At 43.3% G+C, this 115343-nt stretch carries 102 protein-coding genes, 1 pseudogene, 1 CRISPR repeat array and 2 riboswitches (1 of these 106 running past the window's edge); of the genes and pseudogenes, 49 read left to right on the forward strand and 54 right to left on the reverse strand.

What is annotated here, in order from left to right; all coding sequences use genetic code 11:
- Positions 1-304: 304 nt before the first annotated feature.
- On the reverse strand, positions 305-775 hold the full coding sequence (locus KKZ03_RS14205) for a hypothetical protein (RefSeq protein ID WP_243217473.1): 471 nt from the start codon (positions 773-775) through the stop codon (positions 305-307).
- 47 nt (positions 776-822) lie between these two features.
- Positions 823-1323 carry a conjugative transfer protein MobI(A/C) gene (mobI, locus tag KKZ03_RS14210; RefSeq protein WP_243217474.1) on the reverse strand — a complete coding sequence of 167 codons (501 nt, stop codon included), beginning with the start codon at positions 1321-1323 and terminating at the stop codon, positions 823-825.
- Positions 1324-1847: 524 nt separating this feature from the next.
- On the opposite strand from mobI, the gene traF reads away from it, so the two are divergent.
- From traF to KKZ03_RS14225, 3 genes are all read left to right on the forward strand, one after another.
- A complete protein-coding gene (gene traF / locus KKZ03_RS14215) occupies positions 1848-2825 on the forward strand; it encodes a conjugal transfer protein TraF (protein WP_243217475.1) in 978 nt (325 codons plus the stop codon).
- Positions 2822-4267 (forward strand): conjugal transfer protein TraH, encoded by a 1446-nt coding sequence (locus tag KKZ03_RS14220; RefSeq protein ID WP_243217476.1) that lies wholly within the window; start codon positions 2822-2824, stop codon positions 4265-4267. Before traF ends, KKZ03_RS14220 begins: the two co-directional genes overlap by 4 nt.
- 63 nt (positions 4268-4330) lie before the next feature.
- Positions 4331-7528 (forward strand): conjugal transfer protein TraG N-terminal domain-containing protein, encoded by a 3198-nt coding sequence (locus tag KKZ03_RS14225; protein WP_243217477.1) that lies wholly within the window; start codon positions 4331-4333, stop codon positions 7526-7528.
- Between the two features lie 9 nt (positions 7529-7537).
- Here the strand turns inward: KKZ03_RS14225 and KKZ03_RS14230 are convergent, their stop codons facing one another.
- The 4 genes from KKZ03_RS14230 to KKZ03_RS14245 all read right to left on the reverse strand — a co-directional run bounded on the left by KKZ03_RS14230 (position 7538) and on the right by KKZ03_RS14245 (position 9739).
- The gene (locus KKZ03_RS14230; protein ID WP_243217478.1) at positions 7538-7942 is read right to left on the reverse strand and encodes a hypothetical protein; all 405 of its coding nucleotides are present in this window, start codon (positions 7940-7942) and stop codon (positions 7538-7540) included.
- A 294-nt stretch (positions 7943-8236) separates the two neighbouring features.
- Positions 8237-8800, reverse strand: a complete 564-nt coding sequence (locus KKZ03_RS14235) for a FlhC family transcriptional regulator (protein WP_243217479.1) — start codon at positions 8798-8800, stop codon at positions 8237-8239.
- Positions 8797-9105, reverse strand: a complete 309-nt coding sequence (locus tag KKZ03_RS14240; RefSeq protein ID WP_243217480.1) for a flagellar transcriptional regulator FlhD — start codon at positions 9103-9105, stop codon at positions 8797-8799. The genes KKZ03_RS14235 and KKZ03_RS14240 overlap by 4 nt, the downstream gene beginning before the upstream one ends.
- A gap of 13 nt (positions 9106-9118) precedes the next feature.
- A complete protein-coding gene (locus KKZ03_RS14245; protein WP_243217481.1) occupies positions 9119-9739 on the reverse strand; it encodes a transglycosylase SLT domain-containing protein in 621 nt (206 codons plus the stop codon).
- A gap of 584 nt (positions 9740-10323) precedes the next feature.
- Here KKZ03_RS14245 and lexA point away from each other — a divergent pair.
- The 5 genes from lexA (at position 10324) to KKZ03_RS14265 (ending at position 13370) form a co-directional block, all read left to right on the forward strand.
- The gene (gene lexA / locus KKZ03_RS14250; RefSeq protein ID WP_243217482.1) at positions 10324-10953 is read left to right on the forward strand and encodes a transcriptional repressor LexA; all 630 of its coding nucleotides are present in this window, start codon (positions 10324-10326) and stop codon (positions 10951-10953) included.
- 28 nt (positions 10954-10981) lie between these two features.
- Complete coding sequence (locus KKZ03_RS21825) at positions 10982-11116, forward strand: hypothetical protein (RefSeq protein ID WP_256451974.1); 135 nt, start codon at positions 10982-10984, stop codon at positions 11114-11116.
- Between the two features lie 330 nt (positions 11117-11446).
- Positions 11447-11995 carry a type IV toxin-antitoxin system AbiEi family antitoxin gene (abiEi, locus tag KKZ03_RS14255; protein ID WP_243217483.1) on the forward strand — a complete coding sequence of 183 codons (549 nt, stop codon included), beginning with the start codon at positions 11447-11449 and terminating at the stop codon, positions 11993-11995.
- A complete protein-coding gene (locus tag KKZ03_RS14260; RefSeq protein ID WP_243217484.1) occupies positions 11982-12878 on the forward strand; it encodes a nucleotidyl transferase AbiEii/AbiGii toxin family protein in 897 nt (298 codons plus the stop codon). Before abiEi ends, KKZ03_RS14260 begins: the two co-directional genes overlap by 14 nt.
- Before the next feature lie 201 nt (positions 12879-13079).
- Positions 13080-13370 carry a hypothetical protein gene (locus KKZ03_RS14265; RefSeq protein WP_243217485.1) on the forward strand — a complete coding sequence of 97 codons (291 nt, stop codon included), beginning with the start codon at positions 13080-13082 and terminating at the stop codon, positions 13368-13370.
- Between the two features lie 260 nt (positions 13371-13630).
- Here the strand turns inward: KKZ03_RS14265 and KKZ03_RS14270 are convergent, their stop codons facing one another.
- The 5 genes from KKZ03_RS14270 to KKZ03_RS14290 form a co-directional block, all read right to left on the reverse strand.
- Positions 13631-14167: a GNAT family N-acetyltransferase gene (locus KKZ03_RS14270; protein ID WP_243217486.1), complete on the reverse strand. Its 537-nt coding sequence runs from the start codon at positions 14165-14167 to the stop codon at positions 13631-13633.
- Positions 14136-14426, reverse strand: coding sequence for a DUF1778 domain-containing protein (locus KKZ03_RS14275; RefSeq protein WP_243217487.1), 291 nt, complete (start codon positions 14424-14426; stop codon positions 14136-14138). The genes KKZ03_RS14270 and KKZ03_RS14275 overlap by 32 nt, the downstream gene beginning before the upstream one ends.
- Before the next feature lie 811 nt (positions 14427-15237).
- Entirely contained in the window at positions 15238-15768 is a 531-nt protein-coding gene (locus KKZ03_RS14280) for a hypothetical protein (RefSeq protein ID WP_243217488.1), read from the reverse strand.
- A gap of 100 nt (positions 15769-15868) precedes the next feature.
- A complete protein-coding gene (gene istB / locus KKZ03_RS14285; protein ID WP_243217489.1) occupies positions 15869-16606 on the reverse strand; it encodes an IS21-like element helper ATPase IstB in 738 nt (245 codons plus the stop codon).
- Positions 16599-16907, reverse strand: a complete 309-nt coding sequence (locus tag KKZ03_RS14290; RefSeq protein ID WP_243217490.1) for a hypothetical protein — start codon at positions 16905-16907, stop codon at positions 16599-16601. Before KKZ03_RS14290 ends, istB begins: the two co-directional genes overlap by 8 nt.
- 152 nt (positions 16908-17059) lie before the next feature.
- On the opposite strand from KKZ03_RS14290, the gene KKZ03_RS14295 reads away from it, so the two are divergent.
- The gene (locus KKZ03_RS14295; protein WP_243217491.1) at positions 17060-18595 is read left to right on the forward strand and encodes an IS3 family transposase; all 1536 of its coding nucleotides are present in this window, start codon (positions 17060-17062) and stop codon (positions 18593-18595) included.
- Positions 18596-18674: 79 nt separating this feature from the next.
- Positions 18675-19253: a CRISPR direct-repeat array (repeat unit 29 nt; unit sequence GCGTTCCCCACACCCGTGGGGATGAACCG).
- Positions 19254-19349: 96 nt separating this feature from the next.
- Here the strand turns inward: KKZ03_RS14295 and KKZ03_RS14300 are convergent.
- Positions 19350-20877: pseudogene (locus KKZ03_RS14300) on the reverse strand (IS3 family transposase).
- Between the two features lie 737 nt (positions 20878-21614).
- On the opposite strand from KKZ03_RS14300, the gene KKZ03_RS14305 reads away from it, so the two are divergent.
- Both KKZ03_RS14305 and KKZ03_RS14310 read left to right on the forward strand, forming a co-directional pair.
- Positions 21615-24674 (forward strand): DEAD/DEAH box helicase, encoded by a 3060-nt coding sequence (locus KKZ03_RS14305; RefSeq protein WP_243217492.1) that lies wholly within the window; start codon positions 21615-21617, stop codon positions 24672-24674.
- Position 24675: 1 nt separating this feature from the next.
- Positions 24676-25515, forward strand: a complete 840-nt coding sequence (locus tag KKZ03_RS14310; protein WP_243217493.1) for an SWIM zinc finger family protein — start codon at positions 24676-24678, stop codon at positions 25513-25515.
- 43 nt (positions 25516-25558) lie between these two features.
- On the opposite strand, the gene KKZ03_RS14315 is transcribed toward KKZ03_RS14310, so the two are convergent.
- From KKZ03_RS14315 to KKZ03_RS14330, 4 genes are all read right to left on the reverse strand, one after another.
- Complete coding sequence (locus KKZ03_RS14315; RefSeq protein ID WP_243221635.1) at positions 25559-26557, reverse strand: NAD(P)H-dependent glycerol-3-phosphate dehydrogenase; 999 nt, start codon at positions 26555-26557, stop codon at positions 25559-25561.
- Positions 26558-26565: 8 nt separating this feature from the next.
- Positions 26566-27036, reverse strand: a complete 471-nt coding sequence (secB, locus tag KKZ03_RS14320; RefSeq protein WP_243217494.1) for a protein-export chaperone SecB — start codon at positions 27034-27036, stop codon at positions 26566-26568.
- A 63-nt stretch (positions 27037-27099) separates the two neighbouring features.
- Positions 27100-27561, reverse strand: coding sequence for a rhodanese-like domain-containing protein (locus KKZ03_RS14325; protein WP_243217495.1), 462 nt, complete (start codon positions 27559-27561; stop codon positions 27100-27102).
- Between the two features lie 45 nt (positions 27562-27606).
- A complete protein-coding gene (locus KKZ03_RS14330) occupies positions 27607-27921 on the reverse strand; it encodes a helix-turn-helix transcriptional regulator (protein WP_243217496.1) in 315 nt (104 codons plus the stop codon).
- 256 nt (positions 27922-28177) lie between these two features.
- Between KKZ03_RS14330 and gpmI the strand changes: the two genes are divergently transcribed.
- The 3 genes from gpmI (at position 28178) to KKZ03_RS14345 (ending at position 32460) form a co-directional block, all read left to right on the forward strand.
- Positions 28178-29722, forward strand: coding sequence for a 2,3-bisphosphoglycerate-independent phosphoglycerate mutase (gpmI, locus tag KKZ03_RS14335; RefSeq protein WP_243217497.1), 1545 nt, complete (start codon positions 28178-28180; stop codon positions 29720-29722).
- A 7-nt stretch (positions 29723-29729) separates the two neighbouring features.
- Positions 29730-30911 carry a murein hydrolase activator EnvC gene (locus tag KKZ03_RS14340; RefSeq protein WP_243217498.1) on the forward strand — a complete coding sequence of 394 codons (1182 nt, stop codon included), beginning with the start codon at positions 29730-29732 and terminating at the stop codon, positions 30909-30911.
- 232 nt (positions 30912-31143) lie between these two features.
- Complete coding sequence (locus KKZ03_RS14345; RefSeq protein WP_243217499.1) at positions 31144-32460, forward strand: S41 family peptidase; 1317 nt, start codon at positions 31144-31146, stop codon at positions 32458-32460.
- An 87-nt stretch (positions 32461-32547) separates the two neighbouring features.
- Here the strand turns inward: KKZ03_RS14345 and KKZ03_RS14350 are convergent, their stop codons facing one another.
- The 7 genes from KKZ03_RS14350 to KKZ03_RS14380 all read right to left on the reverse strand — a co-directional run bounded on the left by KKZ03_RS14350 (position 32548) and on the right by KKZ03_RS14380 (position 39614).
- A complete protein-coding gene (locus KKZ03_RS14350; protein ID WP_243217500.1) occupies positions 32548-33021 on the reverse strand; it encodes an NYN domain-containing protein in 474 nt (157 codons plus the stop codon).
- A gap of 4 nt (positions 33022-33025) precedes the next feature.
- Positions 33026-33340: a pyrimidine/purine nucleoside phosphorylase gene (locus KKZ03_RS14355; RefSeq protein WP_243217501.1), complete on the reverse strand. Its 315-nt coding sequence runs from the start codon at positions 33338-33340 to the stop codon at positions 33026-33028.
- Between the two features lie 79 nt (positions 33341-33419).
- Positions 33420-33995 carry a class I SAM-dependent methyltransferase gene (locus KKZ03_RS14360; protein ID WP_243217502.1) on the reverse strand — a complete coding sequence of 192 codons (576 nt, stop codon included), beginning with the start codon at positions 33993-33995 and terminating at the stop codon, positions 33420-33422.
- Positions 33973-35031 (reverse strand): FAD-binding oxidoreductase, encoded by a 1059-nt coding sequence (locus KKZ03_RS14365; protein WP_243217503.1) that lies wholly within the window; start codon positions 35029-35031, stop codon positions 33973-33975. Before KKZ03_RS14365 ends, KKZ03_RS14360 begins: the two co-directional genes overlap by 23 nt.
- 381 nt (positions 35032-35412) lie before the next feature.
- Positions 35413-36177: a hypothetical protein gene (locus KKZ03_RS14370; protein ID WP_243217504.1), complete on the reverse strand. Its 765-nt coding sequence runs from the start codon at positions 36175-36177 to the stop codon at positions 35413-35415.
- 116 nt (positions 36178-36293) lie between these two features.
- Positions 36294-38579 carry a cytochrome c peroxidase gene (locus KKZ03_RS14375; RefSeq protein WP_243217505.1) on the reverse strand — a complete coding sequence of 762 codons (2286 nt, stop codon included), beginning with the start codon at positions 38577-38579 and terminating at the stop codon, positions 36294-36296.
- Positions 38580-38690: 111 nt separating this feature from the next.
- On the reverse strand, positions 38691-39614 hold the full coding sequence (locus KKZ03_RS14380) for a VPLPA-CTERM sorting domain-containing protein (protein ID WP_243217506.1): 924 nt from the start codon (positions 39612-39614) through the stop codon (positions 38691-38693).
- Between the two features lie 84 nt (positions 39615-39698).
- Positions 39699-39777, reverse strand: a riboswitch (cyclic di-GMP riboswitch).
- 647 nt (positions 39778-40424) lie between these two features.
- Between KKZ03_RS14380 and KKZ03_RS14385 the strand changes: the two genes are divergently transcribed.
- Complete coding sequence (locus KKZ03_RS14385; protein WP_371744740.1) at positions 40425-41333, forward strand: FAD:protein FMN transferase; 909 nt, start codon at positions 40425-40427, stop codon at positions 41331-41333.
- A gap of 81 nt (positions 41334-41414) precedes the next feature.
- Here the strand turns inward: KKZ03_RS14385 and KKZ03_RS14390 are convergent, their stop codons facing one another.
- On the reverse strand, positions 41415-42170 hold the full coding sequence (locus KKZ03_RS14390) for an IS5 family transposase (RefSeq protein ID WP_243217187.1): 756 nt from the start codon (positions 42168-42170) through the stop codon (positions 41415-41417).
- Positions 42171-42532: 362 nt separating this feature from the next.
- Between KKZ03_RS14390 and KKZ03_RS14395 the strand changes: the two genes are divergently transcribed.
- Entirely contained in the window at positions 42533-43384 is an 852-nt protein-coding gene (locus KKZ03_RS14395) for a hypothetical protein (protein WP_243217507.1), read from the forward strand.
- 421 nt (positions 43385-43805) lie between these two features.
- Here KKZ03_RS14395 and KKZ03_RS14400 read toward each other — a convergent pair whose 3' ends face one another.
- From KKZ03_RS14400 to KKZ03_RS14420, 5 genes are all read right to left on the reverse strand, one after another.
- The gene (locus KKZ03_RS14400) at positions 43806-47384 is read right to left on the reverse strand and encodes a DUF3570 domain-containing protein (RefSeq protein ID WP_243217508.1); all 3579 of its coding nucleotides are present in this window, start codon (positions 47382-47384) and stop codon (positions 43806-43808) included.
- Positions 47371-47706, reverse strand: a complete 336-nt coding sequence (locus KKZ03_RS14405) for a DUF4266 domain-containing protein (protein WP_243217509.1) — start codon at positions 47704-47706, stop codon at positions 47371-47373. The genes KKZ03_RS14400 and KKZ03_RS14405 overlap by 14 nt, the downstream gene beginning before the upstream one ends.
- Positions 47707-47723: 17 nt before the next feature.
- Positions 47724-48215: a TlpA disulfide reductase family protein gene (locus tag KKZ03_RS14410; protein ID WP_243217510.1), complete on the reverse strand. Its 492-nt coding sequence runs from the start codon at positions 48213-48215 to the stop codon at positions 47724-47726.
- Positions 48216-48403: 188 nt separating this feature from the next.
- A complete protein-coding gene (locus KKZ03_RS14415) occupies positions 48404-49297 on the reverse strand; it encodes a VPLPA-CTERM sorting domain-containing protein (RefSeq protein WP_243217511.1) in 894 nt (297 codons plus the stop codon).
- Positions 49298-49400: 103 nt separating this feature from the next.
- Positions 49401-49483, reverse strand: a riboswitch (cyclic di-GMP riboswitch).
- 680 nt (positions 49484-50163) lie between these two features.
- Positions 50164-51693 (reverse strand): sulfotransferase, encoded by a 1530-nt coding sequence (locus KKZ03_RS14420; RefSeq protein WP_243217512.1) that lies wholly within the window; start codon positions 51691-51693, stop codon positions 50164-50166.
- A 363-nt stretch (positions 51694-52056) separates the two neighbouring features.
- Between KKZ03_RS14420 and KKZ03_RS14425 the strand changes: the two genes are divergently transcribed.
- Complete coding sequence (locus KKZ03_RS14425) at positions 52057-54150, forward strand: hypothetical protein (protein WP_243217513.1); 2094 nt, start codon at positions 52057-52059, stop codon at positions 54148-54150.
- Positions 54151-54227: 77 nt separating this feature from the next.
- Here the strand turns inward: KKZ03_RS14425 and KKZ03_RS14430 are convergent, their stop codons facing one another.
- From KKZ03_RS14430 to hflD, 4 genes are read right to left on the reverse strand one after another with little or no spacing between them, the layout of a single operon-like run.
- Entirely contained in the window at positions 54228-55574 is a 1347-nt protein-coding gene (locus KKZ03_RS14430; RefSeq protein WP_243217514.1) for a GldG family protein, read from the reverse strand.
- Positions 55575-55579: 5 nt separating this feature from the next.
- Positions 55580-56323: an ABC transporter permease subunit gene (locus KKZ03_RS14435; protein ID WP_243221639.1), complete on the reverse strand. Its 744-nt coding sequence runs from the start codon at positions 56321-56323 to the stop codon at positions 55580-55582.
- A gap of 2 nt (positions 56324-56325) precedes the next feature.
- A complete protein-coding gene (locus KKZ03_RS14440) occupies positions 56326-57252 on the reverse strand; it encodes an ABC transporter ATP-binding protein (RefSeq protein ID WP_243217515.1) in 927 nt (308 codons plus the stop codon).
- An 8-nt stretch (positions 57253-57260) separates the two neighbouring features.
- The gene (gene hflD / locus KKZ03_RS14445; RefSeq protein ID WP_243217516.1) at positions 57261-57884 is read right to left on the reverse strand and encodes a high frequency lysogenization protein HflD; all 624 of its coding nucleotides are present in this window, start codon (positions 57882-57884) and stop codon (positions 57261-57263) included.
- 221 nt (positions 57885-58105) lie between these two features.
- Between hflD and KKZ03_RS14450 the strand changes: the two genes are divergently transcribed.
- The 3 genes from KKZ03_RS14450 to KKZ03_RS14460 all read left to right on the forward strand — a co-directional run bounded on the left by KKZ03_RS14450 (position 58106) and on the right by KKZ03_RS14460 (position 61724).
- Positions 58106-58315, forward strand: coding sequence for a heavy-metal-associated domain-containing protein (locus KKZ03_RS14450; RefSeq protein ID WP_243217517.1), 210 nt, complete (start codon positions 58106-58108; stop codon positions 58313-58315).
- 37 nt (positions 58316-58352) lie between these two features.
- Positions 58353-60596 (forward strand): heavy metal translocating P-type ATPase, encoded by a 2244-nt coding sequence (locus KKZ03_RS14455; protein ID WP_243217518.1) that lies wholly within the window; start codon positions 58353-58355, stop codon positions 60594-60596.
- Between the two features lie 507 nt (positions 60597-61103).
- Complete coding sequence (locus KKZ03_RS14460) at positions 61104-61724, forward strand: hypothetical protein (protein ID WP_243217519.1); 621 nt, start codon at positions 61104-61106, stop codon at positions 61722-61724.
- 180 nt (positions 61725-61904) lie between these two features.
- On the opposite strand, the gene KKZ03_RS14465 is transcribed toward KKZ03_RS14460, so the two are convergent.
- Complete coding sequence (locus tag KKZ03_RS14465) at positions 61905-62462, reverse strand: GNAT family N-acetyltransferase (protein WP_243217520.1); 558 nt, start codon at positions 62460-62462, stop codon at positions 61905-61907.
- 628 nt (positions 62463-63090) lie between these two features.
- On the opposite strand from KKZ03_RS14465, the gene cysD reads away from it, so the two are divergent.
- The 3 genes from cysD to KKZ03_RS14480 all read left to right on the forward strand — a co-directional run bounded on the left by cysD (position 63091) and on the right by KKZ03_RS14480 (position 66223).
- Positions 63091-63999 (forward strand): sulfate adenylyltransferase subunit CysD, encoded by a 909-nt coding sequence (cysD, locus tag KKZ03_RS14470; protein ID WP_243217521.1) that lies wholly within the window; start codon positions 63091-63093, stop codon positions 63997-63999.
- Positions 64000-64092: 93 nt separating this feature from the next.
- Positions 64093-65718, forward strand: a complete 1626-nt coding sequence (cysN, locus tag KKZ03_RS14475; protein ID WP_243217522.1) for a sulfate adenylyltransferase subunit CysN — start codon at positions 64093-64095, stop codon at positions 65716-65718.
- Between the two features lie 208 nt (positions 65719-65926).
- The gene (locus KKZ03_RS14480) at positions 65927-66223 is read left to right on the forward strand and encodes a hypothetical protein (RefSeq protein WP_243217523.1); all 297 of its coding nucleotides are present in this window, start codon (positions 65927-65929) and stop codon (positions 66221-66223) included.
- Positions 66224-66432: 209 nt separating this feature from the next.
- Here the strand turns inward: KKZ03_RS14480 and KKZ03_RS14485 are convergent, their stop codons facing one another.
- The gene (locus KKZ03_RS14485) at positions 66433-66669 is read right to left on the reverse strand and encodes an RNA-binding protein (RefSeq protein WP_243217524.1); all 237 of its coding nucleotides are present in this window, start codon (positions 66667-66669) and stop codon (positions 66433-66435) included.
- A 301-nt stretch (positions 66670-66970) separates the two neighbouring features.
- Between KKZ03_RS14485 and KKZ03_RS14490 the strand changes: the two genes are divergently transcribed.
- Entirely contained in the window at positions 66971-69040 is a 2070-nt protein-coding gene (locus tag KKZ03_RS14490; RefSeq protein ID WP_243217525.1) for a carbon starvation CstA family protein, read from the forward strand.
- Positions 69040-69237 (forward strand): CstA-like transporter-associated (seleno)protein, encoded by a 198-nt coding sequence (locus tag KKZ03_RS14495; protein WP_243217526.1) that lies wholly within the window; start codon positions 69040-69042, stop codon positions 69235-69237. The genes KKZ03_RS14490 and KKZ03_RS14495 overlap by 1 nt, the downstream gene beginning before the upstream one ends.
- A 154-nt stretch (positions 69238-69391) precedes the next feature.
- Here KKZ03_RS14495 and KKZ03_RS14500 read toward each other — a convergent pair whose 3' ends face one another.
- A complete protein-coding gene (locus tag KKZ03_RS14500) occupies positions 69392-71152 on the reverse strand; it encodes a multicopper oxidase domain-containing protein (RefSeq protein WP_243217527.1) in 1761 nt (586 codons plus the stop codon).
- 501 nt (positions 71153-71653) lie between these two features.
- On the opposite strand from KKZ03_RS14500, the gene KKZ03_RS14505 reads away from it, so the two are divergent.
- Positions 71654-74440 (forward strand): Hsp70 family protein, encoded by a 2787-nt coding sequence (locus KKZ03_RS14505; protein WP_243217528.1) that lies wholly within the window; start codon positions 71654-71656, stop codon positions 74438-74440.
- A gap of 126 nt (positions 74441-74566) precedes the next feature.
- Positions 74567-75937, forward strand: coding sequence for a nucleotide 5'-monophosphate nucleosidase PpnN (ppnN, locus tag KKZ03_RS14510; protein WP_243217529.1), 1371 nt, complete (start codon positions 74567-74569; stop codon positions 75935-75937).
- A 43-nt stretch (positions 75938-75980) separates the two neighbouring features.
- On the opposite strand, the gene KKZ03_RS14515 is transcribed toward ppnN, so the two are convergent.
- Positions 75981-76163 carry a hypothetical protein gene (locus KKZ03_RS14515; protein WP_243217530.1) on the reverse strand — a complete coding sequence of 61 codons (183 nt, stop codon included), beginning with the start codon at positions 76161-76163 and terminating at the stop codon, positions 75981-75983.
- 260 nt (positions 76164-76423) lie between these two features.
- On the opposite strand from KKZ03_RS14515, the gene KKZ03_RS14520 reads away from it, so the two are divergent.
- Positions 76424-78832, forward strand: coding sequence for a type IA DNA topoisomerase (locus tag KKZ03_RS14520; RefSeq protein WP_243217531.1), 2409 nt, complete (start codon positions 76424-76426; stop codon positions 78830-78832).
- A gap of 69 nt (positions 78833-78901) precedes the next feature.
- Complete coding sequence (locus KKZ03_RS14525) at positions 78902-79339, forward strand: single-stranded DNA-binding protein (protein WP_243217532.1); 438 nt, start codon at positions 78902-78904, stop codon at positions 79337-79339.
- 147 nt (positions 79340-79486) lie between these two features.
- Here the strand turns inward: KKZ03_RS14525 and KKZ03_RS14530 are convergent, their stop codons facing one another.
- Complete coding sequence (locus KKZ03_RS14530; protein ID WP_243217533.1) at positions 79487-81022, reverse strand: hypothetical protein; 1536 nt, start codon at positions 81020-81022, stop codon at positions 79487-79489.
- A gap of 746 nt (positions 81023-81768) precedes the next feature.
- On the opposite strand from KKZ03_RS14530, the gene KKZ03_RS14535 reads away from it, so the two are divergent.
- The 9 genes from KKZ03_RS14535 to KKZ03_RS14575 all read left to right on the forward strand — a co-directional run bounded on the left by KKZ03_RS14535 (position 81769) and on the right by KKZ03_RS14575 (position 88818).
- Positions 81769-82242, forward strand: a complete 474-nt coding sequence (locus KKZ03_RS14535) for a hypothetical protein (RefSeq protein ID WP_243217534.1) — start codon at positions 81769-81771, stop codon at positions 82240-82242.
- Between the two features lie 348 nt (positions 82243-82590).
- Positions 82591-82968, forward strand: coding sequence for a succinate dehydrogenase, cytochrome b556 subunit (sdhC, locus tag KKZ03_RS14540; protein WP_243217535.1), 378 nt, complete (start codon positions 82591-82593; stop codon positions 82966-82968).
- A gap of 14 nt (positions 82969-82982) precedes the next feature.
- The gene (gene sdhD, locus KKZ03_RS14545; RefSeq protein WP_243217536.1) at positions 82983-83363 is read left to right on the forward strand and encodes a succinate dehydrogenase, hydrophobic membrane anchor protein; all 381 of its coding nucleotides are present in this window, start codon (positions 82983-82985) and stop codon (positions 83361-83363) included.
- A gap of 3 nt (positions 83364-83366) precedes the next feature.
- Positions 83367-85151 (forward strand): succinate dehydrogenase flavoprotein subunit, encoded by a 1785-nt coding sequence (sdhA, locus tag KKZ03_RS14550; protein ID WP_243217537.1) that lies wholly within the window; start codon positions 83367-83369, stop codon positions 85149-85151.
- Entirely contained in the window at positions 85151-85936 is a 786-nt protein-coding gene (locus tag KKZ03_RS14555) for a succinate dehydrogenase iron-sulfur subunit (RefSeq protein WP_243217538.1), read from the forward strand. Before sdhA ends, KKZ03_RS14555 begins: the two co-directional genes overlap by 1 nt.
- The gene (locus KKZ03_RS14560) at positions 85936-86172 is read left to right on the forward strand and encodes a succinate dehydrogenase assembly factor 2 (protein ID WP_243217539.1); all 237 of its coding nucleotides are present in this window, start codon (positions 85936-85938) and stop codon (positions 86170-86172) included. The genes KKZ03_RS14555 and KKZ03_RS14560 overlap by 1 nt, the downstream gene beginning before the upstream one ends.
- 306 nt (positions 86173-86478) lie before the next feature.
- Complete coding sequence (locus KKZ03_RS14565; RefSeq protein ID WP_243217540.1) at positions 86479-86736, forward strand: hypothetical protein; 258 nt, start codon at positions 86479-86481, stop codon at positions 86734-86736.
- A gap of 829 nt (positions 86737-87565) precedes the next feature.
- Entirely contained in the window at positions 87566-88225 is a 660-nt protein-coding gene (locus KKZ03_RS14570; RefSeq protein WP_243217541.1) for a hypothetical protein, read from the forward strand.
- A 362-nt stretch (positions 88226-88587) separates the two neighbouring features.
- A complete protein-coding gene (locus KKZ03_RS14575; protein ID WP_243217542.1) occupies positions 88588-88818 on the forward strand; it encodes a hypothetical protein in 231 nt (76 codons plus the stop codon).
- Between the two features lie 4 nt (positions 88819-88822).
- Here the strand turns inward: KKZ03_RS14575 and KKZ03_RS14580 are convergent, their stop codons facing one another.
- The 7 genes from KKZ03_RS14580 to KKZ03_RS14610 form a co-directional block, all read right to left on the reverse strand.
- Positions 88823-89578 (reverse strand): IS5 family transposase, encoded by a 756-nt coding sequence (locus KKZ03_RS14580; protein ID WP_243217187.1) that lies wholly within the window; start codon positions 89576-89578, stop codon positions 88823-88825.
- A gap of 124 nt (positions 89579-89702) precedes the next feature.
- A complete protein-coding gene (locus KKZ03_RS14585) occupies positions 89703-90032 on the reverse strand; it encodes a hypothetical protein (protein ID WP_243217543.1) in 330 nt (109 codons plus the stop codon).
- Positions 90033-90184: 152 nt separating this feature from the next.
- Complete coding sequence (locus tag KKZ03_RS14590; protein WP_243217544.1) at positions 90185-91213, reverse strand: agmatine deiminase family protein; 1029 nt, start codon at positions 91211-91213, stop codon at positions 90185-90187.
- Positions 91214-91245: 32 nt separating this feature from the next.
- Entirely contained in the window at positions 91246-92925 is a 1680-nt protein-coding gene (gene recN, locus KKZ03_RS14595; RefSeq protein ID WP_243217545.1) for a DNA repair protein RecN, read from the reverse strand.
- 5 nt (positions 92926-92930) lie between these two features.
- A complete protein-coding gene (locus tag KKZ03_RS14600; protein WP_243217546.1) occupies positions 92931-93815 on the reverse strand; it encodes an NAD(+) kinase in 885 nt (294 codons plus the stop codon).
- A gap of 189 nt (positions 93816-94004) precedes the next feature.
- Positions 94005-94385: a transposase family protein gene (locus tag KKZ03_RS14605; RefSeq protein WP_243217090.1), complete on the reverse strand. Its 381-nt coding sequence runs from the start codon at positions 94383-94385 to the stop codon at positions 94005-94007.
- The gene (locus tag KKZ03_RS14610; RefSeq protein WP_243217091.1) at positions 94339-94842 is read right to left on the reverse strand and encodes a transposase family protein; all 504 of its coding nucleotides are present in this window, start codon (positions 94840-94842) and stop codon (positions 94339-94341) included. The genes KKZ03_RS14605 and KKZ03_RS14610 overlap by 47 nt, the downstream gene beginning before the upstream one ends.
- Positions 94843-95005: 163 nt before the next feature.
- Here KKZ03_RS14610 and KKZ03_RS14615 point away from each other — a divergent pair, with 163 nt between their 5' ends.
- The 10 genes from KKZ03_RS14615 to KKZ03_RS14660 all read left to right on the forward strand — a co-directional run bounded on the left by KKZ03_RS14615 (position 95006) and on the right by KKZ03_RS14660 (position 107374).
- A complete protein-coding gene (locus tag KKZ03_RS14615; RefSeq protein ID WP_243217547.1) occupies positions 95006-96184 on the forward strand; it encodes an NAD(P)/FAD-dependent oxidoreductase in 1179 nt (392 codons plus the stop codon).
- A gap of 143 nt (positions 96185-96327) precedes the next feature.
- Complete coding sequence (gene lpdA, locus KKZ03_RS14620; RefSeq protein ID WP_243217548.1) at positions 96328-97725, forward strand: dihydrolipoyl dehydrogenase; 1398 nt, start codon at positions 96328-96330, stop codon at positions 97723-97725.
- Positions 97722-98447, forward strand: coding sequence for a DUF445 domain-containing protein (locus KKZ03_RS14625; protein ID WP_243217549.1), 726 nt, complete (start codon positions 97722-97724; stop codon positions 98445-98447). Before lpdA ends, KKZ03_RS14625 begins: the two co-directional genes overlap by 4 nt.
- Positions 98447-99217: an alpha/beta fold hydrolase gene (locus KKZ03_RS14630; RefSeq protein WP_243217550.1), complete on the forward strand. Its 771-nt coding sequence runs from the start codon at positions 98447-98449 to the stop codon at positions 99215-99217. The genes KKZ03_RS14625 and KKZ03_RS14630 overlap by 1 nt, the downstream gene beginning before the upstream one ends.
- Before the next feature lie 123 nt (positions 99218-99340).
- Positions 99341-99883, forward strand: a complete 543-nt coding sequence (locus KKZ03_RS14635) for a hypothetical protein (protein ID WP_243217551.1) — start codon at positions 99341-99343, stop codon at positions 99881-99883.
- A gap of 284 nt (positions 99884-100167) precedes the next feature.
- On the forward strand, positions 100168-101841 hold the full coding sequence (gene ggt / locus KKZ03_RS14640) for a gamma-glutamyltransferase (RefSeq protein ID WP_243217552.1): 1674 nt from the start codon (positions 100168-100170) through the stop codon (positions 101839-101841).
- On the forward strand, positions 101831-102517 hold the full coding sequence (locus tag KKZ03_RS14645; RefSeq protein WP_243217553.1) for a 4'-phosphopantetheinyl transferase superfamily protein: 687 nt from the start codon (positions 101831-101833) through the stop codon (positions 102515-102517). The genes ggt and KKZ03_RS14645 overlap by 11 nt, the downstream gene beginning before the upstream one ends.
- Before the next feature lie 48 nt (positions 102518-102565).
- Entirely contained in the window at positions 102566-103102 is a 537-nt protein-coding gene (locus KKZ03_RS14650; protein ID WP_243217554.1) for a lipocalin family protein, read from the forward strand.
- A 287-nt stretch (positions 103103-103389) separates the two neighbouring features.
- Complete coding sequence (locus tag KKZ03_RS14655; RefSeq protein ID WP_243217555.1) at positions 103390-103941, forward strand: cytochrome b; 552 nt, start codon at positions 103390-103392, stop codon at positions 103939-103941.
- A gap of 325 nt (positions 103942-104266) precedes the next feature.
- Complete coding sequence (locus KKZ03_RS14660) at positions 104267-107374, forward strand: hypothetical protein (RefSeq protein ID WP_243217556.1); 3108 nt, start codon at positions 104267-104269, stop codon at positions 107372-107374.
- 328 nt (positions 107375-107702) lie between these two features.
- On the opposite strand, the gene KKZ03_RS14665 is transcribed toward KKZ03_RS14660, so the two are convergent.
- The 3 genes from KKZ03_RS14665 to KKZ03_RS14675 form a co-directional block, all read right to left on the reverse strand.
- Complete coding sequence (locus KKZ03_RS14665; protein ID WP_243217557.1) at positions 107703-108968, reverse strand: DUF2254 domain-containing protein; 1266 nt, start codon at positions 108966-108968, stop codon at positions 107703-107705.
- Positions 108969-109775: 807 nt separating this feature from the next.
- The gene (locus KKZ03_RS14670) at positions 109776-110111 is read right to left on the reverse strand and encodes a hypothetical protein (protein WP_243217558.1); all 336 of its coding nucleotides are present in this window, start codon (positions 110109-110111) and stop codon (positions 109776-109778) included.
- Positions 110035-110352, reverse strand: coding sequence for a hypothetical protein (locus tag KKZ03_RS14675; RefSeq protein ID WP_243217559.1), 318 nt, complete (start codon positions 110350-110352; stop codon positions 110035-110037). The genes KKZ03_RS14670 and KKZ03_RS14675 overlap by 77 nt, the downstream gene beginning before the upstream one ends.
- Positions 110353-110525: 173 nt before the next feature.
- Here KKZ03_RS14675 and KKZ03_RS21830 point away from each other — a divergent pair, with 173 nt between their 5' ends.
- Complete coding sequence (locus KKZ03_RS21830; protein ID WP_256451975.1) at positions 110526-110660, forward strand: hypothetical protein; 135 nt, start codon at positions 110526-110528, stop codon at positions 110658-110660.
- Positions 110661-110930: 270 nt separating this feature from the next.
- Here KKZ03_RS21830 and KKZ03_RS14680 read toward each other — a convergent pair whose 3' ends face one another.
- The 6 genes from KKZ03_RS14680 to KKZ03_RS14705 all read right to left on the reverse strand — a co-directional run.
- Entirely contained in the window at positions 110931-111788 is an 858-nt protein-coding gene (locus tag KKZ03_RS14680) for a hypothetical protein (RefSeq protein WP_243217560.1), read from the reverse strand.
- On the reverse strand, positions 111785-112054 hold the full coding sequence (locus KKZ03_RS14685) for a PqqD family peptide modification chaperone (protein WP_243217561.1): 270 nt from the start codon (positions 112052-112054) through the stop codon (positions 111785-111787). The genes KKZ03_RS14680 and KKZ03_RS14685 overlap by 4 nt, the downstream gene beginning before the upstream one ends.
- A gap of 61 nt (positions 112055-112115) precedes the next feature.
- The gene (locus tag KKZ03_RS14690) at positions 112116-113867 is read right to left on the reverse strand and encodes a WlaTC/HtrL family glycosyltransferase (RefSeq protein WP_243217562.1); all 1752 of its coding nucleotides are present in this window, start codon (positions 113865-113867) and stop codon (positions 112116-112118) included.
- Positions 113860-114603: a hypothetical protein gene (locus KKZ03_RS14695; RefSeq protein WP_243217563.1), complete on the reverse strand. Its 744-nt coding sequence runs from the start codon at positions 114601-114603 to the stop codon at positions 113860-113862. Before KKZ03_RS14695 ends, KKZ03_RS14690 begins: the two co-directional genes overlap by 8 nt.
- Positions 114604-114799: 196 nt before the next feature.
- Complete coding sequence (tatA, locus tag KKZ03_RS14700; RefSeq protein WP_243217564.1) at positions 114800-115003, reverse strand: twin-arginine translocase TatA/TatE family subunit; 204 nt, start codon at positions 115001-115003, stop codon at positions 114800-114802.
- 97 nt (positions 115004-115100) lie between these two features.
- On the reverse strand, positions 115101-115343 hold the end of the coding sequence (locus tag KKZ03_RS14705; RefSeq protein ID WP_243217565.1) for a hypothetical protein. It continues 735 nt past the right edge of the window; only the last 243 of its 978 coding nucleotides appear in the window; its start codon lies off the right edge, out of view; its stop codon occupies positions 115101-115103.

Genomic DNA, 115343 nt, shown 5'->3' on the forward strand with positions numbered 1-115343 from the left:
TGAAATCGCTGCAGGTTTTTTCAGTCATGGCTTGTAGCAATTTCCAAAGCACCAAAAAACAGCCTGCTAATCTATATATAATCTTTTTTTAATCTTAAGAAAGGGAAAGTATTTTTGTGGATATGGATAACTGTGGCAGTTTTGATCGGGGGCGCTGTATAACCGAGTAATCACCTGAGTAGGCCGGTGAGTTTAAAAATCGGCAATTAATGAATTTTCATTCTCTAACGTACACTGTCCAAGCTAAAAATCCAGGAAACGAGATTTTTAGCTTGCCCAATAATTATACGAGCTGACTGACTTGTTAGTTAAACCAGGCAGAAAATCGTATTTTCGCTTCGGCTTTGAATTGCTTCGACCAGCGATAGATAGACGTATCAGTGATTTTTTGATGTGCCCATTGCAACCAACCGTTGATGGTGGTGTAAACAACCCGCAGGAACGTAAAGGTCATAAGTTGAGGCTTGGTTAAAGCAAATACCCTAGCCACCAACAAGGTACCGAGTAGCTTTGCCAATAATTCCAGCAGAATGCCTTGCATAATCAAACCATTCGCCAATAATATGAATGCTACAAGATTAATCGGCATGACTATCAGTAGTGGAATGGTGAACGTCACCAGTGCCATGGTTCGTGACGTCTGACTGAGCCATTGTTCGAATGCTTCCAAATTCAGCCATCTGATTAGCGAATGCCCAATGACTGTCAATAAATCCCAGAGCCATTCTTCAAATATCAGGATAATAGCCAAGAGCGAAAGCAGAAATTTTTTCATGGTTGGATTAAATCGAGTTTAAAATCTGTATTGTAAGCTTGAAACGTCTAGTTTGAATCAAGGATTTTAGTGATGGGTAAATCAAAGCCGGATTGTGTGGCTTTGCGATAGCTCTGCACAGCATCACGAATTTTCCCTAACAAAGCATTCTGCTTTCGGATGTCGGCAAATTCGGTTTCTAATTCTTCTACCAAATCAGCTTCCCATTCAGGTTCGCCTTGCAGGAGACGAGCCAAGGGGTAGTGATAACCTGACCCTTTTTTGACATAGCGGGCTATCGGTTTGATGCGTCCGTTCTCTCGAATTATAGCCATCCGAAACCACTCAATGCTGAATGAGAGACAGGCTTCGCGCTTTCGAACACGAACGCCTATCCGGGCTTTTTCAGAAGCAGCATGGTTTTTTTGTTCCGCTTTCAAGCGTCGCCAATAATCGTCGACCAATATTCGGGTTTCTACATGAAGCTGATCTACTCTAGCTTCAATCCAGGTCAATACATCGTCTTCCGTTAATGTGGATGGCAGTTTATTCGCAGGTTCATTGTTCATACTAAAATCCCTAATACTTAACTTCAGGGATTTAGGTCTTGAATCCCTAAGTGATTTCGTGGTCAAAACACGGTGTTTTTGCTGCTAGGACAGCGCCAAAACGGCCTTCATGTCTATCAGATTTGTACACCAAAAATCCCTATTGTATTAGGAGTTTAAGGTGCAAAATGCTGTGTTTTCGAAAGATTAATCCCTAAGTAACGTCAATCTTCCAAAATCCCTAATTAGGGATTGAACTGTCGCTTTTGTGGGCTTTTTTGATAGTTAAATCCCTAATCAATAGGGATTTAAGCTAACCATTCCACTGTGAACTTAAGCTATGTAGCCCTTCACAGCAATCACAAATGCCATGCAATTTTATTTGGCTTCTGCAATTATGCTTTCGCAAAAAATCGGTGATAGGCGATTTTTTACGCCAATACCACTCGAACCGCTGGCCGTGAAACAGACGCAGGTTACAAAAAAATGCCATTTAGCGCATCTTTTGTAACCACTCGCAGTTAGTTATGAGGGAGAATCTCGCTATGAACCGAAACTTAGCCTTATTTCTGATCATGATGACTTTATTGCTTCAGGTAGTTACTACCTGGGGTATGGATGTCGATGAGCCTGGTGTTTCGTATTTCACAGACAAGCAACGTGGTTGGTTCTGGTACGAAGTCCAACCGGAACCGGTGGTTAAACACAAATTTTCTCTGCCTAAACCTGCGTCGAGTGTACCTCTAATCACCAAGACACCGCCAAAGCCGATAACTCCTACGGAACCGCTTACTTCTGCATGGTTGCGTAAAAATATGGAAACCTACCTGAACAAAGCGATTGATGATCCCAGTCATGAAAACGTCGCGGCGTTTTATTACCTGCAACGGGTGATGATGGACAAAGCCGAACGCTTTACCAATACTGCCCGCTATGTAGTGATGTCAGATCCGCAGTTGGATGAAACGGTAAGGCGTCCGGTTGCGACCTATGCTGCCAATACAGCCAATCATCAAGCGAGCGTAATGGCTGACCGAGTCTTGAAAGATATTGCCGGCGTTGCCGGGATTTTATTTTTTTTTCGTTCTGATTGCCCTTATTGCCATGTGCAGGCACCGATTTTAAGCATGCTTGAAAAAGCTTACGACTTCAACATCTATGCGGTATCACTGGATGGCTTGGCTATGCCAAATGGCCTGTTCGGCAACTTCAAGCTGGATCAGGGGCAGGCCGCCTTATTGGGCGTTGAACAAACCCCGGCGTTATTCCTGATGAAACCGCCACGTCAGATTGTGCCGCTCTCGCAAGGGGCGTTGTCACTGGAAGAACTCACCAGTCGCATCCTGCTGGCGGCCAAGGAAGCGGGTTGGCTCGATGCGGCACAGTATCAAACCACCCAAGGTCTTCGTGCCACCCCGCTGTTATTGCCAACGACAGGCAGCATAAGCGCTGCAACAGCGCAAGAGCCGCTGGCTTTGATTCAGGCGCTTCAACACAGTGCGCAAGTCGGCAGTACCCCATGATTAAAGCTGTACTCAGGCACTTCGTTATTTTTTTTCTGCTACTTTTACTTCAGAGTTTGGTGCCTGTTTATGCCGATTTACAACAGGAGATGGATGGCATGTTTGGCACCCTAACCAACGTTACCGCACCGACGGCGCATATGGGGCAGCGCCGAGGCGTTATAACCGGTGGCAGTCTGGTGGCTCGCAACAGCATTAGCAATACCAACTTGGTATCGTTTGTGCCACCCTCTTTCAGTGCCGGGTGTGGCGGCATTGATTTGTTCGCCGGTAGTTTCAGCTTCATCAATTTCAATCAATTTGTGCAATTGTTACGTAATGTCGCAGCCAATGCATCAGGCTATGCCTTTCAGCTGGCAGTGGGGGCGATGTGTCCCTGGTGTGCGTCAGTAATGACTGATTTGCAAAAGAAAGTCCAAGAGCTTAACCAGATGTTCAGCAACTCCTGCCGACTGGCCCAAGGTATGGTTAACGATACCGTTAAAGCATCTGACTTACAAAGTAAGACGAATCTCTCCAATGCCTCGTTTACCCAAGGTATCAGTGATGTGTTTTCCAGTTGGACCAATACCAGCACCTTGGGTGATCCTGTACAGCAGGTCAAACAAAATGCCCCCAATGACATGATCCAAAAAATCCAGGGTAATCTGGTTTGGCGAGCATTAATCAATCAAAATGCCGGAGCCTGGTTTCGTTTTGGCGGTAACAGTCTGTTGGAAGCGGCTATGAGCATTTCCGGTACGGTCATCGTTGATGCGCCACAAGCCGCTGCCGACGGCAAGGGCGAAAACAATCCGGTGAGTGCGCCCCCGCCCATACTTCGTATCAAGGACTTGCTGTACGGCAATGATGCCGGTAACAGTTATCAGACTGTTAACCTCTACAGTTGCTCGGACGGTCATGGTGCTGACCAATGCCTTAAACCTGTAGTTCAGAGCGTTACGTTGGTCGGTTTGAAACAACGGGTAATGGAGATTTTACTGGGTTCAGCCACCAATGGTAACGGTCTGATTATGAAGTTCTCGACTAATCAAGGACAAATCACTGCCACCGAGCAGGCATTTATGCAAACCGTACCGGATGCCATTGGCGGCATGATTCATAATCTGGCCCGTGAGGATGTTGGCATTGCCAAACTTTGGGCGGAGGAAGCGGCACCGGTGATTGCCCTGGAACTGGCGCAATTGATCGTCAACGATTTACTGAGCGCTGTGCAGACGGCAGCGCAGATTAACGATCATGCCTATGCCAAGTTGCTGATGGCGTCTCTGCAAGACGCTCGTGAACAAATTCATGACGAGTACGTCACTATTGCCGGTCGTTACGGCAATCCACAAACCCTGATGGCGTTTTATCAGCAGCTGATGAATACCGTCAAACCGCGTCAATATGGCACTGTCGCGCAGATGCCGGCTACTGGCACGGCTTGGCCAACGCCTTAACCGTTGATAACGTCCCTAATGCTAACGGCTATTCGACAGTATCTATCCTGAGGCAACAAACCTATGTTCGAAATCTTCTCCGTGGGCGATTCGGCCTATTTGCAAGTGGTACTCAATGCGGTAGCCATGCTTTCCGGCACCGGTGATTATCGCACAGCAGCCAGTGTGGGCGGCTTGATCGGCGTAATTATCATCATGCTGAGGGCGTTAATGCAATGGGATGGTCGTGGTATACGCTATCAGGATCTGTTGTTGGCGTATGTATTGTGGCTTATGTTGTATGCGCCGTCAGTTAAGGTTTTGATTGAAGACGCCTATACCGGCAGTGTGGTGGCGGTCGATCATGTTCCCCTGGGGCCGGCGGCGGTGGGCAGCGTGATGTCCAATATGGGCTATCGCACCACCCGCTTGTTTGAGCAGGCTTTTGCCATGCCGTCGATGACCGGCCATGGTTTTGCCGATAGTCTGCAAACCTTAACGGCGGTACGCAAGAACCTGTTATCCCGCGTTGACTTGGGGGCTGCCAATGCACCTAATGCCGGCAGCGACATAGAAACTTCCTTTGCCAATTATGTTCGGGAATGTACTCTGACCGGCGTGGATTTGAATCTAAAATCGGTCGATGCGATTCTTCGTGATGCCGATCCGCTCAATGCCATTCGCTTTGACTCCGACATTTACATGACCGCAATCTATGTTGGTGGCCAGCCAAAAACCCTTACCTGTACGGATGCCTGGACGGATTTGGGAGTGGTGACAAATGGCGCTTTCAGCACTGCACTGGAAAGTCTGTTGCAGGAGATTTTGGGAGTACCTTCCGCTGCCGACACCGTGCCGAAAATCCAGGACGCCTTTGATGCCTTGGCAGGGCAGGGCGTCATTAATGCTGCCGATTACCTGTTGATGTCGGCCATCATGCCGATGTTTGAAAAGGGCGTCATTGGTCGTCACGAAGATGCGATGCACTGGACCAAAGCGTCCATGATAGAACAAGCCATCCAGCAACGTAATACCCAGTGGGCCGCGGAACAGACCTTGTTTTCCAAAATTGTTCGACCCATGATGGCGTTTATCGAGGGTTTGAGTTATGCGATTGCGCCGATTATGGCATTCGTGGTGCTGTTCGGTAGTGTGGGCTTACGCATGAATATCAGTTACTTCTCCATGCTGTTATGGATACAACTGTGGATGCCGATACTGGCAGTGATCAATTTGTTCATCAATATGTCGGCGGCCGGAAAAATGACGGCGTTGACTTCAGCCAACTACAATCTACCGTCGATGATGGGTATTTATCAAATGGACATGGAATTGCAGCAATGGCTGTCCATTGGCGGCATGTTGGCCGCGTCAACTCCAGCCATTACCTTGATGCTGATTTATCGTGGCGCAGTTACCGCCACGCATTTTCTGGGACGGATGGACGGCGGTGATTATGTCAATGAGAAAATTGCCACCCCGGATGTCATCAGTCCTGCGCCGGTATTGAATGCCCAACCCCTGCATCAGTATAGTCCGTTGTCGGCAGTGACGATGACCGGCAGCGACAAAGTGCTGCCAAGCTTTACAGCAGGCAGGGATATGAGCGCAGCGGTGTCTTCCGCTCACCATGCGTCTGAGCAGGCTACCAGCAGCTTCATGAACAGCGTGTCGTCAACGGCGTCCAAATCCAGCAGTATTACCAATGACGCTTTTGACAGTCGTTCATTGGGTCAGCAAATCGCCAGCAATACCAGTCATACCGACGCCTATAACCGTCAGTTCGGTGAAGCCTTTGCCAAGAAACATGCGGACACGGGACTATCGGCTGATCACTTTTCGGCGCTGGTGGCTGGTAGTGCCAATGCCGGTGCCAAGCTGTCAAATGAACGCTTAGGTGCCGCCATTTCAGGCCGGTTACAAAATGACTTTAAAGTCGGTCAGGACAAAGCCGATACGATTTCCGCCGATATTACGCAAACCGTGAACGATAGCGAGGGCTATCAGGCGGGCTTGGCGAAAAGTCTGGCTTTGGATGCGCAATCCGGTACACGCAACGTGGCATCATTGGGTTTACAAAAGCAATCGATGTCCTCGTTACAACACAGCGCCACCGATGTCGTTTCCGCATCTGAGATCTACCAACAAACGCTATCGGCACAACAGCGCTTTGGCGCCCAAGCCAGCTTTGGTGCCGCAGAGACCGGTTTGAAACTGGCCAGTGACGGTGCCTTGATGGAAAGGTTGGATCACACACTGGATCAGTATGGGCTACGCGGTGATGCACAGCGTCTAGCCTCGCAGTGGAAAGCGTCCGGTTGGATAGCTGACAGCGATCAGGCCTATGCGGCAGCGGGCATATCTTTGTTAACCGGCTTTTCCTCACCCAGTTACCGAACCCTGGATAACCAGCAGTCGCGTAGCGCCGAAATATCTGGTTACCAGTTATTAGGCGATGCATTTCACGCGCCAACAACGGATTCAAAGTGGAATCCTGTTAAAAACGAGAGTCTTAAAACCCAGGCTCCAGAAGTCGGAAGTGTGCAATCGATAGTTGAAGACGCAAACCTTATTGATCCCCGTCAAGAAGCTGAAAGTGCTACGCCTCGAGCGCAAAGCCAGATCAGCAGGACGCGCGGTCGAATGGCGACGGGTGAGAAGGCTATTGAGGCAGATCATGCTCAGAACCTCAAGGCAACAGATCAGCATTCGAGCGAGGGCTTTGCCGAGATGGGGGAAATCAAGGTCGAACATTTTAGAGCGGCGATTGCATCGGCTGCCAACAATACACCGTCTGCTGCGGAGTTTTCCTACAACATGCTGGGCGGCAGTGTTTATAATACGGCTAAAAATATTGAAGCTGTTGGTTCGGCCGGGAACGAATACGTTAAAAAATTTACGGGTGGCTATCAGGAAGCGATTTCGAAAGGTGCTGATAAATGGGATGCCGCTAAATATGCTGCATCTCAATCTTATCCGGGATTCATACAAGCGATGCAAACCTGGTCTGATCAGCGGGTGAACGAGGTAGCCGACAAACTTACTCCGAATCAACAAGCCTATTACCGTGCAGCCATGTTTGAAGCCTTTGCCGGAATTGCCGTCGTAGGCGATTATGGTGGCAGCATGGGTGAGGCAAGACAACGACTGCTAGTTGATGAAGGTGACGCAGAGGGCGACAATATCGCTAAGCTGTTAAGAAGTGCGGCAGGACAAAATAGACCGGATTTGATTAATCAGATTGGTAACTTTAACCGGGCACGCGGACGGGTTAACTATTAAGCCGTTTGATTAGCGGCTACCATTTAATGCTTGAGCCAAGCCGGCAATAAACCAGCGTACCAGCATAACAAAGGAAAAGAGAATAATGTAGCGGGTAAGGTTATCGCGTAGGTTAGCAATTAACGCTGCAATCACTATTAATGAAATCCAATAATAATTGCTTTCGTGGGACAGCCTTACAGCTATGTGTTCCACACATTGTACAACCAGTTCGGCCAATGCCATTAGGCTAAAACCGAGGGTCCCGAGTATCGCTAAAAAACTCAACTCATCAGGCAACTTTACCCAAACATTAGCAAACCATACTAAACCAAAGCATAAAGCAACAATCGCAAGTCGCTTGAACACTACAAACGACAGTGTGCGCGTGTGAAACCGCTGCATGAACTGTTGAAGCCCACTGGAAAACTTCATGAAAGTGGTTCCACAGAATGGACAAATGGATCGCAACGGCTGACCATAATAGCTGATTACCCGAGGCACCATGGTCCTGTTGCAGGCGCGGCAATTGACAGTGGCATGCTGGCTGGCATAGAGGGGTTTTACCGGAGTACCTTGCAGAGGCCGGGGTGATAATTTGAAGCGCTTTGAATGGGATGTAAATGAGGACATTATTGATCTCTGGCAGAACTCAATCGAGTAATGATACTTCGATTCTGATGAGTTGCCAAGCCCCTGTTTGTCCTGCTGGAAAATTGATATCTGCTGTTAAATTATCCGTTGAGCGCTGTCTTTTTTGCGCAGATTATCCATCATGCAAATCTGGCAGGTTGGCGGAAATTTGCTGTTATAGATAACGAGGGTGTCGCCATGACAGCTTTCACAATACTGCAGGGCGGCTAAACCGATTTTAAGTGCTTGAGCGATAACCCAGGCTTCGCTGAAATTCGCAGGGCGCACTTTGCCATAAGGCCTGCGTTCACGAATCTGGTTAGGGAAGGTTTGACAAAAAAAATCCCAGGCAAAAATGATGGCAGGCACATCCATTTTAGTCCTGATATCGACTTGGCTGGCACTGCGATAAAGCGATGTAAACAACGATAGGTACAGGAATGATTCCCTAACTTGAGGAATGGCATCGATGGCTGGCAGCAATCCCGACTTTGGACTTTCACCGTGGTGGATGGCACGATAAATATTGCGAATTTCCGGTAAGCTGATGCTGTTAATAAGTTGACTGACATAGGATGTTCTTAGTTTTCGTTTGAGCAGTTCATAAGCCAAGCACTTGTTTTGAAGTTGCTCTTCATAGGATAAATCTTGATCTATCATGACTTGCTGCCGGGTTTACCCAAAAACATCCGCAAGCGACGTGCTCCTTGTTCAAAGTGTTCGTTGCCCACAGGTTCGTTACCTAAGAAGGTCGGCCAGGAACTGACGGGAAATCGGGGGGCAAAATTGAGCACATCGCTGCGTGCCAGTGCTTTCAACTGGTCAACCGGCATTTTAGACAAAATGTTAACCGCTTCCGGCGTTAAGCCCAGGCTAACCATGGCTTGTTGGGTACGACCGGATTGAATTAACTCATGGGCCAAGATTAGATAGTCCAGATTCAGGTTATAGATATTGTTATTCATCGCGCTAACCCAATTAGAGCACTGCCCGGATTTGATCGGCAACGGCCAATACCTTTCGACCATAAGCGATTGCCGCACTGACATTCTGCCAACTGTGATAGCGGCCTATCCCTAAAACCAGATTGTTGGGAGCGGACTGGATTGCTTCCGCTAATACTAAAGCACCAATTTGTAGATTGGTGACAGGATTAAGCAATTGCTCGGGCTTTTCGACTCGATATCCCTGCCAATGTAGATTGATTTGCATGAGTCCTACATCAATATTGCGACTGCCTTCGGCAAGGGTTTTATTTAAGAGAGTCTGTGCTTCCTGTTGGGAGGCAGGGATAATCGATTTACCGGATTTGTTGATGGCCCAAGGCCATGGAGTTACCTGGTGATTGGTAATGCTTTTGGCAGATTCAACCAGGGCAACGGCGTATAAAATGTAAGGATCCAGTTGATGACGGTGGGCTATTTGCCACCAGAGTGTGTTATGAAGATGGTTGGTGAAAGGCGCTGTTCTTTTTTGGGTAGTTGCAACAATAGAATTTTTTAGTAGATGGTTTTTCTCAAGCGCCCAGCATGATTCGCCAAAAATAATAACGCACAAACAGAGTAAAGCTGAAGTAGCAATTTTGGTTGTTTGTCGCATACGCCGAATCTGCCAAGTTTCAACAAAGTGTGGGTTCGACGATTGATAGTAGTTTTGTAAATTAGTGTTCAACATGGCAGACAAGCATTATAGATAATGATGTCAGTCTACTGGATTGATACCATTTCTATACGTTCGAAAAACGACCGTTTACATCCTTTTTAGGAAACTTGATTGAATTGATACTATTCAATACCAACGTTATTAATTTGTTGAAAATGCGCGAATACATCGGAGTCTAATTGCTACTTGATAAACGAGAGGGTAAATCTTATTTTAAAGCGGGTATGAGACTGGATGTTTAATCCGAGTGACTTCAAGGTATTTTAGGTCCAGATTTTTCTCGATGTAATCATTGGCAGGGGAGGGGAAGCCAGTCGCGACTTTACCACTGAATAAGAGGAAACGCATCACACAAAGCTGTAGTGTTGCTAATAGCACAGTAAAAGCAGTCATGGGCATAGGTACTCGGTAAGGGCAAAGAATATATTTAATGTTTTCTTTTTGTTCTCTTTTTTATTGCATCTTAGTTTATTTTTGCTAAAATGACAAAAAACTTAAAGAAGATCGAGATACCACCACCTATGAGTGTATTAACCCGGCGACAACGAGAGATTTTCAATTTTCTTCGTGACAACACCGACAGTTTTTCTCGTCCGCCCAGCCTCGATGAGCTCTGCGCTGCGCTTGGTATGGCCTCGCGCGGCTCTTTGTACAAGCACATTATGGCGTTGATTAAAGCGGGTCTGGTAGAACCTTTTGCCGGGAATAAACAAGGCGGTGTTCGCCTGACGACCTCTCAAGTACAGAGCGATGATTCTATTACTGAGCAAGGTCTACCTTTTGTCGGTTCAATTGCCGCCGGTAAGCCGATTGAAGCATTAGCAACCGTCAGCTACATGACCGTCCCGGATGTACTGAAAACCGATAAATCCTGCTATGTGTTGCAGATTAAAGGCGACTCCATGATTGAGGCCGGTATTTTTGATGGCGACTGGGTGGTTATAGAGCAACGTGACTATGCAAGTAACGGGGAGATAGTGGTCGCCTTGATCGACAACGCCGAAGCCACCCTGAAATACATTGAGCAGGCTGCCGAGCAAGTGTTGCTGCTACCTGCCAATGCCAATATATCAGTGTTGTCTTATCGTCCCGAACAAGTTGTAATTCAGGGTGTGTTAGTCGGGCAAATGCGTAGTTACCGGTCACATTAAGTACATTCATATAACGAGGAGAAGAACCATGGCACAAAGAATTCACATGCACGATCAGGTCTTTAATAAAGTTGACGATATTATGAGGCATTACAAAAAAAAGCCGGTAGAGCACTTGGTGCAACGAGTAAAGCACTTTATTAAACATACTTTAGTTATTTGAAAGAGGTGTTGGCGCATGCCAATAGTTGATAGAGACTACAGAATGCTACTTTTTTATTCTCGGATAACCTCCTTGTCTCTTTCCCGTATTGTAAACAAGGTGTCTTTGAAACAATATGTGACTATCCATAAATGAACGAACAACATTAAAAAATTTACTATGGAGTTTTTGAGAATTTTATGTAGCGTCACACAATTTGTCTCATGAGTCACATACACCTTTTTAATATGGCATGAATAGCGTTAGTGTCAAAATGATAGAAATCAAAAACATTGAAAATAACTCATCACTAAATTACACTAAGTGAAATTTAGTGATGAGTTATTTTCAATGCAACCTATACGGCGTTTAATGCAAAGCTTGGCTCAGTTAGCTGGTCCCGAGCATTATCTTTTTACTCCTGATGACTTGAGGGCTATTTTGCCTGATCTGACGGAATCGGCTTTTAATACGCTTTTAAGCCGTGCTACCAAGCAATGTCACTTGATCAGATTATGCCGAGGGCTCTATCTTTTTGATAAAGTTGCACCCATTACCGGACTTTTATTGTTTCATGCCGCAGCAAGATTACGTGCAGATTATTTAAATTATATTAGTCTGGAAACTGTACTTAGTGATTCGGGCGTTATTTCTCAAATACCGATCAATCGAATTACCGTTATGTCATCAGGACGGAGTAGTGTAATTTCTTGTGGTCGGTGGGGTTCGATTGAGTTTGTTCATACCTGTCAAAAGCCTCAGGAACTCGTTGGTCAAATATATTATGACACTCGCTGCAAGCTTTGGCGTGCCAAGGTGCCCCAAGCGTTGCGTGATATGCGGGCAACCCATCGTAGTACAGACTTGATAGATTGGAGTGTTGCCAATGGGCTTGTTTGATCAATTGGTCGATGAGGCATTGAAGAATCAGCAAGAGTTAGCGCCACTGCGCATGGTGGTCGAGAAAGAACTGCTACACCACGATATTTTGCGGGTGTTAAGTCAATCAGGCATGTTGGCTCAACTCACCTTTATTGGTGGTACTTGTTTACGCGCATGTTATGGCTCTAATCGACTCAGTGAAGATCTTGATTTCACGGGAGGTGCCAACTTTAATCGGGATAGTTTGACAGCTATGGCAGACGTATTGGTAACGAAAATGATGGCCAAATACGGTCTTGAAATTACAGTGAGTGAACCAACTCGAGATGTAGGTAACGTTGATACGTGGAAGTTGAAGGTGCAAACGCGACCGGGGTGTAAAGATCTACCGGCTCAGAGAATCAATATTGATGTGTGTGCTATTCCAAGTTATCAACCACGCCCTATGCTTTTATTAAACCCCTATGGCGTTGAGATGGGTACCAGTGGTTTAATTCTGCAAGTTGAAAGCCGGGAAGAAATTTTTACTGACAAGCTTTGTGCCTTTGCACTTCGACCCAACCGAATTAAGAATCGTGATTTATGGGATATAGCCTGGTTATATCAACAAGGTGTAAAACCACAAATGGACTTAATTCCAGTAAAGCTAGCAGACCATAAAAGTGATCCTCAGCAGTTTTTGGATCTGTTTGACAAGCGTTGTGCATTACTCAAAACAGATTCCAAGGTAGCGTTAGAGTTTAGAAAAGAAATGCGACGTTTTTTACCTTCTGAATTGGTCACTCAAACTGCAGATCAGCAAGTCTTTTGGGATTTTCTGACTAACCTTATCAATGACTTATCCTCGCAAATTCGGCATTTTTTATTAGAAGAGAGGCTTGTCTCCGGATTTCAGATGTAAAGCTTAATTCGAGTCATGAAGCGAGTTGTTCAATTAAGATATCGACAAGGCATTTGAAGCTATTTAGCTTGGAAAAGACATAACAATTGACGCGATTTTTATAAATACTGTCATATAACTGATTTAAGTGGCGCGAAAAAAATATTGTGTGCCAAATAAAATGGCGCGATACTGCATCTCACGACACAAAAAGGTAAGTGAATGCCAAAAATTTTTTCACTTCAAGAAGATACTTTTGGACGTGACATTCTTAATCGCCTGCTCATTGATTTTTCGTGGGCATCTTCTGTACTGGAAGGAAATAATTATAGTCGATTAGACACAGAGAGGCTGATCAAGTTTGGTCAAGCAGCTGAAGGTAAGGATGCAATGGAAACCCAGATGATCTTAATCACAAATCTGCCATTGAATATCTGGTGCTTGATACCGAGTACGCTGGCGTTAACCCGGAAACTATTATTGTTTTGCATGCCTTTCTTTCCGATGGGCTGATGCCCGACCCGATGACCTGTGGTCAGGTTCGCAATCGCGCAGTGGATATCGGTGGTAGTGTCTATCTGAAATGGTTTATAAAATCGACTATTAGATATTAGATATTAGATATTAGATGGCGATTATTTTACTTATGGGAATGGCAGTTAATGGGATGTATTATTTCCAAATTATTAATAACTTGATGTTCAAGTTTTTAATTCTTGATTTTAGAGAAATCCATTGAATAAAGCCTTATTTAGTCTCTGGGTTTAGGCCCCTCATTCTGAGAGACTGGAAAACTTGATGAGGTCGATGGCGTAAGTAGGCGTTTCAATTGGAAGGCGGATAAAGCCGTGATGCAAATAGAAGGCTTCTGCCTCGTAGGAAATGGCGTGAACGATCAGAAGGCGAGCAGATACTTCCTGAGCAGCACGGGCAGACCTTTGTACAGCATCATTCAACAAGGCTTTGCCTAAGCCTTCGCCTTGCCATTTTTTATCGATGGCTAAGCGTCCAAGAATGACCGCCGGAATTTGTCGGGGCATATTCCGGCGCATAGAGCCAGTAACGTCCTGATTAAGAATCTGGCCCATGCAAATAGCGAAGTATCCTATTACCTTAAGCGAACCCTGTGGACAAACGACATAGGTTCTGCTTGCTCCCGTCGCCATATTATCAAGTGCTCGATCTCGTAACCAGCTATCTAACGCTTCCTCACCTGATTGGAAGTCTTCTAAATCGTGACTTGTGGTTAGATAAGCAGGTGAGCAAAGCCTTTTGTTTTCACTCATGCGACCACGGATATTTAGTTGCAATCAAACGCTTCATGCCGTCAATTTGTTCTTGTGATGCAGGCGTGTCTAGTAAGCCCAAGATTTTTTGAAATGCTTGGTTATCAACATAAATGGAGGTTTGATCAAGAATTACGTTCTTAGCCTCTTTCAGTGCAGATGCCATCATGAATTGTGAGCGGTTCAAACCAAGCAATTCGACTGCTTGGTCAATAAGCAATTTATCATGGGCACGGGCACGCAAGTGGATATTTACTTCGGCAGTGGCGTGTTGCGTTTTCATTGGCTTGTATCTGTTGAATAATTGGTTAATGTAAAATTAGTCTAATGTGTTGCTTTTGTCAACACAATAAATCAGGTGGTTATCGTCAACTGACTGAACAGAGCAATTGTCGCAGAACAGCCAGCACAAAATCCCGAAATTGATGATTGGTATAACTTGATGTTAAAATTTTTTTGGCTTGACTGAGGCGATCTAGATAAATCGAGGAATTTTCGTCAATGCGTTCAGGTGCAATATCATAGATGCTTAGCTGTAAGGTCTTATTTAAAATCAAGAATTAAAAACTTGAACATCGAGAATAAAGCAAATTTATCCCGCGATTGTAATATTGTTATCGATTATATCTACTCGTAGTCATTCTTATCTAAGCTAAAAGTGAATTTTTCTATTTCTGTATTCAACTCTCCATGAATTGCTATGTGTAGTAAATTTGTCACTACGTTGTAATTAGTATGGAGTAGAATGTAGTAAATATGTAGTAGATCAGAGCTTGGCGAGATCTGTAACTAATTGAATATTAAGTAATTTTTAATGTTTTTGCTTGTCTGGGGGACAAGGGGTCACAGGTTCAAATCCTGTCGTCCCGACCAATTGAAACAATGACTTACAAAATATGTGATTTGTTAAAAAGAGAAATTTCCCTTTTCGGGTACTCATACGGGTACACTTTAGAGAGTTATTGCCGATTATCACTAGATTTAAATTATCCCTTTCTTATCGGCAACCTTTGCCGGTCATAACTAAAAAGCCCCACTGACTTACATCAAGCCAGTGAGTAATCATCCGAATTTTTAAAGAGCAGTGCTAACCTTTAAACAGACTCAAGCCGTAATTGCTTTAATACCCTGCTTGTAGACTCCAAACGAGAACTGGTTAACCGTGCTAATAATGTGACGATACCTATATCAAATTGCCCTCTTATTATCTCAGGGGTGCCATTAGTGGCACGTATTAACCCCAAGCTAACCATCATATCAATTGCAAATTTTACCTTGTCAACCAATGTTTGAGAGATGACACGTATAAGAGCTTGTGTAAGCGCCTGATTCTCTTTTACCATTACTTGCACCAAAGCACTGTCTACACCTTGTAAACATCTACGCGGAACAAACGTTATACGGCAGTCATTAACGGCTTGGTATATGTTGGTTGTGGGGGATGTGCGGATAAACCCGCCACTGGTTACCATATTGATAATGTAATCGGCACCCGATTCAGACACAGCGACAACACCGGATAAGATTAAACCAGCACCATCTTGTAAGTGTATCCCGTCGCCACTTCTGATAGTCCTAGTCTTGGCATAGGCATGGTTCTTTATTAAAGCGGTCAAGCTACACATAATTTTTTAATTTTCATTTTGAATTAACATTAGTGTCCGGCGTCAACTATCCTGTCCGGCTGACGTCAATTACCTTGGCCGGTTTTGATTAAAAAACGGGTTACTTTTTTAAGCTCTGTTTTTTACGATAACTTTCTCCTTCGATTTCAATAATGGTGGCGTGATGGATAATGCGATCAATAGCCGCGACAGTCATCATGGTGTCAGGGAAGATTTGATCCCATTGGCTGAAGGGTTGGTTAGAGGTGATGATTAAGCTCCCACTTTCATAACGATGTGCGATGAATTCAAATAATACCTGGGTTTCAGCATCGTTTTTTTTAACATAGCCGATATCATCAACAACCAGAACCTGATATTTATCCAGTCGTGTCATCGCTGTCATTAAATTCAGATCCCGCTTGGCTTGCTGTAGGCTTTGAACGAGTGCCACCGCTGAGAACCATTTGACGCGAACTTTCTGCTCTATTAACTGACCAGCAATGGCCGCAGCAATATGCGATTTACCGATACCCGAAGGTCCGAGCAATAAAACGTTTCCAGCATCATGAGCCCAGTCAGTCTGGTCTTTCAGCCCAATAACTTGTTGTTGAACGGATGCGCTGAGTTCAGGTAGAATGAGATTGGCAAAGCTTTTCCCTGGCGGTAAGCCTGCTTCTCGCGTCCATTTTTGCACCCGCTTTTGATAACGATCTGCCGCTTCCTGTTCACAAAGTCCCGATAAATAACGGATATGACCATAACCCTTGTCAATAGCCTGCTCCTGATGGCTTTGATAATGCCAGCTAAAGGCCGGCAGTTTAAGTTCTTTCAATAATAAGTCGATAGTTTCAGGCATGACCAACAGCCTCCATACGATGCCAGTTGCCCTGCAACAAATGATCATAGCTGTTTAAATTATGTTGTCGTGCGGGAATGGTTGGTACGGTTTGTTTACCTAAGTAACGCTCTTGTAAGACCTTGAGGGTAGGCAGCGGTTTATTGTTATCAACCAAGGCTATTAACTCATTGCCTAAGCGTTCTTCACAATCATGATCCATAGCGATACGCAGTACACTAACTATCCATTTGCAGGCCTCTCTGGACTGAAACTGTTGATCACAGTTAAGCCACAATTTTCGATACGTCTCCGTGGGCAATAACTCATCCCTGAACTGTAAAAACCGGAACGCCTGCGGTTTAGCGGATAGACTATGAATAACATGTCGATAATCAATGCAACGACCCCGCCCCCTGCGTCAGAATAGTTGTCGCCTCAACTTTTAAGAAAAAATAAAATTTGAGAGTAGAAATGAAAAAATATAAAAGGTATTCAGTAGGCTTCAGAGAGCAGGCCCTGGTAAAAGTATACAATCGTAGTAATGACCAATCAGTTCAGTCCGTCGCAAACGAATTGAATATCCATTTAACAACCTTGAAGGCTTGGATGAAACAGAAGGAACAGGACGTCAAACTTGCACCGCTAAAATCAAAGCGTCCCGAAGATTGGAGCTCTGAAGAACGCTTTACTGCTTTACAAAAAACCTATAATTTGATCGGTGAAGACTTAAATGCCTGGTGTCGTGAACGCGGCGTTTTTATTCATCAGTTGGAACAATGGAAAGCTGATTTCTGCCGCCAGGATGACTTAGTAGACAAGCGTGAAGAAGCGCGGGTCCTGCGTATATTGAAAGAAGAAGTCCAAAGCCTTGAGCGCAATTTATTGCGTAAAGACAAAGCCTTAGCAGAAGCCGCAGCGCTGTTGGTACTGCAAAAAAAGTTCCGGGCGCTCTTGGGGGGGAGGTCGAATCGAATGACTGGCCACGAAGAGCGCGAACAAGTGATTGCTTTACTTAATGAATCAGTAACTGCGGGAGCACGTCAAGCTAAAGCCTGTGAAGTATTAGGACTTAGTGAGCGTACCTTACAACGCTGGCAGACAGGTGAGACGATTCACTGCGATCAACGCCCCTTGCGTGACTATCAACCGCCACACAAACTAACAGCAATCGAGCGTGCCGAGGTGCTGATCGTCGCTAATTCAGATGAATTTGGTCATCTGCCACCGAGTCAGATCGTGCCACGACTGGCCGACCAAGGTAGCTATCTGGCGTCTGAGTCGACCTTCTATCGCATCCTGCGCGAGGAAAAACAGCTTACCCATCGGCGTAGCGAACGTCCGGCTCAAACACGAACAAAGCCACGCGCGGCATGTGCTACAGCACCTAATCAACTGTACAGTTGGGACATTACTTATCTGCCATCACTGATCCGTGGACAGTTTTTTTCTATCTATCTGTATCTATTTGTTGATATTTTCAGCCGAAAGATCGTCGGTTGGCAGGTGTATGAAGAAGAAAACAGCGCCTTGGCTGGCGAATTGTTACGTGATCTCTGTCATCGTGAAGGGATACAGGCAGAACAGCTTATCCTGCATTCTGACAACGGCAGTCCGATGAAGGGATCGACTATGCTGGCGACCTTGCAACAACTGGGTGTCATGCCTTCGTTTAGTCGGCCATCGGTTAGCAACGATAATCCGTACTCAGAATCGTTGTTTAAGACCTTGAAATATCGTCCTAACTATCCGCTAAAGCCGTTCGCCGATGTTACGGAAGCGCGTCAGTGGGTCACAAGCTTAGTGGAATGGTACAACCATGAGCATCGTCACAGCGCTATTCGGTTTATTACTCCAGCGCAACGCCATGAAGGCTTGGACGACAAGCTTCTGGATAACCGTAAAGTCGTCTACGAAGCAGCACGTGCTAAACATCCGCAACGCTGGACTGGAAGTTCCCGTAATTGGGAAAAAATCCAGACAGCCCACCTTAACCCAGACAAGGTCTAAACAAAAAAATGCTACCAAGGAAGTGATTATTTAGAAAACAAACCAGAGTAAGATTTAACCGTCGAGGCGACAACTACATTGACAATTACCGCCCGTGGGGATGAACCGTTCCTGGAATGGTTGTTGAGAAGGTGTCATTGGCGTTCCCCACACCCGTGGGGATGAACCGCAGCACGGCAGCTTGCAATTTATTCAGTGCCAGCGTTCCCCACACCCGTGGGGATGAACCGTATTATTTCAAAACACAAGGCGATGCTGAAAAGCGTTCCCCACACCCGTGGGGATGAACCGAAATTAAACGACCTTGGGTTGTCAAAATTAAGAGCGTTCCCCACACCCGTGGGGATGAACCGATCACAAACTTTTAAGCAAACGCGAATCTCGGGCGTTCCCCACACCCGTGGGGATGAACCGGCCACAACAGATCAGGTCAATTTATCATCCGGGCGTTCCCCACACCCGTGGGGATGAACCGGAACCACCATGCCACAACCCACACTTGAAGAAGCGTTCCCCACACCCGTGGGGATGAACCGGGTGCGAATGGTACACGCAAGCAATTTGTTCAGCGTTCCCCACACCCGTGGGGATGAACCGACACTTATCGAGAAGTCCAGACGCATCAAGGGGCGTTCCCCACACCCGTGGGGATGAACCGATGATCGGTAATTGTCAATGTAGTTGTCGCCTCGACGGTTAAATCTTACTCTGGTTTGTTTTCTAAATAATCACTTCCTTGGTAGCATTTTTTTGTTTAGACCTTGTCTGGGTTAAGGTGGGCTGTCTGGATTTTTTCCCAATTACGGGAACTTCCAGTCCAGCGTTGCGGATGTTTAGCACGTGCTGCTTCGTAGACGACTTTACGGTTATCCAGAAGCTTGTCGTCCAAGCCTTCATGGCGTTGCGCTGGAGTAATAAACCGAATAGCGCTGTGACGATGCTCATGGTTGTACCATTCCACTAAGCTTGTGACCCACTGACGCGCTTCCGTAACATCGGCGAACGGCTTTAGCGGATAGTTAGGACGATATTTCAAGGTCTTTAAACAACGATTCTGAGTACGGATTATCGTTGCTAACCGATGGCCGACTAAACGAAGGCATGACACCCAGTTGTTGCAAGGTCGCCAGCATAGTCGATCCCTTCATCGGACTGCCGTTGTCAGAATGCAGGATAAGCTGTTCTGCCTGTATCCCTTCACGATGACAGAGATCACGTAACAATTCGCCAGCCAAGGCGCTGTTTTCTTCTTCATACACCTGCCCAACCGACGATCTTTCGGCTGAAAATATCAACAAATAGATACAGATAGAAAAACTGTCCACGGATCAGTGATGGCAGATAAGTAATGTCCCAACTGTACAGTTGATTAGGTGCTGTAGCACATGCCGCGCGTGGCTTTGTTCGTGTTTGAGCCGGACGTTCGCTACGCCGATGGGTAAGCTGTTTTTCCTCGCGCAGGATGCGATAGAAGGTCGACTCAGACGCCAGATAGCTACCTTGGTCGGCCAGTCGTGGCACGATCTGACTCGGTGGCAGATGACCAAATTCATCTGAATTAGCGACGATCAGCACCTCGGCACGCTCGATTGCTGTTAGTTTGTGTGGCGGTTGATAGTCACGCAAGGGGCGTTGATCGCAGTGAATCGTCTCACCTGTCTGCCAGCGTTGTAAGGTACGCTCACTAAGTCCTAATACTTCACAGGCTTTAGCTTGACGTGCTCCCGCAGTTACTGATTCATTAAGTAAAGCAATCACTTGTTCGCGCTCTTCGTGGCCAGTCATTCGACCTCTCCCCCCAAGAGCGCCCGGAACTTTTTTTGCAGTACCAACAGCGCTGCGGCTTCTGCTAAGGCTTTGTCTTTACGCAATAAATTGCGCTCAAGGCTTTGGACTTCTTCTTTCAATATACGCAGGACCCGCGCTTCTTCACGCTTGTCTACTAAGTCATCCCTGCGGCAGAAATCAGCTTTCCATTGTTCCAACTGATGAATAAAAACGCCGCGTTCACGACACCAGGCATTTAAGTCTTCACCGATCAAATTATAGGTTTTTTGTAAAGCAGTAAAGCGTTCTTCAGAGCTCCAATCTTCGGGACGCTTTGATTTTAGCGGTGCAAGTTTGACGTCCTGTTCCTTCTGTTTCATCCAAGCCTTCAAGGTTGTTAAATGGATATTCAATTCGTTTGCGACGGACTGAACTGATTGGTCATTACTACGATTGTATACTTTTACCAGGGCCTGCTCTCTGAAGCCTACTGAATACCTTTTATATTTTTTCATTTCTACTCTCAAATTTTATTTTTTCTTAAAAGTTGAGGCGACAACTATTCTGACGCAGGGGGATGATGCTGACAGGGTTCGGTGTGCGATTCTTGCGTTCCCCACACCCGTGGGGATGAACCGACATTGCGTGGTCGGGACTATATGTTCAGGGCGCGTTCCCCACATCCGTGGGGATGAACCGATATAGATAGAAATTTAGCACATAAAGCGATTGTGCAAGGTATTTTAAAGGAGAAAAAAAGTGTCTAGTCAAATTGATTACCAAGTATTGCTTGAAACTATTGTTATGACAGCTAAGAATGCCGCCCAATCAGCGAAAGAGCGGAAGGATGAGGCAATGTTGTTTGCCTACTACGATATTCTGCAGTTAAGACCCAAGCCGATATTATGGAGGTACCGCTTGATAAAATTGGAATGCAAGACGTTAATTTAGACGATTTAGTAAAGGCAACTGTTGATATTGCCAAACAAAAGCACGCGCGTTCCCCACATCCGTGGGGATGAACCACAGAGTAGCGAATCTGCGTTATTCATAGACTTACATCCCACGCCCTCAATTAACCGTTTACTTTCAAACCAGATAAAAAATAAGAGCCTGATTAGACACAGTGAGTAACGCACAGGTATTATGGAGTAATTTTTTTGGTCAAAAAAAACGATTACAGTTGATTTATGAGTTATTTATAGCTCGATTGATTATTTGCTTCTATTAACCTTATCAAACTATCGCTTTTATGAACGTAATACATGGGGCCTGGATTCCCAAAGACACTCAAGATTTTATGCAAGTGGGAGATTTTTACCTGTGGGTAGAAAGTGACGAGGTTGGGGGTACAGCAAACCTAACGTTGCACCCCCAACATTTGCCTCAAAAGCTTTGTTTGGAATTTTTAAAAAATGAGTTGGCACTCGGTTTGGTGGATGCAGGGCAGGGGGCATTAATATCGCTGCAGTTGCCTACCTTTGCCGGTAAGCCCTTGCCGTCACCGGAGTTACAGTATAGTGAAGTTGATGACACGGTGACACTGCAGAGCTGGCAGGTTTACGCTTATCCGTTGTCAGCCCCGCTGAAAGCGATTAATAATATTCATTTTTTGTGTTGTTTTCAGGTCAGTAATAGCCGTATCGGTAGTGATTTTTTGTTTTGGTATTACTTTAGCCAATCGTTAAAACAAATTTTGGCTAAAGATCAGTATATTCCTTTGTTGTTGAGTAAAAAATCAGGAGCAAAAATTGAGTTGTATCGGCGCTGGCAATTGGTATCAAGCAACTATGAAAGCTTGATACAAACAGCCATTACGCAAATGCCGCTGGCGTGTAGTCAACAACACCAGCCCGAATCGTTGTTACGGCATTTTGCCGAAGTGGTTATTGATGAACTTCTTACTATCGCAGCGCTGGAGATGCCGCAGATTTTTACTAAAAAAATTCAGGGTGATTTTTTAGAAACTATTCTGTTGCATAAACATTCCGCAGAGTTGATTGCAATCCGTCCAGAGATACCTGATGACTTTATTTACTGGCAGCAATGGCAGCAAAAACTGTTGGGAACCCAAGCACTGAGTACTTTGCATATGGGGTTTCAGTTGCTTGAAGCGGATGCCACCGCGATTGACCAGTGGCGTTTGGTGTTTTTTCTATCATCCCTCAACGATCCTTCGCTTAAACTGGATTTGGCTGATTTTTGGGCAGATAAAGATCACTTTCATGAGTTGTTACAGCAACAGTTTGGATTGGCGATAGAGCAGCAGATTTTAATTAACTTGGCACAAGCGGCACGTATTTATCCCAAATGCTGGCAGGGCATGGAAGGCGCTGAGCCGGATAGTGTGCAGTTGACCATGAATGAAGCTTTTGAGTTTTTAAAAGAAAGCGCCTGGATTTTGGAAGATGCCGGTTTCAAAATTATTATTCCGGCGTGGTTAACGCCCAAAGGTCGGCGCCGGGCGAAAGTTCGGTTGCGTTCTGGTGGTAAAGTCAAGTCTGCACCTGCCAGTGGGCAAGCTTATTTCTCGATGGAGACGCTGACAGATTATCACTACGAGTTGGCTATTGGTGATGAAACGCTGACCCCTGAAGAATGGCAACAATTGATAGATGCCAAAGCACCGTTGATTTACTTTCGCGGTCAATGGATGGAATTGGACCGGGATAACATGCAAGACATGCTGGCCTTTATACAGCAGCAAAATATGTCTGTCCCTGAGTTGTCGGTACAGGAATTATTAAAAAAATTAGCCGAAGACGCTGACAGCTTTGAACTGGATGTACATGACAGCCTCGCACAAATGTTGGCCAAGTTATCTGATAACAGTCAGTTAGAACTCATCGATAATCCGGCGGGGCTTAATGCAGAGCTACGCGATTATCAAAAGCGTGGTGTGGCATGGTTACGTTATCTGGAAAACTTGGGTTTAAACGGTTGTCTGGCCGATGATATGGGGCTTGGTAAAACCATGCAAGTGATTAGTTTGTTGGTCATGGAGCGCGAGCAAACAAAACCAGGTCCTACGCTACTGATTGCGCCCACGTCGGTTATTGGCAACTGGCAAAAAGAAATTGAAAAGTTTGCCCCGCAGTTGACCACGTTAATTCATCATGGTAGTGACCGTGAACAAGCGGTCGATGCTTTCAAACAACGCTGTCTACAGCATGATTTGATGATTACGTCTTACACGCTTGCCCGTAAAGACAGTAAATTACTGGGTGCCTTGCACTGGCATCGGGTGGTATTGGATGAAGCGCAAAATATTAAAAACCCCAAGTCGGCACAAACCAAGGCTATTTTAAAGCTCAACGGTGATACACGTCTGGCCTTAACGGGTACGCCGGTAGAAAACCGCTTAATGGATTTATGGTCTATTTTTAATTTTCTTAATCCGGGTTATTTAGGTAAACAAACTCACTTTCGTAAAAGCTATGAATTACCGGTACAGCGTGATAATGACCAGCGCCAGTCGGCTATCTTGAAAAGGCTGATCCAGCCTTTTATTTTGCGGCGTTTGAAAACAGACAAAGCGATTATCAAGGATTTACCCGATAAAATCGATAACAAGATTTATTGCAATCTTAGCAAAGAACAGGCGTCCCTTTATGAAGTGGTTGTTCAAGATGTGGTTACCCAGTTAGAAGCGGCTGAGGGTATTCAACGTCAGGGTTTAATGCTGTCGACTTTGATGAAATTGAAACAAATCTGTAATCATCCGATGCAGTTTTTACAAGATGGCAGTGCATTTACTCCGGAACGCTCACACAAGCTTGAGCGTATCAGCGAAATGCTTGAAGAAGCGATGGCACAGGGCGATAGTGTTTTGGTGTTTACCCAATTTACTGAAATAGGTGAAAACCTGTCGCGTTATCTGGCAAAAGAAAAACATTACAAAACCCATTACTTGCATGGTGGCACGCCACGTAACAAACGCGAATTGATGATCAGTGATTTTCAAGATCCGGATACCAGCCCTGCCGTGTTTATTTTATCGCTCAAAGCCGGTGGTGTGGGTATCACCTTAACCCAAGCCAATCATGTGTTTCATTTTGATCGTTGGTGGAATCCTGCGGTTGAAAATCAGGCGACTGATCGGGCCTTTCGTATCGGCCAGAAAAAGAATGTTTTTGTGCATAAATTTGTAACGTTGGGGACTCTGGAAGAGCGTATCGACCAAATGATCAGCGACAAGCAAAAAATGGCCGACAGCATTGTTGGTAATGATGAAAGTTGGCTAACCAAGCTGGATAATCAAGCATTTAAAGAACTTATTGCACTCAATAAACACAGCATTATGGAAGACTGATATGAGTACTCATGCAAAAACCTGGTGGGGACAGCAATTTATAGCTGCCCTGGAAGATTTTACCGACAGTGGACGCCTGGCGCGTGGGCGTTCTTATTCTACCGACAATCGTATCAAGCAATGGCTATTGCAAAAAGGTACAGTCGAGGCAAAATTGCGCGGGAATATAAATCCTTATTATGGCGTTTATAAGGAGCCGACTTATAAAGTTAGTGTGCAAATGACGCATTTATCCGAGGCACAATGGCAAAAAATAATTCAAAAACTTAGCCAACGCGCCAGTTTTATTGCCAGATTATTGCTCAATGAAATACCGGAAAATATTGAAACGGTGTTTGCCGATGTGGGTGTGCACTTACTGCCCAATGATTATAAAGATTTTAACGTGTCCTGTGACTGCCCCGATTATGAGGTCCCCTGTAAACATATTGCCGGTGCTTGTTACCGCTTGGCGGGTCAACTGGATCAGGACCCGTTTCTGTTATTTGAAATGCGTGGACTTGCACCCGAAAAATTATTACAGGAATTGGCGTTATCACCTTTAGGTAAAGTGTTAAGCGAAGCCAAAAGTAGCGAGGCTACTGAATTAGTGCCGGTAACCAGTTTTTACACCCGACCGGTATTGACAGCGTTGCCTCAGGAAATCCGCTTAGAAGACTTTTGGCAGGGACAGCAGCCGTTACCAAAAAGTCTGGAACCGGGCCAAGCGGCGATTATTCCCGCTATGTTAATTAAAAAAGGCGGTGATTTTCCTGGGTTTTGGCAAAAACAAAACTCTTTTATCGATGTGATGGAAGATTTTTATCTCAGGATGCGCAAAGTTACTTTGAAACGGCTGTGAGTGCAAAAGTCTGCTATAGATCTGGTCAATTAAACAGTGAACCTTAAGATTCAGCTTTTTGTTCTCGGGCTAACAGATTTTGTACGGCAGTCAGTGGTGCGAGGTTTTCGTAGAGCACTTTATACGTTTGCTCAGTGATGGGCATATCTATGCCGTGTTTCCTGGCTAATAATAACGTTTCTTTGGCGGCGGAAATGCCCTCGATTTCCTGGCCAATTTCCTGCATCGCCGTTATTCTGTCCTTACCGAGACCTAATGCCAAACCAAAGCGCCGGTTTCTGGATTGATTGTCGGTACAGGTTAAAATAAGATCTCCCAAGCCTGCCAAACCCATAAAGGTTTCCTGTTTTCCTCCCAGTTCAACACCCAAACGAATGATTTCATTAAGGCCGCGTGTAATTAACGCGGCTCGGGTGTTGGCACCAAAGCCCAAGCCATCAGCGATGCCCGCAGCAATAGCCAGAACATTTTTTACCGCACCACCCACTTCTACTCCCACAACATCGGCACTGGTGTAAGTTCTAAACTGCCCGCCATGTAAAATGTAGGAAAGTTGTTTGGCAAAACCCGGCTGCGATGAGGCTATGGTAATGGCAGTGGGCAGGTTTTCTGCAACTTCGTGAGCAAAGGTAGGCCCTGAAAGAATAGCCGCCGGGGTTTGTGGGCTAAAAATATCAGCAACTATTTCGTGGAGTAATGAACCATCATCAGGATTAAAACCTTTGCTTGCCCACGCTATTTTAATCTCGTTTGATAAGTAGGGTTTAAGTTCAATCAGGGTTTTTTTAAAGGCATGACTAGGCACACAAACCAGTAGCAGTTTGCTAAATGCAGCAACTTCGTTTAAGTCTGAAGTAACGGCAAGAGTGGCAGGAAAATAATGCTCAGGTAAATAGCGTTTATTTTGACGGTCTTTTGCAAGTGCCATCATATGCTCAAGGTTATGTCCCCATAATAGAGTCTGGCAACCATTTCTGGCTGCCAGAAGCGCAAGAGCCGTTCCCCAGGAACCTGCGCCCAGGATAGCTATTTTTTTGTTAATCACACCAATTAATTGATAGTGTCAGAGCCAGGGAGTTGTTGCGGTATTTGTTGTAAATGCTGGGCATACAAGGCATCAAAATTTACTGGTGCCAAAAGCAGTTGTGGAAAACCGCCTTTTGCAACTAGGTCAGAAACGGCTTCGCGGGCGTAAGGGAAAAGAATGTTTGGACAAAAACTGCCTACCATAGGGCCCATTTCTTCATCGGTAAAACCATTCAAAGCAAAAATACCCGCTTGATTGACTTCAACCAGATAAGCTGTTTTATCATTGCTTTTAACAGTAATAGTGACAGTCAGTGCTACTTCGTATAGCGCATTTTCCAAGGGTTCAACGTGAGATCCCAGATTGAAATCAACGGAAGGTTCCCATTTTTCAGTGAATATGGTCGGTGAATTGGGTGTTTCAAAAGACATGTCTTTAGTGTAAATTTTTTGAATAGAGAATTGTTTTTCTATTGCTGTTTGCTCTTCGGCCATAATTAATGTGTTGTTTGAGGTTTTAGTATGCGTGAGTTTTATTAGTATTAATTGCTAATAAAATCATGCGCTTGGGTTGATTTTGGTTTTTTGTTTACTAGTTATTTTTATGGGCAATTTATAGTCGTTTTCCCAAGCATCCATACCGCCGGTAATAACGAAAACTTGCTCAAATCCTGCTTTGGTCAATAGTTTGGCAGCTGATGCCGAGCGAGTACCGGTTTTGCAGGAAATAAGCACAGGTTTGGTTTTATGCTCGGCTATTTTTGCAAGATCTTCCGATAATTTACCTAAAGGCATATTGATAGACTGCTCAATATGATTGTGAATAAATTCAGAGGGTTCGCGAACATCTATAACCAGTGTTTCGCTATCATTCATTTTAGCGACAGCCAGCAACGGTGAAACAGCATCAAATTTCTTAAAGGCGGTGTCAAACAATTCCTGGATCAATAAATAAGTAACAACAGCCAGTGCAAGCGATAATATATAGTGATTTAAAATAAAGTCTAGGTAACGGTCCATTGGATATGTTTTAGGTTAAGTGAAGGTCAAAAGGTTGAAAATAAATTAGCTCTTGGAACAAAAAACATCTCGCATCATTTTAATAAGTAGCAGCATGCGCTCATCATCAATAAAGTAATAAACACGATTGGCTTCTTTTTTTGAGCCGAGAATGTTTTTTTCCCTAAGAATTGATAAGTGCTGGGAAATATTACTCTGGCTGGTTCCTACTTGCTCAACAATATCTTGCACACTGATTGCATTAGTGCCAAGAACGCACAATATTTTTAATCGCAATGGATGTGACATGGCTTTCAGGCAGCGAGCCGCCCTGGCTATGTCGGTGTCATTGTATAAAATGTGTTGGTTTTTAGTTTCCATAGTACTACGTAATGCTACTGGTTTACGGTGTCTTTATCGTCAATAAAGAACTTCCGAAGAATTATTTATACACAACTACTACCAACGTGTATTAATATAATGATTACTTTGCCTGTTTACCCAAACAACAAATTTGACAAAATGATACCTTATTTTGAACCATTTTGGGTAATGGATAATATAATACTGCTTCTAATTTGGATTTATCCAACAGGCGACCCCGATTTTGTTTTTATTATACGGAGATAAATGAAAGATGTTGAACCGACCTAAGCCTTTAGTTTTGCTGATTATTGATGGATTTGGTTACTCATTGGAGCAAGAGAGTAATGCCATTACGATGGCCAATACACCTTGTTGGGATCAGTTACAAAAAGATTATCCCATGACCTTATTGGATTGTTCCGGTCACTCGGTTGGCTTGCCTGATGACCAAATGGGTAATTCTGAAGTGGGGCATATTCATATAGGCACAGGACGATATGTTCCCCAAGATTTTTCCAAGGTGAATGATGCGATAACCGATGGCAGTTTTTATACCAATCCAGTGCTTTGTCGTGCCGTTGATCATGCCAAAGATAAAGGTAAAGCTCTACATATTATGGGCTTGTTGTCACCCGGTGGCGTCCATAGTCACGAAGAGCAAATTTCGGCGATGGTCGAACTGGCAGCAAAACGAGGCTTAAGCAAAATTTATCTGCATGCATTTTTGGATGGCCGGGATGTTCCTCCTAAAAGTGCAACAGCTTCCATTCAATTATTGGAAGCAAAATTTGCTGCACTTGGTGTTGGTCGTATCGTTTCCATAATAGGGCGTTTTTATGCAATGGATAGAGACAATCGTTGGGATAGGGTAAAATCTGCCTACAATTTGATTGTTAAAGGCGAAGCCGGCTTTTTTGTTGATTCTGCCTTGCAAGGATTAGCAACAGCTTACGAAAGAGGCGAGACGGATGAGTTTGTTTTACCGACGGCTGTTGTCGATAGTGAAGGTCAGGCAGTTGTCCTTGATCCTGAAGACTCGGTAGTATTTATGAATTTTCGGGCTGATCGGGCGCGCGAAATTTCTCAGGCAATAACCCTGACAACGTTTGATTCTTTTGATAGAGGCTGCGAACCTTTTCAGGGTTACTTCTGTACTTTAACGGAATACCATCAAGATTTTGGTTATGATATAGCGTTTCCTTCGGTAGACATTAAAAATTGCCTTGGCGAATACTTGTCTGTGCTGGGTATGAAGCAACTGCGGCTGGCAGAAACTGAAAAATATGCGCATGTCACTTTTTTTCTTAATGGCGGTGTTGATACGCCTTTTCCTGGAGAAGACCGGATATTAGTGCCATCGCCAAAAGTTAGAACTTATGACTTACAACCGGAAATGAATGCGGGAGAGGTTACTGATCATTTGGTCGAGGCAATAACCGGCGGTAAATACGATGTCATTATTTGTAATTATGCCAACTGCGACATGGTTGGTCACACCGGCATCATTCCTGCGGCGATTCTTGCTGTAGAGGCTGTTGATAAAGCCTTGCAACGCGTGGTTGATGCGTTAAAGTCTGTTGATGGACAGCTCTTGTTAACGGCTGATCATGGTAATATTGAACAAATGCTTGATAAAGTGACAGGGCAACCGCACACTGCGCATACGACAAACCAGGTGCCGTTGGTTTATGTCGGCGGGCATAAGCCATTAGCTTCTGGTGGTGGTTTATCGGATTTAGCGCCAACTATGCTGGCTATTTTAGGTGTCGAGCAACCCGTTGAAATGACGGGACGATCTCTTATTAATGTTGCTTGATTTGTGAATGAGAAAAAAGCTGTTTTTTGTTTTATTGCTGGGTACTTGGCTTAATCAGGGTTATGCAGAGGATTTGCAGACTAACCCTGAGCTCAACGAGCTTAATAAGGTTGAGTCAGACATTAATGGTGTTACACAGACCTTGCAGCAACTCGCAGAGCAAAAAGATGCTTTGCAGAGCTTGTTGGCCGAAATTGAAAGGCACTATGGTGAAATAGCGGCTTCATTGAAAACATTACAGGGTCAAATTGAGAAAAAACGTGATGGTCTGGACAAAATTCGCGATGATATGCAAGGTTATCAGGCTGAAGTAGATAAGTTAAGCAAGCAATTGGCCGATCAAATAAGAGTTGCTTATGCTATTGGCGAAAAAGAAAAATTAAAGTTACTTCTTAACCAGCAAGATCCGGTTTTATCTAGCCGGATGATGGTTTATTTTAATTATTTCAACAAAGACCGAATAAAGAAACTGACTGATATAGAAAAGGCTGTTCAGCATCTGGACCAGTTGGATCAGCAAAAACAAGCTGAAACCAAGCTGTTGGAACAAGATCTGGAGCGAAAGAAAACAGAGCAAGCGGTTTTTGATGAGGCCAGAAAGCAAAGAAATGATTTGTTAGTGAAAATTGATACCGACTTTTCTTCAAATGAACAACAATTAAGTCAGTTGCAGGAAAGTGAAAACAGACTGAAAAATTTGATGGCTTCTTTACCTGTTACCGAAGCCGAGCTTGCTGTTGATCCCGATCAGTTAATAGCATCGCCTTTATCCGTGGATCAGTCTGCTCAGCCAAAAGTTGATTTCTCTTCACTCAAAGGTAAGTTGTCTTGGCCTGTTAATGGTAAGTTGGCACAAAAATTTGGGAGTGCCCGAACAACCGGTACTTGGGATGGCGTGTTGATTGATGCGAATGAAGGTCAGGAAATTAAGGCTGTTACCGCTGGTAAAGTCGTTTATGCGGAGTGGATGCGTAGTTATGGTTTGTTGCTTATTATTGATCACGGTCAGGGGTATATGACGCTGTATGCCTTTAATCAGAGTCTTTATAAGCAAGCAGGTGATTTTGTAGGGACTGGAGATATTATCGCTTCTGTTGGACAAAGTGGTGGGCGTAGCCAGTCCGGGTTATATTTTGGAATACGCAATAAAGGTGTGCCCATTGATCCGCTTGAATGGTGCCAAAGGTAAGGCGATTTCCTGCGAATAATATACCCAATTTGCTGGTCTTTTTGTTCATTTACTGCGTTGTCAAAATAGTTACGTAGCTAGTTATGCGCCTATTTCTCGGCCTTGTAAATGAACAAAAATCCTGCGCCACTTGGGTATATTTATTCGTGGATATCACCTAAATGGTCTTCAAGCAGTTAGTCGTTTGATGATAATAAATGTAGAAAATTGAGGATTTGGAGTTTTAACGCACATGCTAAAAAAGAAAACTATTTTTATTTTATCCTTAGGGATTATGTTGGGTGTTTTTATGGGTATCTGCGGCAGTGTATTTGCCGAGCGAAGTAATACCGATGTTGCAACCGAAACCGAAGTACTGCCTTATGAGGATTTGCGGACATTTACGGAAATTTTTGGGCGGATAAAAAGAGATTATGTCGAGCCCGTTTCTGATAAAAAATTATTGGAAGATGCTATTAGAGGCATGTTGAGCGGTCTTGATCCGCATTCTGCTTATTTGGTTGCTGAGGAATATCAGGAATTAAAAGAAGGTACTACCGGACAATTTGGTGGTTTGGGTATCGAGGTGACTATGGAAAACGGCTTTATAAAAGTAGTTTCACCTATCGATGATACACCAGCCCAAAAAGCGGGAATAAAAGCCGGAGACCTTATTATCAAATTGGATGATAAGCCGGTAAAGGGCATGTCTTTGGCGGATGCAGTCAAGCTGATGCGTGGTGAGCCTGGTAGTAAAATTGTCCTGACCATTGTTCGTGAAGGCGAAGAAACACCGTTAAAATTAACGTTGGCCCGCGACATTATAAAAGTTAAGAGCGTTAAGAGCAGGATACTGGAAAAAGGCTACGGTTATCTGCGTATTAGCAGTTTTCAATCAGGCACAGGCGATTCTCTAAAAGAAGCACTGGCTGCACTGAAAAAAGAAAACGGCGGTGCATTAAAAGGCCTGGTTCTTGATTTAAGAAATAACCCCGGCGGTGTTTTAAATGCAGCAGTGGAAGTGAGTGATGCTTTTCTAAAAAGTGGTCTCATTGTTTACACGGAAGGACGTATTGAAAATTCAGAGATGCGTTTTAATGCATCACCTGATGATTTGATTGATGGTGCGCCTATCGTGGTTTTGATCAACGGTGGTTCTGCATCGGCATCAGAGATTGTCGCAGGTGCGTTACAGGATCAAAAACGCGCTGTTATCATGGGCGAAAAATCATTCGGTAAAGGCTCAGTACAAACGATATTGCCGACAAGTAATGGTGCAGCAGTAAAAATGACGACAGCTCGCTATTACACGCCTTCAGGTCGCTCAATACAAGCTGAAGGTATTGAGCCTGATGTAACCTTGGCGCGTGTTAAGTTGGAGGCTTTGGGTAAAGGCGATTTTACGCCTGTTAAAGAATCGGATTTGTCGGGTCATTTACAGAGTGGAAAAGGTGCTGTTAATGACAAAAAAGATGGCTTGGATAAAGACAAGGACAAACTGGATGTAGCAGACTATTCCTTGCATGAAGCCTTAAATTTATTAAAAGGCATTAGTATTATCAAGAAATAATTTGTTTGGTATGTTTTAGTCAAAAAAACCGGATTTCAGTTGCCTGAAATCCGGTTTTTTTATGGCTGGTGAAAAGATCTTAACAGCTTACAGCAGCAATTTATCGTCAATTGCGATAAAGCGGTTGGCCGCGTTGATTAGCGATGGGGCGGTCAGTGCCGGTACGCCGTAGACTTCAGTGGTAACAGGGTAAGTGCTGCCTACTTTATTTAACAGCAGATCAAAGTCACCATCGCCGGATAACAAAATAACGATATCCGCTTTTGCGGCATACTCCATTACATCAAGCGTAATACCGACATCCCAGTCGCCTTTGGCAGAACCGTCACAACGCTGTATATAAGGCTTAAGTTTGACTTCAAAACCGATGTTTTTCAGTATTTTTTGAAAGCCCAGTTGCTTGCTGTCACCTTTATCGATGGCATAAGCAAACGCGCCGATAACTGTCCTGTTGGCAGTTGCCTGAGTCCAGAATGCACTGTAGTTAAAATGTCGTTGATAGCTTTGCTTGGTAGTGTAATAAATATTTTGCACATCTACAAAGATGGCGACTTTGTCCATCCTGTTATTTGATAAAAGAGCAGCAGTAATCTGTAGGCGCGTTGATTTTTACCGTAAATGCAGAATTGGCCGGCACCGCAAATGATTCACCGCCGGTTATTTTTTGCCATTGGTTGGTTTTAGGTAGTAAAACATCAAGGTCACCATCGATGATTTCCATCAATTCTTTATCAGCGGTGTTGAACGTATATTCGCCCGGCAACATAAAACCCAATGTTTTTGATGAACCGTCGGCAAAATTAATCGTGCGACTGCTGACGTTACCGCCGAAATAGACGTTGGCTTTTTTTATCACGGATACGTTATTAAATTCTGACATGTTGGTCCTTAAAGGGAATGGTTGTAAATGAGTAAAACAGCGGCCAAATGATAGCAGATTGTTTTGTGGTCGGTTGGTTTTAGTGCCTCTTTTGAATGACAAAAAGTCTGGGTGCAGAGTCTTTATTGTCTGCGCTGTAAATGATGTCAACTTTAAAACGATCCTTATCCAGTTGCTCACACCAGCTTTTAACTTGAGCCGTTTCCAGATCGCCACCTGGATGGCCAGGATAAGCCATTACCGTAATAATACCTTGGCTGGATATTAACTCGCAAGAACAGTGTAAAGCCGTTATTGTTGAATCCGTGCAAGTGATGATGTTTTTATCACCACCCGGTAAATAGCCCAGGTTAAACATGATCACGCTGATATTGCCGTGATAGTTTACGGGGATTTTTTCACTCATGTCTGCATGGCTCGCATGTATTAACGTCAAGCATTGCATACCCGGTGTTTGCAGGAATTTTGCCCGGGTTGATGCTATGGCAGTTTGTTGTATATCAAAGCCGAAAACCTGGCCTGATGGACCGACTTGCTTGACCAAAAATAAAGTATCATGGCCGTTACCCACGGTTGCATCAATGGCAATAGCGCCAGAATGAAGAATTTCTTTGATAAAATTATGGGCGGTGTCAACCAGTGAAATGCGTTGCATAATGGCGTTGAATGTTGGAGGGCAGGGGCGTGTTAGTTAATAAGTAGTCAGCGAAATGCCGACAAAATTCGGGTATTTGCAAGCTGCCTTTAGCGCCAAAACCGTTAAAAATAGCGAGTTGCGAATATTGTGGGTGATGGCCTATGAAAGGCTGTTTGTCCAGAGTACAGGGCCGAATATTGGCTTGATGATTAAGTAATTTTACTGGCGTCAAATCAGTCGAAATAGTGTTAAGCGCTGTTAATAAAGCATTTTTTCCGCATTCGGTAGGCAGATTGTTCAAGTTTTCTCTATCAAATGTTGCACCAACACGAATGTTATTAGGGTTTAAAGGAATTAACCAACCGCCGAAATTAAGTATTTTATCAGGTAACTGGCTTTGATGTTCCAGCGTTAAAATTTCACCTTTTACTAATTGAAAAGGCAGCCAGGAAAACCAGGGATTACCGGTGGCATGATGACCTTCGCAGAAAATAATCTGTTTGGGCGAAATATCCTGCCAGCGTAAAGTCGGTTGCAGTTGAATGTCCTGGTAATTAATATTTGCGAGTCGGTAACATTGTCTGGCAATAAAAAAATCTTTTAAACACGCTAATAATGGCCGGGTTAATAGATAACCGGTTTGTTTTTGCTCCAACAAGCCGAAAGGTGTTATCAGGTTTTTTATGGTTTGGTCAGGTGGCGTTATTGCAGCCAAATAGTCGTGATAATCAGGATTATGAAGTCGCTTAAGGCAATGGTTTAATTCTTTGGCACTGCGAAAAAGTCGCAGCATGGGTTTTTCTCTATAAAAAGACTGCTGAAAAAAATCGGCCAATTCTGAATAACACTGTTTTGCCGTGGGTAACAAGCTGTCTACATCCACAGATTTTACAAAACGCATACCGGTCACCGGGTTGATTAAGCCTGCGGCGATTTGTGAGGCGTTTTCCTTGCCATTATCAACGATAATAATCTTGCAACCCCGTTGTATGAGTTCCCATGCCAGTAAGCTGCCCGCCAAGCCCTGGCCGATAATTAAGTAATCGATAGTCATTAAGTTATTTTCATAAGATGGCTACAATCTTTTGATAGGCATAAATATTTACACAATTCACTGTCTCATAGGGCTAGACTGGGCTGATGTATTATACCCTTTCAGAGCTTTGTGGTTCGTGGCATGTTGAACCGGTTTCCAAGTTTCAGCTTGGTAACCAGTTATAAGGGATGGTATAGAGTCCGAAGTTGATTAAGCGACATTATTTTCTGTAGGGCGTGCCGTGCGCGCCTTAAAAGTTAAGGCGCGCACGGCACGCCCTACTTACTTACTTACTTACTTACTTACTTACTTACTTACTTAATGACTCTGTATCAGTTCCGGCTTAACTTAATGGCAGTGTCTTGGAGTTTTAGCCATTAATACTCAGGCTAATATTTATTACACCGTTTTTGTTGATTTTTTTAAACCGGGTATTGCCAACAAAGCCGAGGCAAATAACCAAACAGCAGAAGGCAGCGGTACCGGTGAAGCTTGCAGTGTTCCAGCTACACCAGCGCTTGCATATAGCGCTTCAAACTCACCGGGGGCAAGGGTAAAGTTGAATGCTTGTGAGTTTAGCAAAAAGGCCGTACTTAACGACTGGTTTGTTCCGGCGTAATCAGCACCAAAAAAAGTCGGATCAGCGGTCATGTCGAAAGCAGCGTTGTAATGTTCCGCCGAATAATTGACAGTCACATCGGTTAATGACTCGTCGCCAGTAGCGCTGGCAGAAAGCGCATAAGACAGGGTAAGGCCAACATTATAACTATCGGTGGCTGACAAGTTAGAAAAAGCAGTATCAAAATAAGCCAAATAATGGGTAAAAACATAACCGTTATTGCTGGCTGACCCGTCCAATTGGAATGTCCGGGTGTAACTACTGCCGACGGCAGCGGTTATGGCGGTATATTCTGCATCAAAAGCTGATGCAGTCACTGAACCAGTCCCGGTAATGTATTGAAAATCGCCGCTGGGTGCCAATACAAAAGAACCGCCAATATCAAGTCCCGAAAAATCGCCGGCATTGGTTAAGTTACTTAAGCTGTCAATGGTATAAGTCACTGTTGCATAACTGCTAAAGTTTGCTGCCGCTTGTGCATTTTGGATGGTTAATGTGGCTAAAGAAGCCAGTGCCAAAGTAGGTAGTAAGTATTTTTTTGTCATTATAAAATTCATTTTAAATCCATGATTAACGGTTGGTAACGTGGCTTGGTGCTTTGTTACTTACCAGGCACAGGAAACCCGAATGGATCAGGTTTCCTGTTAAAAGGTTGGATAACTTAATGTGCTATCAGTTGATCAAAAGGCAGCAACGGGTCGGCTTTACCATTGGCACCTACGGCAGGAATCACCAGTACTTCATCCTTGGCCAGAACAGGGCTTAAAGGATTGCCGGCATTGACAGCGACAGCATTACCTTCATGGCCGTAAGGCACAATAATCTCTGGGTGATCAAACGGTGCTTTTTCATAACGCACACGGTCATCGGTAAAGGTTTTTAAAAAAGCGATAACGTCTGCACGATTTTTTGCGCGTTGGGCTTCAGGAACATCTAAATCACCCGGAGTGCCTAGAGTGAGGCCATTGACGATGGCGTGTTTGTCGATGTTGTCAACATTCCCATGTCGTGAGTAAAACTCTATAACTTCTTCCAGAGTAGCCATACTGCCATTGTGCATATAAGGCCCGGTCAATTCGACATTACGCAAGCTGGGTATTTTAAAGGCGGCCTTGCTTGCTATCGCCATTTTCTGCGTGTTTACGTTAGCTATAGCAGCTGCTACGGTTGGCATATACGTTGAATCAGGATCAAAGCAAAATTGGCTGCTACTGTTGGCGATCAAGCCATCTACATTAGTAAAACGCCAGTCATCGGCATCCGGTACATTGGTTGCAAAAGGCACTTCAGGGATAAAGTTACAGGTTCGTACCGAGGTGACACCCGGATCAAGGATCTTTTTGGCAGGATTGCCTTGTAGGTAATCCAGATATTGCGCGCTAAAAGATAGAGGCTGGCCAAAATCATCAACCCCACCAACACCAGGGTCAGAATCAGGATCGGCAACGCCGGTATTGGCAAAGCCAAAGTCCATTAACTTGGGGCCACCTTCCGTTTCATCACGAACAATGACATTGGTAAACCGGCTTATTCCTACTGCCTGAGCGCCAAATTGTGGACCTAATGCTTGAGGGCCATATGCTCTGGGAGAGGACGCCGGACCAAAGGTTTTTCCGGTGGTAGGGGTTACCAACAGGGCATTGGTAGCAACTGATGCAATGGTGATGGTTGGGCCGCCATGGCATAGATTACAATGGTTGCTGATAAACAAGTCATGCCCGTTTTTTAGCGAAACAATCTTTTCAGGACTATAACCCAAACCCAGCCAAGTTGGCACATAGGTGGCAGGAACACGTTGTGTTAAATCAATAGGCGCTTGATCAGATATCAGGGTTGCTTGATACATTTGCAAAGCAATACCAAAAAATAGCGAGAAGTTGGCTTCCGTTTGGTTATACGGCATTTGCCCGGGGGCTGGTGCACCAAAAGGGCCAAGCGCATTATATGACCAATATTTTTTATTAAACGCCTTGGTAATCATGGCTTTATAAGTAGTATTTAAGCCTGCTTTTAAGTCGTTTGCGGTACTTAAGGTTAAGTTTAAGGGGGCAAAAACGCTGTCTTCATCATGCACTTTCTGGTTTTGTAAGGGTTTGCGCAGGAGTAACTTTCTGCCTATTGCCGCCAGATTACGACCACGGCAACTCATTTCGCTGGCATTGAGTGGTGGTCCCATGGCCAGTGAAGCAAGCGATGAGTTTTCCAGATGTAAACGCTGTTTAACAACTGAGCGAGCGCCGCTGGTTACCCAAATACCAGCGCTGGGGTCGCGATCACCCCAAGTACTACTGCCGTTAAAAATGTTATTGGCGCGGCCATCCCAAAAGTTACGGTAATTAAATATGTCATTTATAACCGTCGGTGTGTTTCTGGGTTCTACGCGTCGAGTACCTGTGTTGCCAATATGAAAAACAGGATCGGCGCTCCGGTCGCAACTATCATTTGCGCCGTTAAACGGATTGGCTCCCTTAAAGGCGCCACTGAAAGTACCCGCCGAGGACACCACGTCATCGGTAATATAAGTTGGAACGCTGTTACTTTTATCCAGCGGATTGGGATATCGGTAGAGCGGAAAATCGGAAAGTTTTACCGTATAGTTAGGGCCGCCGCCAGTACCTGAAGGCAGCATGTCAAATGTTTGTCCGCTGGCATTGCTGCTTTTCTCACCGGGATTAATCTGATTTTTATCTCTCGCATCAGCGCCTGCATGATAATGGCATGAGCCACAGGCCTGACCGTCACTGCCCACATTCATGTCCCAAAACAAAGCCTTGCCTAAAGCAATAGCCATGTTTTTATCAACCACGATAGGACTGGTACCATCCAAAAGGCCGGGAACAGGAGGCAACGGTACATTTTGCAAGGGGTAAGGTATCGGACCATGCGCATAAACAGCTTGCGTTATTAGCAACCCGAAGACCAGCATAATTTGAGGGAGAAATTTCATTATTTATCTCGTTAAATCGGTAAGATCAGTAACTACAGCCGATAACGCCGGGTATAGTTATTTTTTGCCAAGCCGGATAAGTCATCCGGCTTGGTGTTGTTAAGTCAGGTTTTAGGTCGTGCTTTTTTTACGACCACGTAAACCAATCAAGCCGGCCATGGCACTACCAAACAACCAAACCGCGCCGGGTACCGGTACGGCACTGATGCTTAATTTATAACCGTCTTGAGTTGCACCCCATGAGCCATTTCTATAGCCGCCAAGGGCGATGGTATAAATTTGACCTGCTTCGGCATTAAAACTGATGGTATTCAGGTTGCTTGGCGTAGTGCCGCCAATGCTGTAGGCAACCATATCGGCAACAGAGAAAGACGTATTACCCTTTGGTAGGGAAGATGATGTAGGTGCGCTTAGTTGAGTGTTGTTGCCCAGGTTCCATGAACCATGATGGTTATAATCGACAGTGCTGGTGTCCATACCTTTAAAGATGGTGAATCCAAAATTGGTGCCACTTTGGTTAATGCCTTGGGCATTGACGGTAACCGTGCCACCGACATCCGATTTAAACAGGCCAAAGTCCACATCATGTCGCCAGCCTTGTGCACCGCTCAATCCCTGGTCGCTCCATGCGCCTTTGGCGGTATCGATGTCAGCGCCAACACCATAACGGGTCAGGGAATCCTGGCTGGAAATTTCTGCCGTACCGTTTGCAGTCATGTGTACTCCCCAATGCAGAACACCGCCACCGTTGTAGCCAAACGGTGTGGTGTTGGTGCCACCGGTGCCTGCCCAAGCCGCAACCGAGTTCGTTGAACCTAATGGTGCGCCGTTAAATCCCCAGACCCAGCCATCGGTTCCTGCGCCACCATTGCAGGGCGCACAAGCTGTGGTATTGCTACTGAAATCATTGCCTTCATAAGTCGACAAATTGTACATGGTTGTCGACGATGCCGAGGCATTGCTGATAGCGCCTACAGACATTACGGTACCGGTGATTGCCATGGCAACGGCTTTAGCGATTTTGGTTGGTTTCATTATGTTAATCCTGAATGGTTAAGTTAAATAAATAACACTGTTCAAAGTAATAAGGCTGGAGATTAGTCCATCAGTCTTATTACAAGAAGCAACCAGGCAGTCTTTAATCACAAGATCCTTGGCTTTCCGAACCTGCCTCACGACAGGAGTGGCTATTAAATTGCTAATTTTTTTCTGTTGAAACATTAATTTCAACAAGGGCATAACAAAGTAAACAAGTTTGCTTACTCTTACCTAAACTAAAAGCAATAATTGAGCCATCTTAAAATATCCCTTGTTTTATTCAGGGTAAATGTACTTGTCGGCGTTTTTAAAGTTGTGGATTCAGGTAGTTAACAAGCCTGAATGTAAGTCACTTACTCTATGTTTTATATGGCTTTATCAGTAAAAAATTGACTATTTTCATCTGAGGACAATTAAAGAGCAAAGCCATTGCCTGTTTGGTATGACAGAACGGTATCGCTAAGGATTTGTAGGATAATCTGATAATTTAAAGCTGAATATTAAAAAACTATGTTATTTGACACAATTAATCAGGTTAAATAACACGATTTAGTTTTAAAGAGCTTGGTCTACGAAAAGCACGAAAAAAATTGCTGGGTTAATTTGAAAAGCCGTATTCGACGTGTGACCGGGTTTGGAAATCCTGACTGATATTGTCACGATGGACTACTACCTGATTTCAGGTGTTAAACAGTTTTTTCGTGTCTTTCGTGTTTTTCGTGGACAACAGCTTTTGCCTTGCGTGGCTAATATTTACCAGCAATTCGCTGTGAATATTGTGTACACTGATATTTTTGCATTTTTTAAATGACTCCCATGCTTTTAAAGCTCTACCGTTTTCCCTTTCGTGCGATGGGTTCGCCTTGTGAAATTCAACTTTATGCTGGCGATAAGCAGTCCGCGCAGTGTGTCGCAGATAAAGCGATGGCGGATGTATGGCTTATAGAAGCGCGGTATTCAAGATATCGCGAGGATAGTGTGTTGTCTGCCATAAACCATGTCGCGTCCAAAGGCGGGGTAGTGCCGATAGATGAAGAAACGGCGGCATTACTTCATTATGCGGATACTTGTTATCAGCAAAGTAACGGTTTGTTTGATATTACTTCCGGTGTATTGCGAGGCGCTTGGGATTTTAAAGCACAAACTTTACCCAAAAAAGCTGTCATTAAACAACTGCTACGCGGCGTAGGCTGGAACAAAGTACAGTTAAGTTCGACGCATATTGCTTTTAAAAATGCCGGGATGCAACTGGATTTTGGTGGTATTGGCAAAGAATACGCTGTTGACAGGGCGGCAGTTATTTGCCGTGAGCAGGGCATTGAACATGGCTTGGTCGATTTGGGCGGCGATATTAAAATCATTGGCCCACATCCCGACGGCAGGCCTTGGTCTGTCGGTCTAAGGCATCCGCGCAAGCTCGGTGCTTTGTTGGCAAACGTCAATGTTTATGAGGGCGCGGTAGCCAGTAGTGGCGATTATGAGCGCTGTATGGTTGTTAATGGCCAGCGCTATGGGCATGTAATAAATCCTAAAACCGGCTGGCCGGTTAATGGCTTGATTGGCGTAACCGTATTAGCCAGGCAGTGTGTGATTGCCGGGAGTGCTTGTACGATTGCCATGCTCATGGAAAAATGCGGTAAACAATGGCTTAATGATTTGGGCGTACCGCATATCTGGATGGATAGCCAAGGAAAAGTTGGCGGGCAACTGAATTAGCCTGACCATAAATTTAAAAATAAGGTATATAACCTGCTTTTTTATTAAATCAGGTTATATAACCTAGGTTCTGTTGACGTTTCACCTCAGCCATAAAAGCACCGAGGAAAATGATAGCATCCCCATGTAATTAATAGCTTTTTTCTCATATCGTGTAGCAATTCTGCGATAGTGCTTGAGCTTACCGAACATACATTCAATGGCATGCCGCTCCTTATAATGCCAATAATCGCACTCAATATCTTCTTTTCGGTTCGATTTAGGTGGGATAACCGCTTTTATTTCACGACTGGCTAACCACTCCCGCAACTCGTTCGTGTCGTAGGCTTTGTCTGCTAAAACGGCTGAAGCATTAACATTTTCCAATAAAGATATGGCTTGCTTGCATTCAGCCTCCTGCCCGCCTGTCAGGATAAATTTGATGGGCATGCCCAAGCCATCACAAAGCGCGTGAATCTTACAACCAAATCCACCTTTGGAGCGCCCAAGTGCTTCATTCTCAGCAGAACTATATGCCGCTCCAGCTGCGCAGGCATGTGCTCTAATAACTGAACCATCCATGGAAACATCTTGTAAATCAGCGTCTTCAGCAAGATGACAGAGAATTTCACCCCATATGCCATTGATACACCAACGTGAAAAACGCTTGAAGATGCTATTCCATTTACCATACGTTGACGGTAATACACGCCACTGTGCTCCCGTACGTAATATCCACAAAATGGCATTAACAAACTGCCTGCAAATATCGGGTAAACCGATATGAACTCCAGGCAATTTTTTTAAGCTTGCCAAAATACGAGTCCACTCTTCATCACTTAATGTTATCCGCTTCATTTCATTCAAAACGACTTATTCTACCGGATTGGTGAAACGTCAACAGAACCTAGTTTAATTAAGTTATTGCCTGGTTTTATCAAGTCAATGCCGATTTTTTATTGCCTGTTGATGCAAAATCTAATTATTATGGAATAAAAATAAAGGCTTGTAGCTATTGTAAATGTTTTTTTTATTTATATACACAAGGTGGCTTATATTTTGCTTAATTTGATTGAAGGGGGCTGTAAGACAGTTTCCCACTCATGTTCCAGAAGTTAAGCCATTAGTGGCTTTATTTTGGAATTTTTGATCGATGTGCCGGGCTTATTCTTTCTGTAATGTAAGAGTATCCGGCGATAAGAAAAATGTAAGGAATTTATATGAATAAAAAAATAATTGGCGGCATGTTGTTTGCCGCTGTTGCTGTCAGCGGTACGGCCAATGCGGCTATTACTACCGAGACTATCCTTAACTTTAATAAAGGTGAAGCGGCTACTCCACAAGTTGCAAGTACAGCGGGCAACCTGGGCATGACCCAGTCCGCCTATGCAGGTTTTGCTAATGTTGCTCCTCAATCCGGTGGTCTTACTGCTGGCACAAATGCCGCTGGCGCTTATTACGAAGATGGCTTGGTGGTGGGTATTGTCCAGGATACTTCCAACAACATCGCCCATGTTCACCGTGGTGGAACGGTTAATGACAGAAACGTGATGTATCATTCCGACTCTAGTGGACTTTATATCAGGGCTTTGGACAGTAGCGCCTTTAGCCTGACATCACTTAATTTTGATGCGGTGGCTAGTGATGAAAATCCGTATGCTACTGGCACTTACATAAGCCAAAGTTCAGGTGAGTCAGTAACCAGCGTGGCCGGTGCCAATGATTATTGGGAAATTTTGGGTTATGCCTCGGCATTAAATCCAACCCTGGATACTGATGCCAATAGTGGTGCCTGGATTGCCCGTCAAACATTGACTAACGGTTTTAACGGTCTGGTGACACTCAGTAGCGCTTTTGAAAATATTGGCGCTTTCTGGATTCATTATGCCGGCTATCAGCAAACACCTGTAGACGGTATGCAGTTTGCCATGTCGTTGGATAATGTCATTGTTAACGCTGCTGTTGTTCCTCCTGTTGCTGCGGTACCTGTACCTGCTGCGCTGTGGATGTTTCTTAGCGGCATAATGGGTTTGTTGGCTTTCGGTAAAAAGAAAGACCGTTTGGTTGCTTAATAATGCTGGTTAGTTAAGTAAAGTTGAATTAAGGTGGAAGCGGGCAACCGCTGCCACCTTTTTTGTCCCTGATGTAGCGGTATTCCAGTTGGTAAAGGCACCGAAATGCTGATCGAAGATTGTCATATCCACGAAAAGAAAAAATCTTTGGTCCACGAAAAGCACGAAAAAATTTAATAAAAATGTTGGGTTGATAGTTAATTGACCGGACACAATGACAGGTTACCGGTGAACAATCACTGATGTGTACTGCACAACGTCATGATAATCTCAGCAATGATTAATGAGTACTCATCATGGATTTAATAACGCTCGAAAAAACATGCTTGAAACCTACCAAGCATTATTAAATCCCGGGCATGAACAACATGGCGGTTTTTTTTCGTGCTTTTCTTGTTTTTCGAGGACTTGGCGCTACACTCTAAAACGCATAATTCCAGCTTACTGCCAAGGCACCATTGCGATTAAGCTGATAACCGTTGTAATCGGTACTGACCGGTTGTAGCCATTCAAAACTGACATTATGGCCCACGAATTTGCCACCGGTAACCGAGGCATTAAGACCCACACCGACATCCAGAAATCGGCCACCGTAATTACTGGCAGAGTCCACGGTTGAGGTAACTTGATGCGCCTGATTGGTTGCTCCCTTTATATCACCCTGTGCAGTATAGACACCGCGCACCGAAGCCGATAACCAATTAAACGCCTGATAGCTGCCCCAAGGGGTTGCCTGAAAAATATCCCCATAAGCATAGTCATATTTATTTTTTTCCAGACGCTTAACACCGCTCACTTGTACGCCCCAACTAAAGTCATTGACTTGTCCTGTATAGGTCAGGCTGGGCTTAAAATCCCAGGTGCCGCTACCGGTTTGCATGCCGTAATCCTGTAAGTTGCTGCTATCCAGTCGTGCGCCGATACTACCGGTTGGTGTACTCATACCTAATCCTAAGTGAACATGATGACCGTTTTTGTCCAAGACTTTAACCAACGCGGTAACTACAGTGTCACCGATATCGTTACTAAAATGCTTGGCTCCACCATGGCCGCCAAAGTCATTTTCCTCGGTCTGATTGATATAGGGACGGATAGGATTGCTCATGGTCATATCCATACTCATCAATTGCGGCATCAGCATGATATTTAACCAGTCCGTCGGTGCGTACATTAAATCCAGCATATGCATTTGCATGTTCATGGAAGTGGGTTTATACAAGCAACCCTGGTTATAGTCTGTACAAGCATTACTAACCAACGCCTGATCGTTGACCGAATCGCTGCCATGCAGCATGGCGCCACCCTGATTACTGTATTGATAACGATAACCGACCATAATCTCGTCAGCTTGGCTCATCATGTGTCCATACATAACCCCGGCTGGTACCGGCACGCCGTGATGATGCATGGTGTGGCTACTGTGATCGCCACCGGTCAGTGCCTTGGCCGATAAATCCACGCTTAAATTGGCGTGGGCCAGGTAATAATCAAAATTGGCATAATTACCAACTCCGCCGCCACCGAGTTTTAAAGAGCCTGAATGGGTAACATATTCAGCGCCAATCTCCAGACTGATGCCGCGAGCAAACTGTTTTTTTAGGGTGGCACCGCCACTTAAGTCACCAAAGGCAGATAAACGAAAGTCGCTGGAGTAGTTGCCGTCAGCACGGGGTGCCAAAAAGTACGGCGCAAAAAAGTCGGCTTGCGACTGCGAATAATAGCGAATACTGGGGATAATGGTAAAGCCGCCGGGCAGGGTTTGAAACCATTTTGCTTCAAAGGTATGAGAATTAATACCCCAGTCGTCGGTATAAAAGCGATAGTCAAAATGTGCGGAGGCATCAAGCTCGGGTATATAGTGATTAATACGGTTGGATAAAGAGCCGATATTGCGTTGTCTGGGGCGATTTTCGCGGAATAATTCCAAACCAACGACCTCCAGATTGGTTACTGCATTCCAGTCGACGCCAGCATCGGTAGGATTCCAGAGATTATAGTATTCTGTCGGGGTGATTTCACCACGCACATAAACGGATTTATAGGGATTGCTCAAATAACCGCTTTGATTGGTATAGCTGGCGGTGGACTGAAACAAGGTGTTTTTGGAAAGTACCTGGGCGATACTGGTAGTAAAGCTGTTAAAAGTACTTGCCTCATTTAATGCTTGGTAACTAGTCGGATAATGTGCCGGGTCACTGCCATGATGGGAGCTATGGCCACTGCCGTTGCGGGCAATGGTATTGCTGGTCATGCCGTAACCGGCGGATACTGTAGTGAGTTTGTCATTAAATTCATGACTGATGTTGGTGGAGCCAAAATTGGATAAATAATCCGGTTCGTCAGAAAGACCGCCGGATATTGCCAGTGTAGTTGCATCAAGATAATATTTGACGTTGACTTGAGGCATTGAGCGGGTTTCTTGGGGTTGCACCTGAAAAACCTGTACGGCTTGGGTGCCGGTGGGCACCTGACTATTGAGAATATCACTGTATAAAGAAATGGCGGCTTGCTTGGCCAGTTCATTGAGCGATGCAGCATTCTGAGCCGATTGATCGGTATAGCTTTGGTTTATTGCTGCTGTTTGAGTAGTATAGTTGCCCGTTAGTACTGACATTTGCATCGTGTAGTTATTGGTTAACAATGCTAATTGTACAGGATCGGTTAATGCCGCCAATTGTGTATTGTAAGTGGCGGTTAAGGTTGTTATTTCAGCATTATAAGCATTTACTTGATTGGATAATGCCAAGACAGGGGAAACATTGATATTATCCAATGCCATGCTGAATTCTTTGCCATCCGTTGGTGTTTGCGGATAACCCTTAAAATGTATCCAGGCTGCATTAATATTGTTGAAGCTACTATTAAGCTGCAAGGTACCGTCAAAGCCATTGGCAACCGTCTGATAAGCAACACGAGTGGCATAGTTGGTACCGTCACCGGTATCCAGATTTGGATTGAGTGCGGTATTAAAGCCTAAAATTTCCCAATAGTCATTGGGGCCGTTATCAGGGTTTGCCCCAGAGATAGGTGCTTTAAAATTCATAGAATCAAGACTAAAGGCCTTGCTGTCTTGGGAGCGAATATAAATACCGCTGGAATCGGAATGATATTGCAGGGATCTATCAGCCACAGTACCAGCACGATGTAAATGGGCTATCGGGTTTGACGTATCCTCAACAATGCCAACCACCATGCCATTTTGGTTATAGCAGCCACTGCTACCTGAACCGGGACAACCGCCACCGGCGATAGGTGAGGTATTGGCAAAGCCGGCATAGGACGATAATGACATTCCGGTATTAAAGTCAATCGTTACATTGTTGGCGATATTGCCGGGAACTGCCGCCAGATTGGTCTCGATAACGGCTTTATCGGTTTCGTATTGGTCGGTCAACGCAGGGATTGCAACATTGAGGTTATTTAAATCTGATTTGTAAGTGTCTGTAATAAGAGCTTTATCCGCATTATAAGAGGTGTCTAGCGCTGCTTGATCGTTGGTTTTTGTGGTTTCAAGCGCGGTTAGCTGAGTGTTACTATTGGTGGTAATTTCTGCCTGGGCTGCGGTATTGCCATCAGAAAATGACTGAAAACCGTTAAGACCCCCAAGTATGGTTAATCCTGCTGCCGTGACACCACCTGATGCGGCTGATATGACATCAACATAACTAAGTTCATTTGAGACTGTGCCATCCGCTTTTTGTTTGTATTTGGCCACATTGGTCATGCTTGCCGGCATGCTAAACGATGGCGTGGCACCACTGTAAGTATCGCGATCAAGACTAAAAGCCAATTCAAGCCGGTCGGTCAACGGAATAATCGCATCGGCATGGTAAATATCAACCTGCATACGGTTATCACTTTCCTGGTAATGGCCGTAACTGACATTGGATAGTATTTGTGCCGAAGGGATGGCGGCCGAGACAGTCAATCCGGGCAGACTGAGTGCCGCTGTCGTGAATGCCGCCAGTGCAGTTTTTTTGTCTGATTTAATTGCAGCCACAACCGCCTCCTGCACCGCTATGTCCACCTTGTGAGGCTTCTTTGCTGGTAAAAATATGATCACGAAAGCTGTTTAAATTGGGGTGGGGATTGATACCCATTTCCGGTTTGGCCAGATTACCCCGTTGCCAGGGCGCAACCGTGCTACAACCTTGGCAAACAAGCACGCTGCTACAGAGTAGGGCGATGACCAGTCGGTGAGTCCATTGATTTCTCGTGTAGTTCGATAAGTTACCGAATGTAACGAACACATTGAGTGTCGGTCGCATAGTCTTATCCAAGGTAAGACGTTGCTCACCAAGCCATTGTGTTAAAGCGTGCATGATGTAAATCCTTAAAGTTATTCAGCCAGTAGCGCCGAAACTTGTGCACTAATCATGTCTTTGTCCTCATCCCGAAAGCCGAGATGTATTTTTCTGATTTTGCCGGTTTTATCGACCAGATAAGTCGACGGCATGGCTTGAACATCAAACTTGGCAGGGCAGTCGCCTTTTGGATCAAAAGCCGTGACGTAATCAACGGCATTGCTAACAAGAAACTGTTTGGCTTCTTCGCTATTTTCATCGACATTGATGGCAATAATCTCAAAGCCGTTTTTGACGTGTTCGTTACGCAAACTGTTAAAAAACGGCATTGATTTTTTACAGGGTGGACACCAGGTCGCCCAAAAATCAATCAAAATCACTTTGCCTTTATAGGCATTAAGGTCAAGTTTTTCAGCATTGCCAGTAAGTGCGGCGGGACATTGAGGGGTAGGTTGACCTTCTTGTGCTGCGTTTGCCAGAGGGGCAGTAGCCAAAAATATCAGGGTTGATAAAAGCAATTTTTTCATGACGGTGGACGTTATTAGTTTTAAAAGACAAGCGCTTACATCACCTGTTTCTGTCGGTAAATAGCGGTATGTCGAAACGACAGAAAGGGTTGTACTAGGCGGCCGGGAAGGCATCATCTACAAACACAAAAACCCGATACATCAATTTGATGTGCCGGGTTTTTGTTTATATCAGCAGTTTTAAGATTTTATACCGCTAATTTGCGTCGACGCAGACCGACAAACCCGGCCAACGCGCTGCCAAATAACCAAACGGCACCCGGCAAAGGAACGGGCGAGGTGGTTTTAATATTTAACGCATAACCATCAACGCCGGTATTCCATTTTGAGAAATCAACGCCGCCCAAGTAAATGGAATAAATATGACCGGCTTCAGCGGCAAAGGTAAAGCCGTTAACCCCATCAACATTATCGCTATAGCCGATATTAGTCAGCCCTGTGGTTGCAAATGGATTATTGGCTGTATAAGGTTTTGCAATAACAGGATTATTCCAAGATCCGTGATGGCTATAGTTAGCAGTGCTAGTGTCCATGCCATCAAAAACGGTGACACCAAATTTGCTGAATGTACTGGGGAGTAAGTTACCCAGTGTTGTTAAATTTAAGGTAATGTTTTGAGCCACATTAGATGTTACTAAACCAATATCAGTTTGATGCTTCCAGCCTGTTGTTGGTGCTGAGTTATCGCGCCACGCACCGCCACCGGTGTCGATTTCCGCTGCTGTGCCATATTTTGCCAAGGAATCAGCCGCAGAAATGGTTGCAGCATCTCCAGAACCCGTTAATTGAACGGCCCAGTTTAAATGAGAAGAACCGGTGTAGCCAAGAGGCAAAGCACCAGCAGACGTTCCCAACCAAGGTACGATAGTCCCTTTGTTGCCCTGACTTTCAGGGCCGGTTGCAGTGCCGGGTGAGGTGGTACCGTTGTCAAATGTGCGTGTCCAGCCATCAGTAGCTGTAGAAACTGTTGTTGTAAAGGTGTTGTACATTGTGGTTGACGCGAATGTGGTAGACGCGCTCATGGAAAGTGCTGTGCCGGCAATGGCCACTGTGATGGCTTTAGCTAATTTGGTTTTTATCATGGTGATCGTTGTCGCTTATTTTAAAAGTTAACCTGTCCAGCATCTTGCCAAGGATTTATTGTCATTAACAAAATACTGGGGCCCTCTTTCGCTAATTGACGAAAGAGGCAGCCCGGCTATCTTAAGTAAAACCCAAGATCCGTGGCTTTCCGAGCCCGCTTCACAACGGGGGTGGCAAAGTAATAAAGCTTTGCATAATATTTATGCAGCACTTTCTTTTTGAGAACAAAACCGCTGCGATAGTGTTGCCGGTTTATTCTATTATTTTTAGTTAGCATATTTTATGCCATTTCTTAAAAAAATAAAAAAATCATTTACTTACAACAGGTTACTTGATAGCGTTATTGCGGTTGTAGTAAAAGCCGGTGCGAAGCAGGAGGCACAATTAATTAAACTATGTTATTTGACATAAAAAAAATGAAAAGTAGGTGATATCCCGCTTTTTAATAAAACGAGTTATTTTTAGTGGCGGGTAAAAGTCAGGGTAACAGGGAAGGGCGGCAAATAGCTTCGATGGAGTAAAGCCGAATCGAGGCATCAAGTTTGAATTAGCCTCGATTTTACTAAGTTATATCGAGTCTATTTAACGGGTATTATATTAACGATTGTATTAGGTAATTTTTATGCGACTACAAACCGATGGTGCAGGTAGCTTTTCTCTTTGACAAGTAGCCTTTTATCTTCCGCTGAAGTTTACTTTGGCGGTTTTTTATGTCTGGTAGTTCATTGTTTTAGAGTCAAACGTGACGCGGTTTGTTGCCCCGTCACTCAGGTTTTAAAAGTTATTGAAATTTTGAAACGGTTTAGCTTTAGATTGTAAGCACGGGTCGGTATCTTGCTTTTTTACAAGCAGTAGCAAGTGAACATTAATCGTCGTAGCCATAAAAGCTGATAATCGGTTGTAACCAAGCCGAGATTTTTGCATATTCGGTTTCATAATGCCGCCAACGACCAACCGACGACGAATAAAGCGGTTGTGCAACCTGATTAAAGCTGGGGCTGGAAATGTATTTACCGGCTGCTTGTTTATGAAAATCTACAACGGCTGGGTCCCAATTTACATCCAAAAAGTCAAAAACCTTACGAAACGCCGGTTCAAATTGGAATACGGCATCTTCATAACGAAATTCGATAAAATCCATCGTCAATTGCGGTTTTATAGTCATCCACCAATCCATAACCTGCGCATAAAACTGTGCAGTATCTTGCCAGCTTAGTAAATGTACGGTTGACGGTGTGGGTATCATGGTCTGCATAAAGCAACTCAGGCAGACATCACGAGGATCACGCAGCAGAAAAACCAGTTTGGCATCAGGAAAAAGACAGTTAATCAATCCTAAATCAATAGTGTTCATGGTAGTTTTATCAAGTAACAAGCGGCTACCAATCTTGTCGCCGTATAAGGCATGCGCCCTGTTCCAGTAAAATTTCCGCAAGTGCAACACGCCTGCCAAATCAAGTTTCCTCAGTTGATCTGGTACGTTGCCCTGATTATGGGAAAGCCGGTTTAATTCTTGAACCACAGTAACTATTAAATCAGTTTCGTCCGCGACAAAAATATCAGGGTTAGCGCCCAATACTTCCTGGGTTAACGTGGTGCCGGTACGCATAAAACCCAGCAAGAAAACTGGCGCAGGTTGATCGGCTGGAAACAGGGTGTTTGACCAGCGCCCCAGTAATTCACGGTTAAATTCGGCTTTATTGGTTTTCAGCATTTGTGGTACCAACTTCGCATCCTGGCGTAATACTTCAGGCAGGCGTTTGGAAACGTTAGCTGATAGATGCAAATGAGCAAAAACCTGGTCATACTCGCCCAGTTTATCGAGGAAGCGAGCCAGTTCTTTATGTGCCCTGAATTGTTCTTCAGAGGTTAGTAAAGGATTTTGGAGTACTTTTTCCAGTCGGTTTTTAGCGTCTGCCGTCCGTCCATCTGCAGCTTCCAGCGTTGCCAGCAGAATCGCCAGCATAGCGCTATCTGGAACCAGTTGCAGGGCTTTTCGACCTGCGGCCAGAGCAGACTTTTTTTGATTTAGCCGGGAATGAGTCAAAGCCAGTAATTGAAAGCCCCGGACGAAACCGGGATTAATCAGTACCGCTTGTTTGCAGACATCCAGTGCACCTGGATAATCATGCCAATATTGCAGTTGATCAGCCATATCAAGAGATAACTGAGTATCCCGGCTTTTGCGGGCTTTTTTCAATAATAATTGTCCTGCCTGACGCAAATGAATGATGCCTTGGTCGCGCTGCCCTTGCCAGCAAAGCGATTGTCCCAAGCAGGCCAGCACTTGAGGATCTTTTGGGTTTTCATTTAAGGCTTTGGTAAACCAACCGATGGCTTCAGCAATATTCTTGTTTTGAATGGCGGCTTGGCCGAGTTGCATAAATTTGCTCATTGGTTTTTAAAGCTCCGTTATATGAAAAGTTACTATACTTAATAGCAAGAATTCTAGCACAGAGAGTAAGCGCCCCAGAATTGGTTTAGTCTTGAGTTATTGGATTTAAAGTTAAGCCTTTTACGTTGTTAGTGTGGGATATGCCATAAAAACTTGCTGTTCTGTGTTAAATAACACAATTTAATAATTGATTGATTAGTCAAGACTCATAATGACTACAAAAAGAAAGTGGTATAAATATTGCTAATAAATATAGGCGAAAATGCAATTAATTAAATACCTACTTAACTCGGCCAAAGGTGATTTTTTGCGACTTTAAGAAAGATAAGCGGCCTTAACTTTTTACCAACATTGACAAATAAAATGACACGAAATCGACTATTGGGATTAATCACGATCATGGTTCTTATTAGTGGCGGGGTTGCTAATTATGCCTTTAAAACTGAAACAGAAAGCAGTGGAGAAATGGTTTTAGGTCATGGCAATCTGGATGCACTGAAAGGCATTTATGGCCAATGGCAAGAACATTATGAAGCGCGGGGTGGCAATGCGACTACATTACGTTTATCACTGGCTCATTCTAAAGTTTTATCAAATACCGACTCAAAAGCTCGCGGCACTATGGAGCTTAACTTAATAAACGGTTCCTTAGCCGTTAAAGTGAAAGGTCTTGATAAGCAAACGTATGATGTGTGGTTGGTTGATAATCATGAAGGCGTAAATCGTACCGTAAAGCCTGAGATTGGCGATAGTTTTTTTCGTTTAGGTACGTTAACTCAACACAATGATATTGCTGAATTGACGACTCAAATCAATCGGATCGCCCTGGCTGATTTTAAAATTGACATGGTCACGGTAACCTTGGCAGGGAAAAGCCCGGATCAAAGTGTTGTTATCGCAGGGGCTCCCGATTTTTTACAGAATTTATATTACGCTGACAAAATCTGGGCTCAAGCGGCAGTCGGTAGTGTAAAAGCCGTACCCGAAACCCGGTCACCTTTTGATTATTTGTTACCTAAATTGGCGCTTGCCGTTGATGCAAATCAACTTAATTTGGCTAGTGTAATGGGTGCACAGATTGCCGAAGGACGTCGAATTTTTGTTAATGAAACGTTTAACGGTAATGGACGTACCTGTAGCACTTGTCATCGTTTGGATAACAACCATACGATTGATCCAAAATATATTGCTAATCTCCCGCTCTCTGATCCGTTGTTTGTCGCTGAAACCAATCCGGCCTTGAAGACAGGTTTTGAAAATCCTAAACTGATGCGGCAGCTGGGGTTGATTTTAACCAATATTGACGGTTTTAATAAACCGGCAGTAATGCGTGGTGTACCTCATACCTTGGGGTTATCTAAAACAATCACTACTGAACTTATGGTAAATCCAAACGGTGCAAAGGGCGAGTTTGCCTTGGATGAAGAATTTGCACATGCCTTGGGTTGGTCTGGAGATGGCTCGGTGGGTACCGGATCTTTGCGCGAGTTTACTTTTGGTGCCATTGTTCAACATTTTACCAAGTCTTTGGCAAGAACCCCTGGCACTGATTTTCGTTTGCCAACTGATGCAGAATTAAATGCTTTACAAGCTTACATGCTCTCTTTGGGGCGTAGTCAGGAATTGAATTTAAGCAAAATGACTTTTACTTCCGAAATTGTCCAACGCGGCTTGGTATTATTTAACGTAAAAAATAATCCGGTTGTTGCCGGTAAAGCTGTTTTAGGTACGGGAGCTAATTGTAATGGCTGTCATAGCAACGCTGGTGCAATCAGTTCGACAACGGGTGGAAATCCTACCAGAAATACCGGCATTGAAGCTATGAAAGATCAACCTGCGGTGTTATTGGATCCGACCATTGCTATTGACGGCGGAATTGGCGATGTCGATGTTAAAGGTTGGTGTAACGATAATGATGAGGATACACCATGTAGTTATGGTGAAGGTCGCTTTAATTCGCCCAGTTTAATTGAAGCAGCAGATACGGCACCTTTCTTTCATAACAACAGTGTGAGCAGTATAGAAGAAGCGGTTGCTTATTATAATACCGATGATTTTAATCAGTCGCCCGGTCACCTTACCTCGTCTAATGCGGATAGAACTATCAAGATTGGTTCTTCGCAAGTAGTTGCCGTGTCTTTATTTTTAAGAACTATCAACGCGCTGGAAAATATTCGCAATTCCAATGCACTGGACGAGCAAGCTATCCGGTTAAATGCCGGCAATGGTAGAGAAATTACTTTGTTGGCGCTAGCCGATACCGAAGATGCTATTCAAGTGCTTACAGAAGGACAGTTATTGCCTTATCCTGAGGCCGTAAACAAGCTAAAAGCGGCTTATCAACTGGAATACACTGCCTCTTTGTCGCCATTGCCGGCACTGCGTAATGTTATGTTGAATAAAGCCAGAGCATTAAAATTGCAAGCTGATGCTTTAATGGTAAGCAGGGTCCCATAACGAATAGTTAAGTTAAATAAGACCTGACAGTTACAAAAAATCTGTCAGGTCTGACTCTAAGCACAAATCAACAAGGATTAGCGCTGTTTACGTTTGCGCCAGATGATAAATCCTGTGCTAATCAGCAATAGCGGAATGATGATTAAAAAGCCAAAACCTATAATAGCAACTGCTGTTTGGGTCAATTGCAAGCTTTTATCGGTTGCAATTTTTGCCGGGATATTGATAAACCTATCATCATGAATGAGCCACGAAACCATTTTTAAGCCCATATCCAGATTACCGACATTGCCGAGGTAGGTATTGGATAAAAAGTCACCATCACCAACCACCACGATGCGTTGTTGTGTTGTTTCATTAAGATTTCGGGTTAAAGCATAGGCAAAAGCCAGCGGGCCTTGTTTTGCCTGGCTATTGGCATCAAATTTTATTTTCCCTTTGATAGCATCGGCTTCCATCCATGACTTTGCCGAACTGCTTAGCCAAGCTGAGATAGTAAAATCAGTTTTACCATCAATTTCAAGTGCTGCCACAACCGGATAAAGGGTAATCGTCTGAAAACCTTTGGTGACTGGATGAGGTGCGTATTCGCTGACGAGTATAAAACCAGGGTCATCAATACCATAAAGCGTTGAGTTACTGTCAACAATAACACCATCAAGCTGCCTGATACCCAATAGTTTTAGCAAGTCAGTGAGTTGTTTGTTGTCAGGGTCGGTTAATACCAGTAGATTGCCACCGCGTTGAATATACCCCTTGATGATAGCTATTTCACCGGCCAGTAACGCCACTTTGGGAGCGGCAATGACCAGCAAGGCCGAGTTGTCTGGAATAGCCGGTAGCGTTGCCAAATTAAGTGTTTGAGCATTGATTTTTCGATGAGCCAATTCTTTGCCAAACTGTCCAAAATCGAAATTGGCTATACCTTCAGGCGAGCGTTCACCGTGACCGGTTAAAAAAGTGATCCAGCGTTCATTGGCGTTGGTTAGTTGTAACAGGGCATTGGTCAGCGAAGATTCATCAATAAAGGTAAGTTTTTCGGTGCGCTCCTGATAGTCGACAATAATAATCCCTTCCGGACCTATGTTTAGTTCACGGGTTTTTTCAGGCTCAAAATCAGGATCGATAAAGTTAAGCGTTAAATTAGCTTTATAGCGGCTATAGCGATCCACTAATTGTGCAATTTGGGCTCTTATTGGCTGGCCTTGTTTAATATAAGCCGTAATAGTGACTTTATCGGGTAGGGACAGGAGTAATTTTTGCGAGGCTTGCGACAGGGTATTGCCGGCATTGTTGGTAATGTCTGTTTGTACGCTGTAGCGCGTAGTTAAAAAAGCCAGTGTACCAAGCACAAGTAATAACAGTGCGGTAATAAGGGCACTTTTCAGGCGCAGTTGTTGGTGTATCCGTGGTGATAGTTTCATTTTTGTCAGCGGTCGTTATCCAGACTGCGGATAGCCAGCAAAATAAAGGTAGCGGTAAACAGTAAAAAATAGCTTATATCCACCGAGCTAATCAGGCCACTTTGAAGATTTTGGAAATGCCTTAAAATGGATAAATATTCAAAGACTTCGCTACGCTGTTCTTTCATCCCCGCTGACCAGTCCAGTATCCATAACAGCAATAAAATACCGAAAGTGCCCATTGCTGCAACCGTAGGATGATCTGCTACAGTAGACATAAACAGACCTGCAGCAGTAAAGGCACTGACCAGCAACAATAACGCCAAAAAATTAGCAAATAATTTACCCATATCCAGTTCGCCGCCAATCAGTAAAGACAATGGCATCAAGGTGATGAGACATACCAGCAGTAACAATAAACCAAGGCTGCCCAAGTACTTGCCGATAATAATGTCGACAGTAGAAATGGGCGCAGACAATAATAGGGTCAGGGTTTTATTTCTGCGTTCTTCACAAATAAGGCGCATGGTTAATAGCGGCGTGACCAGTAATAAAATAATACCGGCGTTACCATACAGCGGTGTAACAACAATATCCGTTAAGCCGGGCGCACCGTCAATGTTGGCTAATTTGGGCTGGATTAAGGTGAAGGTTTCAACTTGGGTTAAAAATAAATAGGCCAACAGGCATTGCAGGATGGCCAATACTGTCCAGGCCAGTGGTGATATAAACAGGCTTTTAAACTCTCGTGTAGCTATTGTTAAAATCATGCTCATGCTTGACTGTCCTTGGTCAGCGCAATAAAAATATCTTCTATCGATTTTTTTACCGGTCTCAGTTCCTGCAGTTCCCAGCCATTGGTAATAATAGTCTCGATAATTTGCCGGGTTGGATCGTTAGTTGTGCTGTAATGGATATTGAGCTGATGGTCGGTAATATTTTCGATAGCGTTTATGCCGGGAATGGCCGATAAAAGGCTTTTGTCGGGTGTCAGTCGGGTAGTAACATGAAGGCTACCGGTATTCATGGCCTCGTTAAGACCGGCAATACTTTCCTTTAATATCAATTTTCCCTGATGAATAATTTGTACATGCGTACAGGATTCTTGTACTTCGTTAAGGATATGAGTCGATAAAATGATCCCGTGATCTTGTCCCAATTCGCGTATTAAGGTGCGGATTTCTTTGATTTGTATGGGATCAAGGCCTACCGTGGGTTCATCAAGAATAATAACATCCGGATTATGCAAGATAGCCTGGGCAATGCCGACCCGTTGTTGAAAGCCTTTGGACAGATTGGCAATCAAGCGGTGAGATACCGCCATTAGGCCACAACGTTCCTTGGCCTTGTTTATGGCATGAGTGAGAGCGTTTTTAGGGACACTTTGAAGTGCCGCGCAATAGTGTAAAAACTCCTGCACACTCAATTCTTTATAAAGCGGTGGTGTATCCGGCAAATAGCCAAGGCTTCGTTTGGCCTTGTTGGGTTGATCCAACAAATCAAAACCATTGATGGTAATTTGCCCGGAACTGGGTGCAAGGTTACCGCTCAGCATTTGCATGGTGGTGGTTTTACCTGCACCATTAGGGCCAAGAAAACCAAGCACTTCACCTTTTGCCAAGGTAAAACCAACGTCATTAACCGCACAGACTTTACCGTAATAACGATAAAGATGGTCAACTGTTATCAGGTTTGTCATGTTGGCGACTAGACCTTTTTTAACAGGATTTGTAATTCAGTCTGAATTTTTTTGCGGTAAAACAGAAACTTCCAGCGCGTACCGCCGCATTGTCTCCACAAGATAGCCGAGCGAACGCCTGCCAGCAAACAAGCGCGTATTTTATTGGCAATCTCTGGTCTGGATAAATATTCCTGATTACCATTAACCATGATTCTTGGTTGCAGAGTACTGATGGTGTTCTGATAAACATCGCCAAGATTTGCCAGTACATTTTCATGTAACAAACCAAAGTGTTCGCTCTGTGCCTGTGCCTTAGAAATTCCGATTTGAATGGTATTAAGCAGATCCTTGCGATCTGATAACTGATTTTCGAGAAAAACCAGTGAAGCACAATAACGCGCCTGTTCAGGGTTAACAATTTTAAAACCGGTCATTTGTATGTTAAGTTGAGTCAAGCCCAGTTTTATTCCATCCAGGCTTCCATAAATATCAATGACACTGTCTGAATCTATTTTTAAGACACTGGCAATACTCGTTTCCAGGGCTAGCGGGTCAGCAGTTCCTTTGGTGGCCAGTTGTTGTACCAATGCGGCTGCCTGAGCAATACCGGCAAGCGCAATAGTTTGGTTGGTGATGGTGTTTAATTGCATAAGTAACGTCGTGTTGTTTGGCAGTTAAAGTGATATTCAGGAATAAATAGGCTCAAATACCCAGAAAATTAATAAAAAGTCCTGTCAGTTGGATATATTCTTCTCAGGAAATCACCTAAGATGGATAACTGTGTATTTAAAGTTAACACGTTGTATCATAATTACTGACTATTAGTCGAATATGATACAAAGATATAAATTACTAACTCAAGGAAAAAGCAATGATTGAATCTATAGTTTTAACAGTGACCGGTATGAAATGTGGCGGTTGTGAAAGCAATGTAACCGGTAAGCTAAACGCCATTGATGGTGTTATTTCGGTTAAAGCAGTATTTAAGGATGAAGCTGTTAGTGTCGAGTATGATACTGAAAAAACAACATTGGATACTATTAAAGACACCATTACTGGCGCGGGTTTCTTGGTAAAGTAGCTAATAAATTATCGAACTTTTAGCGTAGGTACATTTTATGAGTACAGAAAAAACCTCTGATGAGGTACGTCTATCTATTTTAGGAATGCGTTGTGCAGGTTGCGTAAGCGCTGTTGAAGGTGCCTTGGCTGCCGTTGACGGAGTTACTTCTGTCAGTGTTAATTTTGCCGATCATTCTGCGATGATTAAAGGCCATCCTGACACGGATGCTTTAAAGCAGGCGGTTCAAGAGGCTGGTTTTGATGCCGCAGTCATGGAGGGTATGGAAGATCCGGCCGAACAGGAAGCGCAGGAATTACAGCGTTATCGACAGCTAATGAAGAAAGCGGCGGTTGCCGGAGTTTATGGTGCATTTCTGATGTTGGCAGAGCATTTTAGCTGGCTGCCAGAAATAGGTTCTGCGACCGGGCAGTGGCTCTGGCCGGAAATCGCCCTGATCACCTTAAGTATACTGGTTTATTCAGGCTGGAATTTTTACAGTGGCGCTATCAAGTCCTTGCGTCTGGGTCAGGCCAACATGGATACCTTGATTGCCTTAGGTACCGGTTCGGCATGGCTTTACTCTTGCATAGTCATTGACTATTCAGCAACTTTGCCCACCTTGGCAAAACATGCTTATTTTGAAGCGGCCGTGGTGATTTTGGCTTTTATTAATTTGGGAACCGGTCTTGAAACATTGGCCAGAGGTAAAACATCCAGCGCGATTCGTCAATTAATCGGTTTGCAACCGCGTACTGCTCGCGTGGTTAGAGAGGGCGAAGAACTGGATATTCCTATTGAAGAAGTTGGTTTAGGCGAGACTTTGCGAGTCAGGCCCGGTGAAAAAATTGCCGTTGACGGTATTTTGCTGGAAGGACATTCAACGATGGATGAATCCATGTTGACCGGTGAGCCGATGCCGGTAGAAAAAACGGTTGGCTCAGAAGTAGTGGCCGGTACCATGAACCAGACCGGCAGCTTTCTGTTTCAGGCAACCCGTATCGGACGTGATACCGCTCTGGCACAAATTATTAAAAGCGTACGGCAAGCACAAAGCAGCAAACCTGAAATAGCCCGCTTGGCGGATAAAATTTCCAGCGTTTTTGTGCCTGCCGTCGTTGCCATTTCAGTGTTGACTTTTCTGGTCTGGTACACTTTTGGTCCCGATCCATCGTTGGGTTATGCTTTTGTAACGTCAATGACCGTGCTGGTTATCGCTTGTCCTTGTGCGCTGGGTTTGGCAACACCCATTTCGGTGATGGTTGCGGTGGGTCGTGCGGCACAGTCAGGTATTTTGATCCGCAAGGGTGATGCGTTACAGGCAGCCGGTAAGTTAACCTGCTTAATCCTGGATAAAACCGGTACGGTAACAGAAGGCAAGCCGACAGTGTCGACGCTTGAAGCTTTTGATGATTATACCGAAGAGCTTGTCTTGCAATTAGCAGCAAGTATTGAGTCAGGCTCGGAACATCCCTTGGCCGCAGCTATTTTAAAAGCGGCAGAAAACCGGCAAATAAAACTTGAAAAAGTGCAGCAGTTTGAAGCGGTTGCCGGTTTTGGGGTCACTGCCAACATTAATAAACAAGCTGTTGTTTTTGGTAATAAAGAATTGATGGAGAGTAAGGGTATTGATTTTACCCCTTACAACAATAGTCTGGAAAAGCTGTCAACCTTGGGTCAAACGCCGATGTTGCTTGCAGTAGACGGCAAAATAGCCGGTATTATTGCAGTCTCTGATCCCATTAAAAAGGACTCGTCACAAGCAGTACAGCGTCTTAAAAATCAAGGCCTGCGCATTATTATGGTGACCGGGGATAATCCACTAACGGCAAATGCTATTGCCCGCCAAGCCGGTATTACTGAAGTCAGGGCGCAAGTATTGCCGCAGGATAAAGCGGCTGTGGTGAGAGAGTTGCAACAACAGGGTGAAATCGTCGGTATGGTTGGTGATGGTATTAATGATGCACCTGCTTTGGCACAAGCTGATGTAGGTCTGGCTATTGGTACCGGTACTGATGTCGCTATTGAAAGCGCCGATGTTGTCATTTTACAAGGCTCGTTGTTAAAAGTACCGGAAGTCATCGCGCTATCCAAAGCGACCGTTATTAATATTAAACAAAACCTGATTGGGGCTTTTTTCTATAATACGATTAGTATCCCGGTTGCGGCAGGTTTGTTGTATCCCGTGTTTGGTATTTTGTTAAACCCCATGATTGCTGGTGCGGCGATGGCCATGTCTTCTTTGACGGTAGTGACTAATGCCAATCGCTTACGCTGGAAAAAGTTTGGTGAAGATGAATAGACTATAGCGTTTTTTCGTGTGGTTGAAAGAGTGCGGTGGTGTCAAACGTTTGAGGGTGGCGCCACTGAGTTCTGTCGAAGTGGTGTAAAAAAAGCCAAAGTGCCCCTCGCTATTATTAAATGGCTGACTGCAAGCCTTGGTTGGTTGCCTGAAGCCTTGAGTGGCCTACTAAAAAGCCGCAGTGGAAATGTCTGTAAGCCTTGCCAAAAAAGGGCTATAGCGTTCGATCATTGTTAAAACCTTAGAGTGGTACGATAAAGTTTTAAAGTCCAACCACTCAATGTCTCAGGGCTGGCAAGATAGATTAAAGCTTTATTAAAAATGACGCAGGTGATCCACTTAAGGACTCAAATAAACAACATGATTTCTAAACGAATATTTTTAGAATAAAAGCAAATCACCGCGAGCTAAAGCGTCAGTATAAAAATACTTGGGGGTTGCTTGGTCATTGCAGTAAACAGCTGATAATGACTAAGCCGTTTTTGTTCAATTTATCCGGGAGTTAACATGAGTAAAGCTGATTTCATTCCTAAATCCGACCATGATTTATTAGTTTGGATGGAACACCTTATTAGTCAACTTGAGCTCAGCATTACCGATATTGCAATGACTGAGAATGAGTTAAGCGAGCTTAAAGCAGAATGCAGCGATTTTCATGCCAAAATTGCTGAAGCTTGTGATGCTCAAGCCACCGCCAAACAAGCTACTGCAAATAAAAATGACAGTCGCCATAGTGTCGAAAGCACTATCAGAGCCTTGGTTCGTCGCCTTAAAGCCAGTTCAACTTATTCCGAAGGTCAGGGCGTAGCACTGGGTATTGTTGGTCATGAGATCAGTTATGATTTTACTGGTGTAAAACCTAACTTGACCGCACTTGATCATACCGGTGGCATCGTTACCTTAAGTTTCAATAAATATCAGAGCGATGGCATCAATATTTATTGTCAACGGGAAACGGATGTTGACTGGGTTTTACTGGGCCGCGCGACGGTATCACCTTTTCATGATACTCGCGCTTTGCAACACGTCGGTAAATCTGAAATACGCCGCTACAGTGCAGTTTATATGCAAAAAGATACTGAAGTCAGTCCTTACAGCGATGACCTTGTCATCAGTTGCATACCGTAGCGAGTGGCAATGTTTCCTACCATGTCGAGTAGTACGCCAAAAATAAGATTTTGCATCAGCGAAAATGTCGGGCACGAAAAGATGTATCCGACCTAATTGGCTTTTCGGCATTATCTCGAAAAACAAAGTAGAGGTCGTATTGTTTGTTTCGCAAAGCATGGCAAGTCCTCGTCAACGTTATCAAAAGTCGGGATTAATAATGGAACACAAAACATGATCTTCCCAAATTCCATTTATTTGTAGGTAAGATTTTGCGTATCCCTCGCGCTCGAACCCCAGCTTTTCAAGTAGCCGCCCGCTGCGCAAATTTTTAGGTTGGTAGTTGGCCATGATCCGATGCAGTTGAACAGTGTTGAAAAGACAAGATATGCAGGCGGAAAGCGCCTCATACATCAGTCCTTTGCTTTCAAGGTCGCCGTTAATCGAGAAGCCAAGGTGACATGCCTGAAACACGCCGCGCACGATGTTCGTGAAGCTGCATTCCCCGACAATTTCGCAGGATTCGCGATCTAAGACAATGAAGAAAAGCCCGGTGCCGGCCGACATCTGCAGTTCCCGTTCCTTTAGCCGTTTCTTCGTATTGTCGAGGGAGTAAAAGGACTGCGCGCGCTTAGGCTCCCAGTTCTGCAGACGCTCCTGATTCTGGAGATAATAGCAGGTCAAGCCCTCTGCAAAAAAGACGTTGGCCATGACAATACTAAGACGCTGCGTCGAAATACTAATTTCAGAAAATGACATTTATCCAACCACTCCTTTCCGAGCCCAAGCTGGGCGCATGATGTACGTAAAATAAAAAAGTTATGTAGATTGGGCAATTATCTTTTCGTTGCCGAACATTCAACATTCAACGGTCAAAATAAAAATATCGAGATATTTTTTCAATGTCATTCGTGCGTTCCAATGCGAAAATGTCAGGCACAAAAAGATGTATACGACCTATCTGGCTGCTATTTATAGGGAGCAGTCTGCCTGCTTAAAATTCACTTTTTGCTATTTTATGACAGTATCGGTAAATAAGGTGATTTCCAAGAATGAATATCATTAATATAGTAATATAATTTCAAAGCCGGCTTTAGCTATTTTGTTATCAGGAAACACAAGGGTATAGTTATTCAGGCAATGTACTTATAGTTATTGCTTTTCCTTTTCCTTTTTAAATTGGTCAGAAAAACAAAGGGATAATATAGACCTTCTTAAAGAAGGAGCAATACCGGTTAAATCTTACCTATTGTCTCGGCTTGGTTAAAAACCTGATAATTTATGAGAGGATAACTGGCATTAACATCCAGTTCAAATTAAAATAGACGGTTTTTTATTGAAAGTAATCAATAATCATATCAAGACAATCACCTCCGACGGACTTTTAATGACTGATCATAAACTAACACACCTTAAAGAGCTGGAAGCTGAAAGCATTCATATTATTCGTGAAGTCGCAGCTGAATTTGAACATCCTGTCATGTTGTATTCCGTTGGCAAGGATTCTGCCGTCATGTTGCATCTAACCATGAAGGCCTTTTTCCCCGGCAAGCCACCGTTTCCGATGATGCATATCGACACTACCTGGAAGTTTAAGGAAATGATCGAGTTTCGTGATCAACTGATTAAAAAGCTGGGGCTGGATTTAATCGTTTATACCAATCAGGATGGTGTTGATCAGGGTATCGGGCCTTTTACCCACGGCAGTAAAAAACATACGGATGTCATGAAAACTGACGGCCTCAAGCAAGCGCTGGATAAATACCAGTTTGATGCTGCTTTTGGCGGTGCGCGTCGGGATGAAGAAAAGTCACGCGCCAAAGAACGTGTGTATTCGTTCCGTGATAAAAATCATCGCTGGGATCCAAAAAACCAGCGCCCCGAATTATGGAATATCTACAATGGTAAAATAGATAAAAGCGAAAGTATTCGGGTATTTCCGCTATCTAACTGGACGGAACTGGATATTTGGCAATACATTCATTTGGAAAACATCCCTATCGTACCGCTGTATTTTGCCAAGGAACGCCCGATTGTTGAGCGCGATGGCATGTTGATTATGGTCGATGATGAGCGCATGCCCATTGGTCCTGATGAAAAAATTGAAATGAAAAAAGTGCGTTTTCGTACCTTGGGCTGTTATCCGTTAACAGGTGCCGTTGAATCAAATGCCACGACATTGCCGGAAATTATTCAGGAAATGCTGTTAGCGACCACTTCTGAACGCCAGGGACGACTGATTGATCACGATCAATCCGGATCCATGGAGCAGAAAAAGCGTGAAGGGTATTTTTAAACGCTCCAGCATTTTGCGGCTCCGATTGCCGGGATTACTATATTGTTTTATCCCGGCTTACGGTACTTGAACCTTTTACCTTGAACCTAAAATATGTCCCACCAATCCGAATTAATTAATACCGATATTGACGCTTATTTAACGCAACATGAAAACAAAGAGTTACTGCGTTTTTTAACCTGCGGTAACGTCGACGATGGCAAAAGCACTCTGATAGGCCGTCTGCTGCACGATTCCAAAATGATCTACGAAGATCAATTGGCTGCGGTACAGGCAGATAGTGTCAAGTCAGGTACTACTGGTGCTGGCAAGATCGACCTTGCCTTACTGGTTGATGGACTGCAAGCTGAACGCGAACAAGGCATTACCATTGATGTGGCATACCGCTATTTTTCCACATCCACTCGTAAATTTATTATTGCCGATACACCGGGGCATGAACAATATACCCGTAATATGGCCACCGGAGCTTCAAATTGTGATTTGGCAATTATCCTGATTGATGCCCGTTACGGGGTACAAACCCAGACAAAACGACACAGCTTTATTACCTCTTTATTAGGCATCAAGCATATTATTGTCGCGGTCAATAAAATGGATCTGATTGATTACAGTGAAGCTACTTTTAATAAAATAAAACAAGATTATTTGCGCTTCACCGATAGACTGGATTTACATGATATTTATTTTATCCCCATGTCTGCCTTGGACGGTGATAATGTCGTCAACCCTAGCGAGAATATGCCTTGGTTTACTGACGAACCGTTAATGGAAAAACTCAATAGCGTCGAAATTGCCAATGACCATAATTTTAGCGACACCCGTTTCCCGGTTCAGTATGTCAACCGGCCTAATCTGGATTTTCGTGGTTTTTGCGGCACCGTAGCTTCCGGTATTTTCAGAAAAGGTGATCAAATTACTGCCTGGCCTTCCGGTAAAAGCAGCAAAATCAAAGCGATTGTCACTTATGATGGTGATCTTGAAGAAGCTTATCCACCGATGGCAGTGACCTTGACATTGGAAGACGAGATTGATATCAGTCGTGGCGATGTGCTGATCAGCACCGAAAAGCAGTCACCAATTATTGCTGATAAATTTAATGCCACTATTGTTTGGATGACTGAAAAAGCGTTAACGCCCGGTCGCCAATACACACTAAAACTGGCAACCCGCAGCGTCTCAGGTTCTGTTGCCATGATTCACCATCGTATTGATGTTAATACCTTGGAACACCATGATGCCATTGAATTACAATTAAATGAAATAGGCTCTTGTACAGTGACAGTTAATGCGCCAGTTGTTTTTGATGCTTACAAAATCAACAAAGGCACCGGAGCTTTTATAATTATTGATCGCTTGACTAACGGTACGGTCGGTGCGGGGATGATTACGGGTTCTGTTACTGATGAAAATCAGCAGGCGGTCAGCACAGAAGAGCGTGCTGCACGCTATAGCCAGAAAGCCATCGCTATTGCCTTAACCGGTTTAACCAGTCAAGAAGTGGCTTATAAGCTCGAAAGAAAGCTGTTTGATAACGGTCATGCCACTACTATTCTTGAAACGCAAAACGCAGCGCTGATACCGGTTATTAAAAATGCCGGCTTGATTGGTTTGTGCGTCAACTACAGTGCTGATTTGGTTGATATAACGTTTGATACGGACAAACAATCTATCGATGATATTTACAGTGCATTAAAAGAGCAAAAGGTTGTTTTTTAAATTGTAAAAAACCAGTTTTTCGCTCATTTTTTGAAAAACACAGGTGATGCTTATCTTGATAGCGGATTGGTTAATAGCCAATCCGCTATCGGGTTTTACTAAAAGAATTTGCGAAACAAACTAAAATACTTGATACTTGAGGTCAACTGGTCTTGCCAAAAAGTAGACTAACGAGACCAATTTTACAACTATTAGCAGGTGACTATAGATGAAGAAAATGATCGTTTTAGGATTGACAGTGGCTGTTGTTGCATTAAATTCTGTTAGTGTTTTTGCTGCCGACAGCAAATATCCGGCATCGGATTTTGAACCCAGTGTTATTTATATTGATAAAGCTGTAATAGCTGTTGATCCTGTTAAAAATGAAGTCGACCCAAAATACCCTGCCTCAGACTTCACTCCTGCCATTGTTTTTGTTGACAATCAACTAGCCAACCAAGAACAGGATAAATTTGACCCCAAATATCCTGCCGCCTACTTCAAACCAAAAGTTATTTATCCCTGATTTATATGGGTTGTCGCTTCGACAGTTTAACGGGTTCAATTCCTTCTTATAGATCGACTATCGTCTGATGAGATTTTATTCAGACAATTTCAAGGAAAAATGCCCTTGGTTATTAACGGCTAAAAAAAATCAATCTGCGTTGTTTTTTCTGGATGTAAAACAGGGGCACCTGACGCTGTAGTAATCTTGTCAAGATTTAAGTGAGCTCACTACTCGGCTTTTTTAACACGAATCTTGTTACCAGCTATATTCTTGCCATTTAGGGTATTTATGGCTATCTTGGCTTCGCCCAGTTTGGGCATTTCGATAAAGCCAAAGCCTTTTGAACTGCCGGTCTCTTTATCTATGACCAAGTCACAGGACTGTACTGTACCGTGAGCTTCAAACAATGCTTGAAGCTCTGCTTCTGTAGTGGTGCGGGCAAGATTACGTATCAGTAGTTTCATGGAATTTCCGTGTTATTATAAAATAACTCAATTATACCGCTTCTGGACAAACCATTCCTCATAACAATTTTCTCAATTTTGCATCACTAAAGTTGATACTTATTTTAGCTTCCCAAAATAACCGGATTGTTATTCACTTAAAGCAATGCTTATAAAAAAATGAAAGATGATAGGTAGTGTTATAAACTTACCCGACTTCGTGTTTACTTCATGTATTCTAATTGCTTAAACTTGCAGTCATATCAGTAAGCTCCGCATTACAATAGCTTAATCTTGCATAGAAAATAATAAAAATCGAATAATGAATAAGTTACTAACAAATGCTGTCTGGGTACTCATCGCCATTCTTGGTGCATCGGCCATCGGAGGCATTGCCCTTAACCGTGGTGAAAACATCAACGCACTTTGGTTTATAGCTGCCGCACTTTGTGTTTATGCCATTGCCTATCGTTTTTATGCGACGTGGATTGCCACTACCGTTTTGATGGTTGATGAGACTCGTGCAACACCCGCAGAGCGCCTGGATAACGGGCACGATTTTATACCAACCAATAAATGGATAGTATTTGGTCATCATTTTGCAGCCATTGCAGGACCCGGTCCTTTGGTGGGGCCGACATTAGCCGCACAGTTTGGCTATTTGCCGGGTACGCTATGGATATTGTTTGGTGCTGTGTTGGGTGGTTGTGTGCAGGATATGGTGACGTTATTTTTATCAACCCGACGTAACGCCAAAAGCCTGGGACAAATGGCGCGTGATGAGTTGGGGTCGCTGGGTGGAACGGCTGCATTAATAGGCACATTTACGATTATGATTATTTTGATTGCCGTGCTGGGATTGGTCGTAGTTAACGCCATGAAGCACAGCCCGTGGGCGACTTTTACCGTATCAGCGACTATTCCGATTGCGATGATTGTGGGTGTTTATATGCGCTATATTCGCCCGGGACAAATACTGGAAGGCTCGCTAATAGGCGTTGTTTTATTATTATTGTCGGTAGCAGGTGGTCGTGTCATTGACGAAAACGAGATCTTGCGCAAGATGTTTGATCATGAAGGTCTTACGCTAGCTTGGTGGGTTATGGCTTATGGCTTTGCAGCCGCAATTTTGCCCGTTTGGTTATTGCTGGCTCCGCGTGATTACTTGTCAACTTACATGAAGATAGGCACTATCACGTTGTTGGCGGTAGCCATTATCATGTTGCAACCGGATGTAAAAATGCCGGCAATAACCCGGTTTATCGATGGCACAGGGCCTATTTTTGGCGGCAAATTATTTCCGTTTGTTTTTATTACCATTGCTTGTGGAGCCATTTCCGGTTTTCACGCACTGATTGCCTCAGGTACTACACCAAAATTACTCAGTAATGAACGGGACATTCGCATGATCGGTTATGGCGGTATGTTACTCGAATCGTTTGTTGCCATTATGGCAATGATTGCTGCTACCGTATTGGACCCGGGTATATTTTTTGCCATCAACAGCTCTGCGGGCGTAGTCGGTGCTGATGCTGCTGATGCAGTTGCCAAAATATCTTCTTGGGGTTATCCGGTTACCGTCGAACAAATGCAAAATCTGGCGCGTCAAATGGGTGAAGCGACGTTGTTTGCACGTACCGGTGGCGCACCTTCACTGGCGGTGGGCATGGCAAGTATTTTTGGCAGTGCTTTTGGTGAAGGTTTGTTGGCGCTTTGGTATCACTTTGCCATCATGTTTGAGGCTATTTTTATTCTTACCACGTTGGATGCCGGAACACGCGTTGGGCGTTTTATGTTGCAGGATATGCTCGGTAATATTTGGCCAAAAATGGGCGAAACATCGTGGACACCTTCCGTTGTTCTGACCAGCGCTCTGGTGGTATCTGGTTGGGGCTATTTCCTTTATATCGGTGTAATAGATCCAAATGGTGGCGTTAATATCCTGTGGCCGTTGTTTGGCATTGCCAATCAAATGCTGGCAGCTATTGCGCTATGCGTAGCGACGGGCATTTTAGTAAAATCCGACAAATTAAAACATGCCTGGATAACGGGTTTACCGTTAGTTGGACTAATAATTATTACCACTACGGCAGCGTGGCAAAAAATTGCCAGCGACGATATCCGCATAGGTTTCTTTTCTGCTGCCAACGATTTAACGGACAAATTGGCGGGCGGCATCTTGCCACCGGCAAAAGCTGCCATTGCCCCACAATTGATATTTAATCTGCATCTGGATGCTTGGCTTACGGTGTTTTTTATCAGTATACTGTGGTTGATTGTTTTTGATATGCTGCGTGTCTGCATCCGTTACTTGTCAGGAAAATCCGTATTACCCCTGACGGAATCAGCGCATAGCCCCAGTCGTCTGGTTGAAGATTGGGTAAGAGATTAATGTTAGCCAAGCTCAAAGCGTTCTGGTGTATTGTGCGCCGTCTTTCAGGTGATGATGCTTACGAGCAATACTTAAAGCATTATGCGCACTATCATCAAACCGATGCCGGACATGAATGTCATGAACCATTGAGTAAGGCCGATTTTTTCAGGCAGTGGCAAGATGAAAAATGGAATGGCATAAAGCGCTGTTGTTAGGAAAGAAGCTGAGGGTTAAATCTGGCAATATCGTCTTGCCGTAATAAGATTATGGCACAAGACCCTGAGTTGACTGAGATTGGAGTGTTAAAAATTGCATTCCCACAATGGAGGAGTATGGGAATGCTTTATCGTAGTGAATCAAGAGCCGGATTTATTTTTTTACCAGCTTATTACGGGCAATTTCAATCAGATTACGGGCAAAATTAGTCAACGGGCGACGTTTGATTACTGCTGTATAGCCTAATAATCCCATCACCAAGCCATAAAATAATTTACCGAAGGCTGACGAGCCTTGTTGTTGAGCGGCTATGGCTAAGTCTGATGAATTGACTGCAACAGTTTGTACGGCTACTTTAGAAGGTGTAACTTCTGCATCGGAGTCAGGTAAGCCCAAACTACGGAAGGCATCATAATCTTGCCATATAGGGTATTTTCCTTTCCATAATGACTTGGAAAAATACGGTTCCAGGCTCATGCCATGCGCTGAAGGAATACCTCTTTCATCAACAAAACCTTTATAAACGACCAAGCTGATATCGCCACCTTCGCCATGTCCGTCAGTAGTAAATGCTTTTTCAACATGGTCATGGAACATCCAGATACCTTGTCCAAAGCTGTTCAAACCATCGTCGACGCCGCTCAATTCCAGATCCAGGCGTTGCGCCGGAACCATGCCATGTACATCGCGTTGGATATAAGAGCCCGGGCCGTTGTCGACGCCATCATAATGGGTAATGGTCGGTTTATGTCCATGAATATGCATCGCCAGTGCTTCGGTATGACCATTTAAAACGCGCAATTTTACTTTTTGATTTTCTTCCATGTGAATCAACGACTCCCTTAAGGTATAAGGGAAAGAGCGGCCATTAAGCATGAAATAATCATCACTGGCATCTGTTATGTCATATTCGGTGTTCATGTGTTTGGCAATCAGGCGTGGATCATTGGCTGACCTTGCAACAACCTCATGTAATTCTTTATCCGCCGATTCATAATGCAAGTCATATTCGCGAGCATATTTTTCAAGCACGGCTACCGATGGATGACGAACTTGACCTGCACCGACATTAAGCGTTTGGGGCCAATTGTTGGGACGATTTTCCTCAACGACAAAAATACCCTGCAAGCCCATGGGAATGTGAGTGTGCGGTTGCACATGGCAGTGGTAATACATCGTACCGGGTTGGCGAGGTTTTATGACATAGGTTTTGCTTTGCCCTGGCATGGTATCCATATTACTGGTTTGTGCCACACCATCATTACCGGTGCCGCTCATGTCCATAAAGGGATGGTCTATGCCATGTAAGTGGATGGAATGCGGCAAGTAATGCGTATTTTCGAGCACTATCCAAACGACATCATCCTGTTCGACACGAATAACCGGCGATGGTACGCGCAGCAATGGGTTGGCTTCCAATTCGTAAAGGCTTTTGGTTGACATGTCCCGGGTTTTTGGGGCATAAACCCAAAAAGTCGGTTGTATGCCGGGGGCAATATCAAAGGTTGTCGTTTGGCCTATCATGTCCGGTGAATGACCGTTGAGTTCAACCACTTCAAGTTTGATAATGATTTTATCAGGATCACCATCACCGTCCATATCGTCTGACATGGTAATGGCATCAGCGGCCAGCTGTGTTGACATCAATGTTTCCATTGAAACGCCATTGGTGCCTTTTACAAAGGCGGCAATGTCTGCCGGATTATCGGGATTACAGAGTTTGGATTCCTGTATGGTTACGCCATCAACAATCTGTTCTTTGCGCCATTCCGGATCAGTAAACGCAGAACAGACTTCTTCCACCGGGCCTAAATCAACTTTTGCTGAAGGCGGCAAATCAGTAGCAGCCTGACTCAAAGTATGCACAAAGAGCAGTGCAGCACCACCGGTAAAGGTAATAAGTTTTTTACGCATACAAGAACCCCTGAAAAACACTCGATTAAAAAATGAAACGTCGCCCCTAAGGCGGTATATTTATTATTATCTTTACTATTTTAACTGAATAGTTGGCTTAAGTCTTATTTGACTACTTAATAAAGTAAAGCAGTAATAATGAGCTTGCTCTGACGAATTGTTTTAAGAAGTCAATACGATTTATAAAGTTCATCAATAAAATATAAAACAGTCTTAGATAGATAATGGTAAAACCAACCGCTTTAAGTCATAGAGCCCTGAATTAATTAAGCAGGCAGGGCGTGGTGCTGCAAGCGCGTTAGCTTACACGGCGGTCACGGCACGCATTATAGGTAATAATGTATATTAATCAACATAGGGATCTCAATAACTTATACAGATAAGCCTGATGTAATAAATAAATTTAAACTTCGTTTCCAAAAAAACTTTACACTAATTAACTAAAAACAGCATGGATAAGCTGTCGAATTAACTAATTAATCACTCAACATAACACTTATTTTGAAAAATCAAACACCATCTTATTTAGTCGGTATCGATTTGGGCACAACCCATACCGTTGTCGCTTTTGCCAATGCTGAAAAAACACAGCAGGAAATACAACTGTTACACATTGAACAGTTGATTGCGCCAGGGCAAGTGGCAGCCAGGCCATTATTGCCATCTGTACGTTATCACCCGGCACCGGGTGAGCTATCGGCTGCTGATATTGCCTTCCCAAGTTATCGGTCAGAGTTATTGTCTTCAGATGACGCGCCGGTTATTGGTGAAGCTGCACGGTTATTGGGTGCCAAATCCAAAGGTCGATTTGTTACTAGCGCTAAAAGTTGGCTATCGCATCCTTCGGTCGATCATAGCGCTGAAATTCTACCATGGGGTAGTAGCGACGAGATTAGCAAGGTTTCACCAATTGATGCCAGCGCCAGTTATTTGGCGCATATTCGTACAGTTTGGGGACACAAGTTTCCTGATGCGCCCTTGGAACAACAGGATATTGTTATCACCGTTCCCGCTTCTTTTGATGAAGCGGCCCGTTCGCTGACGTTGGCGGCGGCAAGCATTGCCGGACTTACACAGGTGCGCCTGCTGGAAGAGCCTCAAGCGGTTTGTTATGACTGGTTACGGCGCAATACCGAAAATATTAAGCTCGCGCTGGCTAATGTGCATTTATTGCTGGTGTGTGATGTTGGTGGTGGCACGACCGATTTAACCTTGATTAAAGTAGAGCAGGGCATAGATGAGCCGAAGTTGACCCGTATCGGTGTAGGCGATCATTTAATGCTGGGCGGCGACAATATTGATCTGGCGCTGGCGCACTTGGTTGAAAGTCGTCTGGTTGATTTAGCCGGTGGTGCAAAACGTTTGTCTGCGGCTGACTTATCGCAACTGATTGAACAATGCCGACTGGCCAAAGAGCATCTGTTGGCTGAGGATGCACCAAAACAGGTGAAGGTTACTTTGCTGGGTGGCGGTTCAAAATTGATTGGCAGTTCCCGTTCAGTGTTACTGACCCGTGAAGAAGTGCGAAGTCTTGCACTGGATGGATTTTTTCCTTTATCAACACTTGAGGACTTGCCTGACAGAAAACGCAGTGGCGTCGTTGAATTTGGACTTCCTTATGCTGCGGAACCTGCAGTCAGTAAACATATCGCGGCATTTTTAAAGTTGCATGCGGCCGCTTCCAGTGAAGCCTTAAAAGGCGAGGGTAGAGTACCTGACGCACTGTTACTTAACGGCGGCGTGTTTCGTAGCCAACCCATTACGCAGCGCCTGGTAAAATTGCTCAATTCATGGAGCACCAAGCCGCCGGTTTTGCTGGAAAATAAACATCCCGAGCTTTCCGTGGCTTTTGGTGCAGTCAGCTATGCTATTGCCAGGCGCGACAAGAAATTAAAAATTGGTGGCGGTGCTGCGCGTAGTTATTTTCTGTTGGTCGATACCGAGCAGTCAACCGAACAACAAGGGATCTGTATTTTGCCCAGAGGCAGTGAAGAAGGCGATGAAGTTATCTTAAAAAATCGGCATTTTGCCTTGCGATTGGGTACGCCGGTACGTTTTCATTTAGCCTCAATGAGTGGTGACAGCGAGTTTAAACCCGGTGATGTCACCGAAATAACCGAACATTTTCATTCCCTGCCACCCCTTGCCGTGGCTTTTGAGGGCGATGAGAGCAAGCCTAATGCCGAGGCGATTGTTCAGTTGGCGGTTACTCAAACAGAAGTGGGGACCCTTAAAATCCAATGTATTTCTGTTGAAAACAGTGATCAGCGCTGGAATGTTGAGTTTCAAATAAGAAAAAAAGGCGGCGCAAGCGCGATTGCTACAGGATTGCCGCCCCAATTTAATGGTGCCGTAGAAAAAATACAAAGTGTTTTTGGCTCCAAATCCAGACAGATAGATCCTAAAGCGGTCAAAAATTTACGCGCGGATTTGGAAAAGCAGTTGGGAACTGCGCGAAACGAGTGGGAAACTACCTTACTAAGAGCCATGTTTACTACTTTGCTGGAAGGAAGCAAATACCATCGCCGTACCGAGAATCACGAAAGGGTGTGGCTAAGTCTGGCCGGATTTTGTCTGCGCCCCGGTTTTGGTTACCCGCTGGATGACTGGCGTGTAGAACAGCTCTGGAAAAATTATTCGCAAGGCATACAGTTTGTCAATGAAACCCAAAACTGGACGGAATGGTGGACGCTCTGGCGACGAATTGCCGGTGGTTTATCCGTTATTGCGCAGGAACAAATTTTTGCTGATATTGCCAAGTTTATTAATCCTGCAGCAGCCAGACAGCCCGGGGTTGCCAAGCAAATCAAGAATCGCGGTTATGATGAAATGGTGCGTCTTGCTGCCGTGTTGGAACGATTGCCGGTTGACAAGAAAATACAGTTAGGCGAATGGTTGTTAAAACGCCTGCAAAAATCGAGCGAACCTACCCAGACTTGGTGGGCTGTAGGACGAATCGGTGCACGACTGCCGTTTCATGGTAGTAGTCATAATGTCATTCCTGCTGATATAGTTTGTGGCTGGCTAACGCAGATTTTGTCTGAGGATTGGAAGAAAATACCCCATGCCGGATTTGCCGCTACCCTGATTGCGCGAATGAGTGGTGACCGGGCGCGAGATATTGATGAGGTGGTACGCCTGGAAATTATAGCAAAACTTAAATTCAGTAAAGCGCCCTTATCTTGGATAGAGATGGTTGAGCAAGTTAAAGAATTGGATGAAAAGGAAGAAAAGCAGATTTTTGGTGAAGCACTGCCACCCGGATTAAAACTAATCAATAGCGAGTAAAATACGAGAGGATAATAAGGAAATTGATCCCATCGGGATGTTTCCTTATTTCGTATTGACTTAATCACACAGAAGTCATCAGTAGTTAGTTGGCCAAATATAAATTTCCCTTTTAAAAGGAACACAATGAAATACCCTGTAGTTGATGCACAAATTACCCCTGACGGCCGTCTGGATGTTTTATCGAAGGCCGAAGTTAACAAGCTGTTCGATAGCAGTCAGGGTGATTTATATAAAACATTTCGCAACTGTTCTCTGGCAGTCTTAAATTGCGGCAGTGCTATGGATGATGGCAAGCAACTACTTGAGCGTTATCCTGCTTTTGATATTCGTGTGGTTCAGCAACAGCGGGGGATAAAACTTGAGGTTAAAGGCGCTCCTGCTCATGCTTTTGTTGACGGTAAAATGATTAAAGGCATTAATGAACATCTGTTTGCCGTACTACGCGACATTATTTACGTCAGTGACGAGATTAGTGATAATCCAAAATTTGATATGGATTCGTCAGATGGCATCAGTAATGCAGTTTTTCATATTTTGCGCAATGCCAATATCCTGCGTCCGATGATTAATCCAAAACTCGTGGTTTGCTGGGGTGGACATTCCATTAGCCGTAAGGAATATGAATATACCAAGCAAGTGGGCCATGAAATGGGCCTGCGTGGTTTAAATATTTGTACCGGTTGTGGGCCGGGTGCCATGAAAGGACCAATGAAGGGCGCTACTATCGGACATTCCAAGCAGCGCGTTAAAGATGGCCAGTATTTAGGCATAACCGAACCTGGTATCATTGCCGCTGAATCTCCCAATCCTATTGTTAATGATCTGGTTATTTTGCCGGATATTGAAAAACGTCTGGAAGCTTTTGTTCGTACCGGACATGGTATCGTGGTATTTCCCGGTGGTGCGGGTACCGCAGAGGAAATCCTTTATTTATTGGGCATACTGTTACATCCTGACAATAAAGACATGCCATTTCCGTTGATTTTTAGTGGGCCTGACAGTTCCGAGGCTTACTTTAAGGGGATTGATCAATTTATTGCCGGTACCTTGGGTAGAGAGGCGCAGCAGCGATACCAGATTATTATTGATGATCCTGAGTTGGTCGCTTGTGAAATGCTGGAAGGAATCAAAAAGGTGCGGGCTTTTCGTAAAGAAAAAGGTGATGCTTATTATTTCAACTGGCTACTTAAAATTGACCGGGTATTTCAGCAGCCATTTATCCCCACACATGAAAACATGAGTAGTTTGGCTTTACACAAGAATCAGGAGAGTCATTTGCTCGCGGCTAATCTGCGTCGTGCTTTTTCTGGTATTGTGGCTGGTAATGTAAAAGATGATGGCATTCGCGCCATTGAACAATATGGCCATTTTGAAATTCATGGCGATGCCAATATCATGAAATTAATGGATTCTTTATTGGCCTCTTTTGTTGAACAACACCGCATGAAGTTGCCAGGGAAAAAATATTTACCCTGCTATCGCATCATTACCTAAGCCGGGCTGCACTGACTTTATTAACAGCTAGTAACAAAAAGGTTCAGGCGATTTTTATAAAATTAATGATCATGCCGACGTCCATATCTATGGTTTTGGTGTCTATTTCCATGTTGATAGCTTCTTTGGAAATGGCGGTTTTGGTATCCATTATTATACTGATAGCTTCTTTGTGGGGGATAGTTTTGGTAGCCATTGCCATACTGATAGTTTCTCTGATGGCCATTGCTATAACCCTGACTCCAACCAGAACCTTGGAAGGGTTGATGATGCGAACAGGCAGTTAACAGCAGAATTAAAACAGCAAGACTTAATGCAGTAATAACTTTTTTCATTTTTATATTCCCTTAAATTATAAATGCCAGCTTAAGACTACCTGAGAGACCTGAATGCCAAGTGAATTAAAAATTGTGTTAATAGCCCTAAAGCTGATCGCACAATGATCTGCGTAACAACAGTACATTAATAAAATATTACCTCTTGATAATGAAAGTCATACTTACCGAAAAACCCTCAGTTGCCCGTGATATCGCTAAATGTTTAAATATCAATAATAAACATGATGGTTATTTTGAGGGTAATGGTTATCAAATTACTTGGGCATTTGGCCATTTGGTTGAACTAAAAGAACCCGATGAATACCATCCCGAATGGAAACGCTGGTCGTTGGATTCCTTGCCCATTATTCCTGAAGAATTTGGCCTGAAAGCACGCGGTGATGTGTCTGCACAAAAACAATTAAATACCATCAAGCATCTGTTTAAATCAGCGGATGAAATTATCTGTGCTACCGATGCAGGGCGGGAAGGTGAGCTGATTTTTAGATATATTTTGGCCTGGACTCAGTGTCTGCAAAAACCGTTTACACGTTTGTGGATTAGTTCATTAACTGATGAAGCCATACGCAAAGGTTTTGCCCAATTACAGGATGGCAATCTTTATCAGGGACTTTATCGAGCGGCTAAATGTCGCAGTGAATCGGATTGGATAGTAGGTTTAAATGCGACGCGGCTTTATACCCTTAAGTTTGGACAGCAGGGTTTATTATGGACGATAGGTCGTGTACAAACGCCGGTGCTGGCGCTTATTGTGCAGAAAGATTCGGAGATCGCCAAATTTATCCCCAAGGATTTTTGGGAGTTACATACCCTTTATAGAGCTGCTGATTTTCAATATATTGGCGAGCGATTTGATAAAAAGTCCGATGCCGAGGCATTATTAAGCCGGATTAACGGTCATGATTTTAAGATTACTTCGGTTAAGGGTAAGCGTGAGTTGGTTCATCCGCCGTTATTGTATGATCTGACGGATTTACAAAAAGACATGAATATTCGTTATGGTTTTACTGCCGATCAAACCTTAACGTGTGCCCAGCAGTTATACGAGAAAAAACACATCACTTATCCGCGTACGGATAGTCGTTGTTTAACCAACGATATGAAGGCAGGTATTAAGTCCTTATTGGAAAAGTTACGCTTGCGTTTTGAGCCACAGATAGCGGCGCTGGATCTTGATAAATTGTCCTTAAGTAACCGTTATTTTAATGATGCCAAAGTCAGTGATCACCATGCCATCATTGCCACGACTACCTTACCGGATTCTTTAGCCAATGATGAGGCTAAAGTCTATGAAGCCATTGTGTTGCGTTTTATTGCCGCTTTTTATCCGGCTTGTGTCAAACAGATCACCACTGTGCTTGGCTGTGTTGACACCAAACAATCGCTGGCGGCTTCTTTAGATAATTCTGCGGTGTTACCCTCAAGCCCAACCAAAAAAGCGGTTATCAATTTTAAAACCACCGGTACCATTATCGAATCACCCGGTTGGCAGGCATTGTTTAAAAATGTATCGTCTGGTGAAAATTCTCCAAAGGCTCAAGTTAATGAAACAAAAATTTTGCCCAACTTTGTTCAAGGTGAAATTGGGCTACATCAACCTACTATTAATCAGGGTAAAACCACAGCGCCAAAAGCTTATAACGAAGCCAGTTTATTAGGCATGATGGAGTCAGCAGGAAAAACCTGTGATGATGAAGAGCTCAAAGAAGCATTAAAAGAAAAAGGCTTGGGTACACCGGCAACCCGAGCGTCGATTATTGAAGTTTTAATCAAACGCAACTATATCCAGCGCCAAAAAAAGTTATTACTCAGCACTGAATCAGGACGTCATCTTATTTCTATTATCGCGGATGATCGCTTAAAGTCGGCCGCAATGACTGGCGAATGGGAAGCCAAGCTTAAAAAAATAGAACACAACGCTTACGATCCTGATCTGTTTATGGCGGAGATTATTCAATTTACCCAACAATTAAAAGATGAATCGACCAAGCCACTTTATGATGACAGCCGGTTAGGTGACTGCCCACTTTGCCAGCAACCCATTATTGAAGGCAGGCAAGGTTATGGTTGTAGCCAGTGGAAATCAGGCTGTAAATTTGTACTCTGGAAGCAGGCTTATAGCTTGACTATTAACCGGGACATGGCCTGTCAATTATTGCAAAATGGTCGAACCTTGAATGCTTATGCCATTAAAGTCAATGATGAGGTATTTAATGCCCAATTAACCCTTAATCCCTTGGGCGAGATAGGTTATAACAAATTGCAAAATCAGCCGGTGCAAAACGTAACTGATGCGCTTGCCGATTGCCCGTTATGCAACGGTAAAATTATTGAAACCAGTAAAGCTTATAGTTGTAGTGAATGGCGCAACGGCTGCAAAGCAGTTATTTGGAAAATCATTGCTAATAAAAGTATAACCCCGACCATGGCTAAAAAGCTGTTAAGTAAAGGCGAAACCGGTGTTTTAAAAGGCTTTAAATCCACCAAAGGCACGGAGTTTGAAGTCAATCTGAAGTTTGTTGATGGTAAAGTTGAAATGGATTTTGCCGGTCGCTAATTTTTCCTTTGGATAGAAGTCGAAATCAACCGATAATAGCCATATTGTTACACAACCATGAGATAAAAAATGAGCAACGTTTTTAGTTTTACCGGGACTATCGGCAGAGATGCCGAAGTAAGATACGCGCAGTCCGGATTGGCCGTATTAAATTTTACCGTCGCCAATAATATCGGCTTTGGTGATAAACAACAAACTTTATGGATACGGGTCGCGTTGTTTGGTAAACGCGCTGAAGGATCACTAAAAGATTATTTAAAAAAAGGTCAGCAAGTCTTTGTGTCGGGCGAATTAACCCAAAGCGAATACAAAGCTAACGATGGCACGACTAAAACCAGTTTGGAACTTAATGCCAATATTATTGATTTAATCGGCAAGAAAAATGAGTCCGGCAGCCAGCCACAACAAAACTATCAATCTTCTGGAGCAAGGGAACATGCACCGGCAAGACAAGCACCGGGTAATGATAACTCTGATGCACCTTACGATGACGATATACCTTTTTAACGGACACCTTGATATAGTTATGTAAAGAATATAAATAAGCCTCTGTTATAAGAGGCTTTTTTTGTAAAAAATTAACCAGTATTTAAAGTCAATAAATCAATGCGTGTAAATATCCATAAGCAATAAAAATCGCACGGGCGAAAGTAGTTAATTATTTGGCCTTGCCGTTTTGAAACGGGCAGATGCTCCCAAAAGACCAACCACGAAGAAAGCGGTGCCGACAAGGGTAAAACGCAGATTCGGCTCCTCGATGGTGATATCGTCGGTAGCATAAAGCATAATAATGACGGCACCCGATCCCCATCCAAGAAAACGCAATGCAGCGCCCATAATCAGGTTACCTGGGGTTTCCTCTTCACTCACTGGCGTATCCATTCGATAGGCCACAAAACTGCACATAAGTGCAGGCAAAATTCCCCAACGCATATGTTGTATAAAGCTTTCCAGAAAATTAAAATCTACCCTGCGGTAGAAAGTTAACTCGAGAATGAGTGCTGAGACCGTGGTGCTAACAATAAATCCCATTATCATCACTGCCATATAGAAACCATAGTAGCGATCGGACTGATCCCGCTGATGCCTGATGGCAAGTGCCCGTAAAATAAAGACCAGTGCTATTGGCAGGACATACATCGGGATGACATACGCAACCCATCGAAGTGTTGTGTAATTAAAATGCGCTAGCGGTTTATCGGGAAACAGGAATGCGTTGTGTAGGGATACTGATATCTCTCTACCCAGCATAACCCCGATAGCCGTGGCTGCCGTGAAAACCAGCACATATTTATAAGTATGTTTCAAGGGAGCTGCGTGGACGTTGCCGCCGAGTTGCTTAACAGTTGCCCATATATCGTCCTCGTTTGCGCTTTTGAACACGACTAGAGAGGCAAGTAAGCGGCAGAGCAGGCCGGTGAGGTGGTCAAGTTCCTTGAGCAAATTTACCGTCTTGGTATAGTGTGGCTGCGCCTCTTTCCATACGGCAACTTTTTCTGACATTGCATTGTAAGAGATACATATTTCGCCCCATTTGAGCGATGGTTCGTTGAAAAAACGACGAAAGGACGATTCGTTGGCGTAGCTCTGTATTTGGTCAAATAAAAGGCAATTATGAGCCCATTTATATTCGACGGTGGCACTGGATTTTTCGAAATCACCAAAGTCGATGCTCGACACCAGTAAGCGATTGGCAATTTGTGCTTTCAGGTTATCGTCGACTGCCGATAATCTTGATGTAACCAAAGCATTATAAACCTCTACTGCCTTGGTCGGAATTGCGAAAGCATCATGGATGCTGTCCCTCAAAATAAGTAAGGGATTAAAGCGGCTTTCCCAAGCGCTAAAAAAAAGAAATAGCCCGGCGACAATCAACGGTATGATTGTGCTGCCATCCAAGCCGTTCAGCAGATTTAGCAGTTCCCGAGAGCGCAGGTTCTTTACAATAAGTGTTACCAGTGGTTCTAAAGGTAGCCACCGCCAAGTAAGCAAGCAGTAAAGAGCCACCATAAACGTACAGTACGATGCGATCCCTAGCCAGTAGGTGCTTCTGCGGCTAAAGTATTGGGGCAGTGTAGGTTCTTCGCCCAGCTGAATTCGGCGTTTTTGAAAGGAGCGATAAGCAAGAAATGCTGCGGCTGCGGTTCCAAGAAACTGCACAGCATAGTTAATCAAGAGTTCAGCAGTCATTGTGGAGCAGCTCCTAGGTATTTTTACAAGATTTTGAGTTTAGGGGGGATGTTACGTCCAGCCTGCTTATGAGCAAATCCGTTTGTTTTTATGTCGATTTTGCAAGGCCTGATTTAGTGTGAGATGGCCGAGTCATTACAAATGAAAAGGGGAAGATGCGTGCAGCGCCGAGTACGACTCCAAAAGCTCACTCGCCAACGTCCAAAACGTTCCGAACACATCTTCAAAACAAATTATAGCAGGGTGAGTTTAAACAAACGATAAAAATTTTTATGGTATTTAAAACGATAGCTATTGTAATTAGTAGACTTGCCATTACGCTAATTTAAACCTGCAACCCATGTCCTGGTTTTGCTGGTTTATGTGAACAAGACAAGAAATGCATAACAAAAAAGACATCACTTAAACCGGGAAAATTTTAATCAAAACAAAACGTTCTTAAGCGTTTTTAGCTTAAAAATAGCTGTATTATAATGATAAAGGAATTAGCTGTTGGGTCTGAAAAGTTGGAAAGTGAGTCATGGACGAGTAAGATATCTGTTTTTTGCAGTCCAACTACGTTAGTTTGTTTTGGAGATACAGACGAAATATAAAAGTTATCAAATTTGTCCTGATGGTGTTTATTTCTTGGCGTTTGATAAATGTAAGTTATATTCAAATTAACTTGTCTCTTTCGATACAGCTGATTGTATTGGTTTAGCATTTTCTTATACTTTATTAATCACCATTTACAGGTAACGACAATAATGCGTAACAAATTTTTAAAACCGGGTTTTTTAGTGTTGGCACTATTATCGCTTTCCGTTAATGCTGAAATTTTAGATAAAGAAGCTATACCCTCTCCAATAAAGGATCAATTTTATAAAAGACATCCGAATGCCATGGATATTTCTGCTGAAAAGAAAACTCATTTTAAGCAAGCCTTGTACGAGATAAGTTTTAAGGAAGAAAAGGATAAGGCAACGATGATTGAACTTTATAGAAGTAATGGCCATTTTTTTGTTAATGGCGATAACGTGACGACATCCAACATGATGCCGTCTGTTGGTTATGATAATTTGAAGGCTGCTTTCGGTACTTACACCATTAAAAACGCGACATTAGTGGTAAACCCTAATGGTATTGGTGAAGAGTATGATTTAACGGTTAATGCATCAGGTAATAACTGGAGTGTTATCGTTGATCATAACGGTAATATAACTCAAAAAGAGCGTGATTAAACTGTAAATTCCTCTTGGAAACAGGTTTGATTGCTTTTATTTAGTTAATAAAATCACCCTATCCTGATATGTTTCTATATTGGGAAAAGCAAGTATCGGCAGTTTATACAAGATAGAATTGAACGCTACACAAAGTTATTATTGTAAAATTTTTTCAAGAGACAATGATAGAAGAGCATTATTAATGCGGTAAAACCGGAATAATCAATGCGCAATAATGCTTCTACCCGGCAGTTTTAGTGAAGAAATAGGGTCGGAGTAAAAGAATCTTAAACAATTCGCTATGCTGATTGGGTAAGATTCGGCCGTTGCGTTGATTTTTGATGAAAACAACAACTGGATAATACGATGGCAATAAATAGTAACAGACCTATTTCACCACATTTACAAGTCTACAAACTTCCTTTAACCGGTATTATTTCAATTCTTCACCGTATTACCGGTGTATGTTTATCGGTCGGCTTAATCTTTTTTGTCTATATTATCTATGCCTTGGCGGGTGGTTCAAATACTTACGCTGCAATGCAGGTTTTTATGAAGCTATGGCCGATGCAATTGCTGTATTGGGGATTTATTTACGCATTTTTTTTCCATTTATCTCACGGTGTGCGTCATTTAATTTGGGATGCGGGTAACAGTTTTAATAGTGATACACTCAATCGTTATGCAATGACTGAACTGGGTGCTTCCTTGGTTCTTACCTTGATCACCTTGCTATTTGTCTGAGTTAAGGAATATTTATGGATTATAGATCGCCTTTAGCCAAAGTTCGCGGATTAGGTTCGGCAAAATCGGGTACTTCTCATTGGTGGATGCAGCGTGTTACCGCCGTAGCATTAATTCCCTTATCTTTTTGGTTAATTATTTTTCTTGATTTAAGTATAAATGCGCCTTATCAGGAAATGATAGCGTGGCTGGCGTCACCATTGAATACGCTTGGTATGGTCGCTTGGATACTTGCTGTTTTTTATCACTCAGCCTTGGGTTTACAGGTAGTTATTGAAGATTATATTACTGCTGAAGGAATTAAAATTGTTGCCGTCTGGACGGTAAACTTAAGTTTTCTGTTGTTGGCACTAGCGGCGTTGATTGCAGTGTTTCGTATATTATTGATAGGGTAGTTTATGTCGTCAGATTATAAAATTATTGAACATGAATATGATGTCGTCGTAGTAGGCGCTGGTGGTGCAGGTCTTCGGGCCACTTTTGGCATGGCAGAAAAAGGCTTGAAAACAGCTTGCCTGACTAAAGTATTTCCAACCCGCAGCCATACCGTTGCAGCGCAAGGTGGCATCAGTGCTGCATTAGGCAATATGGGTGAAGATGACTGGCGTTTTCACATGTACGATACCGTTAAAGGCTCTGATTGGTTAGGTGATCAGGATGCCATTGAATATATGTGCCGTGAAGCCATGGCCGCAGTTATTGAGCTTGAACATTACGGCGTGCCTTTTTCCAGGACAGAGGACGGCAAAATTTATCAACGTGCCTTTGGTGGCATGACGACGCATTATGGCAAAGGCACGGCACAACGTACCTGTGCGGCAGCAGATAAAACCGGTCATGCGATTTTGCATACCTTGTACCAACAAGCGTTAAAACATAATGCCGAATTCTTTGTTGAATACATCGTACTCGACTTGATTATGGAAAATGATGAATGCCGTGGCGTGTTGGCATGGTGTCTTGACGATGGCTCGCTGCATTTGTTTAAAGCGCATGTTACGGTTTTGGCAACCGGTGGTTACGGGCGTAGCTATTTCTCTTGTACATCCGCTCATACCGTAACCGGCGATGGTAACGCGATGGTATTGCGCGCAGGATTGCCGTTACAGGATATGGAATTTATTCAGTTCCATCCGACCGGAATTTATGGTGCCGGCTGTTTAATTACTGAAGCGGTTAGAGGCGAGGGCGGTTATCTGACTAATTCGGAAGGTGAGCGTTTTATGGAACGCTATGCACCGCATGCTAAAGATTTAGCCTCACGCGATGTCGTTAGTCGTGCCATGACTATTGAGATTCAGGAAGGGCGTGGTGTGGGCAAGCTCAAAGATCATATTTACTTGCACATTGAGCATCTTGATCCGGCTATTATTCATGAACGTCTACCCGGCATCGCTGAAACCTCGAAAGTTTTTGCCGGCGTCGATGTCACTAAAGATCCTATTCCGGTTTTACCAACCGTGCATTACAACATGGGCGGTATTCCCACCAATTATAAAGCGGAAGTGGTAACACTTGATGGTGATAATCCCGATAAAGTCGTGACCGGCTTGATGGCCATCGGTGAGGCCGCGTGTGTTTCTGTTCATGGCGCCAATCGGCTGGGTTCAAACTCGTTACTGGATTTGGTGGTTTTCGGCAGGTCAGCTGCCATACGTTGTGCAGAACTTATTAAATCGGGCACGGCACAAAAACCACTGGCCAAGACTGCCTGCGATAAAGCGCTGGCGCGTTTTGATAAAATTCGTAAGGCCAATGGCACTCGCACAACATCAGATATTCGTTTGGATATGCAGAAAATCATGCAAACCAAAGCGGCAGTATTCAGAACGCAATCGACACTGGATGAAGGCATTGCCGCCATGGCAGAAATCAAACAATCGTTTGAAGATATCGGCGTTAAAGATAAATCCCTGATTTGGAACACTGATCTGGTTGAAACCCTGGAACTGGATAACTTGCTCAGTCAAGCCAGCGTTGCAATTAATGCCGCCGGTAATCGACACGAAAGCCGGGGTGGACATGCACGCGAAGATTACCCGAGTCGTGATGATGTCAATTGGATGAAGCATACCTTGACATGGATGGTCGACGATAATATTAAAATCGATTATCGCCCCGTGCATTTATATACTTTAACCAACGAAGTTGACGTTATTCCACCCAAAGAGAGGGTTTACTAATGGCTGAATTCACCTTGCCGAAAAATTCGGTATTGACCGAAGGCAAAAGTTTTAAAGCACCGACGGGTACAAAAAATACCCGCCGTTTTGAAGTCTACCGCTGGGACCCGGATACCAACGAAAATCCGCGCATTGATAGTTATGAGTTGGATATGGACAGTTGTGGCCCGATGGTGCTGGATGCCATTTTAAAAATTAAAAATGAAATCGACAGCACCTTAACGTTTAGACGTTCTTGCCGTGAAGGGGTCTGTGGTTCCTGTGCCATGACGGTTAATGGTAAAAATACCCTGGCATGTATTAAAGCCATTGATTCTTATCCTGATACCATCAAGATATTTCCGCTTCCGCACTTGTCTGTTGTTAAAGATCTGGTGCCGGATATGACGCATTTTTACGCGCAATACGCGTCTATCAAACCGTGGATAGAAACGCAAACTCCTGCACCTGCTGATACCGAACGTCTGCAAAGCAAAGAAGACCGCGAAAAGCTGGACGGGTTATATGAATGTGTTATGTGCGCCTGTTGCTCTACCAGTTGCCCAAGTTACTGGTGGAACGGGGATCGCTATTTAGGCCCAGCGGTATTGTTACAAGCTTATCGCTGGTTGGTGGATAGCCGTGATGAAAATACCGGTGAGCGACTTGATGAATTGGAAGACCCGTTCAAATTGTACCGTTGTCATACGATTATGAATTGTACTGATACCTGCCCTAAAGGCTTAAATCCCGCCAAAGCCATCGCTGAAACCAAAAAACTGTTAGTCCAGAGAAAGCTGGGCTAATGAAGCAACTCGCCAAACTACGTTGGCAATGTCGACGCGGCACCAAAGAACTGGATTTTTTGTTGCTGCGTTATTTGGATGCAGGGTATATTTTGGCTGATGATGAAGAAAAAGCCCGGTTTGTTGAGTTGTTAAGCTATGAAGATGATCAGTTGATAGACATTTTAATGGGTGATTTGAAAGTCGATGCGCAGCCAATGAAGGCTTTGATCGCGAAGATACGTTCTACAGGTTAAATAGTCGAGGTATGAAGTCCGTTCCTATCTTGTTGAAATAACTGTTAGAATAAACTATAGAATTTGCCCTTACTGATTTTCTATCCTCGGACAGCTTCTAGGAGGCTGTCCGAGGATAGAAAATCTACTTCGGGAAAGCTATTTAGACCATATTTTCTGCTGATTTTTGTTTAATAGAGCAACTATTTGCCTAAAATGACCAAAAAATCTGACTCAAAATAGCTTTTCCTCGCTACGATTCCTATCCTCGGACTGCCTCCTTTGGGGCTTATCGAGTTACACTACTATTTTACTAAAGAGGTAATTATGTTACATATCACATCAAAAAAAAGCACATTGCTGTTATGTTTTTGCGTTATATCTGTCCTGTTGACTCCATCTATCGTATTGGCTGCATCAGAAACCGGGTCGATAGCAGCGACTCAGGCTGCTGATCAAAAGGCTGCACTGGCAAAAAAAGCGGCTGATAGACAGGCTAAAAAAGCGGTTAAGGCACAAGTACCTGCCGAGGAACAAAAGGCTATCAAGACAGAAATACCTGTTGATGAACAAAAGCAACAATAATTGGTAATTCGTAAGGTGGATTCGGCGATAGGCAACACCCCATGCTTTAAGAGAGTGGTGGCGGTTGCTGTCACTGTCACGAAACTGCCCTACCAGTCACCAGGAGGCTTTCGAGAATAGAAAATCTACTGCGGAAATGCTATTTTGGACCTATTTTCTGCTCATTTTCTTTTAATAGAACAACTATTTTCCTTAAATGACCAAAATAGCCGCCCCTCGCCAGGTGCTTATATTAAAAAGCTTTTTTCGTATGATGATGGTTAAAAATCATGGAACAAAATTACCCTTGTTCTGTGTGTAATGTCAACGAAAGCAAATTGTGTTATATCTCAGCCGGTATCAGGAAGTTGGCTGGCATGAACAAGAAGTCAGCATTTATCAATACAATTATGCAAGAGATTAAAAGTCGTGCACTTACTTCTGATTAAAATGTTTCATGTCATTTTGTTCATTAATTGTATTGATCCTTTAGTTACAGAGCCATAAATCGTAATAATTGCAGAAGAAAACACTGCCATAAATCGTAATAATTGCAGAAGAAAATACGGTAACTGAACTTGATTTATTTCCGGGAAACCAATTCGACTCCTGTCTGGTGCTGATTGCCTATTGAATTGTTACATTTTGTTACAATTGATAGAGTGTTTTTGGTTATCGCCTAAGGTAAACTAATGTCTCTTTAATTAGTAATTCTGAGTATTAGTTTTCAGAAAATAAAGAGTTTAGTGAGCAATTGTTGCTACATTTATATTTGTGTTGCGGCAATGGCCCTTTAGGTGTGTTAATTAAGAACCTCTCTTAATTCATACCCGCATTCATGGGTAGTTGTATGAAAAAATATATGGTTAAAACTTTAGTGGCAGGTCTTGCTGTTTGTGCCGTTAGTGGGGCTCAAGCCTCTCCTATTGTTGGTTTGTATAACACTGGCGCAGGTATCACGATTAACGGTACAACAGATACCAACTATGCCTTGACTAATTCGTCTGGTGCTGCAATTTACGGCAACTACGGAGAAGCGGCAGTTGGGTCAGGTTGGCCCATTAGCCCATGGCTTGCTGATAATAGTACTTCACATTGGTTAACGCCTACCAGCAATAGAGCAGAAAGTTATGACTCTTCCTCTGCTGGAACCTACAAATGGACGCTGCAATTTGATTTGACTGGTTATAATGCGACTACAGCTTCATTTGAAGGTAAGTTTTCTGCTGACAACAGTGCTGTTGCTTATCTGAATGGTAATAACATCGGATCGGCGGCAGGATTTTCAAGTTGGTACAACTTTTCAGCAGGCAGTAGCTTATTTAATGCTGGCGTTAACAATTTGGAGTTTGTCGTTACTAATCTTAAAGGATCAGGCAACCCAACCGGTTTACGTGTTGAGATGACAAATTCCAATGTATCAGCGGTGCCACTACCTGGTGCTGTTTGGTTTTTTATGTCCGGTATGCTGGGATTGTTGGCGGTAAAGCGTAAATCGAAAAGTATTTAAAGAGACCAATAAAAATTATTCCATTAGGACGTATTGTTGGCGTTCTTTTAGCTTGTGATAATGTCTGTGCACTGAAATTCAAACAATTAGATGCGTAAGACATTAGCCTTAGGGCGTTATTTAAGGTAAATTAGCATATTTTACTGGTTAATTTTAATCACTATAACTCATGGATTTTTATACCAATGATTCGATGCCTATCGGTTCATTGGTTTTTTTAATTTTATAGACTCCCAGAAATTCAGGTTTCCATATTAACCAGTTAGAAAGCTTTTAAAAATGAGTGATTTGTTATCTAATACTTGGAAATTATTTACCTGAAATTATAGGTATATTATGTGCCATAAAAGTTGAGGTTTACATTGACTGAAGATAAAAACGACACCATCAAAAAGCTTGGCGAAGAGGACCAAGAATTTAAACGTTTTGCAAATAGAGGCAATAAACTTAAATGGACCTGGTTCATTGGTGTTTTTGTCATGGTTGTCAGTTTGCTATACGGAGATACTGCCCAGTTGTTTTTAGCAGTTTTTGCAGCAGTTTATATAGCGATTACAACAATGAATTATTTTAAGTCTACTAGGTTCTGTTGACGTTTCACCTCAGCCATAAAAGCACCGAGGAAAATGATAGCATCCCCATGTAATTAATAGCTTTTTTCTCATATCGTGTAGCAATTCTGCGATAGTGCTTGAGCTTACCGAACATACATTCAATGGCATGCCGCTCCTTATAATGCCAATAATCGCACTCAATATCTTCTTTTCGGTTCGATTTAGGTGGGATAACCGCTTTTATTTCACGACTGGCTAACCACTCCCGCAACTCGTTCGTGTCGTAGGCTTTGTCTGCTAAAACGGCTGAAGCATTAACATTTTCCAATAAAGATATGGCTTGCTTGCATTCAGCCTCCTGCCCGCCTGTCAGGATAAATTTGATGGGCATGCCCAAGCCATCACAAAGCGCGTGAATCTTACAACCAAATCCACCTTTGGAGCGCCCAAGTGCTTCATTCTCAGCAGAACTATATGCCGCTCCAGCTGCGCAGGCATGTGCTCTAATAACTGAACCATCCATGGAAACATCTTGTAAATCAGCGTCTTCAGCAAGATGACAGAGAATTTCACCCCATATGCCATTGATACACCAACGTGAAAAACGCTTGAAGATGCTATTCCATTTACCATACGTTGACGGTAATACACGCCACTGTGCTCCCGTACGTAATATCCACAAAATGGCATTAACAAACTGCCTGCAAATATCGGGTAAACCGATATGAACTCCAGGCAATTTTTTTAAGCTTGCCAAAATACGAGTCCACTCTTCATCACTTAATGTTATCCGCTTCATTTCATTCAAAACGACTTATTCTACCGGATTGGTGAAACGTCAACAGAACCTAGTAAGTTGGGTTAGGTAATCGCCGTAACGCAAGACATGGAAGTCATCAACTGTTGTCGACAATAATTGGGCTTTATTGTTTATCCAGTTTGGCTTTGGCGGTATCTGTGGCACTCTTGATTTTTTCTACGGCTACCCGAAATTTATTTTGTTGTTCAGTCGCTGTCTTGGCGATGATGGCATTGTCGGCATTGGCTTCATTAATGATGCAGCTATTATAAGCATTGGCTTTTTGTTGCCATTCATTAATCAAGTTGATACTTTGGTTATAAGTCTCAACATTATCCTGTTTAATAACCGGAACTTCGGGTTCAGCTCCACAAGCACTGGGCGACCAAGTGCCGTTATTGATAGTCCCCGCCGTGCCGACAGAGATAGTAACGACAATAAATATCGCAGTCATAAAAGCTTTTTTTAGCATTGTTAAAGCCTCTTATCTATGGGTTTTTTGATGATTAATTTTATCTGGACTATTGGTATATATCGAGCTAATAAGCCGGATTATAAACACACCGGACAGGTTGATGCAACCCGTCCGGCGCAGTTATTGGTTATTTATACCGCAGGAACCAGCACACCTTCAGGAAATTGCATGGTCATACAATGCAAACTGCCATATTGATGCACCAGTGGTCGGCAAGGTATCGGGATAATTTTATGCTCCGGAAAGCACTCAGCCAGCCGCGTTAAAGCTATGTCATCCATGGGATCACCATAAACAGGCACCAAGACAGCATGATTGATGATTAAAAAATTGGCATAATTGGCCGGCAATTGTTGCCCTTCTTCATCATAAATCGGTTTTGGCAGCGGTAACGAGACTAAATGGTAGGGATCGCCTGCCTGATTTCTAAAGTCCTGTAATTGCATTTTCATGTATTTCAGGCTGGTATAGTGTTGGTCATCAGGATCTTTACAGCTGGTATAAGCAATAGTATTTACTGAGCAAAAACGCGCCAGGGTATCAATATGGGCATCGGTATCATCACCGGACAAGTTTTCCTGATCCAGCCATAACACCCGTTTGGCGCCCAAATTTTCCAACAATTGCTGTTCTATTTCCTGTTGCGTTAAGCCTTTATTTCTATTGGGGTTTAGCAGACATTGTTTCGTCGTTAAAATAGTGTCAATGCCGTCACTTTCAACACTGCCGCCTTCTAGTATAAAATCAACATCCTTGTAAGCTTTACCTTTAAAGGGTTTTTCATTTAACAGTTTGTGATTGAGGGCATTGTCGTTTTGATGCTGATATTTTTCGCCCCAACCATTAAAAAGAAAATTGAGATGGGTAATGGCACCCTCTTTTTCTACGCTTAAAAAAACAGTATCTCTAACCCAGATGTCATTAACTGTGGCATGAATGAAGTCAATAGCTTTATGGTTACTGACTAACGTTTGAATATGTTGCTGATGGCTGTCATCCCTGCAGACAATTATTAGGGGTTGATATTCGGTAATCGTATCAGCAATGATACTGTACGATTGCTCTACAGACTCAAGTCGATTACTAAAGTCGCCCGTATTATGTGGCCAAGAGATTAAGACGGCGGATTGTTTTTCCCATTCGGCTGGAAATCGATTCATTGGTTTTAGTTTCCTGATGTAGTACCTTCCAGCTATTTGCCGGAAGTAGATTGAAATAACATTTCTTTGGCATGTGCCAAGGTATTGGCTGTGATAGTAACGCCGCCTAACATTCTGGCAATTTCTTCAATGCGTTCTTCACCTTCCAACAATCTGACACTGGAAGAAGTGATATCGGTTTTATTATTTTTTTCAACGTAGAGATGGTGATGTGCCTGTGCGGCAACTTGCGGTAAATGCGTGACGCACATGACTTGTCGACTATGGCTCAAACTACGTAATTTTTGCCCGACAATTTCAGCAACGCCGCCTCCGATACCTGAATCCACTTCATCAAAAATGAGTGTGGGTGTAGTTTTATCATTAGAGGTCGTTACTTGTATGGCTAAACTAATTCGCGATAATTCTCCTCCTGAAGCGACTTTAGCCAATGGTTTTGCTGGCAGTCCCGGATTGGCACTGATTAAATATTCGATTTTATCTTTACCGTTTAGTTTTGGGATATCGGTATCCAAATCGGTAATATCAACTAAAAATTCACCTTGCGGCATCCCCAATTCTTTGATCATGTCTGAAATTTGTTTTTGTAATTTTTGTCCGGATCGATTGCGTTGCCCGGATAATTTTGTCGCTAGTTGGTGATATTGGGCAAGTAACTGGGCTGTTTCGGCGGTTAACGTTTCGATACGTTCACCGCTATGGGTTAGTTCGTCCAGTTCAGTTTCCAGCTTATCGACCAGTTCTGGTAGTTCATCTGGGGTAACATGATGTTTTCTGCTGAGATTCTGAATGACACCAATCCGGTTTTCAAGTGCTTCCATGCGCTGGGGATCGGCTTCCTGAGATTCCAAAAAGCGCCGTAACTGAGTGGCGGCTTCTTCTGTCTGAATTTGAGCTTCTGATAATAGCGTGCATATTTCAGTTAACTCCGGCGCAAATTGGGCAATATGAGTCAATTCGCTGACACTATGGCTAAGCATTTGATTAACTGATTGTTGGTCACTCTCATAAAGCAGGTCAACCTGGGCTTGTCCTGTAGATAATATTTGTCCCAAATTTGCCAGTTTGCCGTGTTCTTCTGAAACGGAAGAATAACTAAAGTTTGCGATATCCAACTGTTGTAATTCTTCAATCTGGTAACGCAACAATTCTTCGCGTTCAGTTTGGTCTACGCTGGCTTTAATAAGGCTCGCCAACTCTTTATGGGCGAGCAACCATTGCTTATAGCAGATATTGACTTGATCAAGAAGGTTTTGATTTTTTGCATAGGCATCCAGTAAACGGCGCTGCTCATCACTATTAAGCAACGTCAGATGTGCGTGTTGGCCATGAATTTCAACCAATTGTTCACTTAGTTCCTGCAAGAACTGCAAAGTAACGGGACGGTTGTTTATATAGGCTTTTGAGCGGCCGTCCTGATTAACAATACGCCGAATTAAACAGTGCTGTTCATCATCCAGTTCATTTTCTTTCAGCCATTGTTGGACACCAGGCGCATCGCTTAAATCAAACTCAAGATTAACTTCGGCGCGTTTACATTCCGGACGCACGTAACCGGAATCTGCTCTGTCGCCGAGCGCAAGGCCCAAAGCAGTTAACAAAATAGATTTTCCCGCTCCGGTTTCGCCGGTAAGAACCGACATGCCTTTTTCCAGATCAAGGTCGAGTGATTTGACTACGGCAAGGTCAATGATATTTAGATTTATTAGCATGGGGGTTAGCTGTGGTAGCCGCTGCTCCAGTTTAATTTGTTCCTGAGGATTTGAAAGAAATCATGACCTTCAGGATGTAAGATTCTAATGGGTTTTGGGTCTTTTTTAATCAAAATTTTGTCACTGATTAATACATCCGGTATTTCAATGTGGTCACAGGTCACCAGGGCGTTGATTTGCTTGGTTTGGCAAAAGCTTATTTCAATTTCAGCCGAATCATGAATAACTATTGGCCGGTTTGATAAGGTATGCGGATTAAGCGGCACCAATACCAAAGCGTTTAATGAAGGATACAGAATGGGGCCTCCCGCCGATAAAGAATAAGCCGTTGATCCGGTGGGTGTGGAAATCACCAAACCGTCCGAACGTTGTGAGTTTAAAAATACATTATCAATTTTAGTGACAATTTCAATCATACTCGGAGTTACCCAACGATGGATTGCCACTTCATTAACGGCAGTTTCTTCATGAATAACCTTGTTGTCGCGGATGATTTTTGCCCGTAATAAATAACGTTTTTCTTCCGTATAATGGCCTTGAAGTATGTAGAGCAATTTAGCCGGTGCTTCACGGGGCGATATATCGACCAAAAAACCCAGTCTCCCCAGATTAATGCCAATCAATGGGACATCATATTTAACAATGGCACGAGCGGCGGCCAGAAAAGTCCCATCGCCACCCACGGCAATAACAACATCGCAATGTTGCCCCAGTGCTTCCATGGAATACGCTTTAATAGTGTTGTTTTTAATAAACTGTACACTATTTTCAGCAACACACACCGTGTATTGATGTTCAATTAAATAATCGTAAAGCCCGGTTAACGTATCAGCAATACCAGGGTCACTGGGTTTTCCTATGATGCCTATCGTCTTAAAAGGAGTCTGCATTAATAAATTACAATCGGTAAAAAGTCTGATTATACAAAAAAACAACTGTGAGCCTAGATTTATCGGTTTTTTTGTTCCAAAGACCGCTTGGCTTAAGCTGTGTGATAATGGATAAAAATAGCTTAATCAGCCTTAAGACTACGCCTTATTGCTGGTCTTTGGTTAAATTTTAGTCATTAGACATCTTTCCTAAATACAGCCATAGCGTAAGTTAACAAGAGCAGCCACTAAATTCCATGTCAAGGAGTAATGCTTGTGTTTGCCCCGATAAACATCTTTGGCAATCCTGAAAATTTTGCATCGGCGATTAACATGCTCAATAAAAATACGCTGTTTTGATAGTGCCTTATTATCGGCTTTGTCTTCTGCCGAAAGCGGTTGGCCTTTTTTCTTTTTAACCGGTAGAGTCGAGTTCTGATGGTGTTTCTTTATCCCTTGGTATCCGGAATCCGCCAACAACAGGGCATCAGGATGTAACAATAGACGGCTATCTTTGAAGATCGAAAAATCATGCTGTTGACCTTTACCTATCACTACGGAGAGTATAGTCATCGTCAATAGGCAGATCACGAGTTGGACTTTGATCGTGTGGCGTTTTTTTTCCTGAAAAGTACGCTTTCTGGTTTTTAACAGGGCGCTCGATAGGCTGCTCCGAAACATCAATGACCACGGTAGCTGCGGGATCTTCCAACAGTGCTTTGCGGTTGGGCAGTTTTTCGATTTTGATCAATAGTCTTACAGTGCGAGTATAGATTTTATGGCAATACGATTCGCTGATGTCGAAGACCGCAGCCAGATTTATCAACGTCGGATAGTGACGAAGATAATAGAGTGTCAGTAACAAGCGGTCTTCCAAAGCCATCTTGGAGTCTTTTCGTCCCCGTCTAGTCAGTGGATTAAGGACTTTTTGTTCGTCCAGGTAAGTCACCAGCTTACCGTGAAGATGCAGAAAATCTTCTGGTGACAGGCCGACAGTCCTTAAAAATTCTTCAGGCTTGTGTCTTGGCAATTGGGCATAAGGAGTCATGGCTATCCGTGTTTTCAGAGGTAGATCGCTATTTTAACCCTATCAAAGCCAAATTCTATGTCAATTATTTAGGAAAGATGTCTATTCTAACAATGGCCACATTTAGTTTTATAAAGAACAACACGAATAGCGTATAGTTAGAAGTTTTGTGTAGGTGTAGTTCATGACTGAAACCGATGTTATTATTATCGGGGCAGGCGCATCGGGTCTGATGTGTGCTATTGAGGCAGGCAAGCGGGGACGACAAGTACTGGTTTTGGATCATGCCAATAAAGCCGGGAAAAAAATCCTGATGTCCGGTGGTGGCCGCTGTAATTTCACTAATTATTCTATTGATCCGGATAATTTCATTTCAAATAATTCGCATTTTTGTAAATCTGCACTCAGTCGCTATACGCAGTGGGATTTTTTGGCATTAATCGCACGCTATAAAATTCCTTATCACGAAAGAGATCATGGTCAATTATTTTGCAAAGACAGCGCCAAAGATATTCTAATCATGTTGTTAAAAGAATGTGCTGATGTTGGCGTAGTTGTGCAACTTAACACCCCTATAGAGCGTATCGAACAGCTCAACAACCGGTTTCATCTTAAAACCGGCAATGGGATGTTTAGCAGTCAATCTTTGGTGGTTGCTACCGGCGGGCTTTCCATTCCAAAAATGGGTGCAACGCCTTTTGGTTACAAAATAGCACAGCAATTTGGCATTAACATTGTTCCCACGCGAGCAGGTTTGGTGCCATTAACCCTGCAACCGGAAGATAAAGAACAGTTTTCGCCTTTATCGGGCATAGCCGTACCTTGCCGTATCAGTAATCAACGGCAGAGCTTTATTGAAAATGTACTGTTTACCCATCGTGGCTTAAGTGGACCCGCTGTGTTGCAGATTTCTTCCTATTGGTTGGCAGGAGAGTCTGTGTTGATTAACTTGTTGCCTCAAGTTAATCTGGAAACAGAGCTTAAAGTAAAACGTCAGCAAAAATTAAAGAACACGTTAAAAACCATTTTGGATAGTTATTTACCCAAGCGACTGATTAGCTGTTTGTTACCTGATGAATTATTAAATATTTCTTTGCCTGATTTATCCGATCGTCAGATTCAGCAGGTTGCCGATCAGTTGCATAACTGGATGATTAAACCTAATGGCACTGAAGGTTACCGTACTGCAGAAGTCACTGTTGGTGGTGTGGATTGTGATGCGCTTTCATCTAAAACCATGGCCAGCAAACAAGTACCCGGACTTTATTTTATTGGCGAAGTCGTTGATGTGACAGGTTGGCTCGGTGGCTATAATTTTCAGTGGGCTTGGTCATCTGCTTGGTGTGCCGGGCAATATGTTTGAAACAGGTGTTAAACTAAGCCATAACTACTATAAAACTTATTCCGGATTTACTGAGAGTTCCTTTAGGTAAACCGGTAGAATTTAAAAACACTATTCAAAGTCCCTGTGATGTTAACTATTGGGCTAAATCCAACACTAAAGGTATGCAATTGAAAACACAAGTTCTGGTACTGGGCGGTGGCCCTGGCGGCTATACGGCAGCATTTCGCGCGGCTGATTTAGGTAAACAGGTCATACTGGTTGAGCGTTATCCGGTATTAGGCGGTGTTTGTTTAAATGTCGGTTGTATCCCTTCAAAAGCCCTGTTACATGTAGCTAATGTACTTAATGAAGCGAAAGATTTAAGTCCTGCAGGCATTAACTTTGTGCAACCGGAAATTAATCTGGGGCAATTGCTCGACTGGAAAAACAAAATCAGTACCCAGCTTAATGCCGGTTTGGCTGCATTGGCAAAACAGCGAAATATAAAAGTGATCACTGGTACCGGGCGCTTTGTTTCTGACACACAAGTACAGGTTGATGCACAATTAATTGAATTTGAACAAGCCATAATTGCCGTCGGTTCTCAGCCGGTTAAAATACCTTCGTTTCCTAATGATGATCGACGCTTAATCGATTCAACCGATGCGCTTAATCTGGAAGACATTCCTGAAAAACTGTTGATTGTTGGTGGCGGTATTATTGGTCTGGAAATGGCAACCATTTATAACTCGTTGGGCAGTAAAATCACCATTATTGAGATGCAGGAACAAATTATTCCCGGTTGTGATAAAGATTTGGTCAGGCCGTTAATGACGAAAATTAAAAAAGACTATGACAATGTCTTTTTGGATACTACCGTTAGCAGTATTGTGTCCGTAGTTGATGGTTTAAAAGTGACTTATCAAGGCAAAGCTGCACCTGAATCCGATGTCTTTAATAAAGTTTTGGTTGCTGTCGGCCGTAGACCCAATGGTAATTTGTGTGGCGCGGATAAAGCCGGGGTTACTATCGATGAGCGTGGATTTATTCCTGTGGATAAACAACAGCGTACCAATATAAAGCATATTTTTGCTATTGGCGACGTGGTTGGTAATCCCATGCTGGCTCATAAGGCGACGCATGAAGGTAAAATTGCTGCCGAAGTTATTTCAGGATTGGCCTCTGAGTGGCGGGCGTTGACGATTCCTTCGGTCGCTTATACGGACCCTGAAATAGCCTGGATGGGATTAACTGAAAATGATGCCAAAGCACAAGGCATAGATTATGAAAAAGGTACTTTTCCGTGGGCAGCCAGTGGAAGATCACTTTGTATAGGGCGTAAAGAAGGCCTGACTAAATTACTTTCTGACAAAAAAACCGGACGAATCTTGGGTGCCGGTATTGTTGGCACTAATGCCGGTGAATTAATTGCCGAAGCTGTGCTGGCACTGGAAATGGGTGCCACTGTTGAAGACCTAGCCTTAACTGTTCATGCGCATCCTACTTTGGCGGAGACCTTAGGATTGTCAGCTGAAATGATTGATGGCACTATTACTGATCTCTTTATTAAAAAACGATGAAAAAACCTCTGAATAAAAGCATTATTACCAATCTTGTCGCTGTTGCCATTATTATTTTGGGCGCCATCAGTCCGGTATTGCCGGGTTTAATCACCTCCATCGGTTTTTTTGCGCTGTCTGGAGCTGTCACCAATTGGCTGGCTATTTACATGCTGTTTGAGAAGGTGCCATATTTATACGGTTCCGGAGTGATACCTGATCGCTTTGAAGAATTTAAGCTCTCCATCAAGCAATTGATGATGCAGCAGTTTTTTACCGTCAAAAATATTGAGCAGTTTATTCAAACAGAAGAGGGACAAGGGAGTAAGATGTTAAATCTTGAGCCTTTTTTAAATGCAGTCGACTACGACCGAATCTATGAAAGCCTGGTTTCATCAATTATGGAATCTTCTTTTGGCGGTATGTTGTTAATGATGGGTGGCCCGGATGCTTTGGTGCCATTAAAAGAACCTTTTACCGAGAAAATGAAAATCACCCTGATTGACATGATTGAATCCGATCGCTTTAAAGCGGCGCTCAAGGAGGGGTTGGATGCCCATAAAATTGGCGTCGATATTATCGATAAAATTGAAACGGTCATAGACACACGTCTGAATGAATTAACCCCGCAACTGGTTAAAGAAATGGTGCAGGCTATCATTCATGAACATTTAGGCTGGCTGGTCGTTTGGGGCGGTTTTTTTGGCGGCTTGATGGGCGTATTGTTCGCTCTTATTGTCTAATGGAAACAGTTGCTTTAGTCTTTGAAGAACTGGGTAACCCCGCTGATGCACCGCTTATTATTCTACATGGTTTTTTCGCATCCTCGCGTAATTGGCGTCAAGTAGCGGAAAAGCTGGCGGCTAATTTTCATGTTTATGTATTGGATTTACGTAATCACGGCACATCACCACATCATCCGGTCATGGATTATCCGACCATGGCAGCGGATCTGTTGCAATTTATGGATACCCACCACTTAACAACCGCCAGTGTGCTGGGGCACAGCATGGGTGGTAAGGTAGCGATGTGGTTCGCACTAAACCATCCAGAGCGCATTGATCAATTAATCGTCGTTGATATTGCCCCCATCAGTTATACGCATTGTTTTAATCATTTGATTAAAGCATTAAAGGCACTGCCGCTATCCAAAATCAGCAATCGTAAACAGGCCGAGTTATTTTTGGCTACGGACATACCTGAACTGAGTTATCGCCAGTTTTTGTTGCAAAATCTTATCCTGAAAGATGGCGCCTATGACTGGCGTGTTGATCTGGATATTTTTTTGTTTATGGCACCTAATATCATCGCCTTTCCTGATGGTGAGAAAATAGCCCCCTATACTGGAAAAACCTTATTTTTGGCAGGTGCTCAGTCCGACTTTGTCAAAGCAAGCGATATAAACACATTATTTCCAAATGCGACACTGACTGTCATTGGCAATGCCGGACATTGGTTGCATGTCCAACAGCCGGATATTTTTATAAAGCAGGTTGAAGAGTTTTTTGTGTAGGCCTACGGCTATGGCTTAATCCAAAGGCTTACGTTAAAAATTTTACACATAATGCATATTTAATAATTCCTCTACTATACTTTTTATTGTTGTTACTCACTTTCAATATTTGGTATTTATTTTATGAGAATTTTAAAATCTTTGGCTTTGGTTTCTTTACTGGTTGCACCTATTTTAGGTGAAGCTTCTACTATAAATTTGGGACCTATTGCGGCAGACTCCTCTGTATCATTCAGTTCTGGAACTCTATCCGGTAGTTTTACTGATACCTATAGTTTCACTACTACAGGTACTGTCGGTATTGCTGCATTTATTAGCAGTCTTTCAATCAATTTTGGACCTGTTACTGTTATACCATTAATAACAAGTTTTTCTGCTGTTCTTGATGGAAATGCTTTAACTTTTTCAAGTACTCCTGGCAATTTGTCAGCAGGTCCATATACATTTAATACTGTAACTGAATTTTTGGCGGGTGGAGAAATATCTAGTAGTTCTTTACCCCATAAGTTATTGATTAGTGGAACAAGTAATATTGGTGGCTCTTATGCCGGTAATATTGCTGTTGCAACTGTTGCTGCGGTACCTTTACCTGCCGGTGTCTGGTTGTTTATAACAGGTTTGATGGGATTGGCTTATAGTGGCAAGAAAAAAGCACAACATGCTTAAGTAATAAAGGTTGATAAATAGAATATCTGACTGCCCATTTAAAGGACGTTTTATAGATAGTATCACTGTAAAAGATATTATCTGTTTCTTTTAAGTTGATAGTTGGTTTTCTTATTTAAAAAAACGGCGGCCTTGGGTCGCCGTTTTTGTTTCTGTAGTATTAGTTACCACTGTATGAACAGTTATTGGTGCTTGTATACTTGGCATTTAGAACACTACAGAGTATTTGTAGTAGTATAGGAAATATACTCTTATGTATTCGCTTAATATCAATCAGGTAAAAAATGTTAAAGAAAATTTATCCAGCCATCATTTTAGTCGCTGTTTTTTGGGGCGCACCGGTTTATGCCGACGGGCAAAAAGTAGCTATTGCCAGCGCACATCCTTTGGCAACGGCGGCGGGCTTTGAGATTCTGGATAAAGGCGGCAATGTCTTTGATGCGGCGGTGGCGGTTAGCGCCGCATTAGCCGTGGTTGAGCCTACCGGTTCCGGTTTGGGTGGTGGGGGTTACTGGTTACTGCACAGAGAAAAAGACGGTTTTGAAACCCTGATTGATGGCCGTGAAAAAGCGCCCTTGGCAGCTGATAAGTCTATGTATCTGGATAAAGACGGTAAAGTCATTCCAAAGTTATCCCTCGATGGTGCTTTGGCGGCGGCTATTCCGGGTATGCCTGCGGGCTTGGTACATTTATCTGAAAAATACGGTAAGTTGCCGCTGGCGACCAGTTTGGCGCCGGCAATCCGCTATGCAAAGACAGGTTATGCTATTGGTGATCGCTATTTGAAGATGTTGAAATTTAGGGCGGAGTTACTCAAGCAATACCCCCAAACAGCGGAAATATTTCTGGATAATGGCAAGTTGCCCGAGCCTCATTCAATACTCAGACAAGCGGATTTGGCAAACACCTTAACGCAACTGGCCCAATCGGGTCGGGATGGATTTTATAGTGGCTGTATAGCCGATAAACTGGTAAACAGTGTCAAAAAAGCCGGCGGTATCTGGACAAAAGAAGACCTTGCGTCTTATCAAGTTGTCGAGCGCGAACCGATAAGAGGCAAGTATAAAGGGGTAAAAATTACCAGCGCGGCACCTTCATCCTCGGGTGGTATTGTATTGATTGAAGCCTTAAATATTTTATCGGCTTATGATTTACAAACAATAGATGAAATAAATATCAAGCATCTGATAATAGAGTCTATGAGGCGAGCTTACCATGACCGTACCTTGTATTTGGGTGATGCTGATTTTATTGATATTCCCGTTAAACGCTTGTTGAGTGATGATTATGCAGCCGGTTTGCGTAGCAGTCTTCGGACAGACAAAGCTTTGCCCAGTGAAATGCTGTCAGGCGAGATTAAGCCGCAACCGGAAGGTACCAATACCACCCATTTTTCCATTATTGATGACGAAGGCAACCGGGTTGCCGCAACGCTCAGTATTAATTATCCTTTTGGTTCAGGTTTTGTCGCCGCAGGAACTGGTGTAGTTCTGAATGATGAAATGGATGATTTTTCAAGCCTTCCCGGTGTCATGAATGGTTATGGTTTGGTAGGGGGGGATGCCAATGCCATTGCACCAGGTAAACGCATGTTGTCCAGTATGACACCGATATTTCTTGAAACCAACACTCAAGTTGCTGTGCTGGGGACACCGGGCGGCAGTCGCATTATTTCAATGGTATTGCTGGCGGCGCTGGATTTTGCCAAAGGCAACGGGCCTGATTCGTGGGTACAAGTGCCACGTTTCCATCATCAATTTATGCCGGACGTTATTGAATATGAAAAGGGCGCATTATCTGAAGCAGAGATTACCGGTTTAACTGCGAAAGGTCATCAGCTGAAAGTTGCTCGTTATCCTTACGGAGACATGCAGGCTGTGCAATTGAATAAAGCAACCAAATCACTATCTGCTGCCAGTGATAAACGCGGTGAGGGTAGGGCAGTCGTTGGGCATTAATGAAGTAGAAGTTTGGCATGGCACGGTAACTGCTGAAGATGCGAATTATCTAACTTACTGGCGAATGCTTGATGACGCCGAACAAAATCAAGCCCAAAAATTTAAACAGGTATTGCTACAACGACGCTATGTAGTGATTCATGGACGATTAAGACAGTTGTTGGGCCAAATGTTAAATCAGGCACCGGAAAAGATAAGTATAAAAAAAACCGAGTATGGTAAACCTTATCTAGCCGATTATCCTGAACTGGCGTTCAATATTTCGCACACTGCAGATAAAGTAGTGATCGCGTTAGGCTGGAACTGTCATTTAGGCATTGATATTGAGATTTGTAAACCAAGACTTAATGTATCCGGCTTGGTTAATAAATGTTTTGCTAAAGAAGAAATTGCTTATTGGAAGTTACTGCCGGAAGCTGAAAAAAATAACGCGTTTTACCGTTTTTGGACTCGTAAAGAAGCCTTTGTAAAAGCCACAGGGCAGGGCATTATTTCAGGATTACATAACTGTGTTATTAATCCTGAAAAGCCTGACGGGTTTTTAAGAGTCCCTGACTTATGTGGCAAGGCTTCGGCTTGGCATGTAGTGGATATTGAGTTGGGGGGCGGTGTTTGTAGTGCATTAGTAGCGGATAAAAAATTTTCCGTAATAAAGCTGATGGCTATTGCCGAATAAATAATGTTACTATCGGGCAGGCTACACAAAAACAGGGAAACGCATTCGATGAAAAACAAGTTAATCAGATTATTTGCCGGCTTATGTGCCATAATTTTTAGTGGTTGTGCCAGTCAAAACATGTCGCCGGTGAAACCGGTATCCGAGGTCAATCTAAACCAATTTATGGGGGACTGGTATGTCATCGCGTGTATTCCGACGATGATTGAAACCGAAGCTTTTAACGCTGTTGAATCTTATCAACTTAAAAAAGATGGCACCATCAATACCATTTTCACTTTTAAAAACGGTAGCTTTGACGGCCCTGAAAAGCGCTATAACCCACAGGGTTTTGTTGTTGATAATACCAACAACGCCGTTTGGGGTATGCAATTTATCTGGCCGATCAAATCCGAATTTATCATTGCCTACCTTGACAAGGATTACACCAGTACCATTATTGCCAGAAATGCCAGGGACTATGTCTGGATCATGGCGCGCAAACCGGTGATTAGTGACAGTGAATATCAGGAATTAACAAAAAAAGCCCAAAGTTTAGGTTATGAAACCAGTAAACTACGTAAAGTGCCGCAGAAAAACCGTTAATTTATCTTCCATGCTGGTTTAAACCTCGGCCTTTAGGCTGAATGGAGCGGCCTGCAACAAGCGAAGCGAGGTTGCTTTATCGGGAGCGGATTGGAGAGGGGATGCAGACCCCTTCCCAATCTTTGGCTTCATCCCAAAGGGATTTTTCCTCATTATTTAGCTGTTTCTAGCGGATTTTATTTGATGTTGGGCGTGTTTATGTGCGCCTTTTAAATCAAATAATTATAAATTAACAGGTTTTTTGTAAGGTAATACGTTACTCTAGCGTTTTATTTTGTAGGAGTTGGATGATGACTGTACGTAAAACCACCGACCGTTATGGATCTTTATCCATTGGGCTGCATTGGATAATGTTGCTATTGCTTATCGCCGTCTATGCATGTATTGAATTACGGGTATTTTTTCCTAAAGGCAGTGACCTTCGTACAGGATTAAAAACCTGGCATTTTATGCTGGGCTTATCGGTTTTTGTTTTAGCCTCACTGCGCTTGACTGCACGCCTTACCAACCCCGTTGATCTTATTGAATTAGCCATGCCATGGTGGAGCAAGTTTTTATCCAAATTTATGCAGATAACACTCTATATCTTCATGATTGGCATGCCGTTGGCAGGCTGGTTGCTTCTCAGTGCTGAAGGTAAGCCGATTCCCTTTTTTGGTTTGCAATTGCCTGCACTTATCGGCGAGAGTAAAGATTTGGCGGAGTTAATCAAAGATATTCATACCACCAGTGGCACCGTCGGTTATTTTCTTATAGGCTTGCATGCCTCAGCCGCCTTGTTTCATCACTACGTGTTAAAGGACAGCACGCTAACAAGAATGCTGCCAAAACGGGATTAATTTCATATTTACAGACAACACGTAAATTTATATTTAAATGCTTGCGATATTATTATCTGGTGTTGTTTGAAAAAGTCGCTGTGTAGTGTATGTTAGAGTCAAACGGTTTTTTCTTTAAAGATTGCCTGCTGCGACTCCGTCCTGAATTGAACAATGGCAAATGTTAAAGGCAAGAAACATTTCCAAAGGTTTTCAAACATTAAACTTCCACGTTATTTCGTTTACAGTTTAGACAGATACCCTTCCTGCAATGGATGGTATCTGTTTATATAGAAATTGTTTATCTGAAAATGTCAAAGCAATCAATCAGGTTAGGAGATCAATCATGACGGAAGAAAAAAAACCCGAAAATGGTGGTCTGACCACGACTATTCCGGTGACAGTAGTGCTGGCCATATTGGCCGGATTAATTTTTACAGATTCCTTGCCTTATCAAGATGAGCGACCCTCAAGCCATTCTCTGCAAACCAATTACATTGCGGCACAAGATGTGGATGCACGTTTGTGGCAAGATCCTTTTGCGGCGATAGATAGTGCAAGCGAAGAAATGAAGGCAGAAAAAATAGTCATCGTGGCGAATCCTAATGATAAAACGTTGCGACAAGATGCCATTAAACAAGTTACCAGACTTTCATCTCATTCACTGGATCAAATTTATAAAGGTAAAAAATTTGTTGCCGGAGAAGAGATCACCATTCTCGCGGTTACTCTGCCAGGTGATTCCTATCAGGAAGCTGCAGAACAACGCATGCGACGGCGTTACGCTGTACTTTCTGCTTTGGCCAATCAGGGTGTGGCACCGCAGGATGAGCAGCATATCGGCTATTTTCATCCCGATCCGGATAACGGCTTACAGAAAAAAGTTGCTTTTGAATGGTGGTCGCAACCGGATGACAAAAAACAAGTACTGCTAATTTGGGTTGATGAATCAAGTTTGCTGGGATGTCCCAATAGCAAGCTAAAGAAACTACTAAGTCAGGCAAGTCAGAAGATTAAGCAAAAAGACAGCGTATTTAATTATGCGGTTATTGGACCTAACACCTCCACCTTATTACGCGATTTGTTGAAAGAAGTTATGCTCGACAGTAATAGCACTTCAGTTGCCGAATGTGTAAATAAGCCTGATGCCAAAACTTCCGACTGGCATAAGCTGGTTTATTATTCAGCAGGAGCGACTGCTTCGGACTATCGCTTATTAAAGGCAGTTGGTATTATCCCGGAATCGTTATGCAAATCTGTCTCGGATTGTTTAAAGAGTCGAGACTTAACGCTTTATCGCACAACGGCTACCGAGCATGACATGATGGCCGTGTTGGTCGCTGAACTTGGTATCCGTAGAGTCGAGAAAAAAGATCATGTTATTGTTCTGTCTGAATGGGATACCTTTTATGGCCGTTCCATGCCGGATACTTTTAAAAATGCATGGAAGAGTTCAGAAAAGGATGAGCAACCCGTGCAAGCTTATGGTTACATGCGTGGGCTTGATGGTAAATTGCCCGATAAAGATGATAAAACCGATAGTTCGGCTGATAAAAAAGCTGATAATAAAGACAAGTCTGCGATCAATGCACAGATTGAACTACCGGAAGGGCAAAATCAGAAGGACTATTTACGCAGACTGGCGGATAACCTCCGTGATCTGGATCAGTATTTGATAAAGACTGATGCTAACAAAAAAGGTATCGCAGCAATTGGTGTATTAGGCTCTGATGTCCATGACAAACTCATGATACTGGAAGCCTTGCGTCAGTATTTCCCCCACAAATTATTTTTTACAACCGATCTTGATGCAGCATATAGCCATCCAGCCAAATGGCCGCAAACCCATAATTTACTGGTTGCTTCGGGATTTGATTTAAAGTTGCGCTCTGAATTACAGGGCAACATTCCGTCTTTTCGTGACAGTTACCAGACGGCATTTTTTCTTGCGACACAGCTGGTACTCAAGAACACAAACGATAGCGCTAACCCGATAACAATACAACCTCCTGCGCGTTTGTTCGAGATTGGACGTAGCCATTCGTTACCTTTGCCCACAGCTAATGACACCCCCGTTTTATCAGCAGACAGCTTTGACGACCGTGGAGTTAAATGTGCCTGGAATAATTGGCCAGCATGCAACAATAGTGTACAACCAAAGCTTATTGCAGCATCCCTTATAAACTTTAATTTGTCGGGTTTTTACGTGACGGTAATGATTGCTATATTGCTGGTTTTGATTAGTTGGCGAGTTAGGGAGACGGTAGCAAAAATTTTTAAATATAGTCAGTTACATCCTTACTCCACGACTACCAGTGCTATCCTGATGCTTTTTTTAGTTTATTGGTTAATACCATTTTGGTGGAATGATTACATCATTCAGCAGGATGCAGAACCATTTTACAGCCTGGAAAGCACCAGTGCCTGGCCCAGTCAGTTACTGAGGCTATTGGCTTGTCTTTTTGCCATAGGGTTTTATCGCTGGGGAGCTTTGCGAATTAAAAAAATGCAAAATGATTTACAGATTGAGGGTGGAGACACACGACGGACTTTTGCTTTACCTGACAAACCGGCATGCTTGGGGAATTGGGAAGTGCTTTTTGTTGGGAGCTGGAGATCGGAAGTTAATAACAAAGCCATGGTTTTTCCTGATGTATTATGGAAAAAATATCTGGGTTACTGTCAGCAAAAAAGATTTAGCATTTCAAGTGTCTGGTTGCGGGTGTTAATTCATGGGTTTGCCTTCTTTGCCGTTGCTTTCCTGCTCGTAAATCAGAGTGGCGCTCCAAGTGAGCCGATGCGAGGTGATTTTGCCATGTATGTTAATAAACTCATGATTTTTGTAACTGTATTTTTAACCTTGTTTCTGACTATGTGGGTAGTTGAACATGCCCGTCTTTGCGAGCAATTGATTACACATTTATCAGCAAAACCAAGCGATTGGAACGAGAATGCCAAGGATTGGGCAATTGGTGATAATAATATTGCGCCGGAATGTGTCAGAGACTGGCTGGATATCCAACTAGTGGCCATATTGACTACAACTATCCAGCCACTGATCTGGGGGCCTATGGTGTGTATTGGTTTGTTGATATTGGCACGTAGTCCGGCCCTGGATGATTGGGATATTCCGTCAGGATTGGCAATAGTACTTATTGCCATGTTGTTTTATGCCATATCGGCAGAGCTTTTTTTACAGAAAGGTGCAAAGTTAGCACGTATAAAATCGCTTGATCAGTTGTCTGCAAAAATCAGAGAGCAACGTAATCTGGAGAGTCCCAACGAGATTATTATCAAGCGTATAGAAGTAGAGATTGAACGTATCAGGGCATTGCGTGACGGAGCCTTCAGGCCTTGGTATGAATGGCCCTTATTACAATCATTTGGTGGCCTTGGCACTTTGGTATTTATACTGCAATACTTTGCAGGCGTTTGGCAAAATGGTACTTTTTAAGCCCTAAAGTAATTAAAAAAGTATTATTCCCAGCATGGAAAAAATTCTATATTATTTGATAATAGAACCTTTGTAGGCCGAGTTAGGTGTTAGCCGTAACCCGACACAACTGCTGCTCCTGTAAACTCTGCGTTTACGACATCCATGTCAATTATGGAGTAGGTATGTGGCCTTGGATGGCGGAAGGTAGAATCGCATCTTGAAAAGCGTCGAGAGCAACAACAGTAGGCTTTCTAATAGGCGCCAAGAGCAGTTTCCGTGAATAAATGCGATTGGTTTCTTCGTGTACTTAGTGGTGAATAATGGTTTTAACCCATTTCTTATATCGCTAAACACTATTGCCAAACTTTGCCAATCGCCTTACAACCTCTATATCTTCATGGATTTTTAACACACTTTCTGCTCTGGCAAGTGCCAAACGTGAGTGGCATATGGCAACATCTCTCATAACAGGATGTTCGATTGTTGCCAGGGACTCAAAAGCCTTTTGGAGTCGTGCCATCACTTCAACGGCAGCGGCTCCGTCACGAGCTATGCCGGTAAAAGCATCATCAAACATATCCCGTAAACATATTTCCGGTACTTCCACACGATCACATTCAGCTATTCGAATATTTTCATTGTCTTTAATTGGCGCACACCATAGTGCAAAAAGACGTACCAGTGTGCCAATAATATCAATGGCAGTACCGGGATCATTAACAGCCGGTGATAATGCCCGACTGCCTATTTCAGAAAGGGTGATAAGACCAAAGCGGGGATCTTCATAAAATTTTCTTTCACCACCAATTAAAAAGGCCTTTTCTATCTGACAGATATCAATATCAGTAAAATCACCCAGATCTGCTGTTACATAAGCAAGTACACGTCCGGGCGCAGCAAAAGTACCGGGCAAGCCAGCCACCGTAATTCGTATAGCCGTTTTATCGGCATATTTTTGTAATGCATTGATATCGACACGTTGGACATAGCCAATTAATGACCCGTAAACAGCACGTCCTCCCGGCACATGTGTTCCGGGAGGAACGCCATGAAGGGTAGGGGTTAAGCGTCGACGTTGCAGTGCTGCTGCAGTAGCCATCTCGACTTTATCGATAGTGCCGTTAACGCGCCCGAGGCGGGCAATACGATCTACCCAGCTGACAAAGGTAATAATCACTATCGCAAACATTGATAATGTTAAAACAAATAATACGAAACGACCGGCTTTATCGTAATAGCTGTTTTGTAAGGCAATCAGCGCGACAATACTAAAGATAAACGAGCCAATAAAGGTCGAAAGCGCATTCTGGGAAACATCGTCAGCGATAACAAGCGAAAGTGCACGTGGCGTAGCGGTACTACTTGCGGAAGCATAAGCGGAGACCATCGATCCAACCGCAAAAGTCGCTATTACCAACATGCTTGACGCAATAATATTAAGCAGGGTTTCTATTGAAGATAAGGTAATCAGCGGAACTATCTGGCCAATTTCGGTAACATCCACCATTTTCGCAAGAAATACCGAAGCGGTAGATAACAGGCACATTGCCAGTGGCTTGATCCATAGTCGCTCCTTGATACGATTTAGAAAAAATCTTAATCGATCAACCATTACTTAACTCCTTGATAAATTGGTCGTTGTTTTGTGCGCATTTTTTGCAGTTCCTGTAGGCGGTAGTAATAACAGTAAAAATAAATTTTTTATCATCTGATAATAGATGCTAAGTACTAATGCTATATAAACCAACAACGTAATAATATAGTTTGCTTTTTGCTTAATGTTTTTATGCCAAGTGACAAATAGCAACGATAGGGCAGGGAATGGTAATGCATTATAAGCAGAACAGGAAAGGGTATTTTTAATTAACTTAAATCCTGATTCATATTGGCAACTATTCCTCAGTTTAACTCTCTGTTGTTACTGTTTTAAGGGTAAGAAAAAAGTTTCCGGCTAGTTATAAGCGCCCGCCGGAAACGCTACCATGCGCTACGCCCTTCGACAAACTCTGGACAGGCTTGGGTAGCCTTATTCCAGCCTACGGCTAATGCTTGCTGTCAATAAACTCCCCGAAATCAAGAGTTAAAAACTTGAAAATTATATGTTTAATATAATTCCTGGTTTTCTAGAGGTAACTATTTATAAATAACACATCAATAATTTATATTATTAGATAATAGAATCTTTTGTCAAAAAATTTAATGTTACCTATTTTTTCTTGCTATGAATATAGATAAAGAGACTTTTGGAAAAAATAACCTGCTTTGTCCTGTTTTAAAAAAACAGCAAGTAGATACAAGAGCAATTATTCCCTTGCACTTTTAAGAAGGGAAGGTGGCCATAAGGAAATTTTACCAATAAATATCTTTTAACTCGATCTTCAAATTAATGGTTGATTTCCTCGGTATCTCCACAGTGCGACTATTCCTGGCAAAGGCAGGGGGGCTTATCTTCAAAACTGGGTGATATTTTAATGGTCAGTAAACTAAAAGTATCGGTACCATGATCGGCTTCCAACTCTAACGCTTTAGTATCGTTGTGTTTCCAATATAAGACCGGATGGTTGCCTCTAAAATCGTAGGTCAAGATGGGTTGCAAAGTTGCCGTATCCTGACCCGGACTTTGCGGTGCAATAATATGTAACGCTTTACCAATGGCTTCGGTGTAATTTTTATGCCTTTTAATACGGACAATTAAAGCGCCCAGAAAACCAAAGATATCGGCGTAAGGCACCGAAGCCGGTGGCGTTATCAACACCAGCGCTTTTGGGGCCGTCACGAAGCACACGTTTAAAAGCAAAAATGGCATCGGTATAGTTTTGCGCGGCATCTTCGAGCTTAAGGCTATAATCGAACCAATCAAAACCGGTCTTTACCTGCGTCAAATCGGCAGGCGTTATTTCCAAAATGGTGACGTAATTAGTCAAATGATTGCTTAAATGTTGCAGTAGCGCACGTTTACCGGCGTCGCTGCGAGGAATTGTCGTCGCGTTGGGCATGGTAGGTATTTTATAATGAAGAATAAGTATCTAGTAAAATTATCAGCGGATAAATAATGCGCTAATTGCCACTAAAAAACACTATTTTTTTTAGAAAAAAATCATTTTGGGTAAAGTGTCAGAGTAAAACCCACGAGATAAATGCTTTTTGTCTTAAGAAACCGGCGTACCACGTGACGGTACGCACGTATCACATCGTGGTATCGGCGTATCATGTGAAGATTATCGGTTTTTATGTGGCTATTGCCAGCAGCTATGTTGATACTGACCTGATCAAGGACAATGCCATTAAATCCCTAAAAGAATGATGGTGATATTTAGGGCAATTCTCCGTAAAACCTACCCGGCTGTGTTAGGCAAATCACAATAAATAAGCCCCCAATTTATAGCCTTCACATACTTAACTTAATGGCAGTGACAATACCCGGCACCTTGATAATTTGGAGTACAAACCTGGGTTTGTATTCCAGCCTTTAGGCAACACGCAATAATAGTCTCCACACCCTTCATTACTACTGAAACGGAAGTTCAGGATCTCTATATCCAGCTATTGGTACAAAAATGAGCAAGGGGTCATGTTATTCCACTGCATTTAATTTCGAAAATAACTGATTAAAAGACCCAAGCTGCTCAAAACCACCATACACTAACTCGTAAGAATTAAGCCCCCGAATTATTTTACCCACTTGATCCAAACCGCCTTGTCTGAGGTTGTTATTATTCAATAAGGCTTCTACTAAATGAAATGCTGCTAATCCTGCCCGGATTGGCTTAAGTGACAGGCTCGCTGCTGTCTCAAAGTTTGTAACAAATAATAATTTTGGAACAACAGGATTATTCGTTAAGCGCCAATCTGGCATAAGATCAGCTGGCGAAAGTAAGGTTTTCTCTGAGTCTTTAAAAAAGACATTTTCTGATAATTCTTGTTCGCAAAATGGTAATTCCCAGCCATCTCTAAACCAAAAAGGGATAGCAAAAGCCTGACAACTTTGGCCATCAGCCGTTATGAAAACTAATTGATCACCATGATATGACCAGCCCGACAATAGTAGCGAAGCCGCCAAAGATGTTTTACCGGAACCGGATCGACCAATGATAATTGCTCCTTTGCCATTAATAGATACAAGTGCTCCACGTATTAACAGCCCTTGTGTGCACAATTTTGACCATCGTTTTATCATGGCCTCAATGAGGATGCTCAACCCAAGAGACTGATTATTTCCTCTATAAAGGTAGGTATTATCATTAAAAATTGTAAATTCCAGACCATTGGTATTAGTGTGTAGACGAAATACCGAAGCAGGGATTAACACATTTGAATAAGGCAACCCCTGGCAAAGTAAAGCTACTAAAAAAGCTGATTTTTTATCAGCCCATTCCAAGGCCAAAGCATGCCCACCAATCTCAATAGATCGGCATCCCCTTTCCTTACTCATATAAGACGAATGACGCCATGTTGAAACAATACCTCTAGTGTACTAAGTACATCGTACTTTAAATCGATTACCTCTGGATAAGCCGCAGATAATAATGAAATGATATCGCCAACGGTATTTTTTTGGTCTATTAATTGCCAAATTAAAGAAGCAGATTCATTTAAATAAATAGCTTGTGAATTGGTAGCAGAATACAACACAATTTCACCATCGATATTCTCTTCAAAGCAACCGTAATCACGCATGGGAATTAAGTTTAACTGCATAATTTAACTCCTGACAAATAATTCATATCTGCTGTATTTTCCCTTGCTGATTGTAGATTGCTCATGACTCCACGCGCTCGCCCGATTCATAGTGGAATTCACGTTGATGATCAATTGGTGAAGCCAGTAGCACCGCTGGTCTTAAGCGCCCCGCATGCGTTTCCTGGAACATATGCGACATCCACGTTTGTTCATACGGGAAAGCCCATTTCGTTTCGATAAACATTTTATGGTTACCCTTGCGTCCGACAATTTGGGGCCAATTAGAGTAGTATACTTCTCCTGAACCATAAGCGAGTCCGTCCAGGGTCGCTATTTTATTGAAAATAACGGGGGGGATATCTTCAGCTAATCCTAGCTCGGGTAACTTTGACTGTTGTGGCCAAATATTTTTCCGAACATGATCCGGCACATTATACCAAGCCCATTGGTCAGAGTTGATCCCGTAAAACTCGGAAAAACTGAGTTTTATAAAATCAAAATTTTCTTTCTGCATTATTTTAAGCAACTTATCATATAGCCCATCCACCCAAGTACTAAAACCCGCGCGGCAAACCGGTAAGTTTGGACTTCCCAACATCATGTCGTCTTCTAAAAAAAACATGTAATCATGCATGCTGGCTTCAAATAATTCAGCGGCTAACTGACGCCCACCACAGATGCCAATATTACCTTTCGCAGGGAGTAATTGAATAAAATCATTTGCTTGACAGATCTTGCCATTTTCTTGCAATGCATCTTCACGGGTGCTGTTGTCAATTATGTAAACTTTGCTTTTACGGAAAAAATCTGATTGTTGCTGCCAACTATCAATGAGCATTTGTAGCTGTCGAGGCTGATTAAAAGTAAGTATGTAACAAGCTGTTGATAAATCCTTGCAGTCTCGTTGCTGTGTAAAATTGTGTTGTGAGTCTTTTGCTGGCGAATTTACAGGAACTTTAGCAATGCCAGGTACCAGGTTTTCTGTTCGAATCAAGGGTACATTACCGCTATCTAAAGCCTCAAACAAAGGTCCGATCAAGCCGTTGTCGGCAATTTCAAAGCGATCATAGTGCTCAGGCTTAAGATAACTCATAATTGAAAAAATACTTTCTTCCGTCCCCATTTCATCTTGAGCAAAGCTCTGTTCAAGAAGGCGATAGTAAAGCGCATTAGCTTGTGCAATATATTTACGAGAACCACCAAAGACCCCACCACGAGCCACTCTTCTAATATAGTCGGTATTGGCTAATTTGGCCATTGCATCGCGCTCGAAACCATGTATTTCAGTTGAGCCAATGTATGGAAAACACACAAAAAGAAATCTCTCAAGCAGTGATGTAATTCGACTAATCCAATGTGGAGCATCGAGATATCCACCACAAGTGCGTTCCAAACCGGCATCAATCCAGAGATAACGATCTGAGCCAAAAGGATTAAGAAGTTGCTGATCATTTAGCATTCCCATCTTGCTCATCACTACTGGATTATAAAGCTCTAAGTTTGCTTGCGGACTTTCTGCAAGCCAACCGGCTCTTTCTCTCCACTTAGGATCAAGTCTGATACGCTGAATGTCAGCATAAAAAGGGAATTGGGTACGAAAATAGTCTAAATCGCGAATAATTACACGGGTTTGTTTTGGATCCCTGTGTCGCCATACGAAATCTTCATACCGGGGTTCTATATAAACGCACATTTGAGCATCCAGGGCTAATATACGCTCAAAGCTGATAAGATATTCTTCAAAAGGTCTTTGCTGATAATCAGCCAACTGATCAATTTTTTGACCACGTCCAATATCAAACAATCCTGTCACTAATGTTATATCATTCATATGTTTTAATATAAGTTGTTTCGACAGGAACGACTCCTTTACGAACGGCCTCAAAGAACGCCCCCTCCAAACCATTTGATTGCAGGATGTATCGAGTAAAATATTCCGGCATACTCTGACAAAGCGTCGCAATAAGAGATGAAAAGGTTGGCATTAAACCTTGTTTAATGGAAAGTGCATAGGCATTCCAGTAAGCATTATTTATTGCCGAAAGCACTGAAGCGTCCGCACCAAAAAGCTTGCTAGAAATGCTTTCGTTTATATCAAGATTAGGTTGTTGCAGAATTAGCATCTTTTCGAGCAAAGGCCCCATCAGGCTTAAGCCTCTCTGACTATGAAGGTAACTTGGGTTTATTTCATCCAGCAGAGTGGGATCAATCCATATAAACCGCTCAGATCCAAATGGATTAAATATCGATTCATCATTTAGCCACCCCAAAGAACGTAAGCGAATAAGGGTAATCATCAACTCCTCTGTTTTTATATGTAAACTCTTTCCTAGAGCAAAAAAATCATCATAGAGCCATAAGCCTTGTGTTAAAACATCTATGTTCATTGGACGTATAACATGTCGAGAAGGGTCAAAATTAGTATCCAAAATCGCCATAAGTTCCGGTTCCATATACAAAACTAACGGAATTTTAGTGTCGAGTAGCAACTGAAGCAAGTCTTTCCATTGTTCATCATGCCTGTCACGATCAAGAGATGGGAGTAATGCGCTTATTAATGTGATCATTAAAAGTCCTATGGTGTCTCAATCAGAAGTAGAGTCGGCGTTGCTGTGAAGTTTGGATAAGCAGAGCAGGGATTTCTAAAGGTAAAGAATCAGCATACAAGGATAAAATCAATAACAGACTGTACCCAAACATTTGGAATCAGGCCGACATTGACAAAAGCACCTGACCTGCTAATAATTTGTTAAATTTACTATGTTAGTGAGAATTGGTAGAAGGTTTTTCAGGCTTGATATCTTCCTCGGGTAACTTTTCAGACTCAGTATCGTCAAGAATTTCTTTCTTGAAACCTTTTAAAGCAGCAGCCAAGTCAGAACCTGCATTTCTTAGTTTTTTAGTTCCAAATAAGAGAAAAACCAGTAGAAGCACAATTACCCAATGCCATATTGAAATAAAACCCATTATGTTCGCCTTTTAAAAATTAAATTGTAATAAAAATTGTCTGTAATCAAGGTAAGTAATTCATGATATTTCATGAGTTTATGATTTCATCGACTTTTTAGCCCGCTGTTTTCTTTTTTGGAGTCGGCGTAACTTTTGCCGGTCGAGTCGAAGTTGGAGTCGGCGTAACTTTTACAGGTCGAGTCGGGGTTGGAGTCGGCGTAACTTTTGCGGATCGAGTCTTTGTTGGAGTCGGCGTAACTTTTGCCGGTCGTGTCGGCGTCGGAGTCGGAGTCGGCGTAACGGCGGCAGTTCTTGTTAGCGTTGGTGTTGGCGTAACGGCGGCAGTTCTTGTTAGCGT

Source organism: Methylobacter sp. S3L5C (genome assembly GCF_022788635.1).
Lineage (GTDB): Bacteria > Pseudomonadota > Gammaproteobacteria > Methylococcales > Methylomonadaceae > Methylobacter_C.

Bases quoted from the DNA above. Each gene is read 5' to 3' on its own strand.
- hflD (WP_243217516.1), bottom strand. From the start codon at position 57,884: ATGCAATTAAACACCATCACCAACCAAACTATTGCGCTTGCCGGTATT.
- KKZ03_RS14500 (WP_243217527.1), bottom strand. From the start codon at position 71,152: ATGCGTAAAAAACTTATTACCTTTACCGGTGGTGCTGCACTGCTCTTT.
- KKZ03_RS14275 (WP_243217487.1), bottom strand. From the start codon at position 14,426: ATGAAAACGCAACACGCCACTGCCGAAGTAAATATCCACTTGCGTGCC.
- cysD (WP_243217521.1), top strand. From the start codon at position 63,091: ATGACTGATCATAAACTAACACACCTTAAAGAGCTGGAAGCTGAAAGC.
- KKZ03_RS14380 (WP_243217506.1), bottom strand. From the start codon at position 39,614: ATGAAACCAACCAAAATCGCTAAAGCCGTTGCCATGGCAATCACCGGT.
- KKZ03_RS14455 (WP_243217518.1), top strand. From the start codon at position 58,353: ATGAGTACAGAAAAAACCTCTGATGAGGTACGTCTATCTATTTTAGGA.
- abiEi (WP_243217483.1), top strand. From the start codon at position 11,447: ATGCAACCTATACGGCGTTTAATGCAAAGCTTGGCTCAGTTAGCTGGT.
- KKZ03_RS14265 (WP_243217485.1), top strand. From the start codon at position 13,080: ATGCCAAAAATTTTTTCACTTCAAGAAGATACTTTTGGACGTGACATT.
- lexA (WP_243217482.1), top strand. From the start codon at position 10,324: ATGAGTGTATTAACCCGGCGACAACGAGAGATTTTCAATTTTCTTCGT.
- KKZ03_RS14305 (WP_243217492.1), top strand. From the start codon at position 21,615: ATGAACGTAATACATGGGGCCTGGATTCCCAAAGACACTCAAGATTTT.
- KKZ03_RS14415 (WP_243217511.1), bottom strand. From the start codon at position 49,297: ATGATAAAAACCAAATTAGCTAAAGCCATCACAGTGGCCATTGCCGGC.
- KKZ03_RS14410 (WP_243217510.1), bottom strand. From the start codon at position 48,215: ATGAAAAAATTGCTTTTATCAACCCTGATATTTTTGGCTACTGCCCCT.
- KKZ03_RS14565 (WP_243217540.1), top strand. From the start codon at position 86,479: ATGTTACATATCACATCAAAAAAAAGCACATTGCTGTTATGTTTTTGC.
- KKZ03_RS14580 (WP_243217187.1), bottom strand. From the start codon at position 89,578: ATGAAGCGGATAACATTAAGTGATGAAGAGTGGACTCGTATTTTGGCA.
- KKZ03_RS14495 (WP_243217526.1), top strand. From the start codon at position 69,040: ATGTTAGCCAAGCTCAAAGCGTTCTGGTGTATTGTGCGCCGTCTTTCA.
- KKZ03_RS14655 (WP_243217555.1), top strand. From the start codon at position 103,390: ATGATGACTGTACGTAAAACCACCGACCGTTATGGATCTTTATCCATT.
- KKZ03_RS14610 (WP_243217091.1), bottom strand. From the start codon at position 94,842: ATGACTCCTTATGCCCAATTGCCAAGACACAAGCCTGAAGAATTTTTA.
- KKZ03_RS14485 (WP_243217524.1), bottom strand. From the start codon at position 66,669: ATGAAACTACTGATACGTAATCTTGCCCGCACCACTACAGAAGCAGAG.
- KKZ03_RS14530 (WP_243217533.1), bottom strand. From the start codon at position 81,022: ATGACTGCTGAACTCTTGATTAACTATGCTGTGCAGTTTCTTGGAACC.
- KKZ03_RS14420 (WP_243217512.1), bottom strand. From the start codon at position 51,693: ATGAGCAAATTTATGCAACTCGGCCAAGCCGCCATTCAAAACAAGAAT.
- KKZ03_RS14665 (WP_243217557.1), bottom strand. From the start codon at position 108,968: ATGGTTGATCGATTAAGATTTTTTCTAAATCGTATCAAGGAGCGACTA.
- KKZ03_RS14225 (WP_243217477.1), top strand. From the start codon at position 4,331: ATGTTCGAAATCTTCTCCGTGGGCGATTCGGCCTATTTGCAAGTGGTA.
- KKZ03_RS14625 (WP_243217549.1), top strand. From the start codon at position 97,722: ATGAAAAAACCTCTGAATAAAAGCATTATTACCAATCTTGTCGCTGTT.
- KKZ03_RS14325 (WP_243217495.1), bottom strand. From the start codon at position 27,561: ATGGACCGTTACCTAGACTTTATTTTAAATCACTATATATTATCGCTT.
- cysN (WP_243217522.1), top strand. From the start codon at position 64,093: ATGTCCCACCAATCCGAATTAATTAATACCGATATTGACGCTTATTTA.
- KKZ03_RS21825 (WP_256451974.1), top strand. From the start codon at position 10,982: ATGGCACAAAGAATTCACATGCACGATCAGGTCTTTAATAAAGTTGAC.
- istB (WP_243217489.1), bottom strand. From the start codon at position 16,606: ATGCCTGAAACTATCGACTTATTATTGAAAGAACTTAAACTGCCGGCC.
- lpdA (WP_243217548.1), top strand. From the start codon at position 96,328: ATGCAATTGAAAACACAAGTTCTGGTACTGGGCGGTGGCCCTGGCGGC.
- KKZ03_RS14345 (WP_243217499.1), top strand. From the start codon at position 31,144: ATGCTAAAAAAGAAAACTATTTTTATTTTATCCTTAGGGATTATGTTG.
- KKZ03_RS14555 (WP_243217538.1), top strand. From the start codon at position 85,151: ATGGCTGAATTCACCTTGCCGAAAAATTCGGTATTGACCGAAGGCAAA.
- KKZ03_RS14330 (WP_243217496.1), bottom strand. From the start codon at position 27,921: ATGGAAACTAAAAACCAACACATTTTATACAATGACACCGACATAGCC.
- KKZ03_RS14430 (WP_243217514.1), bottom strand. From the start codon at position 55,574: ATGAAACTATCACCACGGATACACCAACAACTGCGCCTGAAAAGTGCC.
- KKZ03_RS14535 (WP_243217534.1), top strand. From the start codon at position 81,769: ATGCGTAACAAATTTTTAAAACCGGGTTTTTTAGTGTTGGCACTATTA.
- KKZ03_RS14695 (WP_243217563.1), bottom strand. From the start codon at position 114,603: ATGATCACATTAATAAGCGCATTACTCCCATCTCTTGATCGTGACAGG.
- KKZ03_RS14385 (WP_371744740.1), top strand. From the start codon at position 40,425: ATGACTCCCATGCTTTTAAAGCTCTACCGTTTTCCCTTTCGTGCGATG.
- KKZ03_RS14525 (WP_243217532.1), top strand. From the start codon at position 78,902: ATGAGCAACGTTTTTAGTTTTACCGGGACTATCGGCAGAGATGCCGAA.
- KKZ03_RS14480 (WP_243217523.1), top strand. From the start codon at position 65,927: ATGAAGAAAATGATCGTTTTAGGATTGACAGTGGCTGTTGTTGCATTA.
- KKZ03_RS14230 (WP_243217478.1), bottom strand. From the start codon at position 7,942: ATGAAGTTTTCCAGTGGGCTTCAACAGTTCATGCAGCGGTTTCACACG.
- KKZ03_RS14615 (WP_243217547.1), top strand. From the start codon at position 95,006: ATGACTGAAACCGATGTTATTATTATCGGGGCAGGCGCATCGGGTCTG.
- KKZ03_RS14440 (WP_243217515.1), bottom strand. From the start codon at position 57,252: ATGACAAACCTGATAACAGTTGACCATCTTTATCGTTATTACGGTAAA.
- sdhD (WP_243217536.1), top strand. From the start codon at position 82,983: ATGGATTATAGATCGCCTTTAGCCAAAGTTCGCGGATTAGGTTCGGCA.
- sdhC (WP_243217535.1), top strand. From the start codon at position 82,591: ATGGCAATAAATAGTAACAGACCTATTTCACCACATTTACAAGTCTAC.
- KKZ03_RS14685 (WP_243217561.1), bottom strand. From the start codon at position 112,054: ATGCAGTTAAACTTAATTCCCATGCGTGATTACGGTTGCTTTGAAGAG.
- KKZ03_RS14600 (WP_243217546.1), bottom strand. From the start codon at position 93,815: ATGCAGACTCCTTTTAAGACGATAGGCATCATAGGAAAACCCAGTGAC.
- KKZ03_RS14405 (WP_243217509.1), bottom strand. From the start codon at position 47,706: ATGCACGCTTTAACACAATGGCTTGGTGAGCAACGTCTTACCTTGGAT.
- KKZ03_RS14395 (WP_243217507.1), top strand. From the start codon at position 42,533: ATGAATAAAAAAATAATTGGCGGCATGTTGTTTGCCGCTGTTGCTGTC.
- mobI (WP_243217474.1), bottom strand. From the start codon at position 1,323: ATGAACAATGAACCTGCGAATAAACTGCCATCCACATTAACGGAAGAC.
- KKZ03_RS14450 (WP_243217517.1), top strand. From the start codon at position 58,106: ATGATTGAATCTATAGTTTTAACAGTGACCGGTATGAAATGTGGCGGT.
- KKZ03_RS14570 (WP_243217541.1), top strand. From the start codon at position 87,566: ATGAAAAAATATATGGTTAAAACTTTAGTGGCAGGTCTTGCTGTTTGT.
- KKZ03_RS14635 (WP_243217551.1), top strand. From the start codon at position 99,341: ATGAGAATTTTAAAATCTTTGGCTTTGGTTTCTTTACTGGTTGCACCT.
- KKZ03_RS14435 (WP_243221639.1), bottom strand. From the start codon at position 56,323: ATGATTTTAACAATAGCTACACGAGAGTTTAAAAGCCTGTTTATATCA.
- KKZ03_RS14630 (WP_243217550.1), top strand. From the start codon at position 98,447: ATGGAAACAGTTGCTTTAGTCTTTGAAGAACTGGGTAACCCCGCTGAT.
- KKZ03_RS14660 (WP_243217556.1), top strand. From the start codon at position 104,267: ATGACGGAAGAAAAAAAACCCGAAAATGGTGGTCTGACCACGACTATT.
- gpmI (WP_243217497.1), top strand. From the start codon at position 28,178: ATGTTGAACCGACCTAAGCCTTTAGTTTTGCTGATTATTGATGGATTT.
- ppnN (WP_243217529.1), top strand. From the start codon at position 74,567: ATGAAATACCCTGTAGTTGATGCACAAATTACCCCTGACGGCCGTCTG.
- KKZ03_RS14585 (WP_243217543.1), bottom strand. From the start codon at position 90,032: ATGACTGCGATATTTATTGTCGTTACTATCTCTGTCGGCACGGCGGGG.
- KKZ03_RS14280 (WP_243217488.1), bottom strand. From the start codon at position 15,768: ATGTGTAGCTTGACCGCTTTAATAAAGAACCATGCCTATGCCAAGACT.
- ggt (WP_243217552.1), top strand. From the start codon at position 100,168: ATGTTAAAGAAAATTTATCCAGCCATCATTTTAGTCGCTGTTTTTTGG.
- KKZ03_RS14295 (WP_243217491.1), top strand. From the start codon at position 17,060: ATGAAAAAATATAAAAGGTATTCAGTAGGCTTCAGAGAGCAGGCCCTG.
- KKZ03_RS14370 (WP_243217504.1), bottom strand. From the start codon at position 36,177: ATGACAAAAAAATACTTACTACCTACTTTGGCACTGGCTTCTTTAGCC.
- KKZ03_RS14560 (WP_243217539.1), top strand. From the start codon at position 85,936: ATGAAGCAACTCGCCAAACTACGTTGGCAATGTCGACGCGGCACCAAA.
- KKZ03_RS14260 (WP_243217484.1), top strand. From the start codon at position 11,982: ATGGGCTTGTTTGATCAATTGGTCGATGAGGCATTGAAGAATCAGCAA.
- KKZ03_RS14675 (WP_243217559.1), bottom strand. From the start codon at position 110,352: ATGCCCAACGCGACGACAATTCCTCGCAGCGACGCCGGTAAACGTGCG.
- tatA (WP_243217564.1), bottom strand. From the start codon at position 115,003: ATGGGTTTTATTTCAATATGGCATTGGGTAATTGTGCTTCTACTGGTT.
- KKZ03_RS14425 (WP_243217513.1), top strand. From the start codon at position 52,057: ATGACACGAAATCGACTATTGGGATTAATCACGATCATGGTTCTTATT.
- KKZ03_RS14240 (WP_243217480.1), bottom strand. From the start codon at position 9,105: ATGAATAACAATATCTATAACCTGAATCTGGACTATCTAATCTTGGCC.
- KKZ03_RS14490 (WP_243217525.1), top strand. From the start codon at position 66,971: ATGAATAAGTTACTAACAAATGCTGTCTGGGTACTCATCGCCATTCTT.
- sdhA (WP_243217537.1), top strand. From the start codon at position 83,367: ATGTCGTCAGATTATAAAATTATTGAACATGAATATGATGTCGTCGTA.
- KKZ03_RS14355 (WP_243217501.1), bottom strand. From the start codon at position 33,340: ATGTCAGAATTTAATAACGTATCCGTGATAAAAAAAGCCAACGTCTAT.
- KKZ03_RS14465 (WP_243217520.1), bottom strand. From the start codon at position 62,462: ATGTCATTTTCTGAAATTAGTATTTCGACGCAGCGTCTTAGTATTGTC.
- KKZ03_RS14310 (WP_243217493.1), top strand. From the start codon at position 24,676: ATGAGTACTCATGCAAAAACCTGGTGGGGACAGCAATTTATAGCTGCC.
- KKZ03_RS14360 (WP_243217502.1), bottom strand. From the start codon at position 33,995: ATGCAACGCATTTCACTGGTTGACACCGCCCATAATTTTATCAAAGAA.
- KKZ03_RS14235 (WP_243217479.1), bottom strand. From the start codon at position 8,800: ATGATAGATCAAGATTTATCCTATGAAGAGCAACTTCAAAACAAGTGC.
- KKZ03_RS14520 (WP_243217531.1), top strand. From the start codon at position 76,424: ATGAAAGTCATACTTACCGAAAAACCCTCAGTTGCCCGTGATATCGCT.
- KKZ03_RS14375 (WP_243217505.1), bottom strand. From the start codon at position 38,579: ATGAAATTTCTCCCTCAAATTATGCTGGTCTTCGGGTTGCTAATAACG.
- KKZ03_RS14205 (WP_243217473.1), bottom strand. From the start codon at position 775: ATGAAAAAATTTCTGCTTTCGCTCTTGGCTATTATCCTGATATTTGAA.
- KKZ03_RS14350 (WP_243217500.1), bottom strand. From the start codon at position 33,021: ATGGACAAAGTCGCCATCTTTGTAGATGTGCAAAATATTTATTACACT.
- KKZ03_RS14460 (WP_243217519.1), top strand. From the start codon at position 61,104: ATGAGTAAAGCTGATTTCATTCCTAAATCCGACCATGATTTATTAGTT.
- KKZ03_RS14690 (WP_243217562.1), bottom strand. From the start codon at position 113,867: ATGAATGATATAACATTAGTGACAGGATTGTTTGATATTGGACGTGGT.
- KKZ03_RS14650 (WP_243217554.1), top strand. From the start codon at position 102,566: ATGAAAAACAAGTTAATCAGATTATTTGCCGGCTTATGTGCCATAATT.
- KKZ03_RS14220 (WP_243217476.1), top strand. From the start codon at position 2,822: ATGATTAAAGCTGTACTCAGGCACTTCGTTATTTTTTTTCTGCTACTT.
- KKZ03_RS14590 (WP_243217544.1), bottom strand. From the start codon at position 91,213: ATGAATCGATTTCCAGCCGAATGGGAAAAACAATCCGCCGTCTTAATC.
- recN (WP_243217545.1), bottom strand. From the start codon at position 92,925: ATGCTAATAAATCTAAATATCATTGACCTTGCCGTAGTCAAATCACTC.
- KKZ03_RS14340 (WP_243217498.1), top strand. From the start codon at position 29,730: ATGAGAAAAAAGCTGTTTTTTGTTTTATTGCTGGGTACTTGGCTTAAT.
- KKZ03_RS14365 (WP_243217503.1), bottom strand. From the start codon at position 35,031: ATGACTATCGATTACTTAATTATCGGCCAGGGCTTGGCGGGCAGCTTA.
- secB (WP_243217494.1), bottom strand. From the start codon at position 27,036: ATGGCCGAAGAGCAAACAGCAATAGAAAAACAATTCTCTATTCAAAAA.
- traF (WP_243217475.1), top strand. From the start codon at position 1,848: ATGAACCGAAACTTAGCCTTATTTCTGATCATGATGACTTTATTGCTT.
- KKZ03_RS14390 (WP_243217187.1), bottom strand. From the start codon at position 42,170: ATGAAGCGGATAACATTAAGTGATGAAGAGTGGACTCGTATTTTGGCA.
- KKZ03_RS14245 (WP_243217481.1), bottom strand. From the start codon at position 9,739: ATGCGACAAACAACCAAAATTGCTACTTCAGCTTTACTCTGTTTGTGC.
- KKZ03_RS14680 (WP_243217560.1), bottom strand. From the start codon at position 111,788: ATGAGTAAGGAAAGGGGATGCCGATCTATTGAGATTGGTGGGCATGCT.
- KKZ03_RS14515 (WP_243217530.1), bottom strand. From the start codon at position 76,163: ATGGCCATCAGAGAAACTATCAGTATGGCAATGGCTACCAAAACTATC.